The 95,390-nt window shown below is 63.1% G+C and carries 79 protein-coding genes, 6 tRNA genes and 1 pseudogene; 64 read left to right on the forward strand and 22 right to left on the reverse strand.

The annotated features are described in order from the left end of the window. The 6 genes from AC1ECK_RS32780 to ftsB all read left to right on the forward strand — a co-directional run. Window positions 1–585: ComEC/Rec2 family competence protein (locus AC1ECK_RS32780; RefSeq protein WP_480326802.1), on the forward strand; the 585-nt coding region annotated here is incomplete at its 5' end. A 68-nt stretch (window positions 586–653) separates the two neighbouring features. Further along, the gene (locus tag AC1ECK_RS32785; RefSeq protein ID WP_480326804.1) at window positions 654–1,457 is read left to right on the forward strand and encodes an alpha/beta fold hydrolase; all 804 of its coding nucleotides are present in this window, start codon (window positions 654–656) and stop codon (window positions 1,455–1,457) included. A 170-nt stretch (window positions 1,458–1,627) separates the two neighbouring features. After that, on the forward strand, window positions 1,628–3,289 hold the full coding sequence (locus tag AC1ECK_RS32790; RefSeq protein ID WP_480326806.1) for a CTP synthase: 1,662 nt from the start codon (window positions 1,628–1,630) through the stop codon (window positions 3,287–3,289). Continuing rightward, on the forward strand, window positions 3,286–4,140 hold the full coding sequence (gene kdsA, locus AC1ECK_RS32795) for a 3-deoxy-8-phosphooctulonate synthase (RefSeq protein ID WP_137955590.1): 855 nt from the start codon (window positions 3,286–3,288) through the stop codon (window positions 4,138–4,140). Before AC1ECK_RS32790 ends, kdsA begins: the two co-directional genes overlap by 4 nt. A gap of 167 nt (window positions 4,141–4,307) precedes the next feature. Next, window positions 4,308–5,591, forward strand: a complete 1,284-nt coding sequence (gene eno, locus AC1ECK_RS32800) for a phosphopyruvate hydratase (RefSeq protein ID WP_480326809.1) — start codon at window positions 4,308–4,310, stop codon at window positions 5,589–5,591. Window positions 5,592–5,713: 122 nt separating this feature from the next. Further along, window positions 5,714–6,151 (forward strand): cell division protein FtsB, encoded by a 438-nt coding sequence (gene ftsB / locus AC1ECK_RS32805; RefSeq protein WP_480326811.1) that lies wholly within the window; start codon window positions 5,714–5,716, stop codon window positions 6,149–6,151. A 198-nt stretch (window positions 6,152–6,349) separates the two neighbouring features. Here ftsB and AC1ECK_RS32810 read toward each other — a convergent pair whose 3' ends face one another. From AC1ECK_RS32810 to AC1ECK_RS32820, 3 genes are all read right to left on the reverse strand, one after another. Further along, the gene (locus AC1ECK_RS32810; protein WP_480326813.1) at window positions 6,350–6,742 is read right to left on the reverse strand and encodes a hypothetical protein; all 393 of its coding nucleotides are present in this window, start codon (window positions 6,740–6,742) and stop codon (window positions 6,350–6,352) included. A 129-nt stretch (window positions 6,743–6,871) separates the two neighbouring features. Continuing rightward, window positions 6,872–7,822, reverse strand: coding sequence for an Hsp33 family molecular chaperone HslO (hslO, locus tag AC1ECK_RS32815; protein WP_480326815.1), 951 nt, complete (start codon window positions 7,820–7,822; stop codon window positions 6,872–6,874). A gap of 63 nt (window positions 7,823–7,885) precedes the next feature. After that, a complete protein-coding gene (locus AC1ECK_RS32820; RefSeq protein WP_480326817.1) occupies window positions 7,886–8,410 on the reverse strand; it encodes a gamma carbonic anhydrase family protein in 525 nt (174 codons plus the stop codon). Window positions 8,411–8,878: 468 nt separating this feature from the next. Here AC1ECK_RS32820 and AC1ECK_RS32825 point away from each other — a divergent pair. The 10 genes and pseudogenes from AC1ECK_RS32825 (at window position 8,879) to AC1ECK_RS32870 (ending at window position 18,183) form a co-directional block, all read left to right on the forward strand. Further along, window positions 8,879–9,750 (forward strand): annotated as a pseudogene (locus tag AC1ECK_RS32825) (ferritin-like domain-containing protein). Between the two features lie 97 nt (window positions 9,751–9,847). Continuing rightward, a complete protein-coding gene (locus tag AC1ECK_RS32830; protein WP_480326819.1) occupies window positions 9,848–10,732 on the forward strand; it encodes an alpha/beta fold hydrolase in 885 nt (294 codons plus the stop codon). 106 nt (window positions 10,733–10,838) lie between these two features. Next, window positions 10,839–11,669, forward strand: coding sequence for a 3',5'-nucleoside bisphosphate phosphatase (locus AC1ECK_RS32835; RefSeq protein ID WP_480326821.1), 831 nt, complete (start codon window positions 10,839–10,841; stop codon window positions 11,667–11,669). A gap of 178 nt (window positions 11,670–11,847) precedes the next feature. After that, window positions 11,848–12,483, forward strand: a complete 636-nt coding sequence (locus tag AC1ECK_RS32840; RefSeq protein WP_480326823.1) for an L-threonylcarbamoyladenylate synthase — start codon at window positions 11,848–11,850, stop codon at window positions 12,481–12,483. A gap of 119 nt (window positions 12,484–12,602) precedes the next feature. Beyond that, a complete protein-coding gene (locus tag AC1ECK_RS32845) occupies window positions 12,603–13,268 on the forward strand; it encodes a site-2 protease family protein (protein WP_480326825.1) in 666 nt (221 codons plus the stop codon). 4 nt (window positions 13,269–13,272) lie between these two features. After that, window positions 13,273–14,475: a tryptophan--tRNA ligase gene (locus tag AC1ECK_RS32850; protein WP_480326827.1), complete on the forward strand. Its 1,203-nt coding sequence runs from the start codon at window positions 13,273–13,275 to the stop codon at window positions 14,473–14,475. Window positions 14,476–14,533: 58 nt separating this feature from the next. Beyond that, the gene (locus AC1ECK_RS32855; protein ID WP_480326829.1) at window positions 14,534–15,190 is read left to right on the forward strand and encodes a class I SAM-dependent methyltransferase; all 657 of its coding nucleotides are present in this window, start codon (window positions 14,534–14,536) and stop codon (window positions 15,188–15,190) included. Between the two features lie 42 nt (window positions 15,191–15,232). Further along, on the forward strand, window positions 15,233–16,153 hold the full coding sequence (gene dapA / locus AC1ECK_RS32860) for a 4-hydroxy-tetrahydrodipicolinate synthase (RefSeq protein WP_480326831.1): 921 nt from the start codon (window positions 15,233–15,235) through the stop codon (window positions 16,151–16,153). A 111-nt stretch (window positions 16,154–16,264) separates the two neighbouring features. Further along, a complete protein-coding gene (gene bamC / locus AC1ECK_RS32865) occupies window positions 16,265–17,401 on the forward strand; it encodes an outer membrane protein assembly factor BamC (protein ID WP_480326833.1) in 1,137 nt (378 codons plus the stop codon). 8 nt (window positions 17,402–17,409) lie between these two features. Further along, window positions 17,410–18,183, forward strand: a complete 774-nt coding sequence (locus tag AC1ECK_RS32870; RefSeq protein WP_480326835.1) for an MBL fold metallo-hydrolase — start codon at window positions 17,410–17,412, stop codon at window positions 18,181–18,183. Between the two features lie 130 nt (window positions 18,184–18,313). On the opposite strand, the gene AC1ECK_RS32875 is transcribed toward AC1ECK_RS32870, so the two are convergent. Continuing rightward, the gene (locus AC1ECK_RS32875) at window positions 18,314–19,012 is read right to left on the reverse strand and encodes a Bax inhibitor-1/YccA family protein (protein ID WP_480326837.1); all 699 of its coding nucleotides are present in this window, start codon (window positions 19,010–19,012) and stop codon (window positions 18,314–18,316) included. A 268-nt stretch (window positions 19,013–19,280) separates the two neighbouring features. Between AC1ECK_RS32875 and ndk the strand changes: the two genes are divergently transcribed. The 17 genes from ndk to AC1ECK_RS32960 all read left to right on the forward strand — a co-directional run bounded on the left by ndk (window position 19,281) and on the right by AC1ECK_RS32960 (window position 38,683). Further along, window positions 19,281–19,706, forward strand: coding sequence for a nucleoside-diphosphate kinase (gene ndk, locus AC1ECK_RS32880; protein ID WP_074299811.1), 426 nt, complete (start codon window positions 19,281–19,283; stop codon window positions 19,704–19,706). Between the two features lie 112 nt (window positions 19,707–19,818). After that, window positions 19,819–20,970: a dual-specificity RNA methyltransferase RlmN gene (rlmN, locus tag AC1ECK_RS32885; RefSeq protein WP_480326840.1), complete on the forward strand. Its 1,152-nt coding sequence runs from the start codon at window positions 19,819–19,821 to the stop codon at window positions 20,968–20,970. A 208-nt stretch (window positions 20,971–21,178) separates the two neighbouring features. Beyond that, window positions 21,179–22,339: a helix-turn-helix domain-containing protein gene (locus AC1ECK_RS32890; protein ID WP_480326842.1), complete on the forward strand. Its 1,161-nt coding sequence runs from the start codon at window positions 21,179–21,181 to the stop codon at window positions 22,337–22,339. An 82-nt stretch (window positions 22,340–22,421) separates the two neighbouring features. Further along, window positions 22,422–23,738, forward strand: coding sequence for a flavodoxin-dependent (E)-4-hydroxy-3-methylbut-2-enyl-diphosphate synthase (gene ispG, locus AC1ECK_RS32895; protein WP_480326844.1), 1,317 nt, complete (start codon window positions 22,422–22,424; stop codon window positions 23,736–23,738). Between the two features lie 20 nt (window positions 23,739–23,758). After that, a complete protein-coding gene (hisS, locus tag AC1ECK_RS32900; RefSeq protein ID WP_480326846.1) occupies window positions 23,759–25,099 on the forward strand; it encodes a histidine--tRNA ligase in 1,341 nt (446 codons plus the stop codon). Window positions 25,100–25,166: 67 nt separating this feature from the next. Next, complete coding sequence (locus AC1ECK_RS32905) at window positions 25,167–25,796, forward strand: YfgM family protein (protein WP_480326848.1); 630 nt, start codon at window positions 25,167–25,169, stop codon at window positions 25,794–25,796. A gap of 61 nt (window positions 25,797–25,857) precedes the next feature. Next, on the forward strand, window positions 25,858–27,003 hold the full coding sequence (gene bamB / locus AC1ECK_RS32910) for an outer membrane protein assembly factor BamB (protein WP_480326850.1): 1,146 nt from the start codon (window positions 25,858–25,860) through the stop codon (window positions 27,001–27,003). Between the two features lie 384 nt (window positions 27,004–27,387). Continuing rightward, entirely contained in the window at window positions 27,388–28,725 is a 1,338-nt protein-coding gene (der, locus tag AC1ECK_RS32915; protein ID WP_480326852.1) for a ribosome biogenesis GTPase Der, read from the forward strand. Between the two features lie 142 nt (window positions 28,726–28,867). Next, on the forward strand, window positions 28,868–29,104 hold the full coding sequence (gene hfq / locus AC1ECK_RS32920) for an RNA chaperone Hfq (protein ID WP_006051315.1): 237 nt from the start codon (window positions 28,868–28,870) through the stop codon (window positions 29,102–29,104). A gap of 31 nt (window positions 29,105–29,135) precedes the next feature. After that, window positions 29,136–30,353, forward strand: a complete 1,218-nt coding sequence (gene hflX / locus AC1ECK_RS32925) for a GTPase HflX (RefSeq protein WP_480326854.1) — start codon at window positions 29,136–29,138, stop codon at window positions 30,351–30,353. A gap of 50 nt (window positions 30,354–30,403) precedes the next feature. After that, window positions 30,404–31,798 (forward strand): FtsH protease activity modulator HflK, encoded by a 1,395-nt coding sequence (gene hflK / locus AC1ECK_RS32930; protein ID WP_480326856.1) that lies wholly within the window; start codon window positions 30,404–30,406, stop codon window positions 31,796–31,798. Window positions 31,799–31,809: 11 nt separating this feature from the next. Then, the gene (hflC, locus tag AC1ECK_RS32935; protein ID WP_480326858.1) at window positions 31,810–32,712 is read left to right on the forward strand and encodes a protease modulator HflC; all 903 of its coding nucleotides are present in this window, start codon (window positions 31,810–31,812) and stop codon (window positions 32,710–32,712) included. A gap of 44 nt (window positions 32,713–32,756) precedes the next feature. Further along, window positions 32,757–32,948, forward strand: coding sequence for a DUF2065 domain-containing protein (locus tag AC1ECK_RS32940; protein ID WP_480326860.1), 192 nt, complete (start codon window positions 32,757–32,759; stop codon window positions 32,946–32,948). A 229-nt stretch (window positions 32,949–33,177) separates the two neighbouring features. Continuing rightward, complete coding sequence (locus AC1ECK_RS32945; RefSeq protein WP_480326862.1) at window positions 33,178–34,329, forward strand: ATP phosphoribosyltransferase regulatory subunit; 1,152 nt, start codon at window positions 33,178–33,180, stop codon at window positions 34,327–34,329. A gap of 176 nt (window positions 34,330–34,505) precedes the next feature. Beyond that, window positions 34,506–35,852, forward strand: a complete 1,347-nt coding sequence (locus AC1ECK_RS32950; protein ID WP_480326864.1) for an adenylosuccinate synthase — start codon at window positions 34,506–34,508, stop codon at window positions 35,850–35,852. A gap of 3 nt (window positions 35,853–35,855) precedes the next feature. Beyond that, entirely contained in the window at window positions 35,856–36,440 is a 585-nt protein-coding gene (locus AC1ECK_RS32955; protein WP_480326866.1) for a phosphoribosyltransferase, read from the forward strand. A 356-nt stretch (window positions 36,441–36,796) separates the two neighbouring features. Continuing rightward, window positions 36,797–38,683 (forward strand): potassium transporter Kup, encoded by a 1,887-nt coding sequence (locus AC1ECK_RS32960; RefSeq protein WP_480326868.1) that lies wholly within the window; start codon window positions 36,797–36,799, stop codon window positions 38,681–38,683. A 106-nt stretch (window positions 38,684–38,789) separates the two neighbouring features. Here AC1ECK_RS32960 and AC1ECK_RS32965 read toward each other — a convergent pair whose 3' ends face one another. Next, a complete protein-coding gene (locus AC1ECK_RS32965; protein WP_480326870.1) occupies window positions 38,790–41,138 on the reverse strand; it encodes a Tex family protein in 2,349 nt (782 codons plus the stop codon). A gap of 145 nt (window positions 41,139–41,283) precedes the next feature. Between AC1ECK_RS32965 and AC1ECK_RS32970 the strand changes: the two genes are divergently transcribed. From AC1ECK_RS32970 to yoaA, 3 genes are all read left to right on the forward strand, one after another. Beyond that, a complete protein-coding gene (locus AC1ECK_RS32970; protein WP_480326872.1) occupies window positions 41,284–42,354 on the forward strand; it encodes a hypothetical protein in 1,071 nt (356 codons plus the stop codon). Window positions 42,355–42,439: 85 nt separating this feature from the next. Continuing rightward, a complete protein-coding gene (locus AC1ECK_RS32975) occupies window positions 42,440–42,658 on the forward strand; it encodes a DUF465 domain-containing protein (RefSeq protein WP_137955558.1) in 219 nt (72 codons plus the stop codon). Between the two features lie 63 nt (window positions 42,659–42,721). Beyond that, a complete protein-coding gene (gene yoaA, locus AC1ECK_RS32980; protein WP_480326874.1) occupies window positions 42,722–44,977 on the forward strand; it encodes a DNA repair helicase YoaA in 2,256 nt (751 codons plus the stop codon). 218 nt (window positions 44,978–45,195) lie between these two features. Here yoaA and AC1ECK_RS32985 read toward each other — a convergent pair whose 3' ends face one another. Further along, window positions 45,196–45,465 carry a hypothetical protein gene (locus AC1ECK_RS32985; RefSeq protein WP_480326876.1) on the reverse strand — a complete coding sequence of 90 codons (270 nt, stop codon included), beginning with the start codon at window positions 45,463–45,465 and terminating at the stop codon, window positions 45,196–45,198. Between the two features lie 230 nt (window positions 45,466–45,695). Next, on the reverse strand, window positions 45,696–46,943 hold the full coding sequence (locus AC1ECK_RS32990) for a JmjC domain-containing protein (RefSeq protein WP_480326878.1): 1,248 nt from the start codon (window positions 46,941–46,943) through the stop codon (window positions 45,696–45,698). Window positions 46,944–46,975: 32 nt separating this feature from the next. Here AC1ECK_RS32990 and AC1ECK_RS32995 point away from each other — a divergent pair, with 32 nt between their 5' ends. Then, the gene (locus tag AC1ECK_RS32995) at window positions 46,976–47,518 is read left to right on the forward strand and encodes an FKBP-type peptidyl-prolyl cis-trans isomerase (RefSeq protein ID WP_074264206.1); all 543 of its coding nucleotides are present in this window, start codon (window positions 46,976–46,978) and stop codon (window positions 47,516–47,518) included. Here AC1ECK_RS32995 and AC1ECK_RS33000 read toward each other — a convergent pair. The 3 genes from AC1ECK_RS33000 to AC1ECK_RS33010 all read right to left on the reverse strand — a co-directional run bounded on the left by AC1ECK_RS33000 (window position 47,498) and on the right by AC1ECK_RS33010 (window position 52,234). After that, on the reverse strand, window positions 47,498–48,874 hold the full coding sequence (locus AC1ECK_RS33000; RefSeq protein WP_480326880.1) for a hypothetical protein: 1,377 nt from the start codon (window positions 48,872–48,874) through the stop codon (window positions 47,498–47,500). The genes AC1ECK_RS32995 and AC1ECK_RS33000 overlap by 21 nt on opposite strands. Continuing rightward, window positions 48,831–51,515, reverse strand: coding sequence for a DNA mismatch repair protein MutS (gene mutS, locus AC1ECK_RS33005; RefSeq protein ID WP_480326882.1), 2,685 nt, complete (start codon window positions 51,513–51,515; stop codon window positions 48,831–48,833). Before mutS ends, AC1ECK_RS33000 begins: the two co-directional genes overlap by 44 nt. A gap of 290 nt (window positions 51,516–51,805) precedes the next feature. Then, window positions 51,806–52,234, reverse strand: a complete 429-nt coding sequence (locus AC1ECK_RS33010; RefSeq protein ID WP_480326884.1) for a YybH family protein — start codon at window positions 52,232–52,234, stop codon at window positions 51,806–51,808. Between the two features lie 606 nt (window positions 52,235–52,840). Between AC1ECK_RS33010 and AC1ECK_RS33015 the strand changes: the two genes are divergently transcribed. Then, window positions 52,841–53,983: a porin gene (locus AC1ECK_RS33015; protein WP_480326886.1), complete on the forward strand. Its 1,143-nt coding sequence runs from the start codon at window positions 52,841–52,843 to the stop codon at window positions 53,981–53,983. Window positions 53,984–54,080: 97 nt separating this feature from the next. Here AC1ECK_RS33015 and AC1ECK_RS33020 read toward each other — a convergent pair whose 3' ends face one another. From AC1ECK_RS33020 to AC1ECK_RS33035, 4 genes are all read right to left on the reverse strand, one after another. Continuing rightward, window positions 54,081–56,867: a TonB-dependent receptor gene (locus AC1ECK_RS33020; protein WP_480326888.1), complete on the reverse strand. Its 2,787-nt coding sequence runs from the start codon at window positions 56,865–56,867 to the stop codon at window positions 54,081–54,083. 253 nt (window positions 56,868–57,120) lie between these two features. Further along, window positions 57,121–58,164, reverse strand: a complete 1,044-nt coding sequence (locus tag AC1ECK_RS33025; protein WP_480326890.1) for a purine-nucleoside phosphorylase — start codon at window positions 58,162–58,164, stop codon at window positions 57,121–57,123. Between the two features lie 422 nt (window positions 58,165–58,586). After that, window positions 58,587–59,885 carry a lysophospholipid transporter LplT gene (lplT, locus tag AC1ECK_RS33030; RefSeq protein ID WP_480326892.1) on the reverse strand — a complete coding sequence of 433 codons (1,299 nt, stop codon included), beginning with the start codon at window positions 59,883–59,885 and terminating at the stop codon, window positions 58,587–58,589. Window positions 59,886–60,095: 210 nt separating this feature from the next. Further along, window positions 60,096–60,899 (reverse strand): inositol monophosphatase family protein, encoded by an 804-nt coding sequence (locus AC1ECK_RS33035; protein WP_480326894.1) that lies wholly within the window; start codon window positions 60,897–60,899, stop codon window positions 60,096–60,098. Window positions 60,900–61,220: 321 nt separating this feature from the next. On the opposite strand from AC1ECK_RS33035, the gene AC1ECK_RS33040 reads away from it, so the two are divergent. Together AC1ECK_RS33040 and cysE are read left to right on the forward strand one after the other, a co-directional pair. Further along, window positions 61,221–62,051 (forward strand): RNA methyltransferase, encoded by an 831-nt coding sequence (locus AC1ECK_RS33040; protein ID WP_480326941.1) that lies wholly within the window; start codon window positions 61,221–61,223, stop codon window positions 62,049–62,051. A gap of 310 nt (window positions 62,052–62,361) precedes the next feature. After that, window positions 62,362–63,177 (forward strand): serine O-acetyltransferase, encoded by an 816-nt coding sequence (gene cysE, locus AC1ECK_RS33045; protein WP_480326896.1) that lies wholly within the window; start codon window positions 62,362–62,364, stop codon window positions 63,175–63,177. A 111-nt stretch (window positions 63,178–63,288) separates the two neighbouring features. On the opposite strand, the gene AC1ECK_RS33050 is transcribed toward cysE, so the two are convergent. The 4 genes from AC1ECK_RS33050 to AC1ECK_RS33065 all read right to left on the reverse strand — a co-directional run bounded on the left by AC1ECK_RS33050 (window position 63,289) and on the right by AC1ECK_RS33065 (window position 66,163). Beyond that, a complete protein-coding gene (locus AC1ECK_RS33050; RefSeq protein WP_480326898.1) occupies window positions 63,289–64,086 on the reverse strand; it encodes a UDP-2,3-diacylglucosamine diphosphatase in 798 nt (265 codons plus the stop codon). Between the two features lie 96 nt (window positions 64,087–64,182). After that, entirely contained in the window at window positions 64,183–64,677 is a 495-nt protein-coding gene (locus AC1ECK_RS33055) for a peptidylprolyl isomerase (RefSeq protein ID WP_137955542.1), read from the reverse strand. Window positions 64,678–64,800: 123 nt separating this feature from the next. Then, complete coding sequence (locus AC1ECK_RS33060; protein ID WP_480326900.1) at window positions 64,801–65,382, reverse strand: peptidylprolyl isomerase; 582 nt, start codon at window positions 65,380–65,382, stop codon at window positions 64,801–64,803. 52 nt (window positions 65,383–65,434) lie between these two features. Further along, window positions 65,435–66,163: a tetratricopeptide repeat protein gene (locus AC1ECK_RS33065; protein ID WP_480326902.1), complete on the reverse strand. Its 729-nt coding sequence runs from the start codon at window positions 66,161–66,163 to the stop codon at window positions 65,435–65,437. Between the two features lie 276 nt (window positions 66,164–66,439). Here AC1ECK_RS33065 and cysS point away from each other — a divergent pair, with 276 nt between their 5' ends. From cysS to AC1ECK_RS33100, 7 genes are all read left to right on the forward strand, one after another. Continuing rightward, window positions 66,440–67,837, forward strand: a complete 1,398-nt coding sequence (gene cysS, locus AC1ECK_RS33070; protein WP_480326904.1) for a cysteine--tRNA ligase — start codon at window positions 66,440–66,442, stop codon at window positions 67,835–67,837. Window positions 67,838–67,884: 47 nt separating this feature from the next. Then, window positions 67,885–68,919: a DNA-3-methyladenine glycosylase family protein gene (locus AC1ECK_RS33075; protein ID WP_480326906.1), complete on the forward strand. Its 1,035-nt coding sequence runs from the start codon at window positions 67,885–67,887 to the stop codon at window positions 68,917–68,919. 125 nt (window positions 68,920–69,044) lie between these two features. After that, a complete protein-coding gene (locus tag AC1ECK_RS33080) occupies window positions 69,045–70,016 on the forward strand; it encodes an acetyl-CoA carboxylase carboxyltransferase subunit alpha (RefSeq protein ID WP_090685318.1) in 972 nt (323 codons plus the stop codon). Window positions 70,017–70,060: 44 nt separating this feature from the next. After that, the gene (gene tilS, locus AC1ECK_RS33085) at window positions 70,061–71,500 is read left to right on the forward strand and encodes a tRNA lysidine(34) synthetase TilS (RefSeq protein WP_480326908.1); all 1,440 of its coding nucleotides are present in this window, start codon (window positions 70,061–70,063) and stop codon (window positions 71,498–71,500) included. Window positions 71,501–71,929: 429 nt separating this feature from the next. After that, window positions 71,930–73,180, forward strand: a complete 1,251-nt coding sequence (locus tag AC1ECK_RS33090; RefSeq protein WP_480326910.1) for an aspartate kinase — start codon at window positions 71,930–71,932, stop codon at window positions 73,178–73,180. Between the two features lie 204 nt (window positions 73,181–73,384). Further along, window positions 73,385–73,478: transfer RNA gene (locus AC1ECK_RS33095), tRNA-Ser, on the forward strand. A 452-nt stretch (window positions 73,479–73,930) separates the two neighbouring features. Then, entirely contained in the window at window positions 73,931–74,281 is a 351-nt protein-coding gene (locus AC1ECK_RS33100) for a hypothetical protein (protein ID WP_480326912.1), read from the forward strand. A gap of 122 nt (window positions 74,282–74,403) precedes the next feature. Here AC1ECK_RS33100 and fabI read toward each other — a convergent pair whose 3' ends face one another. Then, window positions 74,404–75,195, reverse strand: a complete 792-nt coding sequence (gene fabI, locus AC1ECK_RS33105; RefSeq protein WP_480326914.1) for an enoyl-ACP reductase FabI — start codon at window positions 75,193–75,195, stop codon at window positions 74,404–74,406. 173 nt (window positions 75,196–75,368) lie between these two features. Between fabI and AC1ECK_RS33110 the strand changes: the two genes are divergently transcribed. From AC1ECK_RS33110 to AC1ECK_RS33130, 5 genes are all read left to right on the forward strand, one after another. Next, on the forward strand, window positions 75,369–77,264 hold the full coding sequence (locus AC1ECK_RS33110; RefSeq protein ID WP_480326916.1) for an extracellular solute-binding protein: 1,896 nt from the start codon (window positions 75,369–75,371) through the stop codon (window positions 77,262–77,264). A gap of 71 nt (window positions 77,265–77,335) precedes the next feature. Continuing rightward, on the forward strand, window positions 77,336–78,373 hold the full coding sequence (locus AC1ECK_RS33115; RefSeq protein ID WP_480326918.1) for a microcin C ABC transporter permease YejB: 1,038 nt from the start codon (window positions 77,336–77,338) through the stop codon (window positions 78,371–78,373). A gap of 1 nt (window position 78,374) precedes the next feature. Further along, window positions 78,375–79,481 carry an ABC transporter permease gene (locus AC1ECK_RS33120; protein ID WP_480326920.1) on the forward strand — a complete coding sequence of 369 codons (1,107 nt, stop codon included), beginning with the start codon at window positions 78,375–78,377 and terminating at the stop codon, window positions 79,479–79,481. A gap of 17 nt (window positions 79,482–79,498) precedes the next feature. Beyond that, window positions 79,499–81,100 carry an ABC transporter ATP-binding protein gene (locus AC1ECK_RS33125; RefSeq protein WP_480326943.1) on the forward strand — a complete coding sequence of 534 codons (1,602 nt, stop codon included), beginning with the start codon at window positions 79,499–79,501 and terminating at the stop codon, window positions 81,098–81,100. 128 nt (window positions 81,101–81,228) lie between these two features. Beyond that, a complete protein-coding gene (locus tag AC1ECK_RS33130) occupies window positions 81,229–81,903 on the forward strand; it encodes a C40 family peptidase (protein ID WP_480326922.1) in 675 nt (224 codons plus the stop codon). Window positions 81,904–82,029: 126 nt separating this feature from the next. Here AC1ECK_RS33130 and AC1ECK_RS33135 read toward each other — a convergent pair whose 3' ends face one another. Then, window positions 82,030–83,070, reverse strand: a complete 1,041-nt coding sequence (locus AC1ECK_RS33135; RefSeq protein WP_480326945.1) for a patatin-like phospholipase family protein — start codon at window positions 83,068–83,070, stop codon at window positions 82,030–82,032. Window positions 83,071–83,386: 316 nt separating this feature from the next. On the opposite strand from AC1ECK_RS33135, the gene gltX reads away from it, so the two are divergent. The 6 genes from gltX to AC1ECK_RS33165 all read left to right on the forward strand — a co-directional run bounded on the left by gltX (window position 83,387) and on the right by AC1ECK_RS33165 (window position 85,680). Next, window positions 83,387–84,796 (forward strand): glutamate--tRNA ligase, encoded by a 1,410-nt coding sequence (gltX, locus tag AC1ECK_RS33140; protein ID WP_480326924.1) that lies wholly within the window; start codon window positions 83,387–83,389, stop codon window positions 84,794–84,796. 108 nt (window positions 84,797–84,904) lie between these two features. Then, window positions 84,905–84,980 (forward strand) — tRNA-Ala (locus tag AC1ECK_RS33145). A gap of 155 nt (window positions 84,981–85,135) precedes the next feature. After that, window positions 85,136–85,211, forward strand: a tRNA-Glu gene (locus tag AC1ECK_RS33150). 93 nt (window positions 85,212–85,304) lie between these two features. After that, window positions 85,305–85,381, forward strand: a tRNA-Asp gene (locus tag AC1ECK_RS33155). Window positions 85,382–85,441: 60 nt separating this feature from the next. Next, a tRNA-Glu gene (locus tag AC1ECK_RS33160) sits at window positions 85,442–85,517 on the forward strand. Between the two features lie 86 nt (window positions 85,518–85,603). Further along, a tRNA-Asp gene (locus AC1ECK_RS33165) sits at window positions 85,604–85,680 on the forward strand. 72 nt (window positions 85,681–85,752) lie between these two features. On the opposite strand, the gene AC1ECK_RS33170 is transcribed toward AC1ECK_RS33165, so the two are convergent. Beyond that, window positions 85,753–86,280, reverse strand: coding sequence for a winged helix-turn-helix transcriptional regulator (locus AC1ECK_RS33170; protein WP_480326926.1), 528 nt, complete (start codon window positions 86,278–86,280; stop codon window positions 85,753–85,755). Window positions 86,281–86,510: 230 nt separating this feature from the next. Between AC1ECK_RS33170 and AC1ECK_RS33175 the strand changes: the two genes are divergently transcribed. From AC1ECK_RS33175 to AC1ECK_RS33200, 6 genes are all read left to right on the forward strand, one after another. Beyond that, window positions 86,511–87,605, forward strand: a complete 1,095-nt coding sequence (locus AC1ECK_RS33175; RefSeq protein ID WP_480326928.1) for an NmrA family NAD(P)-binding protein — start codon at window positions 86,511–86,513, stop codon at window positions 87,603–87,605. 174 nt (window positions 87,606–87,779) lie between these two features. Then, complete coding sequence (locus tag AC1ECK_RS33180) at window positions 87,780–88,340, forward strand: hypothetical protein (protein WP_480326930.1); 561 nt, start codon at window positions 87,780–87,782, stop codon at window positions 88,338–88,340. Window positions 88,341–88,411: 71 nt separating this feature from the next. After that, window positions 88,412–89,584, forward strand: coding sequence for an alpha/beta fold hydrolase (locus AC1ECK_RS33185; RefSeq protein WP_480326932.1), 1,173 nt, complete (start codon window positions 88,412–88,414; stop codon window positions 89,582–89,584). 424 nt (window positions 89,585–90,008) lie between these two features. Further along, window positions 90,009–90,719, forward strand: coding sequence for a hypothetical protein (locus tag AC1ECK_RS33190; RefSeq protein WP_480326934.1), 711 nt, complete (start codon window positions 90,009–90,011; stop codon window positions 90,717–90,719). Window positions 90,720–90,942: 223 nt separating this feature from the next. After that, window positions 90,943–91,686: a hypothetical protein gene (locus AC1ECK_RS33195; protein ID WP_480326936.1), complete on the forward strand. Its 744-nt coding sequence runs from the start codon at window positions 90,943–90,945 to the stop codon at window positions 91,684–91,686. Beyond that, window positions 91,646–92,806: a diguanylate cyclase domain-containing protein gene (locus tag AC1ECK_RS33200; protein WP_480326937.1), complete on the forward strand. Its 1,161-nt coding sequence runs from the start codon at window positions 91,646–91,648 to the stop codon at window positions 92,804–92,806. The genes AC1ECK_RS33195 and AC1ECK_RS33200 overlap by 41 nt, the downstream gene beginning before the upstream one ends. Before the next feature lie 108 nt (window positions 92,807–92,914). Here the strand turns inward: AC1ECK_RS33200 and AC1ECK_RS33205 are convergent, their stop codons facing one another. After that, complete coding sequence (locus AC1ECK_RS33205; protein WP_480326939.1) at window positions 92,915–94,636, reverse strand: fibronectin type III domain-containing protein; 1,722 nt, start codon at window positions 94,634–94,636, stop codon at window positions 92,915–92,917. Window positions 94,637–95,390: the final 754 nt, after the last annotated feature.

Here is a 95,390-nt window from a genome sequence, read left to right on the forward strand (position 1 = left end):
GGCAGCGCAGTTGGCACCGCAGACACCGGTCAGTCCGCTGGCAGCACAGTCGGTACCACAGACACCGGCCAGTCCGCCGGCAGCACAGTCAGTATCGGAGACGCCGGTCAGTCTGCCGGCAACCCAGTCGCCAACCAGACCGCCAATCCGACCGCCAACCAAACCGCGCCGCGCCTCAGCGCACTATTAGCCGCGGACCTCGAGGCGCCGGTCGAGCGCATCCTGCTGGCGCGCGACCGGTCCGTGCTGCCTGCGCAGATCCTCGTCGTGCCGCATCACGGCAGCAAGAGCTCGTCGACTGAGCCGTTCCTCGACTCTATCGAGCCGCTTATCTCGGTATTTCAGGTAGGCTATCGCAACCGTTTTCATCATCCGAATCCGGGGGTGTTCGAGCGCTATCGGGCGCGGCATATCGAACTCACGCGCAGCGACGAGGACGGCGCAGTGCAAATCGTGGCGCAGGGCATCCTGGCGAACGGCAACCCCGCGCAGGGCAACTTCTCGCAGCCCGGCGCGGCGCCGCCTGCGACGCTCACGCTCGAACGGTATCGCACTGCGCATCGCCGGTACTGGATGGATCAGTGAAGGCCGCGCGAGCCACGCCCGGCCAGGCGCCTCGCGCGCAACAGAATCAGGAACGGAGACAGCAGCACTTGAAAAACATCATCCACTTTTCGCACGCGAACGGGTTTCCCGCGTCGATCTACCGGACCATCTTCGCCGAGCTCGCCGACGACTACGACGTGCGTTTCATCGAACGGATCGGCCACGACGCACGCTTCCCGGTGACGCAGGACTGGCCGCATCTGGTGGAACAATTGCTCGATGACATCAGCCGGTCATATGAGCAGCCTGTGTGGCTGGTCGGCCATTCGCTCGGCGGCTATCTGTCGCTGATGGCCGCGCTGAAGAAACCGCAGTGGGTGAGGGGCGTGGTGATGCTCGACTCGCCGGTGGTCGCGGGCTGGCGCAGCAGCATCTTGCGCGTGTCGCAATGGACCGGCCTCGACGAACGCATTTCGCCGGCCGCCGCCACGCGCACGCGCCGTACCCAATGGGCGAGCCGTGAGGAGGCGTGGCGTCACTTCCATGCGAAGCCGGCGTTCGCGCGCTGGGACGAGCGGATGCTGTCCGACTACATCGACTTCGGCATTCCGCAGACTTCGCCCGACGGCACGCGCACGCTGGCCTTCGACCGGCGCACCGAATACAGGATCTATAAGACCTTGCCGCACACGCTCGGATCGCGCCTTGCGCGCGGCGCGCCGGTGCCGGTCGGCTTCATCGCCGGGACGCATTCGAAGGAGGTCCGCCAGGCCGGACTGGATGCGACCCGCCGGGCGACCGGCGGCCACCTCGAATGGATCGACGGCAGTCATCTATACCCGATGGAAAAGCCGCTGGAGACCGCACGGGCGGTGCAGCGGATGCTCCGCGAACTGGAGCGGCGCACCTGATGCGAAGGAGGAGCCAGGATGGCGCGTGTCGCGCCATCCTGGCTCCCCGTGGCTTATGGCAGCCAAACGCGGCACGGAAAACGGTGCGGGATCGTCGTGAACGCTGCGGATTTTGCTCGGTTGAGACCCTGCTTTACGGTATAATCCGTTTTTCCCGCGAGCATCCAGCGATGACCAAATATGTTTTCGTCACCGGCGGCGTAGTATCTTCCCTCGGCAAGGGTATTGCCGCCGCTTCCCTCGCCGCGATCCTCGAATCGCGCGGTCTCAAAGTCACCCTCCTCAAGCTCGATCCCTACATCAATGTCGACCCCGGCACGATGAGTCCGTTTCAACACGGCGAAGTGTTCGTGACGGAAGATGGGGCGGAGACTGACCTCGACCTCGGCCACTATGAGCGCTTCATCAGCACGAAGATGCGCAAGGCCAACAACTTCACCACGGGCCAGATTTACGAATCGGTGATCCGCAAGGAACGCCGCGGCGACTATCTGGGCAAGACCGTGCAGGTGATCCCGCACATCACGAACGAAATCCAGGCTTTCATCGAGCGCGGCGCAGCGTCTGCGACGTGCGGTGAGCCGGATGTCGCCATCGTCGAGGTCGGCGGCACGGTGGGCGATATCGAATCGCTGCCGTTCCTCGAAGCCGCTCGCCAGATGAGCCTGCGCCTCGGCCGCAACAGCTCGTGCTTCGTGCATCTGACGCTGGTGCCCTGGGTCGCCACGGCCGGCGAGTTGAAGACCAAGCCGACCCAGCACAGCGTACAGAAGCTGCGCGAAATCGGTATCTCGCCGCACGTGCTGCTGTGCCGTGCCGACCGTCGCATCCCGGACGACGAGCGCGCGAAGATCTCGATGTTCTCGAACGTGCCGGAAGACGCCGTGATCTCGGTGTGGGACGCGGACAGCATCTACAAGATTCCGCAAATGCTGCACGACCAGGGCATGGACGCGATCGTCTGCGAAGAGCTCAAGCTCACGCCGAAGCCCGCTGACCTGTCCATCTGGTCGGCGATGGTCGAGAAACTCGAACATCCGAAGCATGAAGTCACGATCGGCATGGTCGGCAAGTATGTCGACCTGACGGAATCGTACAAGTCGCTGATCGAAGCGCTGCGCCATGCGTCGATTCATACGTCGACCAAGGTCAACATCGAATACATCGATTCGGAAGAGATCGAAACGCAAGGTGTCGAAAGCCTCAAGCATCTGGACGCCGTGCTGGTGCCGGGCGGCTTCGGCCGGCGCGGCACGGAAGGCAAGATCGCCGCGATCCGCTATGCGCGTGAAGCGAAGGTGCCGTACCTCGGCATCTGCCTCGGCATGCAGCTCGCTGTGATCGAATTCGCGCGCGACGTGGTCGCCCTGAAGGATGCGAACAGCACCGAGTTCGATCCGAGCACGCCGAACCGCGTGGTCGCGCTGATCACCGAGTGGTACGACCGTGACGGCCGCGTCGAAAAGCGCACCGAAGAGTCGGACCTCGGCGGCACGATGCGCCTCGGCTCGCAGCGTTGCCCGATCAAGCCCGGCACGATGGCCGAAGAGATCTATGGCAAGGACGTGAACGAGCGCCACCGTCACCGTTATGAAGTCAATAACCGCTTCGTGCCCCAGCTCGAAGCCGGCGGCCTTATCATCAGCGCCCGGACCCCGAGCGAAGATCTGCCGGAAATGATGGAATTGCCGCGCGAGATGCACCCGTGGTTCGTCGGCGTGCAGTTCCACCCGGAATTCACGTCCACGCCGCGTGACGGGCATCCGCTGTTCAAATCGTTCGTCGAAGCGGCGCTGGCGCACCAGCAGACGTTCGCCGAGGAGAAAGCATGAAACTGGGCGATTTCGAAATCGGGCTGGACAAGCCGTTTTTCCTGATCGCGGGCACCTGTGTCGTCGAATCCGAACAGATGACGATCGACACGGCCGGCCGGCTCAAGGAAATCTGCGCGAAGCTGAACATCCCGTTCATCTACAAATCGTCGTACGACAAGGCCAATCGCAGCAGCGGCACGTCGTTCCGTGGTCTGGGCATGGACGAAGGCCTGCGCATCCTGTCGGAAGTGAAGCGCCAGCTCGGCTTGCCGGTGCTGACCGACGTGCATGCGGAACACGAGATCGAGCAGGTCGCCTCGGTGGTCGACGTGCTGCAGACGCCGGCATTCCTGTGCCGCCAGACCGACTTCATCCATGCTTGCGCGCGTTCGGGCAAACCGGTCAACATCAAGAAGGGCCAGTTTCTCGCGCCGCACGACATGAAAAACGTGATCGACAAGGCGCGTGCCGCCGCTCGTGAAGCCGGTCTGTCGGAAGACCGTTTCATGGCCTGCGAGCGCGGTGTGTCGTTCGGTTATAACAACCTCGTCTCGGACATGCGCTCGCTCGCGATCATGCGCGAAACCGGCGCGCCGGTCGTGTTCGACGCCACGCACTCGGTGCAATTGCCGGGCGGGCAGGGCACCAGTTCGGGCGGCCAGCGCGAATTCGTGCCGGTGCTCGCACGTGCCGCTGTCGCAACAGGTGTGGCGGGACTGTTCATGGAAACCCATCCGAAGCCGGCCGAGGCCAAATCGGATGGCCCGAACGCTGTGCCGCTGCATCGCATGGCGGATCTGCTCGAGACCTTGCTGACGCTCGATCAGGCCGTGAAGCGCACGCCGTTCCTCGAAAGCGATTTCAACTGATGCTGGTCCGCGCGCTGTGTCGACTCCCGAGCCGATGCGGCGCGTCTGAATCCGTGTTGAACCCCGATTGAACCCAATGGTCGTCCAAAGTGTCTGGTCAGGGGCGGCGCCTCGTACGCCAGATGCCGTTTCACCGTAAGAATCCAACGTCATTTCTTGAGGAAACCATGAGTGCTATCGTAGATATCATCGGTCGAGAGATTCTCGATTCGCGAGGCAACCCCACCGTCGAATGCGACGTGCTGCTCGAATCGGGCACGATGGGCCGCGCCGCGGTCCCGTCGGGTGCATCGACGGGTTCGCGCGAAGCGATCGAATTGCGCGACGGCGAAACCGGCCGCTACGGCGGCAAGGGCGTGCTGAAGGCTGTCGAGCACATCAACACTGAAATCTCCGAAGCGATCATGGGCCTCGACGCTTCCGAGCAAGCTTTCCTCGACAAGACCCTGCTCGAACTCGACGGCACCGACAACAAGTCGCGTCTCGGCGCGAACGCGATGCTGGCCGTGTCGATGGCGGTTGCCAAGGCTGCGGCTGAAGAAGCCGGTCTGCCGCTGTATCGCTACTTCGGCGGCTCGGGTGCAATGCAACTGCCGGTGCCGATGATGAACATCGTCAACGGCGGTGCGCACGCCAACAACAGCCTGGACATCCAGGAATTCATGATTGTGCCGGTCAGCCAGCCGACCTTCCGCGAAGCCCTGCGCTGCGGCGCCGAAGTGTTCCACGCGCTGAAGAAGATCCTCTCCGACCGCGGCATGAGCACGGCCGTGGGCGACGAAGGCGGTTTTGCGCCGAACTTCGGCAGCAACGACGAATGCCTGTCCACGATTCTGCAAGCCATCGAAAAGGCTGGCTACCGCGCCGGTGAAGACGTGCTGCTGGCACTGGACTGCGCGGCGAGCGAGTTCTATCACGACGGCAAGTACCAGTTGGCGGGCGAAGGCCTGCAACTGTCGTCGAGCGAATTCGCCGACTACCTGGGCGCGCTGGCCGACAAGTTCCCGATCGTCTCGATCGAAGACGGCATGCACGAAAGCGACTGGGCCGGCTGGAAGATCCTGACCGACAAGCTCGGCAAGAAGATCCAACTGGTCGGCGACGACCTGTTTGTCACCAACACGCGCATCCTGAAGGAAGGCATCGACAAGGGCATCGCCAACTCGATCCTGATCAAGATCAACCAGATCGGTACGCTGACGGAAACCTTCGCCGCGATCGAAATGGCCAAGCGTGCCGGTTACACGGCCGTGATCTCGCACCGCTCGGGCGAAACGGAAGATTCGACGATTGCCGATATCGCCGTTGGCCTGAACGCCGGTCAGATCAAGACGGGTTCGCTGTCGCGCAGCGACCGTATCTCGAAATACAACCAGTTGCTGCGTATCGAAGAGGATCTGGGCGATATCGCCAGCTACCCGGGCAAGTCGGCGTTCTACAATCTGCGTTGATTGTGCGTTGATCGTCAGGCTTGACGCAGGTTTTGACCATTGAGCCGGTTTTCTTTCGTTTCTGATCCAGCACGCCGCCCTGCGTACAGCGCAGGGCGGCGTGTATTTATTGTGCTTACTTCATGCGGCTTGTCACTGCTGTCCTGATCGTACTGCTGGCGCTGATCCAGTACCCGCTCTGGTGGGGGCACGGCGGCTGGCTGCGCGTGCACGAGCTGCAAGGCGAACTGGCGCAGCAGATGCAGAAGAACGCTGACGAGAAGCTGCGTAACGAACGCATTGCGGGCGAAGTGCAGGATCTGCAGAACGGCACGGCCGCGGTCGAAGAGCGCGCGCGTTACGAGATGGGCATGGTCAAGGACGGCGAAGTGTTCGTGCAGTTCGTCTCGCCCAATGCGCCGTTGCCTACGCCGAATAACGCGTCGGTGAATACCTCGACGCGCGGCGAGGTCTCGGCCGCACCGGTGCGCGTGGTGCCGAATCCGGAGTCGCGCGTGCAGTCGGATCGCAAGCGCGGCGGAAAGGACAAGAGTTCGAAAGAGAAGAAACCGGCGCATTGAGCCGGCCCTTGGAGCTGCAAGGCCCGGCGTGTCCTGCGAGACAGAGGCACGCTATGGGCAACAAAAAAGCGCGGCGAGAACCGCGCTTTTTTTCGTCCGGAGTGTGCTGCAACGGCCCGATTCGCAAGCTGCTCGGACTGGTTTCGGGCGGGATGCCAGGTGTTACGTTGACCTGTATCCTTCGCCGCACTCCGCGGTTTACCAGCCCCATCCCCAGCCAGGCGCGTAGCCATAACCGACGCCGCCACCCCAGCCCGGCCCCCAGCCGCCGCCATAATAGCCGCCATACACGGTGACCGGCGGCGTGTAGTAACGCGCCCACGCTTGCGCGGCGTTATCGGCTGCGATCGCCTGGTTCTGCTCGGCCATCACCTGCTTGTCGATGGCGTCGTAGCGCTGGCGCTCTTCCTCAGTCAGCGGACGGGCGCCGTTCGGCAGACCGGATTGGTCGGCCGGCAAGCGGCTGTAAATGGGCGACGGACCCGGCGGATCCATCACGCAACCGGTCAGCATGGCGCTGCCCGCCACCAGCGAGAGCGCGACGGCGCTACGAAGTCCATTCAGCAAAGGGAACGGAGTAGGGTTGTTCATTTTTCTGACCTCCATCGGTCGCATGCCTAAGCAAACAGAAAACAGGAAAGGGCAGGCGCGGCCAATGTTCAACGATATCGCATCGACCTGCCGCCTGAACCGCTCTACAGGCGACGGGCTCGACGCTGTTTAATGCCGCTGCTCGGCAGCGGGAGAGACTCCTTCTGAGAGCGCGCTGGCGACAAAAAGTTGCGCCACGTCGACCGGATCGAACTCGTAGCGCTGGTTGCAGAACTCGCAATGGATCTCCACGTGGCCACGTTCTTCGAGCACCCCGTCCACTTCTTCGCGGCCCAGCATTTTCAGCATCGCGCCGACCTTTTCGCGCGAGCAGCTACATTCGAAACGCGCCTGCGCCGGTTCGAAATGCTGCACACTTTCTTGCCAGAACAGGCGCCGGAACACGGTTTCGGGCTCTTCTTTCAGGAGTTCGTCTTGCGACAGCGTGCTGCCGAGCGTGCAGACACGCTCCCACGTATCCACGTCGAGCTCGCCCGGATGCGGGACAATGCCGCCGTCGCCGGGCAGCTTCTGCAGCAGCATGCCGACCGCGCGCTCGGTATTGGCGGCGAGCCACAGACGCGTATCGAGCTGCTCCGAGTGATGCATATACTGTTCGAGCACTTCCGACATCGACTTGAGCGGGCCGTCGAGACCCGACAGCGGCACGATGCCCTGGTAGGGCTGCTGGCCCGGCTGCTTGACGCGCGGGTCGAGCGTGATCACGCAACGGCCGTGGCCGCTCGCGTTGACGAGTTCGATCAGCGTCGTGTCGTCGCTGATGGTGGCAGCCGCTTCGCCGGAAAACTTGGCGGTGGCCCGCATCGACAGGTCGGAACTGCATTGCACCACCAGCATCTTGACCGGACCGTCGCCGAAAATCTGCATGATGAGCGTGCCGTCGAACTTGAGGTTCGCCGACAGCAGCGCGCAGGCGGCCATCATTTCGCCGAGTATCGTGCGCACCGGCGCCGGATAGTCGCGGCGGATCAGCACTTCTTGCCACGTATTGCGCAGCGAAACGATTTCGCCGCGCACCGGCGCCGCGCTGAACATGAATTTTTGCAACTGGTCGTTCACAACTTTTCCTCGGTCGAATGGCGCAGCGTCTTGCTGCGCGTGCGCGCCGCGCGCAACGGCTGGTTAGCCGATGCGCACGAGCTGCGCCTTGAAATAGGCTCGTCGCTCGGCATAATTGGCCGCGCTACGACGCATGCCGGCGATGTCCGCTTCTGTCAGTTCGCGCACGACCTTGGCCGGCGCGCCCAGAATCAGTGAATTGTCAGGAAATACCTTGCCCTCGGTGACGACGGCGCCTGCTCCGACCAGACAGTTGCGGCCGATCACGGCACCATTCAAGACCACCGCCTGAATTCCGACGAGTGCGCCTTCCTTGATGGTGCATCCGTGCAGCATGGCCTGATGGCCGACGGTGACGTTGGCTTCGATCGTCAGCGGGTAGCCGGGATCGGTATGCAGCACGGCGCCTTCCTGGACGTTGCTGCCGGGGCCGACCGAAATCAGTTCGTTGTCGCCGCGAATCGCTGCGCCAAACCAGACGCTCGAATTTTCCTCGAGCGTGACTTTGCCGATGATAGTCGCGGTGTCGGCTACGAACACGCTTTCATGGATGGTCGGGGCTGCATCGCCAAGCTTGTAGATTGCCATAGTGTCTCCTGTCGGCCCGGGTTAGCGCTTTAGCGCTTGCTCGGGCCCCGTGCATAGCTGTCGGTCAGAGTTAGCGCTACTCTGGTTTCACGCAGAGCACTTTCCCCGATTCCATGCAAGATAAGTTCCTGTTGATCGGTCGCCGCGCCGCTGCTGGCAGGCGTGACGGCAGCGCAGACGGCGCGCTGTATGGTCGAATGGCGTATTGTAAACGGTTGTGTAGATGCGCCGTTCGAAGCCGCCGAGTGGCGCGCTGCGGGCGGGGCCCGACACTGCAGGTTCCGCGTATGCGTGCTGGCTAACCTGTTTGCTGTTTGGGTTATGCAGTTTCATGCGCGCACTCCGGGTGTACTCCATGGGTATTGATCGCTGACGTATCTTTGGCGTATCCCGGCTTGTCCTTGCGTGTTTCCGGCGCTACCGTCCCGGCTTTTGATCCTTTCCCCGTTGCTTGCCCGTTCCGCCACAATGAATTCCGCTGTTCCTGTTGTCCCAAACTCATCGCGCTGCGCCCGCACCGAGGCGCTGGAGGCGCTGCGCCAATGCGATCCGCTGACCAAAGCCGCCGCCGCGCGAGCCTTGTACGCAGATTTGCTGTGCGGTAACGCCGTCTGCGCGCCGGCCACGCCGATCGACGAACCGGCCGGCTTGCCCGGACGGCCGGAGCGGCCGGAACTGGTGGAGCCGCGCAAACTCGGCCGCCGCGGCATGCAGTCCGCGGAAGGTCGCTCGGTGCTGCTGCATGCGTTGGCCCATATCGAGTTCAACGCCATCAATCTCGCCCTCGACGCGGTCTGGCGCTTTAGCGGCATGCCTGCTGCGTTTTACGCCGACTGGCTAAAGGTGGCCGCGGAAGAGGCTCACCATTTCTCGCTGCTGGTCGCACGGCTCGCCGAATTGGGGCATGCATACGGCGATTTTCCTGCCCACGACGGCCTGTGGGATATGTGCGAGCGCACCCGCGGCGACGTGCTGGCGCGCATGGCGCTGGTGCCGCGCACGCTCGAAGCGCGTGGCCTCGACGCCTCGACGCCTCGCCGCCGATCCGTGCGCGCCTCCAGCAGGCCGGCGACCACGCCTCGGCGGCGATCCTCGACGTGATCCTGCGTGACGAGATCGGCCATGTGCTGATCGGTAACCGCTGGTTCCGCTACCTGTGCGAGCAGGGCGGCCTCGATCCGCATATCGCCTATACGCAACTCGCCGACCAGTATCACGCGCCGAAATTGCGTGGTCCGTTCAATTTCGAGGCCCGCCGCGACGCCGGTTTCGACGAAGCCGAACTGGCCGCGCTGGCCGGACTTGCCGAAGCTGACCCGCAGCCGCCGGCCGCCGCCTGAGTTGCCAACTGAGCTGTCTCTCGGCGCAAGCCGTCTTCCGCTCGCCGCCTATCTCGTTATAATCGAACGACCATTCTTTTTTAGGTGCAGCCTGCTCATGAATACTTCAGAGTCCGATTTCATTTCCGTGCGCGGCGTGCGGCTGCACGTGCGGCGCTGGGGCAATCCGGGTGCCCCGGCGCTGTTCATGCTGCACGGCTGGATGGACGTGGCGGCGTCGTTCCAGTTCGTGGTCGATGCGCTCGGCGGCGACTGGCAGGTGATCGCACCCGATGCGCGCGGTTTTGGACTGTCCGACTGGCCGGTGGCCGAACGGGGCGGCGGCAGCTACTGGTTTCAGGAGTACGTGGCGGACCTCGATGCACTACTCGATCATTACGCGCCGACCGGCGAAGTGAATCTCGTCGGGCACAGCATGGGCGCGAACGTGGTGTGCCTGTATGCCGGGGCGCGTCCGGAGCGGGTTCGCCGGGTCGTGGATCTGGAGGGTTTCGGCCTTGCCGCCGCCAAAGCCAGTCAGTCGCCGCGCCGTCTGCGCGGCTGGCTCGACGAACTGCGCGAGCCGCCGCGCCTGAAGCATTACGCCTCGCTCGACGAGGTGGCTGCCCGCCTGACGCGGACGAACCCGCGCCTCGCCCCGCAGCGTGCGCGTTTTCTTGCCGAACACTGGTCGAAGCCAAACGGTGAGGGCGGCTTCATGCTGCTCGCCGATCCGGCCCATAAACTGCGCAGCCCGCTCCTGTACCGCCTCGACGAGATCATGGCGGTCTGGTCGCAGGTGCGCGCCAAGGTGCTGCACGTCGAGGCCGCCGGGTCGCCGACGCTCGCGCAGATTGCCGGCGAGGTTCCGCTTGCCGAATTCAAGGCGCGCTTCAGCGCGTTTCCCAACTGGCGCGAAAAGATCATCGACGACGCCGGGCATATGGTCCACCACGATCAGCCGGAGCAGGTTGCTGCATTGATCGAAGCGTTTTGCGCATAACATTTTTCAGACGGCCGGTTTTTCGCAAAGAGTTGTGCGTCAACGAATCGTCTGCTGGGCTTTCTGCATTGCAGTAAAATGAACGCGGAACCCTTTCAAGACACCGATGAACGCCGACCTGCACTGTCATTCCACCGTTTCCGATGGCCAGCTTGCGCCCGCCGACGTCGCGCGCCGTGCGCATGCCGGCGGCGTCACCTTGTGGGCGCTGACCGATCACGACGAAGTGGGCGGCCAGGCCGAAGCACGCCTCGCCGCCGAGGAACTCGGCATGCGCTATCTGAGCGGAGTCGAAATCTCGGTGACGTGGGCCGCGCGTACGGTGCACATTGTCGGCTTGCATGTCGATCCGGCTTGCCAGACGCTGATCGACGGCCTGGCGCGGACCCGCGACGGCCGCGCCGCGCGTGCCGAGGCGATCGGCGAGCTGCTCGACACGCTGGGCATCCCGAACGCCTATGAAGGGGCACTGAAGTACGTGTCGAACCCGGACATGATCTCGCGTACCCATTTCGCGCGCTTCATGGTGGAGAACGGCTACGCCGGGTCGACCCAGGACGTCTTCTCGCGCTATCTGGGCGAAGGCAAGCCGGGGTATATCGCGCACCGCTGGTCGAAGCTCGCGGACGCCGTCCGCTGGATTCAGGTGGCCGGCGGCGAGGCCGTGATCGCCCATCCGGGCCGCTATGACTACACTCCGTTGGAATTCGATGCGTTCTTTGGCGAGTTCATCGATCTCGGCGGCAAGGCCATTGAGGTGGTGACCGGCAGCCATACGCCGGACCAGTATCGCGAGTATGCGGACGTTGCGCGCCGCTTCGGTTTCGAGGCCTCGCGCGGCTCCGATTTTCATGCGGCGGGCGAGGGCCGGGTCGAACTCGGTAGCCTGCCGCCGCTGCCGTCCGACCTGAAGCCCGTCTGGGAACGCTGGTTGTGAGGGCATGCTGCGCCGCGGCGGTACGCGTGGCGCATGCGCTGGATTTGCCGTTGGGTTTGGCGCTGCGTTTGCCGCCGCATGCGGCACCGCGTTTGCCGTCGCATTTGTCATATTGACCGCGCTCGTCGCGGTAGCAGCAAGGGGCCTCCCGGCCGCTCCGACTCTCCCGATAACAACCATGTCCCAATTCTTTCGGCTCCATCCGGATAATCCGCAGCCGCGCCTCGTCAAGCAGGCCGCGCAGATCATCAATGACGGCGGTGTGGTCGCGCTGCCGACCGATTCGAGCTATGCGCTCGCCTGCCATCTCGACGACAAGGCCGCGGTCGAGCGCCTGCGGCGGATTCGCGGACTCGACGAGCGTCAATTGCTGTCGTTGCTGGTACGCGACCTGTCCGAGCTCGCGAACTTCGCGATGGTCGACAATCGCCAGTACCGCCTGATCAGATCGGTCACGCCGGGGCCGTATGTGTTCGTGCTCGAGGCTACCAAAGAGGTACCGCGGCGCCTGTCGCATCCGTCGCGCAAAACGATCGGGCTGCGGGTGCCGGATCACGCCATCACGCTTGCGATTCTCGAGGAACTCGGCCAGCCGCTGCTCGGCTCGACCCTGATCATGCCGGGCGAAACCCGGCCGCTGAACGACGCGGAAGAAATCCGTGCACGCCTCGAAAAGCAGGTCGATCTGGTGATCGACGGTGGCGCGTGCCCGTGCGAGCCGTCGACGGTGGTCGATCTGACCGGGCCGGAGCCGGTGCTGGTGCGGGCAGGGCGCGGCAGCCTCGCGCCGTTCGGGCTTGAGCAGCCGGCATGAGAGCCCGTTTCGGCGCGCCCGATGCAGGAGGTCCGAGAGCACCCATCAGCGCCCATATGAGAGCCCGCGCGAGCGAAAGCGGACAGACGCACGCAATGGCGTTGTTACAATAGCAGGCTATGGACTCTTCCCTGATACAGACCGTCGCGGTCTACGCCTTGCCGGTGATTTTCGCCATCACGCTGCACGAAGCCGCCCATGGCTACGTCGCGCGCCTCCTCGGCGACAACACCGCTTACGCGCTGGGGCGCGTGTCGTTCAATCCGATGCGCCATATCGACCCGCTCGGCACGATTGCCATTCCACTGCTGCTGTACTTCGCAACCAGCGGTGCGTTCATGTTCGGTTACGCGAAACCGGTGCCGGTGGCCTTCGGCAATCTGCGCAATCCGCGCTGGGGCAGCCTGTGGGTTGCGCTGGCCGGTCCGCTGTGCAATTTCATCCAGGCGCTGGCGTGGGGCGTAGCGAGCGTCGCGCTGGCCGTGCTCGGCGTCCAGGAACCGTTCTTCACGCGCATGGCCGTGGCGGGCGTCGGCGTCAATCTGGTGCTGGGCGTGATCAACCTGTTTCCTTTGCCGCCCCTCGACGGCGGACGCGTGCTGACCGCGCTGCTGCCGCCGCGTCAGGCCATTGCGCTGGCGCGCCTCGAGCCGTATGGTTTCTTCATCGTGATGGCGCTGGTAATGACCGGCCTGCTGACCCGTTTCTGGTTGAGTCCGCTCGTCAGTCTGGGATATGACGCCGTGACCGCCATCCTGACCCCTCTTGCTTCGCTCTTTCAATAAAACCATGTTCCCTGACCGTATCTTCTCCGGCATGCGGCCTACCGGCTCCCTGCACCTCGGCCACTATCACGGTGTGCTGAAAAACTGGGTCCGGCTGCAGTCCGAATATCCGTGCTTCTTCTGCGTGGTCGACTGGCACGCGCTCACGACGCACTACGAAACGCCCGAGGTCATCGAAAAGAACGTCTGGGAAGTGCTGATCGACTGGCTCGCCTCGGGCATCGATCCGGCGCAGGCCACGCTGTTCATCCAGAGCAAGGTGCCGGAGCATGCGGAACTGGCGCTGCTGCTCGGCATGAGCACGCCGTTGGGTTGGCTCGAACGCGTGCCGACCTACAAGGAGCAGATGGAGAAGCTGAAGGACAAGGATCTGTCCACCTACGGTTTCCTCGGCTATCCGGTGCTGATGGCGGCGGACATCCTGCTGTATCGCGGCTCGCTGGTGCCGGTCGGTGAAGACCAGGTGCCGCACGTCGAGATGACGCGCGAAATCGCCCGGCGCTTCAACTATCTGTACGGCCGCGAGCCGGGTTTCGAAGAGAAGGCCAATGAAGCGGCGAAGAAGCTCGGCGGCAAGCGCTCGAAGCTGTATCACGAGCTGCGCAACGCTTACCAGCAGGAGGGCGACGACGAAGCGCTCGAACAGGCGCGGGCGATGCTGCAGGAGTCGCAAAGCCTGTCGCTGAACGACCGCGAGCGCCTGTTTGGCTACCTTGAAGGCTCGCGCAAGATCATCCTCGTCGAGCCGCAGGCCATGCTGACCGAAGCGTCGCGTATGCCGGGTCTCGACGGCCAGAAGATGTCGAAGTCTTACGGCAATACGATCGGCCTGCGCGAAGACGCGGAGACCATCACGAAGAAAGTCCGCACCATGCCGACCGACCCGGCGCGTGTGCGCCGCACCGATCCGGGCGATCCGGACAAGTGCCCGGTGTGGCAACTGCATCAGGTCTACACGGACGAAACCACCCACGAGTGGGTGCAAAAGGGCTGCCGCTCGGCCGGCATTGGCTGCCTCGAGTGCAAGCAACCGGTGATCGAAGGCATCCTGCGCGAACAGCAGCCGATGCTCGAGCGCGCCCAGAAGTACATGGACGATCCGTCGCTGCTGCGCGCGATCGTCGCCGACGGCTGCGACAAGGCCCGCAAGTTCGCTACCGAAACGATGCGCGATGTGCGTGAGGCAATGGGCCTCTCGTACAATTGAGGGCGTCGTTGTATCTGACGCGCGGGGTACGCACCGCGCGTACCCTTTTGCGCAGGCCATGAGCGAATCCGCATCCTCCGTTTCAACCACTGCCACGGTCTCTACTGCGAGCTACGTGACGCCTGGCGAGCCGTCGCGCTGGGTGCGCCACTGGACCCACCTGGTGGCGCCCGGCGGCGCGGTGCTCGATGTGGCGTCCGGGGCAGGGCGGCACGCGCGCTGGTTCGCTGCGCACGGCCACCCGGTGACGGCACTCGATCGCGATGCGGCAGCGCTCGCCACGATGCGAGACGAGCCCCGGATTACGACGGGTGTCGCCGATCTCGAAGGCGCGCCCTGGCCGCTGCCTAACGATGCGAAATTCGCCGCCGTGGTGGTGACGAATTACCTGCATCGCCCGTTGTTCCCGCGCCTGCTCGAAGCGTTGGCGCCCGCCGGCGTGTTGATTTACGAAACCTTCGCGCACGGCAACCAAACCGTCGGCAAGCCGTCCAACCCGGCGTTCCTGCTGGCGCCGGGGGAGTTGCTCGACGTCGTGCGCCCGCGTCTGCGCGTGGTCGCATTTCAAGATGGTTTTCTTGCGCAGCCGCGCCCGGCATACGTCCAGCGGATCTGCGCAATTCTGGAGGCGGAGCCAGCCTCCGGCGAGGTAAGGGACGGTATGCAGGGCGATTCGCAGGTGCCGCCCCCGCCTTGTTACGAACTGGCTGGCTAATCCGCTACAATCGCGGTTTACTGATTAAATTCATGGCGTTTCATGACCAACGGTACTCAAAGCGGCACTCACGGTAACGGCCCTCAGATTCGCGGCAGCATTCCCGCCATCATCACTCCGATGCTCGAAGACGGCAGCCTCGATCTGCCGGCGTTCCGCAAACTGATCGACTGGCATATCGAAGAGGGTACGAACGCGCTCGTCGTGGTCGGTACCAGCGGCGAATCGGCCACGTTGTCGGTTGAAGAGCACGTGCTGATGGTCAAGACGGCCGTCGATCACACGGCCGGCCGCATTCCGGTGATTGCCGGCTCGGGTGGCAACTCCACGACCGAGGCGATCGAGCTGACCCAGCAGGCCAAAGAGGTCGGCGCCGACGCGACGCTGCAGGTCGTGCCGTACTACAACAAGCCGACTCAGGAAGGCATCTACCGCCATTTCGCCAAGATCGCGGAAACGGTGGATCTGCCGGTGATCCTGTACAACGTCCCCGGCCGTACGGTCGCGGATATGTCTAACGAAACCATCCTGCGTTGCGCGCAGGTGCCGGGCATCGTGGGCGTGAAGGAAGCGACGGGCAATATCGACCGCGCAGCGCACCTGATCAAGTCGGCTCCGGCGCACTTCGGCATTTACAGCGGCGACGATCCGACAGCGATCGCCTTGATGCTGCTGGGCGGCCACGGCAATATTTCCGTGACCGCGAACGTTGCACCGCGCGCCATGAGCGAGTTGTGCAAGGCCGCGCTTGCGGCAGACGCGAAAACCGCGCGTGAGATTCACCTGAAACTCCTGTCGCTGCATAAGAACCTCTTTATCGAATCGAACCCGATTCCGGCAAAGTGGGCGTTGCAGCAACTGGGGCGCGTGCAAGGCGGAATCCGCCTGCCGCTCACCCCGCTCGATGCGCGCTACCACGAAGTGGTGCGTGCGGCGCTGCGCGAAGCGGGTCTGCTCGGCTGAGTGGTTTCAGCACAGAGCAGTCCGCCACCGGCATTTTTTTAACCGACGTCGATATCGCCCGCGTTCCCGGCATTGAACCAGGCACCGCGTTCCAGCTTCACGAAGGACCTCATGAAACGTTCCGCACTTTCCCTCCACGCAACCCGCATGGCGGCGCTGGCGCTTGCCTTGGTGACGCTCGCCGGCTGTGACACGCTGAACGACTGGTTTGCTTCCGATCGCGTCAATTACAAGGCAACGTCCATTGCACCGCCGCTCAACGTGCCGAGCGACCTGCAAGCTACGCCGACCCAGCAGAAGTATGTTGCCCCGCCGGCCAACCTGGCCCTGGGTGGCGCGCCCACGCGTGCTATCACGGCAGCCGGCAATCCGACCGAAGGCGTGCCCAATACGCAAGACCCGCTCGGCATGCACATCGAGCGCGACGGCGACCACCGCTGGCTGGTCGTCGACGGCCGCACGCCCGAGCAGTTGTGGCCCCAGTTGCAGGAATTCTGGCAGGACAATGGCTTCGCGCTGAAGACCGACGCGCCGGCCACCGGCATCATGTCGACCGACTGGGCCGAGAACCGCGCCAACATTCCGGACGACTGGTTCCGCCGCACGATCGGCAAGGTGGTGGACTTCGCTTACTCGTCGGGCACCCGTGACAGTTTCCGCACGCTGGTCTCGCACGGTCCGAACGACGCGACTGACATTTCCATCACCCACAGCAAGATGGAAGAAATGCTGACCGGCCAGGACAAGACCTCGTCGCGTTGGGTGGAGCGTCCGCGCGATCCGGCTCTGGAAGCGCTGTTCCTCGCCAAGCTGATGGAGAAGTTCGGTTTGACGGACGCTCAGGCGAAGCAACTGCTGACCGATGCCCGCCCGGCTACCGCGCCGGTCACGGTGGACATGGCTGACGGTGCAGCGACGCTCGACCTGCAGGAATCGTTCGACCGTGCCTGGCTGCGCGTGGGTCTGGCGCTTGACCGCACCAACTTTGCCGTCGACAACCGCGATCGCGAAAAGGGCATTTACTACGTGCGATACGCAGACACGATGCAGGAGCTGAAGAAGGAAGGCCTGTTCGGCAAGCTGTTCTTCAGCGGCAATTCGAAGAAGCCGGCGCAGGAATTCCTCGTCAACGTGCGGCCGAAGGGCGACACGGTGACCCAGGTGGCGGTGGTCGACGCCAACGGTCAGGTGGATACCTCGTCGGACGCGCAGCACATCGTTTCGCTGCTGCACGCGCAACTGAACTAAGGCGGACCGTGCGGTTCGCCAGCCTGGGAAGCGGCAGTGAAGGCAATGCTTTGCTCGTGGAAGTGCAAAGCGGCGCGACCACCACGCGCGTATTGCTCGACTGCGGCTTCTCGGCAAAGGAAGTCGAACGCCGTCTTGGGCGGCTCGGCTCGGGCGTCGAGGGTCTCGACGCCATTCTCATCACCCACGAACACAGCGACCACATCGGCAGCGCCTTGACGCTGGCGCGCAAGTGGTCGATTCCGCTGTACATGAGTTGGGGCACGGCGCGCGCGGTGGGTGCCGACGAAGCCGACGTCGACCTGCACGTGTTGTGGGGCGACGAAGCGGTTGCGATCGGCGACCTGAGCGTGCTGCCCTACACTGTCCCGCACGATGCTCGTGAGCCTCTGCAATATGTGATGTCCGACGGCGCAAGCCGGCTGGGCGTGCTGACTGACGTCGGCACCTCGACGCCGCACATCAGCGCGGTGTTGAGCGGGTGCGATGCGCTCGTGCTCGAATGCAATCACGACCTGCGGATGCTGACGGCGAGCCGCTATCCGCAATCGCTGAAGGCGCGCATCGGCGGCGATCATGGTCACCTGAACAACGAGGCGGCGGCGGAAATCCTCGCCTCGCTCGATCGCTCGCGTTTGCGTCATCTAGTCGCGGCGCACCTGAGCCAGCAGAACAATTCCCCGGAACTCGCGCAGGCCGCCATGGCGGGTGTTCTGGGTGCGGCGGCCACCGAGGTGGTGGTGGCCTCGCAAGCCGATGGATTCGACTGGCTGAGCCTTTGACGTTTTGATCGAGGCGCGCGGCTGTATCGGACGCCTAAAAGGAAACGCCCATGACGGTTGATCGTCATGGGCGTTTTTTCATGCGGGCTTTGTGCCCGCACGGGTTGCTCTGAGTGGCACTTGCTTGCGCTTAGTTGCGATTGCCGCCGAAGATGCCGAGCAGCGCCAGCAGGTTCACGAACACGTTATACAGGTCCAGATAAATGGCCAGCGTGGCGGTGATGTAGTTCGTCTCGCCGCCGTTCACGACGCGCTGCACGTCGAACAGCATGTAAGCCGAGAAGATCGCGATGGCGAGCACCGACACCGTGAGCATCAGCGCGGGCAGTTGCAGGAACATGTTGGCGACCATGGCGAGCAGCAGCACGATCACGCCCACGAACAGCCACTTGCCGAGACCCGAAAAGTCACGCTTGCTGACCGTCGCGATGGTGGCCATGGCGGCAAAGATCACCCCGGTGCCGCCGAACGCCAGCATGATCAGCGACGGCCCGTTCGAAAAGCCGAGGATGAAGCTCAGCATGCGCGAGAGCATCAGGCCCATGAAGAACGTGAAGCCGAGCAGCACGAACACCCCGACTGCGCTGTCTTTGGTGCGCTGAATGGCGAACATGAAGCCGAACGCGATGGCGAAAAACGCCAGCATGCTCATGGCCGGGCTGGTGGCCGCGAACAGCGAGAAGCCGGTGGCGACGCCAACCCAAGCGCCCAGCACCGTCGGCACCATGGACAGCGCCAGCAGCCAGTACGTGTTGCGTAGCACGCGGTTGCGGGTTTCGGCCGTGCTGACCGCGCCATTGCGGCCGAAGCTATAGGGATGGTCGTTCATGGTTTCTCCTTGCGTCAGGCGCAGTAACTCGCCGTGGTTTATGCAGCGCCGGCCAGCAAGTTTGCAGCCAGTCGCTTGATCTGTACAACCCTAAGATTAGCGCCGGGGCAGGGAGTTTCAATCCCCCGCGGCGGCCTATTACAGACAAATACAGACTCTTGCCTGGAGTCTTTCAATGCTGAAAGGGTTCAATCGCAATCATACATGGGAACATGCTACAATAGCGGATTCATTTGAATCTGTAACCTCTTAATTTTCTGGAGTTTTTATGGCGATCGAACGCACCCTGTCGATTATCAAGCCGGACGCAGTGGCCAAGAACGTGATCGGTCAGATCTACAGCCGTTTCGAAAACGCTGGCCTGAAGATCATTGCCGCTCGCATGGTTCATCTGTCGCGCGCTGATGCAGAGAAGTTCTACGCTGTGCACGCCGCACGTCCGTTCTTCAAGGACCTCGTCGACTTCATGATCTCCGGTCCGGTGATCGTGCAGGCGCTCGAAGGCGAAAACGCTATCCTGAAGCACCGCGACCTGATGGGCGCAACGGATCCGAAGAAGGCGGAAAAGGGCACCATCCGCGCCGACTTCGCTGACAGCATCGATGCGAACGCCGTGCATGGTTCGGACGCGCCGGAAACCGCCAAGGTCGAGATCGCGTTCTTCTTCCCGGAAGTCAACGTTTACTCGCGCTAAGCGCTCGGCGAAGTAGTAAGGTAAAGCAGCAGGAACGGGCGCGAACGGCATATACGTTCATGCAGCTTGTTGCATGAACGTAAAGTCTCGCACTGAAATGGCAGGATTCGATATGACGAGCAGTCCAACCGTCAACCTTCTCGATCTCGACGCCCAGGGGCTCGTCGCCTATTGCGACAGCCTGGGCGAGAAGCCGTTTCGCGCCAAGCAGTTGCAGCGCTGGATTCACCAGTACAACGCTGCGGACTTCGACGGCATGACCGATCTGGCGAAGTCGTTGCGCGAAAAGCTCAAGGGCCGCGCAACCATCGCGATGCCAGGCATCGTCAGCGATCACATTTCCAGCGACGGCACACGCAAGTGGCTGATCGACGTCGGTAACAGCAACGCGGTTGAAACCGTCTATATCCCGGAAGAAACGCGGGGCACGCTGTGCGTGTCGTCGCAGGCCGGGTGCGCGGTCAATTGCCGGTTCTGTTCCACCGGCAAACAAGGTTTCTCACGCAATCTCACCACCGCTGAAATCATCGGCCAGCTCCGCATGGCCGAATTTGCGCTGCGCGCTTCGCGTGGTGCGGCAGGCGGCCGGGCGGTGGGGGGCGAAGGCAAGGGCGAGCGGGTCGTCACGAACGTCGTGATGATGGGCATGGGCGAGCCGCTGCTGAACTACGACGCGGTCGTGCCGGCCATGCGCCTGATGCTCGACGATAACGCGTACGGCCTGTCGCGCCGGCGCGTCACGCTGTCCACTTCGGGCGTGGTGCCCATGATGGACCGGCTCGGCGCCGAGCTGCCGGTGGCGCTGGCGGTCTCGCTGCATGCGCCTACAGATCCGCTGCGCGACATGCTGGTGCCGCTCAACAAGAAATATCCGCTGCGCGAACTGATGGCGGCTTGCCAGCGCTATCTGAAAGTCGCGCCGCGCGATTTCATTACGTTTGAATACTGCATGCTCGACGGTGTCAACGACAGTGAGGCGCAGGCACGCGAACTGCTCGCCGTGACGCGTGACGTGCCATGCAAATTCAACCTGATCCCGTTCAATCCGTTCCCGGAGTCTGGGCTGATCCGCTCGAAGCCGGAACAGATCAAGCGGTTTGCCCAGGTGCTGATGGACGCGGGCGTCGTCACCACCGTGCGCAAGACGCGCGGCGACGACATCGACGCGGCTTGCGGTCAACTGGCGGGGGCGGTGCAGGATCGCACGCGCCTTGCGGAACGGATGGGTAAGGCGGCCAAGGTGATCGAGGTCCGCGCAGTGTGAGCCCGGCGGCGGGGAGTGCGCATCGCCTCGCGGCGAGGCGCGAAAGAAACCGCTGTGCCGCACGGTATTGAAAAGAAAGTTTGCAGAAGCGATCGGAAGCGGCACATGAGGCCGCACATTTTGTTATAAACGGTCTGCGCAACCGGCGCGAGGCATGCTGCCCGGCGGTTCGCACGAGTGAAAAAGAATCGACGCGAAAGGATTTGGGATGAGTGAGCCGCAGCACCCGCACCCGCAGGATACAGGGACCGACACAAGCCATCCGGCGCCCGCAGCCGCACGGGCAGTGGTGCAGCCTGCCGTGCAGGCGCTGGACTCGCTGATGGCGGTGGGGGCGCGACTGACGCAACTCCGCGAATCGAAAAACTGGTCGATCGACGATGTATCGGCAAGGCTGAAAGTTTCGTCGGCCAAACTGCGCGCGCTCGAGGCGGGCGATATCAGCCAGTTGCCGGACACCACCTTTGCGCTCGGCGTGGTGCGCAGCTATGCGAAGATGCTCGGCGCCGACCCGGCCCCTTTCACGCAGGCGTTGCGCCGCGAAAAAGGCGTGCCGGAGCCGGACCTGTCGATGCCGGCATCGTCGGGCCGGGACCTGCCGCGCGGCAAGGTATCGTTGTCGCTGGGCGGCAGCGGCGGTCAGAAGCATCGCTCATGGCTATGGGGCATTGCGGCGGTGATCGTCGCGGTGATCGCGCTGGGCATGTGGCATACCAACGGCGGCGATTCGTCGGCATGGTTGGCGCGCCTGCGGGCCAGCGCCAACAGCGGCGCTGGCAGTGCGAACGGCGCCTCGGGCGCCGTGGCGCAGGCGCCGGCGGGCGGCTCCGAAGCTGTGGCCGACGAAGCGGCGTCCGGCGCATCGGCGCCGGATGAGGCGCAGGCGGCGACGGACAACTCTGCGTCGGCTGCGCAGTTGCCGGCCCCGTTGCCGTCGGCTGACGTGGCGAGTTCGGCGGCGCCGGTTACGGCTGCTCCGAAAGCGGCTTCGCAAGCCGGTACTCCGGCAAACGCATCGGCAACGGCGCAGACTGCTGCCCCGGCCACGACGAAGGCCGCCAGTGCGCCGGCCGTGGCGACGACGGCCAACGGCGCGTCTGACGCGACGGAAGCGGCCGCGGGCGAGTCGATCGTCGCTGTGCGGGTCAGCGAAGATAGCTGGTTCAGCGTGCGTCAGAGCGACGGCAAGGAGTTGTTCTCCGGCCTCGTGCACGCAGGTGAAAGCAAGGAAATTTCCGGCGTCGGGCCTTTCAAGGTGACGGTCGGCAACAAGGCTGGACTCGAGTCGATGTCGCTCGACGGCCAGCCGGTCGATCCGGCGAAGTATGCGTCTGCCAAGGGCAATGTGGCGCGCTTGACGCTGCCTTAATACGGTATGCGTCGCTGCCCGCTGGGCGGCGGCGCTTTTTCAATTCGTGCGGCATGCGCGGTGCGTGGCGCGTGCGGCGTAAATGGGTTTTTCGATGCAATCCGAAGCTCAATCCCAATCCAGCAGTCAGATTTGTTCGAACGAGCCGGTTTTCGGCGGCCAGGCCGCGCGGCGCAAGTCGCATGCAGTCGACGTCCGTTGGGCCGGCAACCTGGTGACGATCGGCGGCGACGCGCCGGTGCGCGTGCAGTCGATGACCAATACCGATACCGCGGACGCGATCGGTACCGCAATCCAGATCAAGGAACTGGCCCAGGCCGGCTCGGAACTGGTGCGCATCACGGTCAACACGCCGGAAGCCGCGGCGGCCGTGCCGGCCGTGCGCGACCAGCTCGACCGCATGGGCGTGTCGGTGCCGCTGGTGGGCGACTTTCACTACAACGGCCATCTGCTGCTGCGCGATTACCCGGCGTGCGCGGAAGCGCTGTCGAAGTACCGGATCAATCCGGGCAACGTCGGCCATGGCGCGAAGCGCGATACGCAGTTCGCGCAAATGATCGAAGCCGCGATCCAGTACGACAAGCCGGTGCGCATCGGTGTGAACTGGGGCAGTCTCGATCAGGATCTGCTCGCGAAGATGATGGACGAAAACGCCGCGCGCTCCACGCCATGGGAAGCGCAGAGCGTGATGTACGAAGCGCTGATCCAGTCGGCGATCGGCTCGGCCGAGCGTGCCGTGGAACTGGGTTTGAGCCGCAACAAGATCATCCTGTCGTGCAAGGTGAGCGGCGTGCAGGATCTGATCGCCGTGTACCGCGAACTCGCGCGCCGCTGCGAATTCGCCCTGCACCTCGGCCTGACCGAGGCCGGCATGGGTTCGAAGGGCATCGTCGCGTCGACTGCTGCGCTGTCGGTGCTGTTGCAGCAAGGTATCGGCGACACGATCCGTATCTCGCTCACGCCGGAGCCGGGCGGACCGCGCACCGGTGAGGTGATCGTCGGTCAGGAAATCCTGCAGACAATGGGTCTGCGTTCGTTCACGCCTATGGTGATTGCGTGCCCGGGTTGCGGCCGCACCACCAGCACGCTGTTCCAGGAACTCGCCTCGCAGATCCAGACGTATCTGCGCCTGCAGATGCCGGTGTGGCGCGACCAGTATCCTGGCGTCGAGAAGATGCACGTCGCGGTGATGGGCTGCATCGTCAACGGCCCGGGCGAATCGAAGCAGGCCAATATCGGTATCAGCCTGCCGGGCTCGGGTGAGAACCCGGCCGCGCCCGTGTTTATCGACGGCGAAAAAGTGAAGACGCTGCGTGGCGAGCACATCGCCGAAGAATTCCAGCAAATCGTGAGCGACTACGTCGAGCGCACCTATGGCCGCGCGACTGCGCTCAACTGAGAAGTATCAAGCGAACACAGATGACTGAACAGAAGAAAAAGCTCGAGAAATTGTCCGGTGTGAAGGGCATGAACGACATCCTCCCGCAAGAAGCTGGGTTGTGGGAGTTTTTCGAAACGACCGTCAAGTCGATGCTCCGTTCTTACGGATACCAGAACATTCGCACGCCGATCGTCGAGCATACGCAACTGTTCACGCGCGGCATCGGCGAAGTGACGGACATCGTCGAGAAGGAGATGTACAGCTTTACCGACGCGCTGAACGGCGAAAATCTGACGATGCGTCCGGAAAATACCGCTGCCGTTGTGCGCGCATCGATTGAACACAACATGCTGTACGACGGTCCAAAGCGTCTGTGGTACATCGGCCCGATGTTCCGGCACGAGCGTCCGCAGCGCGGCCGCTATCGTCAGTTCCATCAGGTGGGGGTCGAGGCGCTCGGCTTTGCCGGCCCGGATACCGACGCTGAAATCATCATGATGTGCCAGCGTCTGTGGGACGACCTCGGCTTGACCGGCATTCGCCTCGAAATCAATTCGCTGGGTCTGGCGGAAGAACGTGCAGCTCACCGTGTCGAATTGATCGCGTATCTGGAAAAGCACATGGACGTGCTGGACGAAGACGCGAAGCGCCGTCTCTACACGAACCCGCTGCGCGTGCTGGATACGAAGAACCCGGCGCTGCAGGAAATCGCACAGAACGCACCGAAGCTGATCGATTTCCTCGGCGAGGCATCGCGGGCGCACTTCGACGGACTGCAGCGTCTGCTGAAGGCGAACAACCTGCCGTTCACGATCAATCCGCGCCTCGTGCGCGGTCTCGATTACTACAATCAGACCGTGTTCGAATGGGTGACCGACAAGCTCGGCGCGCAAGGCACGGTTGCGGCCGGCGGCCGTTACGATCCGCTGATCGAGCAACTGGGCGGCAAACCGACCGCGGCGTGCGGCTGGGCCATGGGTATCGAGCGCATCCTGGAGCTGCTGAAGGAAGAGAACCTCGTGCCGGAAGACGAAGGTTGCGATGTCTACGTGGTCCATCAGGGCGACGCGGCGCGCGAGCAGGCCTTTATCATCGCCGAGCGGCTGCGCGATACCGGTCTCGACGTCATCCTGCATTGCAGCGTCGACGGCCAGACCGCGAGTTTCAAGTCGCAGATGAAGCGCGCGGATGCAAGCGGTGCGGCCTTCGCGGTGGTCCTCGGCGAGGATGAGATCGCCAACGGCACGGTCGGCGTGAAGCCGCTGCGCAACGCCGGCCAGGACGGTGGTAAGAGCGAGCAACAGAACGTGCCGGCCGAAGACTTGACCGAATTTCTAATCAATGCGATGGTTGCATCCGCCGAAGACGGCGACGACTGAAGCGCAATGTGGTCGGCCTTGCGGTTCGACACATACAAGGTAATAAAAGAGAAGGAATCGCCGGGCGATGAGTTACCACGACGAACAAGAATCGATTGAAGGTCTGAAGGCATGGTGGGCGCAGTGGGGCAATTCCACCACGTGGATCGTGCTGGTGGCGCTCGTCGCCTCCGCAGGCTGGAACGGCTGGAACTACTGGCAGCGGCACCAGGCGGCGCAAGCCGCGGTGCTGTATGACCAGGTTCAGCAGGCGGTCGCCGGTGGCGACAAGGCCCAGGTGGCCCGTGTGGCCGGCGACATGGAAGACAAGTTCGGCGGCACCGCTTATGCGCAGATGACGGCGCTGACGGCGGCCAAGGCGCTCTACGCCGCCGGCGACGAAGCCGGTGCCAAGGCGCAGTTGCAATGGACCATCGATCACGCCAAGGACGACGAGTTCAAGCAGATCGCGAAACTGCGTCTCGCCTCGTTGCTGCTTGACGACAAGGCTTACGACCAGGGGCTGGCGCTGCTCGCCGAACCGGAGTCCGACGCGTTCAAGGGCGTCGTCGCAAACGGCCGCGGCGATCTGCTCGCGGCGCAAGGCAAGCGCGCGGACGCGCGTGCCGCTTATCAGCTCGCGCTCGACTCGCTGTCGAAAACCGATACCTCCGCGCGTCAGTTGATCCAGTTCAAGCTGGACGCGTTGGGCGGTTGAACGTCGCATGACGCTCAACCAGTCCTATTTTGATTAATCTTCCTAAATGCAACGTCAACCGATGAATCTGCTGAAACGCTACGCTGTGCCCGTTGCCTGTGCGATGACCGTCCTCGTCATGACGGCTTGCTCATCCACGAAGGACGAGCGCCGCGAGCCGACGCCGCTCACCGAGTTCAAACCCGTGCTGAACGTGCAGCAGGCCTGGAAGTCCAGCGTCGGTAAGGCGGGGCGCTACCTGTTCTCGCCGGTGGCGTTCGGCAACGCGGTCTACGTCGCGGGCGCGAACGGCTCGGTCGCGAAGATCGACGCCCAGACCGGCAAGGACATCTGGCGCATCAAGGTCGGCAGCGACCTGTCGGCAGGCGTCGGCACCGACGGTACGCTGACTGCGGTCGGTGCGCTCAAGGGCGAAGTCTACGTGCTCGGCCAGGACGGCAAGCTGCTGTGGAAAAACACGGCGCCCGGCGAAATCATCTCGCCGCCGCTGGTGGGCAACGGCTACGTGATCGTGCGCACGGTCGACGGCCAGATCACCGCGTTTAACGCGCAAACCGGCGAGCAGAAGTGGGTGTACCGCAATCGCGCGGTGCCGCTCAATCTGCGCGTGTCGTCGGGCATGACCTTCGCGGGCGATGCGGCGGTGCTGGCGGGTTTCCCGGGCGGCTCGTTCGCAGCGATCAACCTGCAGACCGGCGACAGCTTCTGGGAAACGCCGGTGTCGTATCCGAAGGGCGTGACGGAAGTCGAGCGGATCAATGACGTCACCGGCCCGCCGACGCTGGTCGGAGCCGAGACCTGCGCCGTGACGTTCCAGGGACAGATTGGCTGCTTCGACGCCAACTCGGGCCGTCCGCTGTGGCAAAAGGCGTTCTCGAGCACGACCGGCGTTGCGCAGGATGAAAACACGGTGGTGGGCGGCGACGACTGGTCGGTGGTGAGCGCGTTTGATGCGACGAGCGGCAACCAGTTGTGGAGCAACGACAAGCTGAAGAACCGCCAGGTCAGCGTGCCGTTCCTGTTGGGCCATGCCGCCGTGATGGGCGACTACCAGGGCTTTGTGCATTTCCTTTCGCGTGACGACGGCACGTTTGTCGCACGCATGCCGACCGACGGCAGCGCGATTACCGCTGCACCGGTGCTGGCGGGCGACACGCTGGTGGTGCAAACGCACGACGGCGACGTCTACGGCTTCCGTCCGCGTTAAGCGCGGCGCAGGCTGATGCGGTCACGCGCAGGCCGGCTTTGCCGGCCGCGTGCGTTTTTGCCGCAAGGTGTCCGTGGCGCCGGGTCGCGGCGTCCGAAGCCGGAAATATCCCGGGGCTGTGCTGTCACTCAGGCAGTTCGGCAACCCGGAAAAAGAAGTATCAGTCATCAAGTACAGAGAGCTGTCCGCACTACGGAACCCGGCGGCGCATCGGCGCCGTCCATACAGCCAACCCAACGTCCGCCTGGATGGGCATATATGCTGCGCATCCGGGGCCGGCCGGATTCGTGATAATTTGCGTCAAACGCAGCCGCGACGCGGCCGCATGGCGTCGTGCGCGGGGTGGTCGATCTCGGCCTCGCGTTTCACCGTGAACAACATCTGATGAAACCCGTAATTGCCCTTGTGGGGCGCCCCAATGTGGGGAAATCCACGCTATTCAACCGTCTCACGCGCTCGCGTGATGCGCTCGTTGCCGACCTCCCGGGCCTGACGCGCGATCGTCACTACGGCGAAGGCCGCACCGGCGAGCGCCCGTACCTGGTTGTCGATACCGGCGGTTTCGAGCCGGTCGCCAAGGACGGCATCCTCCATGAGATGGCGCGCCAGACCCGTCAGGCGGTCGAGGAATCGGACATTGTCGTGTTCATTGTCGACGGCCGTAATGGTCTCGCGCCGCAGGACAAGTCGATCGCCGACTATCTGCGCAAGACCGGCCGGCCGATTTTCCTCGTCGTCAACAAGGCTGAGGGGATGAAGTACAGCGCAGTGGCCGCGGACTTTTACGAACTGGGTCTGGGCGACCCGCGCGCCATTTCGGCGGCGCACGGCGACGGCGTGACCGAGATGATCAACGAGGCGCTCGAAGTCGCCTATGCGGGTCAGCCGGAAGAGAGCGACGAGGAGAAGGCCACGCGCGGCATCAAGATCGCCATCGTGGGCCGTCCGAACGTCGGCAAGTCGACGCTGATCAACACGCTGGTCGGCGAAGACCGCGTGATCGCCTTCGACATGCCCGGCACCACGCGCGATTCGATTTATGTCGACTTCGAGCGTCAGGGCAAGCCCTACACGCTGATCGACACGGCTGGCCTGCGCCGCCGCGGCAAGGTGTTCGAAGCGATCGAGAAGTTCTCGGTGGTGAAGACGCTGCAATCCATCTCGGATGCGAACGTGGTGATCCTGCTGCTCGACGCCCGTCAGGACATTTCCGATCAGGACGCGCACATCGCCGGTTTCGTGGTGGAGCAGGGTCGCGCGCTAGTGGTTGGCGTAAACAAATGGGACGGCCTCGACCCGCATGTGCGCGAGCGCACCAAGTCCGATCTCGAGCGCAAACTAAAATTTCTCGACTTCGCTAAATTTCACTTTATTTCAGCGGCGGAGAAGACGGGGATTGGCGCATTGATGCGCTCGGTTGACGATGCGTATGCAGCCGCGATGTCGAAGCTGCCCACGCCGAAACTCACGCGTGCGCTGATCGACGCAGTCGAATTCCAGCAGCCGCGCCGGCGTGGTCCGGTGCGCCCGAAGCTGCGCTACGCGCACCAGGGAGGCCAGAACCCGCCGATCATCGTGATCCACGGCAACGCGCTCGACGCGATCACGGAAACGTATAAACGCTACCTTGAAAACCGCTTCCGGGAAACTTTCGGGCTGACTGGGACTCCATTGCGCATAGAGTTCAGATCGTCGACGAACCCTTACGCGGACAAAGGCTGAAACCCGCGTGTGTGTTGGGTTTGGCCGGATGGCCAGGTCACTCGCGCAAAAACGAAAATCGGCTATAGTGTAGCGGTTGACGGCGGATTTCTTTTTCTTCGTCGTCAATTTAGTCAACCTGCAAAAAAATACGGAGTTTGCTATGAGCAACAAAGGGCAATTGTTACAAGACCCGTTTTTGAACGCACTGCGTAAAGAGCACGTGCCGGTGTCGATCTACCTGGTCAACGGCATCAAGCTTCAAGGGAACATCGAATCGTTCGACCAGTACGTCGTGTTGCTCCGGAATACGGTCACCCAGATGGTCTACAAGCACGCTATTTCCACCGTCGTGCCTGCCCGTCCGGTGAATTTCCACCCGGATTCCGAACAGTCCTAACCTCTCGTCGCGGCCGGCGTAGTGTCGCCCGTTGGCGATCTCTCCCGGCCGCTTCACTTTGATACCCTCCAATTTGACCAACGCAGCGCTTGTCGGCATCGACTTCGGTAAGATCGATTTCGAAGCCAGTCTCGAAGAACTCAGCCTGCTCGCGCAAAGCGCGGGCGCGAATCCCCTCGTTACCCTCACCGGACGCCGGTCCAGCCCCGATGCCAAGATGTTCGTCGGCAGCGGCAAGGCCGAAGAATTGCGTCTCGCGTGCGAGGCGAACGACATCGAACTCGTCATCTTCAATCACGCTCTCGCGCCGGCTCAGCAGCGCAATCTGGAGCAAGCGCTTAACAGGCGCGTGATCGATCGCACGAGCCTGATCCTCGATATCTTTGCGCAGCGCGCCCGCAGCCACGAAGGCAAGCTGCAGGTCGAGCTTGCCCAATTGCAGTACCTGTCCACGCGGCTGATCCGCGCCTGGACCCACCTGGAGCGGCAAAAAGGCGGTATCGGCCTGCGCGGTCCGGGTGAAACCCAGCTCGAAACCGACCGCCGGCTGATCGGCGAGCGCATCAAGGCGCTCAAGACCCGGCTCGAGAAACTGCGCCGCCAGCACGGCACGCAGCGGCGGGCGCGCGAGCGCAACCGCACCATGTCGGTGTCGCTGGTCGGCTATACCAACGCCGGCAAGTCGACGCTCTTCAACGCGCTGACCAAGGCCCAGGCGTATGCCGCGGACCAACTGTTCGCGACGCTCGATACGACCTCGCGGCGCGTCTACCTCGGCGACGAGGTGGGGCAGGTAGTGGTGTCCGATACGGTCGGTTTTATCCGCGAATTGCCTCACCAACTGGTGGCCGCGTTCCGGGCCACCCTCGAAGAAACCATTCACGCCGACTTGCTGCTGCACGTGGTGGATGCCTCGAGCGCCGTGCGCCTCGACCAGATCGATCAGGTCAACGAGGTGCTGCACGAAATCGGCGCCGACACGATCCGTCAGGTGCTGGTGTTCAACAAGATCGACGCGGTACCAGAGCTGGCGGCCCGCGGCGAGGCGGTTGAGCGGGATGAGTATGGTAATATTTCGCGCGTCTTTTTGAGCGCGCGCACCGGGCAGGGGCTGGACACGCTGCGCGCTGCCATTGCCGAAATCGCGGCTGCCGATTCGCTTGACGACGCGCAGCATGTCGCGCCGCAGGAAGACCGCCGGCTTGCCGAATCACGCGACGATCGCAAGGTCCCAGAACTCGGGCACTGACCCGTTCCAAATTGCACTGACCCGCTGTCTACTCTGGTGAACGAACACAGGTGAACGATTACAACGAGCGGAGTATCTGGCTGCGCCTGCGCGCCATTCTTTCGATGAACGATCCGCGCTGGGGCCGGGGCGACGGCAATGGCGACCGGCAACGGCCGAACGAACCCAAACGTCCTCAGAACGGCAAGGACGGTGACGGACCGCCGGATCTCGACGAGATGTGGCGCGATTTCAATCGTCGCCTGAGCAGCATGTTCGGCCGCAGGGGCACGGGCGGCGGTATCGGCCGTCCGGACAACGGGCGCGGCGCCCGCATCGGCGTCGGCATCGTGATCGGCGTGCTGGTCGCCATCTACCTCGGCAGCGGTGTGTTCGTCGTGCAGGATGGCGAGGCGGGGGTCGTCACGCAGTTCGGCAAGTACCGCTATACCGCGACCCAAGGCGTGCACTGGCGCCTGCCGTATCCATTCGAAGCTCATGAACTCGTCAATATCGGCGATGTGCGCACGGTGGAAATCGGCCGCAACAACGTGGTACGGCTCGCCAACGTCAAGGATGCGTCGATGCTCACGCATGACGCGGACATCGTCAACGTTCGCTTTGCCGTGCAATACCAGGTGCGCAGCGCTACCGACTATCTGTTTCGCAGCGTCGACCCCGACCAGAGCGTGACCCAGGCGGGCCAGGCGGCGGTGCGCAGCATCGTCGGCGCGCGCAGCACCAATGACATCCTCTATCAGGATCGCGAAGCAATCCGTCAGGAGCTCACCGATGCGATCCAGCATTCCCTGGACGAATCGCAGACGGGCCTTGTCGTGACCGGCGTCACGATCCAGGGTGTGCAGGCGCCTGAGCAGGTGCAGGGGGCGTTCGACGACGCCATCAAGGCGCATCAGGACCGCGGGCGCGCGAAGGCCGATGCGCAGGCCTATGCGAACGACCTGCTGCCGCATGCGCAGGCCGACGCGGCGCGTCTCGTCGACGAAGCCAGGACCTATAGCGACCAGGTGGTGGCGCAGGCGCAGGGCGACGCCGCGCGCTTCAAGCAGGTCTACGAGCAGTACTCCAAAGCGCCGGCGGTGATCCGCGAGCGCATGTACCTGGACACCATGCAGCATATCTACTCGAATACGACGAAGGTCTTTGTCGACAGCAAGGCCGGTAACAACGTGCTGTATCTGCCACTCGACAAGCTGATCGAAGCCAGCCGCCAGCGCGCGGCCGAGGCTGCGGCAGCGAGCGCGGCTTCTGGGGCGGCGGGTTCCGCTGCCCAGAGCCAGGCACAGGCGGCGCCGGGCGCAAGCGGCGCCGCGGCGTCCGTGCCGGCCTCCGCTGCACCGGCCGCCCAGGCTTCGAGCCCGGCCAGCGACGCCGATGCCGCCAGCGACCCGCTGCGTTCGCGCGATTCGTTCCGCAGCCGCGGCCGCGAAGACGACATTCAATGAGGAGCGCGAACATGAACCGGATCATTGCGCTCGTCGTGATTATCGTGCTGCTGCTGTTTGCCGCGTCCTCGACGGTGTTCGTGGTCGACCAGCGTCATATGGCTGTGCTGTCCGCACGCGGCGACGCCGAGCCCACGCTGCTCGGCCCCGGCTTGCACGCCAAGCTGCCGCCGCCGCTGCAAAGCGTGATGCTGGTCGACAGCCGGATCCAGACGCTCGACACGCCGGATGAAGACCGCTACGTCACGTCTGACAAAACCGACCTGCTGGTCGATCCGCTGATCAAGTACCGCGTGACCGATCCGCTCAAGCTGTTCGCGCAGACGAGAGGCGACGAACAGACACTGCCGGACCGCCTCGCATTGCTCTCGCGCAGTGCGCTTGGCGACGCGTTTGCCAAGGTGACGCTGCCCGATGCGCTGGCCAGACAGCAGGCGATCGCGGATGAAGCGCGCGGTGCGATGGCGGCGGCTGCCGCTTCGCTTGGCGTCGAGGTGATCGACATCCAGCTCGCGCGGGTCGATTTCCCGGCTGCGATGGCCGACTCCGTGTACAAGCGGATGACCGCCGCGCGTGAGCAGGCCGCCGCTGAAGAGCGTGCCAAGGGCGTGGCCGAAGCCGACCAGATCAAGGCGGATGCGGCCAACCAGCAGCAGGCGCTGCTTGCCGACGCATACATGCAGGCGCAGACCATAAAGGGCGAGGGCGACGGCAAGGCTGCTTCGATCGCCGCCGACGCCTTTGGACGCGATCCGCAGTTCTATCAGTTCTACCAGAGCATGCTGGCTTACCGGAACACCTTCAAGCCGAACGACGTGATTGTGGTCGATTCGAGCAGCGAGTTTTTCCGCTTCATGCGTAGTCCGACCGGTGAGATGTCGCCGGACGCCGCCGCGGCACCGCACAAACACTGATTACCGGAGCGCCGCGGCATGCGTATCGCGGCACCCTCACTCGCATGGATATAGCCGGCTCGTTGTTGCTCGCGATCGCACTGATGCTGATCATCGAGGGAATGTTCCCCTTCGTTTTTCCGAGCGCCTGGCGCGATACGTTTCGTAGAATAGCGGAGCGTCCGCCGCATCAGATCCGTATTGGCGGATTGATCGTGATGGCGCTCGGACTCGTGCTGCTGTTTGTCGCGACCTGACGCCACGAGCGAGCCGGGCTGACGCCGATCGCCCGCAGAGATCGGTTGCCGGCATGGGCGTCCCGAAGCGCCCGCGCGTTGCACCTCTGCCTGCGCGGGGCCTGCATGAGCGCTAGGGAGCGGGCTTGCCAGCCCGCCGGCACGGCCCGCAGTTCGCCACGCAGTTGACCATTTACGCTCATTTACCGGCGCGTCCGCGCGCCGTGTTCACCATCGTAGGACTGTATCGATGTCGACCTGGTTACTCCCCGAGAATATTGCCGACGTGCTGCCGTCGGAAGCCCGCAAGATTGAAGAGTTGCGGCGTCATCTGCTGGACCGTTTTCGCGCCTATGGCTACGAAATGGTCATGCCGCCGCTTCTCGAATACCTCGAGTCGCTGCTGACGGGCGGGGGCCACGACCTGAATCTGCGCACCTTCAAGCTGGTCGACCAGTTGTCGGGCCGCACGCTCGGCCTGCGCGCCGACATGACGCCGCAGGTTGCGCGCATCGACGCGCACTTGCTGAACCGTCAGGGCGTGACGCGCCTGTGCTACGCCGGCAACGTGCTGCACACGCGTCCGCGCGGCCTGCATGCGACCCGCGAGCAGATCCAGATCGGCGCGGAAATCTACGGTCACGCCGGTCTCGAAGCGGACCTCGAAATCCAGCAACTGATGCTCGACGCGCTGCATCTGGCGGGCCTCGCCAAGGTGCGTCTGGACCTGTGCCATGCGGGTGTGCTGGCGGCGCTGATCGACGCGGAACCTGCGGCGGCGGCGCTCGGCGAGTCGTTGTACGAAGCGCTGGCCGGCAAGGACGTGCCGCGTCTGGCCGAACTCACCGCGCCTCTCACGCCGGTGACCCGCGCTGCGCTGCGCGCATTGCCGTCGCTCTACGGCGACGCTTCGGTGCTCGACGAGGCGCGCAAGCGCCTGCCCGCGACGCCGGAAATCGCCCGCGCGCTCGACGATCTGGCGTTCCTAGCAAGCCAGGTGGACGGCGCGGAAGTGATGATCGATCTGGCCGACCTGCGCGGCTACGCGTATCACAGCGGCGTGATGTTCTCGGCTTATGTGGACGGCGTGCCGAATGCAGTGGCCCGCGGCGGCCGTTACGACCATGTGGGGCAGGCGTATGGCCGGGCGCGTGCGGCGACCGGCTTTTCGCTGGACCTGCGTGAGGTAGCGCGTATTTCGCCGGTCGAGGCGCGCAGCAGCGCGATTCTGGCGCCATGGCAGCACGACGACGCACTGCGTGCCAGCGTGGCCGCATTGCGCGATGCCGGCGAAGTGGTGATTCAGGCACTGCCGGGCCACGATCACGCGCTCGACGAGTTTGCCTGCGACCGCGTGTTGGTCGAGCGCAACGGTGCATGGGTGGTCGAGCCGCGCGCCTGAGCGAGAGAACGATTGCAAACGGCTCGCAAGCGCTTTGCAAAAAGATCGGTGCGGTGGCGAACCGCATCATTTCGGTATACCCAGCATAAGGTCCATACCGTTGAGCGGAAACGGAAAAATTCGGAAGGTTCCGCGAACATAGGTAGAATACGTTTTTAACCAGCATACGAAACAACATGTCTGCCAGCGCTGTGAATGTGAACCCCGGACGCAACGTCGTCGTCGTGGGGACCCAATGGGGTGATGAAGGCAAGGGCAAGATCGTCGACTGGCTGACGGACCACGCTCAAGGCGTCGTTCGCTTCCAGGGCGGTCACAATGCCGGTCACACGCTTATCATCGGCGGCAAGAAAACCATCTTGCGTCTGATTCCGTCGGGCATCATGCATCCCGGCGTCGCGTGCTACATCGGCAATGGCGTCGTGTTGTCGCCGGAAGCGCTGTTCAAGGAAATTGGCGAGCTCGAAGCCGCCGGGGTCGATGTTCAGAAGCGCCTCTTCATTTCCGAAGCCACCACCCTGATCCTGCCGTATCACATCGCCATCGACCAGGGCCGCGAAGCGCGCCGTGGCGCCGGCAAGATCGGCACCACCGGCCGCGGCATCGGCCCGGCCTACGAAGACAAGGTGGCGCGCCGCGGCCTGCGCGTGCAAGACCTGTTCGAGCCGGCAAGCTTCGCCGAACGTCTGCGTGAAAACCTCGATTACCACAACTTCGTGCTCACGCAATACCTGGGTGTCGCCGCGGTCGACTTCCAGCAAACGCTCGACACGATGCTGAGCTACGCCGATCGCCTCAAGCCTATGGTGACGGACGTTTCGCGCCGCCTGTACGACGAAAACGCGGCGGGCAACAACCTGCTGTTCGAAGGCGCGCAAGGCACGCTGCTCGACATCGACCACGGCACCTATCCGTTCGTCACATCGAGCAACTGCGTGGCCGGTGCGGCTACGGCAGGCGCGGGCGTCGGTCCGCAAAAGCTGAACTACATCCTCGGCATCACCAAGGCTTATTGCACGCGCGTCGGCTCGGGCCCGTTCCCGAGCGAGCTGTACGATGCGGACAACGCGAATCGCCAGGAGCAGGTCGGCCTGACGCTCGCTACGGTCGGCAAGGAATTCGGCTCGGTCACCGGCCGGCCGCGCCGCACCGGCTGGCTCGACGCTGCCGCACTGCGCCGCTCGATCCAGATCAACGGCGTCTCGGGCCTGTGCATGACCAAGCTCGACGTGCTCGACGGCCTCGACGAAGTGAAGCTGTGCGTCGGCTACACGGTCGACGGCAAGGACTGCGATATCCTGCCGCGCGGTGCGACCGAAGTGGCGCGTTGCGTGCCGGTGTACGAGACTTTCGGCGGCTGGAAGGAAAGCACCGTCGGCATCAAGGAATGGGACAAGCTGCCCGCCAGCGCACGTGCTTACCTGACGCGCGTGCAGGAAGTCGCCGGCGTGCCGATCGACATGGTTTCAACCGGTCCGGATCGTGACGAGACGATTCTGCTTCGTCATCCGTTCAAGGTTTAACTTATGACGCAGGGTGTACCGATGGTTGCGATGAAAGACCCGCGCAATGACGACAAGAACCTGTGGGTTGGCTGGGACGAGTATCACCGCCTGATCGAAGTGCTGGCGCTTGCCGTGCACGAGTCGGGCTGGAAGTTCGACAAGATCCTGTGCCTCGCGCGCGGCGGTCTGCGCGTGGGCGACCAGCTCTCGCGCATTTACGATCTGCCGCTGGCGATTCTCGCCACCAGTTCGTACCGTGAAGCGGCGGGCACGGAGCAGGGCGAGCTCGACATCGCACAGTACATCACGATGACGCGCGGCGAACTGTCGGGCAACGTGTTGCTGGTCGACGATCTCGTCGATTCGGGCGTGACGCTCGCGCGTGTGCAGCAGCATCTGAAAGAGCGCTATCCGGCGATTACGGCAGTGCGCTCGGCGGTGCTCTGGTACAAGGGCTGCTCGAAGGTAAAGCCTGACTACCACGTGCAGTACCTGCCGACCAATCCGTGGATTCATCAGCCGTTCGAGGAGTGGGACACGGTGCGCCCGCATAACCTCGGCGCGTGGATCAAGCGCGGTACCGCGCAGGAACGCTCGGAGACGTGAAGCGTGCCGGCTGTCTAGCTCTTCCAGGCCGTAGCAGCGAATCCGCAAAAACGGAGCCCATTGGGCTCCGTTTTTTTCGCCCGCACGGTGTTCAAGAACGTTCGTATGCGGCGCAGGACCCGTGCCTGAGGTCCTTGCAGCGCTGCTGACGCGGCTCACGACGACTTCTCTCATACGTCTGACTATCGTCTGACTATCGTCTGACCATCGCCTGACAAGCGGCTGACGGGTCCATAGCACGGTGCTAAACTGCGCGGGCTGTCCACGTGGTGTGCGCACAACACGCCTGGTGCTACCTTACAGTCAGTTTAGAATAGCGCTCGTTTTTTCCGCCCAGGAACGGATACCTCGCGTTTATGACAGATACCCAGCACGTGCACAAACAGCCTCTGCCCGCACTCGCACTGGCTGCGATCGGGGTGGTGTTCGGCGATATCGGCACGAGCCCGTTGTACTCGCTGAAAGAGGCGTTCAGTCCGGCGCATGGCATCCCGCTGACCGAACAATCCATCCTCGGCGTGATCTCGCTGTTGTTCTGGGCGATCGTGATCGTCGTCAGCATCAAGTACGTGCTGTTCGTGATGCGCGCCGACAACAACGGCGAGGGTGGCGTGCTGGCGCTGATGGCGCTTGCGCTTCGCTCGGTCGATCCAAAGAAGAAGCTGGCGGGTTTGCTGATGATGCTCGGCATCTTCGGCGCCTGCATGTTCTACGGCGATGCGGTGATTACACCGGCCATCTCGGTGATCTCCGCCGTCGAGGGGCTGGAGATCGCGGCGCCCAATCTGAGCCATCTGGTCCTGCCGCTGACCATCGCGATCCTGATCGTGCTGTTCTGGATCCAGCGGCACGGCACGGCAATGGTGGGGCGTCTGTTCGGACCGATCATGGTGCTGTGGTTCGTGGTGATCGGTCTGCTCGGGCTTGCTCACATCGTGCAGTCGCCCAATGTGATCCGCGCGCTCAATCCCTACTACGCCTATTCGTTCATGGCGGCGCACGTGCTGCAGGCGTATGTCGTGCTCGGTTCGGTGGTGCTGGTGCTGACCGGCGCCGAGGCGCTGTATGCCGACATGGGCCATTTCGGCGCCAAGCCGATCCGGGTGGCCTGGTACTGCCTCGTGATGCCTTCGCTGGTGATGAACTACTTCGGCCAGGGCGCATTGTTGATGCACGACCCGAAGGCCATCGAAAACCCGTTCTTCCTGCTCGCGCCCGACTGGGCCTTGCTGCCGCTGGTGGTCCTGTCGACGGTGGCCACCGTGATCGCTTCGCAGGCCGTGATTTCCGGCGCCTATTCGCTGACCAGCCAGGCGATCCAGCTCGGCTACGTGCCGCGCATGAAGATCCTGCATACATCGGATCTGGCGATCGGGCAGATTTATGTGCCGGTGGTGAACTGGATGCTGCTCTTCATCATCCTGTGCATCGTGGTGGCCTTCAAGAGTTCGGACAACCTCGCAGCCGCCTACGGGATCGCGGTGACGGCCACGATGGTGATCACCACCGTGCTGGCCTGCGTGGTGATGGTGAACGTCTGGAAGTGGAACAAGCTGCTGGTCGCGCTGATTATCGGCGGCCTGATGGTGGTCGATCTGGGCTTCTTCGGCGCCAATCTGCTGAAGGTCGAGGAGGGCGGCTGGCTGCCGCTCGGCATTGGCGCGCTGTTGTTCTTCCTGCTGATGACCTGGTTCAAGGGCAGAATGATCGTCAAGGAACGCACCGCAGCCGACGGTATTCCGTTGATGCCGTTTCTGCAGGGCTTGCTCGCGCATCCGCCGCACCGGGTGTCCGGCACGGCAATCTATCTGACCGGCAGCGACGTGCTGGTGCCGGTGAGTCTGCTGCACAACCTGAAGCACAACAAGGTGCTGCACGAGCGCACCATTTTCCTGACTTTCAAGACGCTCGATATTCCGTATGTGAACGACGCCGACCGGCTCACTGTGAAAGAGATCGGCGGCGGCCTGTACCTTGTGAAGGCAGCCTATGGGTTCAATGAGACGCCGGATGTGAAGGCGGTGCTGGTCGAAGTTGGCCGCTCGCACGACATGACCTTCGAGATGATGGATACGTCGTTTTTCCTCGCTCGCGAAACCGTGGTGCCGACGCAGTTGCCCGGCATGTCCGTGTGGCGCGAGCGGGTGTTCGCGTGGATGCATCAGAACGCGGCCAAACCGACAGATTTCTTCAGCATTCCTGCCAATCGTGTGGTGGAACTGGGAACGAAGATCGAGATTTGAGTTTCGTTTTCGCCCAGCGTACGTGCTGTTCAGGTGACGCGGCGGTCAATAAAAAAGCCCACGCAGATGTGAACTGCGTGGGCTTTTTGTTGGGCGGCGCGGCGTCTTAACGCTTGAGTTTGGCGAATGCCGCGGCCATCGCGCCGGCCGGTTCCGGCTCACGCGAGCGCTGCGGTGCGCCGCGTCCATTGCTGCCCGGGCGGACACCGCCACGATCCTGCTGGCCGCCGCTGCGCGGCGCCGTGCCTGCTGCGCCCGCCGCGCCGAACTCGTCGGCAAGCCGCATAGTCAGCGAAATGCGCTGACGCTTCACGTCCACTTCCAGCACCTTGACCTTGACGATCTGGCCGGCCTTCACGACTTCGTGCGGGTCCTTGATGAACTTCGTCGACATGGCCGAGACGTGGACGAGGCCGTCCTGGTGCACGCCGATGTCGATAAACGCGCCGAAGGCCGCCACGTTGGTCACGACGCCTTCCAGCACCATACCCGGCGACAGGTCGGAGATCTTCTCCACACCCTCGCGGAAGGTCGCAGTCTTGAACTCGGGGCGCGGGTCGCGGCCCGGCTTTTCGAGTTCAGCCAGAATGTCCCGCACGGTCGGCAGACCGAAGCGATCGTCGACAAACTCGGCCGGTGAGAGCCCCGACAGCGCCTCGCGGTTGCCGAGCACTTCGCCCACCTGCTTGTTGATCCTGGCCAGCATGCGCTCGACCACCGGATACGCTTCCGGGTGCACCGACGAACGGTCCAGCGGGTTCTCGCCGTTGTTGATGCGCAGGAAGCCGGCAGCCTGTTCGAAGGTTTTGTCGCCCAGACGCGGCACCTTGCGCAGATGTTCGCGCGACGGGAACGGACCGTTGGCATCGCGGAAGTCGACGATATTGCGCGCGAGCGTTGCGTTCAGCCCGGAGACGCGCGCGAGCAGCGCCACGGACGCCGTATTCGCATCGACGCCGACCGCGTTCACGCAGTCTTCGACCACCGCGTCGAGCGAACGGGCCAGCTCGCGCTGGTTCACGTCGTGCTGATACTGGCCGACCCCGATCGCCTTCGGCTCGATCTTCACGAGTTCGGCGAGCGGGTCCTGCAGACGCCGCGCAATCGACACCGCGCCGCGCAGCGACACGTCCATGTCGGGGAATTCCTTGGCCGCCAGCTCGGAGGCCGAGTAAACCGACGCACCCGCTTCGGACACGACGATCTTCTGCAGCTTGAACTCCGGATGGCGGGCGATCAGCTCGCTGGCCAGCTTGTCGGTCTCGCGCGAGGCCGTCCCGTTGCCGATACTGATCAGTTCCGCCTGCGTCTGCGCGCAGATGCGCGCTAGCTTGGCGATCGAACCGTCCCAGTCGCGGCGCGGCTCGTGCGGATAGATCGTGTCGGTCACCAGCACCTTGCCGGTGCGATCGACCACGGCCACCTTGACGCCCGTACGCAGGCCCGGGTCGAGGCCGATCACGGCCTTCGGACCAGCGGGCGCGGCCAGCAGCAGATCCTTCAGGTTGCGCGCAAACACGCGGATTGCCTCGTGCTCGGCTTCTTCGCGCAGATTGGTGAGCAGTTCGTTTTCGATGTGCGGCTGCACCTTCACGCGCCAGCACCAGCGGCACACGTCGGCGAGCCATTTGTCGGCCGGGCGGTTCTGATTGGCGATACCGAAGTGACGTGCGATCAAGGCTTCGCCGGGATGCGGCACCTGCGCGTCCAGTTCTTCGCCGAGACCCAGCTTGACCATCAGCACGCCGGCGTTGCGGCCGCGGAACAGCGCGAGCGCGCGGTGCGACGGCACCGTCTTGATGGTTTCCGAGTAGTCGTAGTAATCGCGGAATTTCTCTTCTTCCGCGTTCTCCTTGCCTTCGACCACTTTCGACGACACCACGCCCTGATTGAACAGGTACTCGCGCAGCTTGCCGAGCAGCTCGGCGGTTTCGCCGAATTGTTCCGACAGGATGTCGCGCGCGCCGTCGAGCGCCGCCTTGATATCGGCCACGCCCTTTTCGGCGTCCACGTATTGGGCGGCTTCCGTCTGCGGGTCGAGCAGCGGATTGGCCAGCAGCGCCAGAGCAAGGGGCTCGAGCCCCGCTTCGCGGGCGATCTGCGCGCGCGTGCGGCGTTTCGGCTTGTAAGGCAGATAGAGGTCTTCCAGCACCTGTTTGCTGTCCGCGCCTTCGATCGCGGCGCGCAACTCGTCGGTCATCTTGCCCTGTTCTTCGATGCTCGCGACGATCGCGGCGCGCCGGTCTTCCAGTTCGCGCAGATAGAGGAGGCGCTCCTCGAGGTTACGCAGTTGTGTATCGTCGAGGTTGTCGGTCACTTCCTTACGGTAACGCGCGATAAACGGAACGGTCGCGCCTTCGTCGAGGAGTTGCACCGCCGCTGCGACCTGGCGCGGCTGGACGGAGAGTTCGCTGGCGATGCGCTGGACGATCTTGAGTGCTACGGTTTCCGTCATAGGGTCTAGGTGTTCCTGCCGGACTCAATCTAAGGCCGCGCGTGACGGCACGCGGAAGGCGTGCGCGCTGCGGCCGGGTTGCTGAAGCGGGGCATTTTGCCATAAATGCCAAAGGGCTCAACCGCGGGGTGTTAGAATTTCGGGCATGTCCCGTTGCCCATCTACGACGTTGCCGATCTCCCGTTTTCCACTTGCTTCGCTTAACCGAACGCTTGCCGCGCCGCTCTTCACCTGCGCTGCGCTAGGCGTTGCCGTCGCCTCTTTCGCCGTGTCCGCACCGGCGTTGGCGCAAGACCAGCCGGCGGTTTCGGAACTGGCCGCCTCGGCGCCGTCAGCCGCTTCGGCTGGCCCGGCAGAGTCCACAGGCGTGGCGGGGTCGGCGGCTTCCGGTACGGTGCTGCGCCAGGACGACGGCGCGCTGGACGGCAAGGCTGTCGGCGCGCTGAGCGCATCGGATGCCGGCGCGGCTGGTGGGAGCGCTGGAGCCGGCCAGGCGGCGGGCAACGGCTTCGATGCGCGCCAGGATGCGTTGAACCGCCGTACCGCGGAGAACAACTACAAGTACGCGGTCGACGAACATAACTGTTATAGCAATTTTTTCGTGAACTACTGTCTCGACAAGGCGCGTGACAGGATGCGTGTGGTACAGGCCGATATCCGCAAGGAGCAGCTCGCGCTCGACGCGGAAGAGCGCACGGCGCGCGCCCAGCAGCGCGACCAGCAGGCGGCCTTGCAGCGTGCTCAGGACGAAGCGAATGCGCCGCAGCGCGCAGCGAATGAGGCCGGCAACGCGCAGGCTTACGAAGAGAAGCAGCGTCAGCATCAACTGGATCAGGCCCAGCGCAACGCCGAAGCGCCGCAGCGCGCAGCCAACGAGCAGGCCTATCAGCAGAAGGTGCAGCAGCACGCGCTGGATCAGGCGCAGCGCGGTATCAGCGCGCCGCAGGCGGCTGCGAACCAGCAGGCGTACGACCAGAAACAGGCCAATTTCCAGACCCAGCTCGAGCAGGCTCGTCAGCAGGGGGCGCAAAAAGCGCAGGAGCGGATCGAGAAGCAGCAGAGCTACGAGCGCAAGCAGCAAACGGCCGAGCAGCATAGGCAGGACGTCGAGACGCGCCAGAAGCAGGCAGCCGAGAAGGCGCAGCAGAAACAGCAGGAGCAGTTGCAGCAGCAACAGCAACTGGAGCAGCAAAAGCAGCAGCAACAACAGCAATAGCAGTAACGCGTTTTTAGCCGGACAGCAACCTCAGGCGTCTGGGCTGCACGAGGCAGCCTGCGCCGCATCGGGAGAGGAGGCGAGCATGCGCGACCACCATCACGTCATCGACGCGAACGCACTTCAGGACCGTATTCTGCAACTGGAATCGGAACACAGTGGCCTCGATCGCCTGATCGACAAAATGTCGGATGAGCCCGGCTTCGACGACCTTGAGTTGCAGCGCCTTAAAAAGCGCAAGCTCAAGGTGAAGGACACCATCATCTTGCTGCAATTGCAGCTCGAACCGGACGCGCGCGCTTAGGCGCGCGACCTGGCAGGCGCCGGGTCGCCACGCGCGCACCGGACTTTGCAGGAAACGCTTGCCTTGAATGCACCGCTTGTTTCTTCTTCGCGCGGCTCGTCGGACGACGAAGCTTCCGCACGCGAATCCCGCGCCGCTGAGGGTACGCTCGCGGCCGCGCTGAACCCCCGCCGCAAGACCGAACTCGACGACATTTTCGCCGCCGATGGCCTGCTTGCGCGCAAGATCGACGGCTACCGTTCACGCGCTTCGCAGATCGAGATGGCGCGCGCGGTGGCCGCTGCGATGGAAGCGTCGGGCCGGGCGATGCCTGAGCCGGCGATGTTCGAGGCGCAGAAGCGCCCGGCCCGGCGCCTGCAGGCGAGCGCAGGGGAGGTGCAGACCGGCGCCTCTGCGGACGCGCCGGAGGGCGAGGCTGCCGGCGGTCTCGACGGCGGCGAGAACACGCTGATCGTGGAAGCGGGCACGGGCACCGGCAAGACCTATGCGTACCTGGTGCCGGCCATGCTGTGGGGCGGCAAGGTGATCGTCTCGACGGGCACCAAGCACTTGCAGGACCAGTTGTTCCAGCGCGATATCCCGACGGTGCGCGACGCCCTCGCGGTGCCGGTCTCGGTGGCGATGCTCAAAGGCCGTGCGAACTACCTGTGCCATTACTACCTGCAGCGCACCGCGGACAACGGCCGCTTGCCGTCGCGCCAGGAAACCTCGTATCTGCAGGACATCGTTCGCTTTGCGAAGATTACGCGCACCGGCGACAAGGCCGAGCTCGCGAGCGTGCCGGAGACGGCCGCGGTGTGGTCGATGGTCACCTCGACGCGTGACAACTGCCTTGGCCAGGAGTGCCCGCACTACAAGGAATGCTTTGTGATGCAGGCGCGCCGCGAGGCGCAGCAGGCCGATATCGTGGTGGTCAATCACCACCTGTTCTTCGCCGACATCATGTTGCGCGACACCGGCATGGCCGAGCTGTTGCCAACCGCCAATACGATCATCTTCGACGAAGCGCATCAGTTGCCGGAGACCGCCACGCTGTTTTTCGGCGAGACGCTCTCCACGGCACAGTTCCTCGAGCTCGCCCGCGATTCGGTGGCCGAGGGTCTTGGCCATGCGCGCGAGGTGGTCGACTGGGTGAAGCTTGGTGCGGCCCTCGAACGCTCGGCGCGCGACGTGCGCCTCGCCTTCAAGGAAGATTCGGTGCGGCTGTCGATCGGTCAGTTACCCGACGACCATCCGCTTTTTCCTGCGCTCGAAACGCTCGAAACGGAGCTCGATGCGCTCGCCGATGCCTTGTCGAGCCAAGCGGAGCGCGCTGAGTCGATTGGCGCCTGTCTGCGGCGCGCCCGCGAGTTGCAAGGGATCCTGTCCGGCTGGACCACGCCGCCGACCGAAGCGGAGCGCGATGCAGCCACGGGCGCCGCCGATGCCAAGGCCGTCACCGACCCCAACGAAAAGGTGCGCTGGATCGAAGTCTTCGCGCATACCGTGCAGTTGCACGAAACGCCGCTGTCGGTCGCGCCGATCTTCGCCAAGCAGCGCGCCGGCGTGCCGCGGGCGTGGATCTTCACCTCGGCCACGCTGTCGGTGCGCGGCGATTTCACCCACTATGCCGCGCAGATGGGCCTGAACGCGCGCCGCTCGATGACGCTGCCGAGCCCGTTCGACTATCCGTCTCAAGGGCTGTTGTACGTGCCGCGCAATCTGCCGCAGCCGTCGTCGCCGATGTTCACCGACGCCGTGTTCGAAGCCGCATTGCCCGCCATCGAAGCGTCGGGTGGCGGCGTGTTCATGCTCTGTACGACCTTGCGGGCGGTCGACCGCATCGCCGCGAAGCTGCGCGATACGATCGAAGCACGCGGCTGGAATTATCCGCTGCTGGTGCAGGGCGATGCGAGCCGCACCGAATTGCTGGAGCGCTTCCGTACCTACGGCAATGCGATTCTTGTGGGTAGCCAGAGCTTCTGGGAAGGTGTGGACGTGCGCGGCGATGCGCTTTCGCTCGTGGTGATCGACAAGCTGCCGTTCGCGCCGCCTGACGATCCGGTGCTGGCGGCCCGGCTCGACGCGCTCACCAAGAAGGGGCTGAGCCCGTTTGCGGTCCATCAGTTGCCGCAGGCGGTGATCACGCTCAAGCAGGGCGCAGGGCGTCTGATTCGCGCGGAGACCGATCGCGGCGTGCTGATGATCTGCGATACGCGTCTCGTCGACAAACCCTATGGGCGCCGTATCTGGCAGAGCCTGCCGCCTTTCAAGCGGACCCGGGAGATCGATGTGGTGCGGGAGTTCTTTGAGGAGGGGGCTCGCGCGTCTGCTGGCTGAGCGCGGGTGATGGGCGGCTGTGAATCCGGCGGCCGTGAATCGGATGGCCGTGAATTGCGGCCGTTAAAAAGCGGCTGCTAAAAACAGCCACTAAAAAACAGTTACAGAAAGGCAAAACGCCACGGATATGAATCCGTGGCGTTTTGCTTTACCACGCGGAAAGATCGCAATGATCTTTTCGTGTGGTTTTCGCCCAGAGGCGAACCCTGTACGACAGCTTACTGGCTTGCGCCCGAAGCCGGAGCAGCAGCCGAAGCAGCAGCGTCCGAAGCTGCAGCGCCTGCGTCCGAAGCAGCAGCAGGTGCCGAAGCAGAAGCGTCGCTCGCAGCAGCAGCGCTCGAAGCAGCAGCGCCTGCATCCGAAGCAGCAGCAGGTGCCGAAGCAGCCGATGCATCGCTAGCCGGGGCAGCTGCTTGGTCGCTGCTCTTGTTGCATGCAGCCAGTGCCACAGCTGCCAACAGGGATGCTACGAGGAGGGATTTCTTCATGATCACGTCCTTTTATGGTTAAAGGTAAGCAACAGCGCAAAATAATACCGGTAATGTGCTCCAACACCGACCTGGGCCGCTGGTGGAGACGCACTTCACAAGAGCGTGTATCTTCCCTACGGCTTGGGCGGAAATTATATGCACTTTCGTATCGACCGTCGACAAATCCGGGGTCAATACGTTGTCTTTCTCATACAAAATTCACAGTACTTCATAACAGGCAGATGAGCTTAGGCAAGCTCGCCCACTTGTATCCAGCCCGCACAATACCACTCGTGCAGCAATGCTGTCACCGATGAATCGTCCGAGAGTGTTACAAAGCGTTTCGCACTCAGACTCCGGTTATCAGCGAATTCAATCAACCAATTTTTACGACCTGTAAGCCGGTTTTCTTCTCCATTCAAGAAGAAAAAGCGGCTGTTGTACAGCAAAACCGTCTTCCGGTCGAGTCTCAGCCCCAACTTTGAAGCGCGCTGGATAAAACGCGCTTCGTTGAGCGGCTGTTCCGGCGGATCGAACACCACACTCGGCTTCGGTTCGCTCAGATAAGTGCCGAGGAACGAGGCAATGTCTTTCTCGTTCCACTTCACCTGAGCAAGGAGCGCGCCTACACGTTCGATCAACGCCTGCGGAAGCTCGGCCGGATGGGCCACGGCCGGTTGCTGCGGGTCGCGGTAGAGCTGCGGCGCGCGTTCGTCATGCTCGCCGCCTGCCGCGTTTTCTCCGCGCTCGGCGAGATGATACAGAAACTGCGCCGTGAGCTCGCTCGAGGAGGGCGCCCTGAAGCCGATCGAGCAGGTCATGCACTCGCCTTCAGCCACGCCGTCGTGGGCAATGTGCGGCGGAAGATACAGCATGTCGCCCGGTTCGAGAACCCATTCTTCTTCCGGTTCGAAATTTTGTAAAACTTTCAGCGGCACGCCAGGGCGCAGCGACAGATCGCGCTGCGCGCTGATTCGCCAGCGGCGCTTGCCGTGAACCTGCAGCAGGAATACGTCGTACGAATCGAAGTGCGGGCCGACCCCGCCGCCATCGGTCGCATACGAGATCATCAGGTCGTCCAGACGCGCGTCCGGCACGAAGCGGAAGCGGTCGAGCAGGGCACGCGCGCGGTCGTCGTGCAGGTCGACGCCTTGCACGAGCAGGGTCCATGCGCGCTGCTTGAGCGAAGGCAATTCGTCAGCCGCAAACGGGCCGTGTTCCAGTTGCCACTTGTTGCGAAAGTGCGTAATCAGGCGCGCTTCCACTTCGTCCTGATCGGCCAGTTCGAACAGTTCGTCGCGCGAGAGCGGTGCGGCGGCATTCGGGATTGCCTGACGAATCAGCAACGGCTTTTTTTGCCAGTAGCGGCGCATGAATTGCGCCGGGGTGAGATTGCCGAGCAGCGGCGTCGGCACGTCGGGCGAGGGTGGCGGAAGCGGCGAAGAAATCCGCGCAGAAGCTGCGTGCGCCGGGTGGTCAAGGGGCCGCTTGGGCATCGTATAATGTGAGTTGTATTCTGGAGAATCGAATGAAAATTGCAAAGAACACCGTCGTGTCGGTCGCTTACAAGCTGTCGGATGCGCAGGGCAACCTGATTGAAGAAAGCGACGAGCCGATGGTCTATCTGCACGGCGGCTATGATGGCACGTTCCCCAAGATCGAGGAAGAGCTCGACGGCCATGAGGCTGGTTTCGAGACCCAGATCCAGCTGGAACCGCAAGACGCGTTTGGCGAATACGATCCCGATCTGGTGAAGATCGAGCCGCGCACCCGCTTCCCCGAGCCGCTCGAAGTCGGTATGCAATTCGAAGGCACGCCGGAAGAGGGCGACGAAGATATCGATTCGTTGGTCTACGTCGTCACCGATGTGGCGGAAGACAAAGTCGTGCTCGACGGCAACCATCCGCTCGCGGGCATGGCGTTGCGTTTCGCGCTGACCGTCAAGGACGTGCGTCCGGCCACCGAAGACGAAATCCAGCACGAGCATGCCCATGGCGCAGACGGCCTGGAAGTGCTCGACGAGGATGACGACGAAGGCGACGAAGAGCCGTCAGGGCCCACGCTGCACTGAGCTGGCGGGCAGGCCGGCTGGTGGCGTGCCGGCGGCGGGTGTGCCATTGAAGGCCGGCGCGTCGCTGCCTGATCCCGGTGGCGTGAGCGACGACGGTTCCGGTTGCGGCGTGGTCGGCAGCAGCGGCGGCAGGTTCGAGGCTGGGTTAAGCGATTGGCCCGGCGATTGACCCGGCGCCTGGCCGGGCACCGGATTGAGCATCGGCGGTGCGGGCAACGCGGGCTCGGTTTCGTCGGGGGCGGGTGCCGGCTGAACCGGCGGCGCCGGTTGGAACGGCACCAGCGGCAGGTTTTTCGGCACCTCGCGCACGCTCACGCGGAAAGGCGGCCGGCGCGACAGATCCGCTTCGATCTGCAGCCACTCGTCAAGACGATCACGCGGCGCGAAGGCGATGCGCGTGAGATTCGTCACCACCTCCCCCTTGTCGTTACGCAGCGGCTGATCGATCACGAAACCACCGGCTGGCCGTTCGTCGTCGTTATGGATCAGCAGGATCGGGCCGCGAAAGATCTCGGCGGCCTTGACGAGGCTGCGCTTGAGTTCCAGAAAGCCGTCGCGACGCGAGTTGCGTGCAAAGCGCAGCCACGCGAAGCGGTCCGGACGCTCATAGCGTTCCGGATCCGGGTCGCCTTGAATGAAAACCACAATCGCACGCGCCTCGCGCCGTTTCGCATATTCGGCTGCGTGTTCGATCCAGAACGCATTGGCAATCACCCGATCTTCGAACTCGCCGTTGCGGCCGCCGGCGGTCAGATAGTGATTGTTCGGGCTCGGCGCATTGAGGCCGATGAACACGGTGTCGCCGAGTTGCCAGCGCACATTTTCCCGATACGGCCGAAAGCGCGAGACTTCGCTCTCGCGTGTCAGCGCAAGCGGGTTCTGCCCCATCGATGAGGGGTCGGCAAAGAGCGTCTGTCTGAGCTGGTCGAGCCGCTCCACCGGATCGAAACCACCGGCTTCGGCTATCCCGCAATCGGTCCAGTCATGCTGGCCGGGAATGAAGATCAGCGCCGGGCGCGCCGCTTCCAGCAGCGCCTCGCGCCGTTCGTACAGCGTGTCGCGGCAGGCTTCCTTGCCGCCCTTCAGGTTGCCGTCGTAGACGATGAACGACATGTCGCGCTCGCGGCCGATTGCGTCAATCAGTCGCTGGGTCGGCGCTTCGTCCGCAGAGCTTTGGAGCGTGCCGGCAATCACCGCGAAGGTGTAGCGAACCGGCGCAGCCTGCGCATACGTCGACGCGGCGCCCGTCAGAACGAGCGCACAGGCGAGTGCTGCGCACACCGTGCGCGCACGCGCCGCGTGACCGTGCCGGTCAATGACCGGCATCCGGCGCGGCCGCCAGGTCGTGCAGCTCATATAGCAGGTCAAGCGCCTCGCGCGGGCGTAGATCGTTCGGATCGATGGCACGCACGCGCTCGATGAGCGCCTGCTCGGCCGCCGTCAGCGAGGGGGCGGGCGGGGCGGTATCGTCGTGATCTTCGCCGGCGTCCTGCAGCATCAGGGGCGCCGCGAACAGATCGAGCTGCGGCGCGGGCTGCGCGGCCGATTGCTGTTCGAGATGTGCGAGATGCTTGCGCGCTGCGCGGATCACCGCGGTCGGCACACCGGCCAGTTGCGCCACCTGCAAACCGTAGCTCTGATTCGCCGGGCCTTCGTTCACTGCGTGCAGGAACACGATGCCGTGACCATGCTCGACCGCTGACAGATGCACGTTGGCCGCTTGCGGAAATTCCGCGGGCAGTTGCGTCAGCTCAAAGTAGTGCGTGGCGAACAGCGTGTGGCAACCGTTGTGCGCGAGCAGATGGCGGGCGATCGCCCAGGCGAGCGCGAGGCCGTCGAAGGTCGAGGTGCCGCGGCCGATTTCGTCCATCAGCACGAGACTTTGCGGCGTCGCGTCGTTCAGGATGGCGGCGGCTTCCGTCATTTCCACCATGAAGGTCGAGCGGCCGCCTGCCAGATCGTCGGCCGCGCCGATGCGCGTGAAGATGCGATCGACAGGCCCAAACGAGGCGCGCCGTGCCGGCACGTAGCTGCCGACATACGCCATCAGTGCGATCAACGCGGTCTGGCGCATGAAGGTCGATTTACCGCCCATGTTCGGGCCGGTGATCAGCAGCAGCTTGCGCTCGGGGTTGAGCGTGCAGTCGTTGGCGATGAACTGCTCGACCTGGGCCTCGACCACCGGGTGGCGCCCCTGTTCGATGTCGATGCCCGCGCTCGCGGTGAACGAAGGCGCGACCCAATCGAGTGCGCGGGCCCGCTCGGCAAACGCCGCCAGCAGATCGAGTTCGGCGAGCGCCGCAGCAACGCGCTGGCAATCGGCGATGAACGGCAGCAGCGATTGCAGCAACGCATCGTAGAGCGAGCGCTCGCGTGCCAGTGCCCGTTCCTGCGCCGACAGCGCCTTGTCTTCGAAAGTCTTCAGTTCCGGCGTGATGTAGCGCTCGGCGTTTTTCAGCGTCTGGCGCCGGCGATAGTCGTCGGGCACCTTGTCGGTCTGTCCGCGCGTGACTTCGATATAGAAGCCGTGCACCTTGTTGTATTCGACGCGCAGATTGCCGATGCCGGTGCGTGCCCGCTCGCGCGTCTCGAGGTCGATCAGGAACTGCCCGCAGTTCTCGGAGATGTCACGCAGCTCGTCGAGTTCGGCGTCGTAGCCACGGGCGATCACGCCGCCGTCGCGCACCATCGCCGCCGGTTCGGGGGCGACGGCCAGTTTCAGCAGATCGACGCACGGCGCCGGCGGTTCGAGCGCGGCGTCGATGCGGGCGAGGGAATCGGCCGCGCCGGTCACCGCGGCCAGTTGCGCGCGCAATTCGGGCAAGGCGATAAACGTGTCGCGCAGGCTCGACAGGTCGCGAGGACGAGCAGAGAGCAACGCGAGACGCCCGGTGATCCGTTCGATATCGGAGATTTGCCGCAGTGCGCCGCGTAGCGTGTCGACGCTTGCGCCGGCCGGCGCGTCGAGCAGTGCCCCGATGGCTTGCTGGCGTGCCTGGGCGATCGCTGCTTCGCGCGGCGGATGATGCAGCCAGTGGCGCAGCAGGCGGCTGCCCATCGTCGTGCAGCAGGTGTCGAGCAGCGAGCAGAGGGTGGGGCTCTCGGTGCCGCGCAGCGTTTCGGTGAGTTCGAGGTTGCGGCGCGTGGCGGGGTCGAGCCCAATATATTCGGATTCGTACTCGACCTTGAGGCTGCGCACATGGCGCAATTGCTGGCCCTGGGTCGCTGCGGCGTACAGCAGCAGCGCGCCGGCTGCGCCGCAGGCGCTCGAAAGCGAATGCGCGCCGAAACCGTCGAGGCTTGCCACGTCCATTTGATCGCACAGGCGCTGGGTGCCCGAGGCGACGTCGAAATGCCAGACGGGGACGCGCGTCAGCGCGCCGGAGCCGGCGGGCGGCGCCCAGGTGTTGGTGTCCGAGGGCGTGTCGGCGACCAGAATTTCTGCCGGGCGAATCCGCTCGAGTGCCGCGGCGGCCTGATCCGGCGCAACTTCGGCGAGGCGCAAGGCGCCGCTGGCGAGGTTGAGCCACGCGAGGCCCACATTGGTGGCAATGCCGCGCCGGTTGTGGCCGACGCACACGGCGAGCAGGTAGACGTCGCTCTTGTCCGACAGCAGGGCGGCGTCGGTCAGCGTGCCGGGCGTGACTACGCGCACCACCTTGCGTTCGACCGGCCCCTTCGAGGTGGCCGGATCGCCGATCTGCTCGCAGATGGCGACCGATTCGCCCAGCTTCACGAGCTTGGCCAGGTACTGTTCGACCGCGTGGTGCGGCACGCCTGCCATCTTGATCGGGTTGCCCGCCGACGCGCCGCGCTGCGTCAGTGTCAGATCGAGCAGGCGTGCGGCTTTCTCCGCGTCCTCGAAAAACAGCTCATAGAAATCGCCCATCCGGTAGAACACGAGCGTGCCCGGATGATCCGCTTTGATGCGCAGGTATTGCTGCATCATTGGCGTATGTTGTGCGACGTCATTGGCCGCTGCGGTTTGAATGCCCATCCTGAGTGTCTTTTTGCGTTAGCTGTTCAGGGCGTGAGTTTAACCCGCCGCCGGGCGGTTTGAACGCTGGCCGGATGGCCAGGCTGCGGCGGGCCGGTTGCCGGCGCCTGCGGCGAGATTTGACAATGCGCTAATGTAGGGTCCGCAGACTCTTTTCTATTTGAATCCGGCCCTGATCGAATGCTCGACACTCAGTGAGTGGAGGGGCGGGTTCCGCGCCAAAGGCGCATCGCTTTTCTAGGCGAACGCCGGAAACGAGCACAGCCCAGCTCCACTCCACGCCCGCCCGATCAGCGCTTGAACATCACCTTCGCTGTTTCGAAGTCGATCGGAGACGAGGTGTGCTCGTGAATGATCTTCCACCGGTCGCCCTTGTTGCGCAGCGTAACAGTCAACCGATTGTCCAGCGAGCGCAAATCCGCGCCATCCTCGTCCACCGCTTTGTATGTCACAAACGCGTGGACAACGGCGAGATCCTGCGCGGCGATGATTTGCACATTGCTGAAATCGACGATGACACGCTCGGTCCCCAGCGAGTCGAACCAGTGCGCCGCCATGCTCCGCCAGGACGCGATACCGTTGTAGGACCACATCCCCCACATGTCGAAGACCAGCACGTCCTCGTCGTACAGCGCGATGAACGCGTCGACGTCTTTTGCGAACACCGCGGTTTTGTAGTCCTCCAGGACCTGCAGGACCGGATTGTCGAGCTTGATCACTTGGTTCTCTCCTGAGTGCGATGGCGATGGCGGGTAGAGCCCGGGCGGAACGGTAAAACCGCTGCTCTCGACCGGTTGCTTGCAAGGCTACGACGATCGGCAAGCCGCAGGATCGACGTCCGCTAGAAAAAATCTGCAAACTCGGGACCGGAGCGTTGTCGAGTTTCGCTGCGGGCCCGGACAACCCGTTCACGCAGATTCCGAATCCGGCAACAACACCTCGCGATCCAGCGAATTACATTTCACCATTTTTCCGTGCGTTACAGAACGTGTTGCTGATTCGACATGGATGAATCGAATTGTTTAAAAGAAAGGTGGTGAAATATTAAATGGAATTTCGTTAATCAAGCCGCTCGACATTCATGCTAGGCTAGAACTGCTTGATACTCCGGGAATGGCTTCCTATCAGGCACATGGGGTGCACTCGCGAGAGGAGTGCACCCCATTTTTTTGATCGGTTTGTTACGAATTTCAAGTATCGTATTGAAATGAAAGAATCGGATGGTTGTAAAGATGCAACGTAAAAGGATCTGAAACACAGTATTGAGAAAAATGCGATATTCTCCGCGACTCGATAACAACCGATATTCGGTTAACGGAGAAGTAATGAAGAAACTGGCATTGTCCGCCCTCTCGCTGGCGATTCTCGGCTGCGCGGGTACGGCCTACGCACAGAGCAGCGTGACGCTCTACGGCTTGATCGACGCAGGCATCACCTACACGAACAACCAGGGCGGTTCGCGCAACATTCAGGAAACCAGTGGCGCTGTGAACGGCAGCCGCTGGGGCCTGCGCGGTTCGGAGGACCTGGGTGGCGGCCTGAAGGCAATCTTCACGTTGGAAAACGGCTTCAACATCACGAACGGCAAGCTCGGCCAGAATAGCCTCGAGTTCGGCCGCCAGGCATTCGTCGGCCTGTCGAGCGAGCAGTACGGCGCCGTCACGCTCGGCCGTCAATATGACTCCGTGGTCGACTACCTGGCCCCGCTGGCCCTGACCGGCACGTCGTCGGGCGGCACCCAGGCTGCGCACCCGTTCGACAACGACAACCTCGACAACTCGTTCCGCATCAACAACTCGGTCAAGTATTCGAGCGTGAACTACGGCGGCCTCAAGTTCGGCGCGCTATATGGTTTCTCGAACGACGCGGGCAGTTTTGCAAAGAACCGCGCCTACAGCCTGGGCACCTCGTATAACTACGGTCCGTTGAACTTCGCCGCCGGCTACATGGAATTGAACAGCGCGGGTACGACGCTCAATTCGAGCGGCGCGGTCACCAACGATGCGACCTTCGCGGCCGGCACGCAACGCACTTACGGCGCAGGCCTGAACTATGCCTTCGGTCCGGCGATCGTCGGCTTTGTGTTCACGCAGACCCACCTCGACAACGCAACCGGTATCGGCGCGTCGGCCTCGGGTACGTCGTCCGGCCTGACGCTGACCGGCGGCAGCGCGCGCTTTACGAACTACGAAGTGAATGGGCGCTACAACATTACGCCGGCATGGTCGCTCTCGGGCGCCTACACGTTCACCGATGCGCACATCGACGGTGTGAGTCCGAAATACAACCAGATCAGCCTGCAAACGGCGTATGCGTTTTCCAAGCGTACGGACGTCTATCTGATGACCGTGTATCAGCATGTCAGCGATACCGGCAGTTCGGGGCTGACGGCTGACATCAACGGCCTGAGCGCATCGTCGTCGAGCAGCCAGGTGGCCGCTACGATCGGTCTGCGTCACCGCTTCTAACGCCTGCCTCCCGCGGCGTGAAGCAAAAAAAGACCCGGCGCAATGCCGGGTCTTTTTGCTTGTGCGGACGGCGCCGCTTGCGCGGCAACCGCACCGGTCAGAACTTGTACGTCGCGCCAATCTGGGCGAAGCGGCCCACATACGTGTAGAGCGACGTGTCGTAGCCCTGTTGCCACAGCGGACCGTCCGCCCAGACCGCGTCGAACGGCGGCACGCGATTGAAGATATTGTCGATGCCGCCGTACAGCGTCCAGTGCTTGAAGCCCGTGTAGGTCACCATCAGGTTGAACTGGCTATATGACCCCATGCTGGTGCTTTGCGGCGTCGGCGTCGGGATGTACGTGAAGGTCTGCGTGTACGGTCCCGTGTACTGCCACGTCAGCGAGGTGCTCCACTTGTGATACGCCCAGTTCAGGGTCGTATTGCCCTTCCAGCGCGGGAACGCGGCGCCGAACGGTTCATTGAGCGCGAGGTTGTTACCCGCCGCGTTCACCGTCTGACCATTCAGCGTGAACTTGAACGACTGGACATAGGCCCAGTCCCCCGACAGCGTGAACGTACCGAACGCCGTCGGCAAGGACTGGCGGAAGGTGGTTTCGAAACCGGTCGTATTGAGTCCGCCGAGGTTCTGATACTCGAAGGTCTCGTATTCGGGCGTGGTCGTGCCCGGGTAATAGACCGTCGACGATGGCTGGTCGATGCCGATCACGTTGCTGATGTGAATCCGGTACCAGTCGAGGCCGACGTCGGTCGTGCGGGTCGGCGACAGTTCAAAGCCAATGTTGTAGTTCTTGGTGCGTTCAGGTTTCAGGTTCGGATTGCCTGACGTCAGCGCCGTGACGGAGCCGGACTGATTGATCACGAGCGCCATGTTCTGCGAGGTGCTGTCCTCGACAAAGGTCGGCGCACGGAAGCCGCGATCGTAGGAGGCGTACGCCGTCAACGCCTTGACCGGCTGCCAGCGCAGGGCGAAACGCGGCGAGAAGGCGCCGCCCACATCGCTGTAGTGATCGTAGCGGCCCGACTGGCTAAACGTCAGGTTCTTGATGATCGGGATGTCGAACTGATAGTACACCGCAGCAACGTTACGCTGGCCTTGCACCTCTTCCTCATCAGGGGTGAGGACCAGACCTTCCGCATACGCCGCGCCCTGGCTAAGGGACTCGCTCTGATGGAAGAACTCGGCGCCCAGACCGAGGCCCACGTCGCCCGTGGGCAGATGGAACAGCGTCGGGGTCGAGATCGTCGCATCGAGCGTATCGAGCTTCGAGACGGCGATATTGTTCGCATCCATGTAGAGGCCGTTCAGCCCGTTCGGCGTAGCGGACGGATTCGCGAAGTCGAAGGTGCCGTTCTGGTAGATGCTGTTCAGAACGCTGACGTTCAACTGGTTCGAGTACGTATTGGAAACGTCGCTTTGCGAATGGGTGTACGTGGTCGCCCAGTCCCAGTCCCCGTTCGGCAACGTGAGCGTACCTTTGACGCCCGTGGCTGCCCGCCAGTAGTTGGCGTTCGTCGTTTCCGACACGGAGTGGGGGAACGAATAGACGAGCGGAGTCGCTACGCCGTACGGGTTGTACGGGTTGCTTGCCGGCACCGTGTTGTTGAACAGCGAGAACGTCTTCGTCGAAGGGTTGTACACCAGCGACGAATTGGTCCCGCCGACGGTGTTATTCCAGACGCCGCCACCCTGCACGCTGTTGTTGTTGCTTTCCCAGAGATCGACGAATGCCGTGGTCGTATCGTTGATCTTGAACTGCGCATCCACCTTCGCGCTCAGACGCTGGCTCCACGGTTCAATGGAGAAGCCGTTCCCGGAATACAGTCCGCAGACCGTGCCGGTTGTCTGGCCGTAGAAGACCGAGGTGAAATTCGTGCTGGCCGGTTTGACCGAGCTGCCGTACGGGCACGAACTGAGCGCCTGGGCATTGCCCGTGGTGGGATTGGTCCAGTATGAAGGCGCAAGCATCGACATGCCGCCGGGCTGACCCGTGAAGTCCATCGACGAGGTCGAATCGCGATCGGCCAGCGTGGAGCCGTTGTCTCTGACGAAGCTTGCGGATGCCGTCACGTTATAGCCGTCCGAGGTGAGATTGCCGAAGCCGCCGAGCATGCTGAACTTCGCCGTGCCATTGCCACCGCCGCCGTCGGTGGAGCCGCCATAGCTGCTATCGAGCTGCAAGCCCTGGAAATTGTGCTTCGTGATGATGTTGACCACGCCCGCGATCGCGTCCGAGCCGTATTGCGACACGGCGCCGGTCTTGACGATTTCGATGCGGTCGATCGCGTTGAGCGGCAGCGTGTTCAGGTCGAAGAACGTATCGACGCCGTTCGAAAAGAATGCGAACGGCGCAACCCGCTGTCCGTCGATCAATACCAGCGTGTACTTTTCGCTCAGGCCGCGCAACGCCATGCCCGATGCGCCGGCCGCAAAGTTGTTGGACTCGGCTTCGCTCCAGCTATCGGCCGAATTGGCGCTGGTGCTGCGCAGGAAGTCGGACACGCTGTTGGCGCCGCTATCCTGGATGTCCTTGGCCGTGACCGTCTGGACCTGGTTGAAGCCGACCTTGTCGGCGCTGCGGATCAGCGATCCGGTCACCTCGAAACGCTTGAGCTGGGCGACGCCGTTGTTCGTCGTTCCCGAAGCAGCGGGCGTGGCGCTATTCTGCGTCGTCGCGGCAGCGGTGGGTGCGGCGCCTGTGGCCGAGCTTGCTGCGGCAGCCGTTGCTGCGGCAGCCGTTGCCGAAGGCGTCGAATTGTCGAGCGTAGCCGGTTGGCTCTGCGCGAACGCGGATGTGCCGAATGTGGTGCCAAAAGCCGCCGAAAGCGCTATTTCAGCCCAAAGTATTTTTCTGATGGCTGACGCCAAAGTCTTCTGTTTCATGGTTTCCCTTCACTCTTGTCAGTAAATCAAACCCATTGCGCGACTCTCGACGGATTGCGCGCGGGCATTTTTTTTCGACGTCAGGCGGTGCGTAATTTTTCGATTCACTCGCCCTGTACTTCGGCACAACACAAACAACAACCCCTCACATGCAATCTGATTACATTAAAATTTAGTAGGATTACTAAAGTATTTCGAAACGCTTAAGGCGGATGAGGCAAGCGACGCTCGCAGAGCGTCGCCGGCGCGGGATCTAGTTAGCGGGAACCCCGTCTTTCCATTGCGCCCAGTGCTTGACGATGGCGTTGACGAGTGGTGAACCGGCCAGATAGAGGTTGTCTATCGCGGGAACGAAGCCGCCCTGTTGCTGGTAGTCCAGAAGGTTGTCGACGTTCGATACGCCTTGCGGCGGGCGATCGAAGTCCGATCCCGAGCGCAGGACCGCAACCCGGCTGGTGTCGGCGAGCCCAGCGGCGGCGGCCCGTTTGATCACCTCGAAGGTCGCGTTGTCTTCCTGCTGGGTGGTGCAGTACGTGCCCTTGCCGTCGGTCAGCAGTTTGGTCCAGTCGCGTGCGCGTTGCCCCAGGGCTTCACCGGAGAACCACGTATCGCCCGCGAGCGTGTCGCACTGGATGACCGCAGGCGGCTGATTGGCCGGCGCATACGTGTATTTCGCGCGGTAGGCCTGGGCGGCCGGACTATCGGTGAGCGTCACGTTGCGAGAGAGCAGGTAGGCTCTTTGCAGCAATGCTTCGTTTAGCTGAAAGACCTCGGTGTGGTAGTCCAGCGGGGGCTTTTCTGTTTCACTTCGGGTGTTGATCCCGAGATAGCCGGATTTCCAGCTACTCGGGATTTCGCGCGCATCGAGCTCCCACTGGATGCCGAAATCCACCAGATACCGGGCCCACGCGGCCGAACCGAGCGTGCCCTGGGCCGGATCGATGCCGGCGATCCCCGATATGAGGAAGTAGCTCTTGTGCAGATCGAACTTGTGCGAATAGATCAGCGCGGCCATCGAGGCGGCGGCGTTCGCATGGCCCATGCCCGTGGTGAGGACGCATACGTCGTCGCGGTTGCAATGGACGGCCGGGTAGTCGGGCGATAAGCCAGGGACGGTGATTGCCTCTGTGTGTCCAAGATGATCGAGCCATGTTTTTCCTTCCGGCCCGAACATCGAGATGATGAGTACCTTGACGGGACGCGGCGTGGAAGCGGGTTGCGCAGCAGAGGCGCCCGTTTGAATGCCGCATGTGAGCCCCGCGCAAACAAGAATCTGAAGCAGTTTGTTTTTATACATGACGTCGTTAAATGATTGTAATTCGGCTGGATTGCCCAGCTTCGTGCCCGAGTGCCCAATAGTCGTGCGCAGATGCCGCAGTTATGTCAGTCAACTAAGCAAACGGTCAGCTTTTGTGGTGCGCCGGGACAATGGGGAGGGCTATAAGCACGGCACATGCCAATGCTTGCCCAAAGACGCGCGTTGTTTGTGATTCCCGGTATAAAGGAATCGATATGAATGATCGGCCCTGATGCAGGACGTGCGCTGGATTGGTCAATCCAGCGGTGGGGAAGGGGTGGACCGGGCGCAGCAGAAGCGCTCAGGGGCGGGGTAGCTTGAAGGGGGGAGGGGGCGTTAAGAGGGACCCCCACCTTTGCTGTCCGGCAAGCTGACGGGCGCGATAGCGAGGGGCTCGCCACGCCCGTTAGCGAACACAACGACTACTCTTCGACCAGCGCCCGCATGTCGACCTTGCGCGCGTTCGCCACGCTCCTGCGCCTCGCCAGCCACATCATGAAGGTGATGAAGGTGCCGAATACCACGATGATCCAGGGCACCGGGAGCCTCGCCGTCAGCAGCACCGCGTACAAACCGAGCATCAGCAGCACGGCCAGATTCTGGTTGAAATTCTGCACCGCGATCGAATGACCGGCTGAGAGGAGAGTGGCGCCGCGATGCTGCAGCAACGCATTCATCGGCACGATGAAGAACCCCGACAGCGCACCGAGCAGGATCATCAACGGGTAGGCGAGCACGATATAGATCGGCGTAACGAAAGGACCGACTCGAAATCCCATGCCCTGGGGGAACAGCCCCTTGCTATAGAACGCCATCGCGATCGCCACAGCACCCGTGACGATGCCGACCGGCAGCACCTTTAACGAACTGCGCAGCGGCACCAGCGTTGCGGCCGCCGCGGCGCCTACCGCAATCCCGAGCCCCGTGATCCCCTGCATCACGGCCGCCTTCGAAAGCGACAGCCCCAGATTCACGTCGGCCCACTTCAACACCAGCAACTGCAGCGTAACCGCGCCGCCCCACATCAGCGTGGTCACCCACAGTGCGATCTGCGCGAGCTTGTCGGCCCATAACACGTTGAAGCAATGCGTGAAATCGCCGACCAGTTTCTTCGGCTCCTTGAGGCGATTCGGATAGCGCGCGCCGGTGTCGGGGATGCCCACATTGATCGCCGCCGCGATCGCATAGGTCACCATCACCGCGAACATCGCCAGATCCGCCGCGGAGTGAATCAGCGGCAGCCGCGCATGCGTCACGAAGTTGGTCGCGTACGTGCTGATCAACGCACCGCCGAGCATGGTCCCGACGATAGTCGAAAGCACCGTGGCCGATTCCAGCCATGCGTTCGCCGCGACCAGCCGGTCAGCGGGCAGCAATTCAGTGAGGATGCCGTACTTGGCAGGCGAATAGGCCGCCGCGCCGAAGCCGACAACGCCATAAGCGATCATCGGATGCACGCCGGCAATCATCAGCAGGCAGCCGCTTGCCTTCAGCGCGTTCGAGACGAACATCACGTGGCGTTTTTGCAGCGCATCGGCAAAAGCGCCGACAAACGGCGCCAGCAGCACGTACGAGACCGTGAAGAAGATCTGCAGCAGCGGTGTCACCCAGGCGGCCGAGCGGATCACCGAGAGCAGCGCGATCGCCGCGATCAGCAGTGCGTTGTCGGCCAGCGACGAGACGAACTGCGCCGCAATGATCGTATAGAAGCCTTTTTTCATGAAGCAATTCGGGATGCTGCGCGGGATCGCGCGCCAAAAGTACGACGGCACGAGGAAAGCGGATGCCGGCGCGGCTTGTCGCTTTGTAGCATGAAGCGCTCCGGCGTGCCGGCGGCGCGGCATGCAGCCGGTGGCGCCGCCGGCCTTGGCGAGCCGCGGCGCCGGCGCCAACAAAAAAGCGGCCGAAGCCGCCTGGTGGGTGTGACAGCTTTACGCCGCCTGCTGCTTCGTGCGGCTATAGCGCGAGAGGATCGGCACCATCTGTGCGTACACCTTCGGATTGCCGGCGACGATTTCACCGACGTGCAGGAAGTCCGAATCGCCCGTGTAATTACCCACCAGACCGCCGGCCTCGGTGATCAGCAGGCTGCCGGCCGCCATGTCCCAGGCATGCAGGCCCTGTTCGAAGAAGCCGTCGAGGCGGCCCGCGGCGACGTTCGCGAGATCGAGCGCGGCCGCACCCGGTCGGCGCAGGCCGGCGCAGGCTTCGGTCATTTCCTTGAAGAGACGCCCGTAGGCGTCGAGACCGTCGGTTTCGCGGAACGGGAAACCGGTGCCGATCAGGCCGTCGGCGAGGCGGTCGCGGCGGCCGACGCGGATGCGGCGGTCGTTCAGGAACGCGCCGCGCCCGCGCGAGGCGGTAAACAGGTCGTTGCGGTTCGGGTCGTAGACGACGGCCTGGGTCACGATGCCCTTGTGCGCGAGGGCGATGGACACGCAGTAGTACTGGAAGCCGTGGATGAAGTTCGTGGTGCCGTCGAGCGGGTCGATGATCCACTGGTATTCGGACTCGTTGTCCGACTTGCCGGATTCTTCGGCGAGGATGGCGTGATCGGGGTAGGCGGTCTTCAGCGTATCGATGATCGCGGCTTCCGACGCCTTGTCGACCTCCGTGACGAAATCGTTGTGCTGTTTCTTGCTGACCTGGACCAGGTCGAGATCGAGCGATGCCCGGTTGATGATTTGCGCGGCGCGGCGGGCGGCCTTGACGGCGATGTTGAGCATGGGATGCATGAGCCTGGATCCTTGTGCCGGGGCAGCGCGGCTGCTTACCGGTAATGAGCTGAAATTGAGCTGTAAATCAGCCGCAACTGCGCAGCTGAAACAACACGGAACCGCCCCTTGACAGGCGTTCCGTCGACGGAGACGAATTGAATAAGAACGAGGCGCTCGTGCGAAGACGGCGCAATAGGCGTGATTTTACCCGACTCCGGGGTTCTCCGGCAGCGCACCGCGCAAGGCGGGTAGGTTCGCGGGCGCGGTTGGCGCTACCATAGGGGTCTTTAGCTCCCCATTTTCATCGTGGCCCAACCCCACAATCCGTCTTCGTCCTCCCTGCCGTCCGAGATCTGCGGGCCGGACAGCGCTGCGCCGGTGCGCGGCGGTTTTACCTCCACCCGTTTTGTGCTCGTCGAACCCAGTCACCCCGGCAATGTCGGCGCGGCGGCACGCGCGCTGAAAACCATGGGTTTTTCGCGTCTCGTGCTGGTGGCGCCGCGCGTGCCGCATGTGCAGTCCGATCCCGAGGCCATCGCCATGGCGAGCGGCGCAGACGATGTGCTGGCCGGCGTCCACGTCGTCCCCACCTTGGCCGATGCGCTCAATGGCGTGCACTGGTCGGTGGCGCTGACGGCCCGCGCGCGCGAATACGGGCCGCCCCAGCTCGTGCCGCGTGCCGCGGCGGCGCACGCGTGCGAGCACGCGGCGCATGGCGACATCGCGCTGGTGTTCGGCAACGAGCGCACGGGGCTGTCCAACGAAGATGTCGAGCGCTGCAGCGTGCTCGCGCATATTCCGGCCAACCCGGCTTACAGCTCGCTCAATCTGGCGCAGGCGGTGCAGGTGCTGGCGTATGAGTTGCGCACCGCGTACCTCGGCGCGGGCAGCCTGGCCGGCGCGAGCGGCGCGGCTGCCGGCGGCGCCGAAGGGCAGGGCGCAGCGTACTCGCTTGCGCCTAGCGACGATATCGAAGGCATGTATGCGCACCTCGAAAGCGCGCTCGTCGCGCTCGAATTTCTCGATCCGGCCAATCCAAAGAAGCTGATGTCGCGTCTGCGGCGGCTGTTTGCGCGCTCCGGGCTCGAGCGCGAAGAGGTGAATATCTTGCGCGGCATCGCCAAGCATATTCTGCTCAAGGTGAAGCAGCCGGGCGACGGCGCTTCCTGAGCGCCTCAGACTTGCCGCTTACGTGTCAGGCCAATCCCCCAATCCCCCCAAGGGGATTTCCTTTGGGGCGGGGACTTCTTGCCGGGCGGGAAACTTGGGGCGGCCCGGCGTTTCCTTGAAAGGTCGGCGCACGGTCCGCTACTGCCTCGCCATCCCTGACGACCTTGCCGGGAGCGGGGACATCCGGCAGGTTTGCCGCAATCGCCCTACAATTGCTCGAAACGTTCTAAGCAAAGCTGCCGATGTGCTAACCGGCAGCGCCGTCGTACGCCGCGAGGCGGCGACTCCTCCCCACGAAAGCGTCACTGCCATGTTCACGAGACTTCGCGAAGACATCGCTACGATCCGCGAGCGCGATCCCGCCGCCCGCAGCGCCTGGGAAGTCCTGACCTGTTATCCGGGGCTGCACGCGCTGGTGCTGCACCGGCTCGCCCATGCCTGCTGGCGGGCGAGGCGCCGCTGGCTGGCGCGCTTCGTCTCGCAACTGGCGCGCTTCCTCACGGGCATCGAGATTCACCCCGGCGCGACGGTGGGACGCCGCGTGTTTATCGACCACGGCATGGGTGTGGTGGTCGGCGAGACCGCGGAAATCGGCGACGACTGCACGATTTATCAGGGCGTCACGCTCGGCGGCACGTCGCTCACGCGCGGCGCCAAGCGCCATCCGACGCTCGAGCGCGGGGTGATCGTCGGCGCCGGCGCCAAGGTGCTGGGCGGCTTCACGATCGGCGCGGAGGCGAAGATCGGTTCGAATGCGGTGGTGGTGAAGCCGGTGCCTGCGGGCGGCACGGCGGTGGGCAATCCGGCCCGGGTGATCGTGCCGGCTGCGGCGCCCGCGGCAGGGGCGACCGGCGCTCGCGGTGCACAGGCCGGCGCGCCGGCGCGCGGCGCCTTCTGCGCCTATGGCATTACGCCGAATGCCGACGATCCGGTGTCGCTCGCCATCCATGGGTTGATCGACCATGCAGCGACGCAGTCGCAACGCATCGACGAAATCGTCGCCGCGCTGGAGCGTCTGGGCACCAGTCTCGAAGCGCTGCAGGGCGCGGATGCGGCGCTGCTCGATCTGCGGCGTTTGTCTGCGGCAATCGCAGGGAAGGTCGATGGCGTGGCGGCTGAAAGCTGAGCGCACGGCTCAGTCAGTCTGCGAAGTCCTAGAGCCCGCGAGTGGGCGCCGACCCAGGATGCCTTCGCCGCTTGCGGTTCGCGAACGAGCGGGTGGCACCGGGCAGTCCCATCAATCCAGCGGCAAAGCCTTGATCCCTTCGGCATCGACCCGTAGATAGCCGCCACGGCGTTCACCGTGATCGAGATCCCAGTCCGGCAGCACCCAGCGCGTGCCGCCGGGTTCGCGATGGTGGGCCGGCCGGTGCGTATGACCATGCACGATCGTGGCCGTCCCCGTCTCCTTGAACAACGCCGCAACGCCTTCGCGCGTCACATCGTATTTGGGCGAGACCGGCCGTGAGCGGCCTTCCTGACTCGCCGAGCGCATCCGTTCGGCCAGCGCCCGGCGCCATCTGAACGGTGAGGCGAGAAACAGCATCTGGGCGAAACGGCAGCGCGCGAAGCGGCGAAACTGGATGTAGGCGCGGTCCGCGGTGCAGAGCGCGTCGCCATGCGCGAGCGCGATACGCATGCCGAATGCCGTAATCACGAACGGGTCCGGCAACCAGATCGCGCCGGCTGCTTTCATGAAGCGCTTGCCCAGCAGAAAATCGCGATTGCCGTGCATGATGTAGAGCGCGATGCCGCGCTCGGACAACGTGTGCATCAATGCCGTCATGCGGGCGACGAACGGATCGCTCAACATGTCGTCACCGATCCAGTACTCGAACAGGTCGCCGAGAATGAAAATGGAGTCGGCCTGTTCAGCCGTGACGCGGACAAAGTGCTCGAAAGCGGCGACCGTGCGCGGCACCGCCTCGCTCAGATGCAGATCCGAGATGAAAAAAAACGGGCGTGCGGCGTTCGGGCGTTGGCCCTCGCCAGGCACGCCCGCAGCGACGCTTCGCAGCGGCGTATCTTGCAGCATTGAAGAGTGCCTGAGTGCAGTTGCAGTAAATGCTATCGCTCGATGGTGCGCCGGGCGTCAGCGCATGGCAGCCGCCGCTGACGCCCGCCCAGGTGCTTACTCGACGATGACCGCTTTTTCGATGATCACGTCGTCGACCGGCACGTCCTGATGGAAGCCCTTCGAACCCGTCTTCACCGACTTGATCTTTTCGACGATGTCGAGACCTTCGACCACCTTGCCGAACACGGCGTAACCCCAGCCTTGCGGCGTCGGCGACGAGTGGTTCAGGAAGTCGTTGTCGTTCACGTTGATGAAGAATTGCGCCGTTGCCGAATGCGGATCGTTGGTGCGCGCCATCGCGATCGAGCCGGTGACGTTCTTCAGGCCGTTGTTCGCTTCGTTGGTGATTGGCGCTTCGGTCGGCTTTTGCTTCATGCCGGGTTCGAAACCGCCGCCCTGGATCATGAAGCCGTTGATCACGCGGTGGAACACCGTGTTGTCGTAATGACCGGCCTTCACGTAGTTGAGGAAGTTCTCGACCGACTTCGGCGCCTTTTCGGCGTCCAGTTCGAGTTTGATGACGCCGTGATTCGTGTGCAGTTCGACCATGATGGAATCCTTTGATGAACGGGTGGGTGGAAGGCGCGGCGCATCGAACGAGGGGCCGCGCCGGAGCGTGAGCGGTGCAAGGGCGGTGAGCGCCTGCCTCGCCGGCGGGTGCGCTTGCTAAGCTTACTTGCTGACGACCGTAGCCGATTCGATCACGATCGGCGTTTGCGGCACGTCGGCCATCGGGCCGCGCGTGGTGGTCGGCGTTGCTTCGATCTTCTTCACGACATCCATGCCGGAGGTGACCTTGCCGAACACGGCGTAGCCGTTACCGTCCTGGCCCGGATAGTCGAGGCCGGCATTGTCCGCGGTGTTGATGAAGAACTGCGCCGTGGCCGAATCCGGATCGCTGGTGCGAGCCATCGCGATCGCACCCACGACGTTCTTCAGACCGTTGCGGCTTTCAAGCGGAATCGGCGCGCGCGTCGGCTTTTCCGCGTAGCTCTGCGTAAAGCCACCGCCCTGGATCATGAAGCCGGGAATCACGCGATGGAAAATCGTGCCGCTGTACTGGCCGGATTTCACATAGTCGAGGAAGTTCGCGACGGTCTTCGGCGCCTTCTCGGGGTACAGCTCGACGCGAATGTCGCCGTCCGTGGTCTTGAAGAGGACGGACGGATGCGCAGCCGGCGTAGCGGACTGGGCAAAAGCGGGTGCGTTCGCGATCAGGGCGGCGCTACCGAGCGCCAGCATCAGCCATTTCATGAAGATCCTCAGGGTGGAAAAAACGTTGGCGACGAGTGTACGGCAGCGGCGCTTATTGCGACGGCGCCATATACGGCGGCATGGCGAGCGAACCGTTCGCACCGCCGAACTGGAAGCTTGGCGACTCCGTTATGTTGGAGGTGGCGCGGTTCGTGTAGTCGTCCGGCGCGGCAACCTTCTTGACCGGTTTCGCGCTGCTCGGCGGCGGCGAGATGATCTTCTGGATGTCGGCGAGGCGCTGCTGGGTCGGACCGCTTGCATGGCCGAGATTTTGCGCGCGCTGGTAGGCGGAGTCGGCGAGCCGCAAGTACAGGTCGCCGAGATTCTCGTAGGCGAGGCCGTAGTCGGGGTTCGCCTTGGTGGCGGTTTCGAGCGCCTCGCGGGCTTCCGTATACCGGCCGTGCTTGGCATACAGCGCCGCAAGGTTGTTGTACGGCTCAGGCAATTCCGGGTAAGTCTGCGTCAGCGCGATGAACGCCTGGATCGCCTCGTCGTCGCGATTCAGGTGAGCCAGCACGGTGGCGCGCTTGAACTGCGCCTGCGCGTCGCGCGGATTGGCGGCGATGCGGGCGTCCAGTTGCGTGAGCGCGGCGTTCCAGTTTTTCTGCGCGATCGAGGCGTCGATTTCCGGTGTGCCGTCGCGCACGGCGGGGCCTTGCGAGAACGTAGGGGACTTCTGCGCGTACGCGGGGACGCCCGGCAACAGCATGACGGCGAGGCCGCACAGGGCCGTCGCGGCGAGGGTCGCGGCGCTTCGCGCGCGGCCGCTGGAAGGTTTCATAGGCTCAAGTCTGGATGTTATACTCCGACCCATTCTAACAAAAGGTCTGCGCGTTCCGTTGAACCACAGACTGTCTTTTCGCCACTCGTGGTCGTCTCCGCCTTGATCGCAGCCTGACCGCCGCACCAGGTGCGCCGGTTTGCTGCTGTATGCGCCCAGCCGTTTTGTGCTGACGCCCGGTACTGACGCTTTGTGCTGAGATACTGAGCTGGTACCGAACGGCCACGGCGCGCACGAAACACATTGCGGATTTCTTTCGGCCCACGCATCGTCTCTATGGAATCACTGCGCATCTACAACACGCTCGCGCGTGAGAAGCAAACTTTCGTGCCGCTGCAAGAGGGCGTCGTACGGATGTACGTCTGCGGGATGACGGTGTACGACTATTGTCACATCGGTCATGCACGCGTGATGGTCGTGTTCGATATCGCACAACGCTGGCTGCGCACGCTCGGCTACAAGGTCACCTATGTGCGCAACATTACCGATATCGACGACAAGATCATCCGCCGCGCGGTCGAAAACGGCGAGACGATCAAGTCGCTGACCGATCGTTTCATTGCCGCTCTGCACGAAGACGCGGACGCGCTCGGCATCGAGCGGCCCGATCTCGAACCGCGCGCGACGGAATATATTCCGCAGATGCTCGGCATGATCGCGAAGCTGGAAGCGAACGGCTATGCCTATCAGGCGAGCGACGGCGACGTTAATTATGCGGTGCGCAAATTTTCTGGCTACGGCAAGCTGTCGGGCAAGTCGCTCGAAGACCTGCGGGCCGGCGAGCGCGTTGCGGCCAACGACGCGAAGCAGGATCCGCTCGATTTTGTCCTTTGGAAACAGGCCAAGCCGGACGAGCCTGCCGACACGGGCTGGGATTCGCAGTACGGGCGCGGCCGTCCCGGTTGGCACATTGAATGCTCCGCGATGGGCTGCACGCTGCTCGGCGATCATTTCGACATTCATGGTGGCGGGCAGGACCTGCAGTTTCCGCACCACGAAAACGAAATCGCGCAAAGCGAAGGTGCGACGGGGCAAACGTTTGTCAATTACTGGATGCACAACGGCTACGTTCAGATCGACAATGAGAAGATGTCGAAGTCGCTCGGCAACTTCTTTACGATCCGGGAAGTGCTGGCGCAGTACGATGCTGAAGTGGTGCGTTTTTTCATCGCGCGGGCGCACTACCGCTCGCCGTTGAACTACAGCGACACGCATATCGACGACGCGCGCAACGCCCTCACGCGTTTGTACACGTCGTTGAAAGACGTGGCGCCGGACGACGCCGGGCTCGACTGGAACGAAGCGCACGCGCAGCGTTTCCAGGCGGCCATGAATGACGACTTCAACACACCGGTGGCAGTCGCGGTGTTGTTCGAGCTGGCAAGTGAAGTGAACCGCACGCGCGATCCCGCGCTGGCCCGGCAACTGCGAGCGCTCGCGCGCATCATCGGACTGCTTGGCCGGGAGCCGCGTGCATTCCTGCAGCAGGCTGCGGGCAGTGCAGGTGAAGGCGCGCTCGATGCCGCCGCGATCGAAGCGAAGATCGCCGCGCGCGTGGCCGCCAAGCAGGCGAAGGACTATGCGGCAGCAGACCGGATTCGGGCCGAATTGCTCGAGGCCGGCGTTGCACTTGAAGACAAACCGGGCGGGTTGACCGAGTGGCGGCGCGTGTGAGCGCACCTCGTACTTCCCTTTGATCGACTCGCCAGGCAGGAGGCAGGATGGCAACGGCCACGAAGACGCCGGCTAAACGGGCCGCGTCTCAAACAAGCGCGGCAGCCGCAGTGAAACCGGTTCGCGCGCGTAACGGCAGCGCGGCGAAAGCGGCGCCCGCATCGGCGAAGGTCGCCGGCAAGGCAGGCAGTACCGCAAAGAAGACACCGGTGAAGCGTGCGCTCAACGGCGCCTCGGCGCACGCGCCAAAGCCTGCCAAGCAGGTCCGGCCGGCGAGAGCAACGCGTGCCCCGCGCGCGAAACCGCACAGCGGCAACGGCGCGCTGCCGGCCGAACTCGCCGACGAGGCGCAGCAGCTCGCGCGCGACACGCTGCATGACGGTGAAGTCGTGCGCAAAACGCGTGCACTCGACGACACGGAAGTCGCCGTGCCGGTGCAGGTCGGCGGCCTCACGGCGGAAGTCTCGCGCCCCGACTACTGGGACAGGGCCTGCGCCGACCTCGTCAAGCGCGACCGCATTCTCAAGAAGCTGATTCCGAAATTCGGCCCGGTGCATCTGCTGAGCCGGGGCGACCCGTTCGTGACGCTCGCGCGTTCCGTGGTGGGACAACAGATTTCAGTCGCTTCGGCACAGGCGGCCTGGCAGCGCGTCGAAAGCGCGTGTCCGAAGCTCGTGCCGCAACAGTTCATCAAGCTGGGGCAAGACAAGCTGATGGCCTGCGGCCTGTCCAAACGTAAGGCGGAATACATTCTGGATCTGGCCGAGCACTTCGTCTCGGGCGCCTTGCACGTCGGCAAGTGGACCTCGATGGAAGACGAGGCCGTGATCGAAGAGTTGACGCAGATCCGCGGCATTGGCCGCTGGACCGCGGAGATGTTTTTGATCTTCAACCTGTCGCGCCCGGATGTCCTGCCGCTTGACGACCTCGGCCTGATCCGCGCGATCAGCGTCAATTATTTCAGCGGTGAACCGGTCACGCGCAGCGAAGCGCGCGAGGTCGCCGCGAACTGGGAGCCGTGGCGCACGGTCGCGACCTGGTATATGTGGCGTAGTCTCGATCCGTTGCCGGTCGACTATTGAACTGATCTGATGCGATGCCGCCTCAAGGCTATCGATTTTGCCGAGTCGATAGTTTAGAGGTGGTTTTGACAGCGGCGGTCGCGGTTAGAATACGCGCTGCCTGGTAAGTCCAAGGATTAAAACCAATGAAGACCACTTTTCTGGATTTCGAGCAGCCGATCGCGGAACTCGAAGCGAAGATCGAAGAATTGCGCTTCGTGCAGGACGATTCGGCCGTCGATATTTCGGAAGAAATCGAGCGGCTGTCCAAGAAGAGTCAGCAACTCACCAAAGATCTGTACGCGAACCTGTCGCCGTGGCAGGTTTCGCAAATTGCCCGTCATCCGCAGCGTCCGTATACGTTCGACTATGTGAGCGAACTGTTCACCGATTTCCACGAACTGCACGGCGACCGTGCGTTCGCGGACGATCTGGCGATCGTCGGCGGCTTCGCGCGTTTCAACGGTCAGGCTTGCATGGTGATCGGCCACCAGAAGGGGCGCGACACCAAGGAGCGCTCGCTGCGCAACTTCGGCATGCCGCGCCCGGAGGGCTATCGCAAGGCGGAGCGCCTGATGCGCCTCGCCGAAAAATTCGGCCTGCCGCTGTTCACGTTCATCGACACGCCGGGCGCCTATCCCGGCATCGGTGCGGAAGAGCGCGGCCAGTCGGAAGCGATCGGCCGCAATCTGTATGTGATGGCCGAACTGAAGACGCCGATCATCTCGACGATCATCGGTGAAGGCGGTTCCGGCGGCGCGCTTGCCATCGCCGTGGGCGACAGCGTGCTGATGCTGCAATTCTCGACCTATTCGGTGATTTCGCCGGAAGGCTGCGCCTCGATTCTGTGGAAGAGCGCCGCGAAGGCGCCGGAAGCGGCTGAAGCGCTCGGTTTGACCGCGCATCGTCTGAAGGCCCTCGGCCTGATCGACAAGATCGTCAACGAGCCGCTCGGTGGCGCGCATCGCGATCCGAAGGGCATGGCCGCCATGTTGCGCCGTGCGCTGGCCGATTCGCTGCGTCAGTTCCATGGCATGAGCATCCCGGACCTGCGTCAACGCCGCTTCGAACGGCTGATGGCGTACGGCAAGTTCAAGGAAACGACGCCGGGCGCATAAGCCGGCCCGTCTTCCCATTCCAGGGCGCCGCGCGCCTTCTCGCCGTGACTCACGCCGCTAACTCTCCTGCCGAGCACCTCGTTCTCGAGGCGCTCGGCGTGGCGCTTGCCGCGCTGCCTGCTGAGTCTGACGGCGCACGGATTGCGGTGGCGTTCAGCGGCGGCGTCGACTCCAGCGTATTGCTCGATGCCGTGGTGCGCGTGGCCGGAGCGTCGCGCTGCTTGGCGCTGCATGTCCACCACGGCCTCAGTCCCCATGCGGATCAGTGGCTCGCGCATTGCGAGGCGTTCGCGCGCGAGCGCGGCGTTGCATTCGCGGCCGAGCGTGTGGAAGTGGCGCGCGACCCAGGCGTGAGTGTCGAAGCGGCCGCGCGTGAGGCCCGCTACCGCGCGCTCGACGCGCTGTGCGCGCGGCACGGCGCGGCAACGTTGTGGCTCGCGCAGCATGCCGATGATCAGGCCGAAACGGTGCTGTTGCAGTTGCTGCGGGGGGCAGGGCTGGCGGGGCTTGCTGCGATGGCCCCCGAGTACTTGCCGGCGGGCGCCGGCGTCACGCGAGTCCGGCCGCTGCTGCATTTGTTGCGCGCGCAACTTGAGCGGTACGCGGCGGCGCGCTCGCTCGCGTGGGTCGACGACGAATCGAATGCCGACACGCGCTATGCGCGCAATGCCTTGCGTCATGACGTGCTGCCGGCGCTGGCCGTGCATTTCCCGGGCTATCGCGATGCCCTGGCGCGTACCGCGGGCCACGCGGCCTCCGCGCAACGTCTGCTCGATGAGCTCGCGCGCCTTGACATGGCGTCTGCCGCTTGCGACGAGGGCCGCGCGCTCGCGCGCGATGCGTTGCTCGCGCTCGACGACGACCGTGCGCTGAACCTGCTGCGTTTCTGGATGCGCTCGCTTGGCCTGCCCGCTGCATCGACGGCGCGTTTAACCGACGCGCTGCGGCAACTGCGCGAAGTGGGCGCGGCGCATAGTCTGCGCGTCGATCACGTCGGTCAGGCGCTGCGCAGCTATCGCGGACAAATCTACTGGGAAGCGGGCGACAGCGCGGAGCCTGGCGATGAAACTGCGCTGGTGGCGCGGGCGCTCGCGCAACTCGCCTGGCAGGGCGAATCGATCTGGCGTCTGCCGCAATGGCGCGGCACCTTTGTGTTTGCCGAAACGACAGCGGACGACCCGGCTGCCGTGCCAATCGCGCTCCTCGAGGCAGCGCCTCTCACAGCCCGTTCGCGCCGCGGCGGCGAGCGCATGCGCACGAACGCACAGGGTGCGAGCCGAACCCTCAAGAACCTGTTCCAGGAGCAGGGCGTGCCGGCGTGGAAACGCGACGTGCCGCTGCTGTTCGCCGGCGACACGCTGCTGTTCGTGCCGCTGCTCGGCGTGAACCGGGCGGCGTGGCCAACGCAGGGTGATGCCGGCGCTGCGCAGGGGGAACGGGGCTATGTACGGATCGATTGGCGCGAGGATCTGCTGATCGCCTGACCGGCCGGCCCGATACCCGCGGCGCAGCCCCGATGTGCCGCCGCAGCACGGCGACGCCGCGAACCAGGGCGCAACGCCTTTGCGCACAAGCCTTTGCCGTGCTTATTGCGGGGATTTCGGCTTGTCTTTTTGCGCCCGATCGGGTACGTTAACTTGTTTGCCCGAAGCCGCTATTGCCGTCATTTTGATGCGCTTTTGCTGTTTTCCGGCCGTTTTCTGTGTTTCCCGGCGACCATAAGCCACCGGGGAGCCGCCAGCCAGCGGCCTTTGGCGATTCCTCGCGGGCAAATCCGCGCGTGCTGCACGTGCGCTGCATCTACGCCGCCACCCTTCACACTTCGCCGTCGTTCCTGAAACGTTGCGCTCTTGTGCCTTGGTGCGGTCGTCTCCAGCGCGGCAGCGCGGTTACTTCTCCAGTTCAGAACGACAATGGCACTCATCGTACATAAATACGGCGGTACTTCGATGGGCTCGGTCGAGCGCATCAAGAACGTCGCGAAGCGCGTCGCGAAATGGCACAAGGCCGGTCACAAGATGGTCGTGGTGCCCTCGGCGATGTCCGGCGAAACGAATCGCTTGCTCGGCCTCGCAAAAGACATTTCGGCCCAGCCGAGCCCACGCGAACTCGACATGATTGCCGCCACCGGCGAACAGGTCAGCTCGGGCCTGCTCGCCATCGCGCTGCAGGAAGCGGGCGTCGACGCGGTCAGCTACGCCGGCTGGCAAGTGCCGGTCAAAACCGACAGCGCGTTCACCAAGGCGCGCATTAGCGAAATCGACGGCGAGCGCGTGATGCGCGATCTCGACGCCGGCAAGGTGGTGGTGATTACCGGTTTCCAGGGCGTCGATCCGGAAGGCCACATCACCACGCTCGGCCGTGGCGGTTCGGACACCTCGGCGGTCGCCGTGGCTGCCGCGCTGAAGGCGGATGAGTGCCTGATCTATACGGACGTCGACGGTGTCTATACCACCGACCCGCGCGTGGTCGAAGAGGCGCGCCGGCTCGACTGCGTGACGTTCGAAGAAATGCTGGAGATGGCAAGCCTGGGTTCGAAGGTGTTGCAGATCCGCTCGGTGGAATTCGCCGGCAAATATCAGGTGAAGACGCGTGTGCTGTCGAGCCTGACCGATCCGCTGATCCCGCTCGAAGCCGAAATGACCTCGGGCACCCTGATTACTTTTGAAGAAGACGAGACCATGGAAAAAGCAGTCATCTCGGGCATCGCGTTTCAGCGCGACGAAGCACGTATCGCCGTGATGGGTGTACCCGACAAGCCGGGCATCGCCTACCAGATCCTCGGACCGGTGGCGGATGCGAACATCGACGTCGACATGATCATCCAGAACCAGAGCGTCGAGGGCAAGACGGCCTTTACGTTCACGGTGGGCCGCGGCGATTACCAGCGTGCCATGGACATTCTCACGGGCCAGGTGAAGGACCATGTGAAGGCCGAGCAGGTGCTGGGCGATCCGAAGGTGTCGAAGGTCTCGGTGGTCGGCGTCGGCATGCGTTCGCACGTCGGTATCGCGAGCACGATGTTCCGCACGCTGTCGGAAGAGGGCATCAACATCCAGATGATCTCCACCTCCGAAATCAAGATTTCGGTGCTGATCGACGAGAAGTATATGGAGCTCGCCGTGCGCGCGCTGCATAAGGCGTTCGAGCTGGATCAGGCGTAATTTGCGTTAAAAAACGGGACGTACAAGAGCGTCCCGTTCGCGCTTCATGCGTTCGCTTGTGCGTTGTCTGCGGCCAATGTGAAGGAATTGCGTCGTCAATGGCAAATCTGGCACAAAAAATGTGCCGTAGACATTGACCTTCGCGGTTCGGGCCGCTATTATCTTGGCTTCGTCGCGCTGACTCCCTGCGCGACAGAAAGTTTGGGAGACGTGGCCGAGAGGTCGAAGGCACTCCCCTGCTAAGGGAGCATCTGGGCCAAAACCTGGATCGAGGGTTCGAATCCCTCCGTCTCCGCCAGCAATGGCGGCGGAACCCCAAGAGATCGCGGTCTCTTGGGGTTTTGTTTTTCCGGGCCCGAGTTTGTCGATTCGGATGAACTCATCCCACTGAGCCGAGGTTGCGCATGTCACGAAATACTGACATTCGCGCATGCGTCGAATATGTTTCGGATGCCAAATCAACTTTGCATTCGATGCACGGCGCGGACCTCGCCACTGCCCGCGTCGCGCTTCGGCAAATCATGCCGTACCTTGGTTGGCCCACGTGCCGCCACCCCCAACATCCACGCCACATGTGTTACGGCCGCGTCCGTTTTTCACCGAAACATCGTCCCTTGTAACCAGACGTAACGTAGCGCTTCAGAGTGCGATGTTGTGCATCAGTTCTTACAAACTTGAAATACGCGGAGCATCTCCTTGCGTTATATTGCAGCCAACAAACACACCACACTTGTTAAAAAGGTGAATTCCATGAAGTCCGCTCGTCTTGTTCCGCTTCTGATCGGGGTTCTCGCGCTGGGCGCATCGGGTGCAGCAATGGCCGGCGTGAGCGTGGGTGTCAATATCGGTATCCCGGCGCCGGTGTACGTCGCTCCGGCGCCTGTCTACGCGCCGCCGCCGCCTCCGCCGCCCGTCGTTTATGCGCCGGCGCCGGTGTACTACGGCGGTCCGGCGATCGTGATCGGCTGGCATGGCGACCGTTACTGGGACGGCCGCCGCTATTGGGGGCGCGACGAATGGTATCGCCGTCACCCGCCGGGCGGGTATGGCGACCGTGGTGGCTATCGCGATCACGACCACGGTCACGGCCACTGGAATTAAAGAGCCGGATAGCGCAGTTTTCCTGGCGCTAGAAGCTAAAAAAAACCGCCTCATGGGGCGGTTTTTTATTGGGTGCGTAAAACGCGCGCCGTAGAGGAGGGCGCTCTGCCAGACGCGCTCGCTTACTCCGCGACCGCGGCCATGCCGCCGATCACCGAGTTGAAGCCGCTGTCGACGTGCAGGATTTCCGCCGTCACGCCGGCCGCCAGATCTGACAGCAGAAACGCCGCCGAATTGCCGACCTGTTCGATCGTCACGTTGCGCTTGAGCGGGGCGTTGCCTTCGACGAAATCGAGGATCTTGCCGAAGCCCTTGATGCCGCTTGCCGCCAGCGTCTTGATCGGGCCGGCGGAAATGCCGTTGACGCGCACGCCTTTCGCGCCGAGCGAAACGGCCAGGTAGCGCACGCTTGCTTCGAGCGAAGCCTTGGCGAGACCCATCGTGTTGTAGTTCGGAATCGCGCGTTCGGCGCCGAGGTAGCTCAAGGTCAGCAGCGCCGCGTCCTGCGACAGCATCGGCAGTGCTGCCTTGGCGAGCGCCGGGAAGCTATACGCCGAAATATCGTGCGCAATACGGAAGTTTTCGCGCGTCATGCCGTCGAGGAAGTCGCCGGCAATCGCTTCGCGCGGTGCAAAGCCGATGGAGTGGACGAGGCCGTCGAGGCTGTCCCAGCGTTCCTTCAGCGAGGTGAAGAGCGCTTCGATCTGCGCGTCGTCTGCGACGTCGCAAGGGAAGACCAGATCGCTGCCGAATTCGGTTGCGAACTCGGTGATGCGGTCCTTGAAACGCTCGCCGACATACGTGAACGCGAGTTCTGCGCCTTCGCGCTTGCAAGCCTGCGCAATGCCGTACGCGATCGAACGGTTCGACAGCAAGCCGGTCAGCAAGATTCGTTTACCAGCGAGGAAGCCCATGAATTCTCCTAATGAAGTCAACGCGCCGCGAGCTCAGATGTGCGGGATCGCGCGGGATTATTGGGTAGAATTCTCTCACATTGCAACGGCCCACTGGCCTCCCACTGACCTATTAGGCCCTTATGACAACTGGCTCGCGACGGGTTCAAGCAGATGGCGCAGGCTGGCGCGCCATGATAAAAACGATCTCGCGTGTCCGTTCGCAGGGTGCAGGAAGTGGCCTGGCAAGCGGCCTCGCAGCGGCACTCATCCTGTTCGGGGCCACGGCGGCGTTGCTCGCGGCGCAACCGGCGCACGCCTCCTACGCGATCGCGCAGTACGGCGAGCCCAAGTATCCGGCGGATTTCAAGCACTTCGACTACGTCAACCCGGACGCGCCCAAGGGCGGCACGCTGGTGCTGGCCAATCCGGACCGGCAAACCAGCTTCGACAAGTTCAACCCGTTTACGCTGCGCGGCAACGCGGCCCCGGGCATGGACTTTCTGTTCGAGAGTCTAGCCACCGGGAGTTCCGACGAGGTCGCCAGCGCGTACGGCCTGCTGGCCGACGACATCCGCGTAGCGCCGGACGGACTGTCGACCACATTCCATATCAATCCGCACGCGCATTTTTCGAACGGCGATCCGGTGACCGCCGAGGACGTCAAGTTCTCGCTCGACACGCTCAAGAGCCCGCAGGCAGCGCCTGCCTATGCCTCGTATTTTGCCGACATCACACGTGCGGTGGTGGTCGATCCGCAGACCGTGCGTTTTGAATTCCGCCAGCGCAACCGCGAGTTGCCGTTGCTGGCCGGCGGCATTCCGATTTTTTCGCACAAGTGGGGCGTGAAGCCCGACGGCACACGCGTTCCGTTCGACCAGCTCACGTTCGAAAAGCCGATCGGCAGCGGCCCGTATCTGATCGAGAGCTACAGCAACGGCCGCACGATTACTTACCGGCGCGATCCGAACTACTGGGGCGCGACGCTGCCGGTGCGGGTCGGCATGAACAACTTCGACCGTATCACCTACAAGCTGTATGCGGACGATACCGCGCGCCGCGAGGCGTTCAAGGCGGGCGAGTACGACACGATGGTCGAAATGGTCGCGCGCAACTGGGTGCGGCGCGATGTCGGCAAGCCGTTCGACAACGGCGACCTGATCAAGCGCGAATTTCCGCAGCACAACGGCAACGGCATGCAGGGCTTCGTTCTGAACCTGCGCCGGCCGATGTTCCAGGATGTGCGGGTGCGCAAGGCGCTCGATCTTGCGCTGGACTTCCAGTGGCTCGACCGGCAACTGTTCTACAGCCAGTACACGCGGATCGACAGTTATTTCGTGAATACCCAGTGGCAGGCAGCCGGCACGCCCAGCGCGGGCGAACTGGCGTTGTTGAACCCCTGGCGCAAGGAGCTTGACCCGGCGGTGTTCGGCACGATGCCGAGGCAGCCCGATACCGATGCGCCCGGCTCATTGCGTGCGAACCTGTTGCAGGCGCGGGCGCTGCTCGCCGAGGCCGGCTGGGTTTATCGCGACGGCGCGCTACGCAATGCGAAGGGGCAGCCGTTCGAGTTCGAAATGCTCGACGACTCGTCAGGCGCCGCTGTGTGGCCGCCCGTCATCGCCACCTACCAACGCAATCTGGCCAAACTCGGGATCACCTTGAACTATCGCACGACGGATTTCGCGGTGTATCAGAAGCGTCTCGATGCATTCGAGTTCGACGCGACGATCATCAAGTTTCCCGACGAGCAGGTGCCCGGCACCGATCAGTTGGAGCGGTTCGGCAGCAAGTCGGCCGACGTGCCGGGTTCCAGCAATCTGGGCGGCATCAGGTCGCCGGCCGTCGATGCGATCCTGCACGCGCTGGTGCAGGCGCAAACGCTCGAACAGCTCACCGATGCGTCCCGGGCGCTCGACCGGATGCTGATGCATGGCTACTATGTGATTCCGCAGTGGTACAGCCCAGTGTGGCGGGTGGCGTTCAAGCGCGGCATGGCCTGGCCCAAAACCTTGCCGCTGTACTATTCACCGAATGACTGGATTCCGTCGTCCTGGTGGTTCACGCCCGAGGCCGCTGCCAAGCCCTGACGTTTCGCTGCGGGCCGATACCCCGATACCCGCCATATCAACGCTTTCGTCCGCGCACCGGAAACGCCGCCATGTGGAGCTACATCCTCAAACGCCTGCTGTTGATGATCCCGACCGTGCTCGGGGTATTGACGTTGACCTTCGCCGTGATCCAGTTCGTGCCCGGTGGCCCGGTCGAACAGATGGTGCACGAGTTGCGCAAGGGCTCCGAGAACGGCGCGCCGTTCGGGCTGCGCGCGCATACCGGCGTCGACGCCCAACAGGTTGCGCAACTCAAGGTGCTCTACGGCTTCGACAAGCCGCCGCTCGAACGCTACGTGCTGATGCTCAAGCGCTTCGCGACTTTCGACCTCGGACAAAGCTATTTCCGCCATCAAAGCGTATGGTCGCTGGTGGTCTCGAAGCTGCCGGTGTCGATCAGCATCGGCGTGTGGACCTTCCTGCTCACTTATCTGATCTCGGTGCCGCTCGGCATCGCCAAGGCGATCCGCAACGGCTCGCATTTCGATGTCGTCACCAGCCTGGTCGTGCTGATCGGCTATGCGATTCCGGGTTTCGTGCTCGGCGTGCTGCTGCTCGTGCTGTTCGGCGGCGGCTCGTTCCTGCAGCTCTTTCCGCTGCGCGGTCTCACCTCCGACAACTGGGCCCAGTTGAGTTTCGGCGCCAGGATCCTCGACTATCTGTGGCATATCGCCTTGCCGATTACCGCCTCCGTGGTGGGCAGCTTCGCCGTGATCACCATGCTCACCAAGAACGCTTTCCTCGACGAGATCCGTAAGCAGTACGTGCTGACTGCGCGGGCCAAGGGACTCTCCGAACGCCGCGTGTTGTGGAAACATGTGTTCCGCAATGCCTCGCTGCCGCTGATAGTCGGTTTTCCGGGTGCGTTTATCGGTGCGTTCTTTACCGGCAGCCTGCTGATCGAGACGCTGTTCTCGCTCGACGGGCTCGGCTTGCTGTCGTATCAGTCGGTCATGCAGCGCGATTATCCGGTGGTGCTCGGCACGCTGTATCTGTTCACGCTGATCGGCCTCGCCACCAAGCTGATCTCCGACCTGTGCTACGTCTGGGTCGATCCCCGCATTCAATTCGAACAACTGGAGCGCTGACTTGAGTCGAGCCCGTACCCGAGCCGATCTGGCGCCGCGCACCGAGCCTGTCCGCGCGTTTGTCTCGCCGTCGCCCGCGCGCCGCGTCTGGCAGCGCTTTCGCAAGCAGCGCCTTGGCTACTGGAGTCTGATCGTCTTCGTCGTCGCGTTTGCGGCGAGTCTCGCCGCGCCGCTGTGGTCGAACGACAAGCCGCTCGTGGCCCGCTACGACGGACATCTGTATTTCCCGTTGTTCAAGACTTATTCGGAAGTCACCTTCGGCGGCGATTTCCCGACTCCGGCCGATTATCTCGATCCATACGTTCGCGAGCGTTTCAGCAAGCCGGGCAACTTCGCGCTCTATCCGCCCAATCCGTACTACTACGACACGCTCAACTACTTCTCGAAAGCACCCAACCCGGCGCCGCCTTCGCGCGACAACCTGCTCGGCACCGATGACCGCGGCCGCGATCTGCTGGCGCGCCTCGTCTACGGCTTTCGGGTGTCGGTCGAGTTCGCGCTGGTGCTGACGCTGATCGGCACGGTGTTCGGTATTTTCGCGGGCGCCGTGCAGGGCTTCTTCGGTGGCAAGACCGACATCATCGGCCAGCGGCTGATCGAAATCTGGAGCGCCTTGCCCGAGTTGTATCTGCTGATCATCTTCGCCTCGATCTTCGAACCGGGTTTCATCCTGCTGATCGTGCTGCTCTCGCTGTTCGGCTGGATCGGCTTGTCCGACTACGTACGCGCCGAGTTCCTGCGCAATCGCACCCAGGATTATGTCCGGGCGGCGCGGGCGATGGGCTTGTCGAACTGGCAGATCATGTGGCGGCACGTGCTGCCCAATAGCCTGACGCCGGTCATCACCTTCCTGCCGTTTCGCATGAGCGGCGCGATCCTGTCGCTGACGAGTCTCGACTTTCTCGGCCTCGGTGTGCCGCCGCCGACCCCGAGTCTTGGCGAATTGCTCGCGCAGGGCAAGGACAATCTCGATGCATGGTGGATCTCGTTGTCCACCTTCGGCGTGCTGGTGGCGATGCTGTTGCTGTTGACGTTCATGGGCGATGCGCTGCGCAATGCGCTCGACACCCGCATCTCCGATGCGATGCGCGCCGGAGGCAACCAGTGAGCGAACCGGCAAATCAAATGGCGGCTGGGCCGCTGCTGGAACTCGAGCGTCTGCACGTGACGTTCGGCGACACCGTCGCGGTGCAGGACGTCACGCTCGCGATTGAACGCGGCGAGCGGGTCGCGCTGGTCGGCGAATCGGGATCGGGCAAGAGCGTCACCGCGCTGTCGATCCTGCGTTTGTTGAGCGACGCCGAGGTGAGCGGGGCGATCCGTTTCGACGGCGAGGATCTGCTCGCGAAGAGCGAGCGCGAAATGCGCGGCCTGCGCGGCTCCGCTATCGCGATGATCTTCCAGGAACCGATGACGGCGCTCAACCCGCTCTTCACGGTCGGCGAGCAGATCGCCGAGACGATCGTCGTGCACGACGGTGTACCCGCGAAGGAAGCGAAGAAGCGTGCAGTGGCCTTGCTCGCGCGCACCGGCATTACGGAGCCCGGCAAGCGCGTCAATAGCTATCCTCATCAACTCTCGGGCGGCCAGCGGCAGCGCGCGATGATTGCGATGGCGCTCGCTTGTCGCCCGCGTCTGTTGCTGGCCGACGAGCCGACTACCGCACTTGACGTGACGATCCGCGCGCAGATCGTCGAGCTGTTGCTCGAACTGCAGCGCGACGAAGCGGCAAAGCGCGGCATGGCTGTCCTGCTGATCACGCACGATCTGAACCTCGTGCGGCGTTTCGCGCAGCGCATCGCGGTGATGGAGCGCGGGGTGCTGGTCGAGAGCGGACCGGTCGAACAGATCTTCGCCTCGCCGCAGCATCCCTACACGCAACGTCTGCTGCAAAGCCGGCCTGAACGCACCGTTGTACCCGTGCTGCCGATCTCGCCGGTGCTGCTCGAAGCGCGCGACGTGTCGGTTGAATTCAAGACGAGATTGCCGGGGTTGCGCGGCTGGTTCCGCTCGGGACGGTTCCGCGCGGTCGCGGATGCGAGCGTCTCGGTGCGGCAGGGCGAGACGCTCGGCATCGTCGGCGAATCGGGCTCGGGTAAATCGACGCTGGCCATGGCGTTGCTCGGCCTGCAACGTACCGTCCATGGCGACATCGAGTTTCAGGGCAGGGCGCTCGCGAGTTATCGCGGGCATGAACAGACGGTGTTGCGCTCGAACATGCAGGTCGTCTTTCAGGATCCGTTCAGTTCACTTTCACCGCGCCAGACGATCGAGCGCATCGTGAGCGAGGGGCTCGCCCTGCATCGCCCTGAACTGGATGCCGCTGCCCGGCGCGACAAGGTGATTGCGGTGCTGCGCGAGGTCGGACTCGATCGCACGGTGCTGTACCGTTATCCGCACGAATTTTCCGGTGGACAGCGGCAACGCATTGCGATTGCGCGGGCGCTGGTGCTCGAGCCGCGCATCCTGATCCTCGACGAGCCGACCAGCGCACTCGACGTCTCGATCCAGCAGCAGGTGCTCCAGTTATTAGCCGGGTTGCAACGCAAGTACAACCTCGGCTTCGTGTTCATCAGCCACGACCTGGCCGTCATTGGCGCCATGGCGCACCGGGTGGCGGTCATGCAGAACGGTTTGATCGTGGAAGCCGGCGAGGTCGAGCAGATTTTTGCGACACCAGCCCATCCTTACACTCGAAAGCTGCTGAAAGCCGCGCTCGCGGACTGATTTTCACCAATTGGGTGCGTGTCTCGATTGTATTTTTCTATTTGTTTTGACACATGAATACTTACTAGCTAGTATCGACCAAACTTTTTTTCGCATCCCACTGATTTTTAGGCAAAAACTACCGACCAATGCAGCACCGAAACCTAACCCAGGCTTGTACGCGCGTCGTCGCCGGGATGTTCATTGGCGTACTGATGGCCGCAGCTCCCGGCGCGTTTGCCGACGAAGTAAGCAGTTTTAATCAGAATGCCTCATTTTCGCCCCAAGATGGGGCGACTCCGCTGTCCGCTCCCACTTCGCAAACTCCTGCTCCTGCCGCCGATAACGGCGGTGGTGCACGTTCGTTCTTGTCCGGTATGGCCGGTAAGGCGGGCGACGTGGTGGTCGGTGCGCTCAATATGATCGGCGTGCGTTACCGCTGGGGCGGCAACACGCCTGATTCGGGCCTCGATTGCAGCGGCTTCGTGCGCTATGTGTTCCAGGACACCCTCGGCATGGCCCTGCCGCGCCGCGCGGAAGAAATGAGCCGGGTCGGCGAGAAGGTCAGCATGAGCAACCTGAAGCCGGGCGATCTGGTGTTCTTCAATACGATGCGCCGCACGTTCTCGCACGTTGGCATCTATATCGGCGACAACAAGTTCGTGCATTCGCCGTCCACCGGCAGCACGATTCGCGTCGACGATCTCGACGACGGCTACTGGGAAAAGCGTTTCACCGGCGCACGCCGGATCGAGACCTCGTATCAGGGCTCACAGGATCTGAAGCAGCGTGTCAATGCTGCGATTGGCGGCGCTAACAACTAAGCGCCTGCCCGGCTGCGAAAAGGTTTCGCAGGTTCGGTCGACAAAAAAGCCTGCTTCTTGCGAAGCAGGCTTTTTTTCGTTCGGGGCACAACCGCCGCAAGGTGGCGCCCGCCGGGCGCCACCCGGTTACACCGCGACGCGGCTCGCCGCCAGCTTGCGTTGCAACTCCGCCATGATCTTCGCCGCCGCTTCCTCGCCGGCGAGGATCGCCGCGTTGCGTTGCGAGAAGTCGCTGCCGCTCATGGCCGCCAGGTTCGGCCGGATCACGACGTCGGCGTACTTGTCGAGTTCGTACGACTTGATGGTCTGGCCCATGATCGTGAAGGTTTGCAGCAGCACATCGAACGAGCTCGAGGTGAGGCCCGCTTCGGGGCGCTGCGAGATGTCCACGGCGATCACGAAATCCGCGCCCATCTTGCGGGCGAACGACGCCGGCACCGGGCTCACCAGGCCGCCGTCGACATATTCGTGGCCGGCGATCTTCACCGGCTCGAAGATCGACGGTACGCTGCACGAGGCGCGCACCGCGATGCCGGTATCGCCGCGCTGGAACAGGATCGGCTGGCCACTATGCAGATCCGTGGCAACCACGCCGAGCGGCTTGACCATTTTTTCGATCGGACGATTGTTCAGCGTCGTATTCAGATAGTTCTGCAGCGCCACGCCTTGCAGGAAGCCGCGCGTGCGAAACGGCATGGCCCAGTCGCTGATCGACGCTTCGTCCATGTTCAGGGCGAGCTTGTTGAGCGCAAAGCCGTTCATGCCGGAGGCGTAGAGCGCACCGACCACCGAGCCGGCGCTGGTGCCGGCGATCAGGTCGATCTGGATATTGCGTGCCTCGAGCGCCTTGATGACGCCGATATGCGCAAAACCGCGCGCGGCCCCGCCACCGAGTGCAAGACCGACGCGAATCGGCCGCTGCGGTTTGTCCAGCGGCGGCGTGACGGGCGGGGTGGTCGCCGCGGGATTGGCCGGCCGCGATGCGTTGTCGGGCTGGCTGCCGGTGGTCGTACAGGCGGTCAGGACAGCAGAGGCCGCGGCAAGCGAAAAGCTGCGACGAGAGAGGCGTGGGGTGGACTGTGTCAACGATTTCTCCAGCAACGGCGCCGGTTCCACCAAGGGGTGCCGGGCGCCGCGTTTCAAGCTAACAGGATCGCCGGCGGCGATCGCAATGCGCCGTGGACATACCCGGAACACGGCGCGCGCACATCATAAATCAAAGCCTGGCTCGCGCGCGGTGCGAGTGAGGAAACGTTACAGATAGGTTTGCGAGGCGCGCCAAAGCGCGTGCTGCTGCGTTGCGCGGCACGCGTACCCGCGCAGCGCGGGGCTTGGGATGGGGCCGCCGACAGGTATAATTCGGCTCTTGCCTTTTCCATTCGCCTTCATGCGCCACGCCTGTTGCAGCATGGACGCGTTCCGCTGCCGCGCTTCCCGGCGTTCGACCGCCACGCGCCGGCGCCCGTCTTCCGAGTAACCGTTTATGACCACCTCCGTTCGCACCCGTTTCGCACCGAGCCCCACAGGCTTCATCCATCTCGGCAACATCCGTTCTGCGCTGTATCCGTGGGCGTTCGCGCGCAAGATGAAGGGCACCTTCGTGCTGCGGATCGAGGACACCGACGTCGAACGTTCCACTTCGCAGTCCGTCGATGCCATCCTCGAAGGTATGGCTTGGCTCGGCCTCGATTACGACGAAGGTCCGTTCTACCAGATGCAGCGCATGGACCGGTATCGCGAAGTGCTCAAGCAGATGGAACAGCAGGGGCTGGTGTATCCGTGCTACATGTCGACCGAAGAACTCGACGCGCTGCGCGAACGTCAGCGCGAGGCCGGCGAAAAGCCGCGCTATGACGGCACGTGGCGTCCGGAACCGGGCAAGGTGCTGCCGACGCCGCCGGCTGGCGTGCAGCCCGTCACGCGCTTTCGCAACCCGCTCTCCGGCGTGGTGGCATGGGACGACGCCGTGAAGGGCCGCATCGAGATCTCGAACGAAGAACTCGACGATCTGGTGATCGCGCGCCCGGACGGCACGCCGACCTACAACTTCTGCGTGGTGGTCGACGATATCGACATGCGCATCACTCACGTGATTCGCGGCGACGACCACGTGAACAACACGCCGCGCCAGATCAACATCCTTCGCGCGCTGGGTTTCGAGCCGCCGGTCTACGCGCACTTGCCGACCGTGCTCAACGAGCAGGGCGAAAAGATGAGCAAGCGTCATGGCGCAATGAGCGTGACGGGCTATCGCGATGCCGGCTTTTTGCCGGAAGCGGTGCTCAACTACCTCGCGCGTCTGGGCTGGTCGCATGGCGACGCGGAAATTTTCACGCGCGAGCAGTTTGTCGAATGGTTCGACCTCGAGCACCTCGGCAAGTCGCCGGCTCAGTACGACCACAACAAGCTCACGTGGCTCAACGCGCACTACATCAAGGAAGCGGACAACGCGCGCCTTGCGGAGCTGGCGCGGCCGTTCTTCGCCGAGCTGGAAGTCGACGCGGCCGTGCTTGAGCAGGGCGCGGATCTGGTCGCCGTGGTGGGCCTGCTGAAGGATCGCGCGTCGACAGTCAAGGAGATCGCCGAGAATGCCGCGATGTTCTACCGTACGCCCGCGCCCGATGCAGAGTCGCTTGCGCAGCACGTGACCGATGCGGTGCGCCCGGCCATTGCCGAGCTCGCCGCTGCGCTGAAGAGTGCGGAATGGACCAAGGAAAGCATCTCGGCAGCGTTGAAGGCGACGCTTGCCGCGCACAAGCTGAAGATGCCGCAACTGGCGATGCCGGTGCGCCTGCTAGTGGCGGGTACCACGCATACGCCATCCATCGATGCGGTGCTGATGTTGTTCGGTCGTGACGTGGTGGTGAGCCGCCTCGAAAAGGCGCTCGGCTGAGCCCTGTGAGAGGGATTGCATGCGGCTCTTAAAAAAGTCGCATGTAATCACTCAAAGGGTATTTACAAGGCGCGGTTTGCACTCTAGAATCTCGTTTCTGTTCTGCAAGGGGGTATAGCTCAGCTGGGAGAGCGCTTGCATGGCATGCAAGAGGTCAGCGGTTCGATCCCGCTTACCTCCACCATCAGAGCAGAATGAAGTCTTTTCCGAAGTCTGGATCTTGTAGCAAAAAGGACTTCACAAGCAGTAACAATGTAGTTAGAATATCGGTCTTCGCTGCTGACGAAATGAAATTAACGTCAGTTGGCAGCAAGATAAAGACAGATCTGGAAAGATTATGTCCCCTTCGTCTAGAGGCCTAGGACATCACCCTTTCACGGTGAGTACAGGGGTTCGAATCCCCTAGGGGACGCCAAACATCAGCGTCGCTTTAGTGTTCGAAAGAAGCAGTAAAGTGGTGCGGCTTGCAGAGAAATAACCGACGCTCGCAAGCTAGGGTGTAAAGACTGGAGTGGTAGTTCAGTCGGTTAGAATACCGGCCTGTCACGCCGGGGGTCGCGGGTTCGAGTCCCGTCCACTCCGCCAGACAAAGCCCGTTCATATGAACTTGAACGGGCTTTTTCATTAAAGGTGTAAGCGTACGTTGTCCCCTTCGTCTAGAGGCCTAGGACATCACCCTTTCACGGTGAGTACAGGGGTTCGAATCCCCTAGGGGACGCCAAGACATCGGCATCGCTCGGTAAGCAGTGTGAGGCGATTCAGCTTGTGAGAGTAACCAACGCTCGCAAGCTAACGGTGCAAAAATCTGGAGCGGTAGTTCAGTTGGTTAGAATACCGGCCTGTCACGCCGGGGGTCGCGGGTTCGAGTCCCGTCCGCTCCGCCAGAAAATCAAAGGGTTACGTCGAATGCGACGTAACCCTTTTGTTTTTTCCGGGCGGCTTGTTCTGGATTTGTGCTAGTCGTGAACTTCCTCGTCACATGCTTTGGGGCGGTGGTGTTCGCCTTGGGACAGGCGCCAGCGGACCAGATCGTCCGCCCCCGGCCCTTCCTTGATGGCCAGATCTGCGGCGCCCAGTTGCTCGCCCGTCTCCTGATCAATAAAGCTCCATCGTACCTCTGCCCCGGTCTTCCGGTTCACGAACTTCATCGGCGGCGCCGACGCGCCCGAGACGTCCAGACGATCCCCGATCTGGGCGAGCATCGGCATCATAGGGGCGATCTGCCAGCCCTTCTGGGTCAAAAGATATTCGAATCGCTCCGGATTGGCCTGATAGCGCCTGCGCTCGACGAGGCCGTTGGCCTCCAGATGCTTGAGCCGGTCGCTGAGCGTCGCATTGGTCACGCCGGAGGACTGGCGAAACTCGTCGTACCGGCTGAGGCCGAAGACGAGATCGCGCAGGATCAGCAAACCCCAGCGATCGCCGATTGCCGCCATGACGCCAGCGATCGGGCACACCATTCCGTCGAAACCCTTGGAGCGCATGAACCGTTTCCCTGAGTAGCCCGGCGATCATCGCCGGGTAAGTCTCATTATAAGAGTCGGCAAGGTCAAGCAAAACGATTCCTTGAGGCAGCACGCTTCGCTCAAATCCCGCCAAACGAAAAATACTTGTCGGACAGGCCACTTACTCTTATTATAAGAGTAAGTGGCCTGTCCGGCGATGGCTCTTGCTGTCCTGGAAGACCTGTTCAATCCAATCTGAGGGCGCGAACATGACCTCTCACACTACGTCCAGGATTTTCGTCATCGGCGGCACCGGCGCTCAGGGCTTGCCCGTCATCAACGCGCTCGTTGCCGACCGTAAATATTCGGTCCGGGTGTTGAGTCGCGATCCCGAGTCCCGGCGGGCAAAGGCGCTGCTCGCACTCGGCAATGTATCGATCCTGAAAGGAACGTTCGCCGACGAAGCCGTTCTGCGGGAAGGCTTCCGCGGTTGCGACGGGGCATACATCAATCTCGACGGGTTCAACACCGGCGAAAAGACCGAGCTCTATTGGGCGATCCGTTGCTATGAGATCGCCATTGAAGAGGGGATCAAATTCTTCGTGTACGGCAATCTGGATTACGCGCTCAAGAAGTCCGGCTACGATTCCCGATTCCGCGCCGGTCACTATGACGGCAAGGGCCGCATCGGCGAATGGATCCTGTTTCAGAACCAGACGAACCGGGACCGCATGGGCGCGGCGGTGTTCACTACCGGGCCATACATGGAGATGGCGATTTCGGCCATGACGCCGATGATGCCGTTCGTCGAGGACGGTGTGGTGACCTGGCGCGTTCCGCTCGGTGATGGAGCCGTGCCTCACGTTGCCCTTGAAGATTGCGGATATTACGCTCGCTGGCTGTTCGACCATCCCGGACGCGCGAACGGCATGAATCTCGAAGTTGCCATCGAGCCTGTCGAGTACCAGAAGCTGGCCGAGGCATTCGAGCGGGTGACGGGGCGTCCGGCGCGATACATCGACACGGACCTGGATGCGTACTGGAACGGACCGCTCAAGATGGCTGCCGGCCTGCCTGCTGGATACAACGCCGATCCCGCCGATAAAAGCACCATGAGCTTCCGGGACAATTTCACAGGATTCTGGAACATCTGGAAACACAATGTGATCCAGCGCGACTATGCGCTGCTCGATGAGATCCATCCGAATCGAATCAGGACAGTTGAACAGTGGCTTAGGCGCGAAGACGAACTCGGCAGGCAGCAGGGGAAGGGGAGCCTTTGGGAACGGGTGCAACCGGAAAACCTGTTCAAGTCGACGCCGCTCCTGAAGTTGTCCGAGGACGGGAGGAAGGGCGCGCTGTAAAGGTTCAATCAAGCCCGGGTGCGCCAGCTTGTGAAAGGCTGTGCTCGATCCGCCGTGCAAGCTATGTAACAGGAACGGCAAGTGTCTCGCAAAGCAGGTTTTAAAGTTAGTTTAACTAATGGATTTATCATGAATCGAGAAATAGAAGTAGAGAGGCGACGCGGAACATACATCTTGCTGAGTGTGCTGGCCATATGGGGCCTGGCCGTTGCCGTTGCCGCCGAGGCCGGTCTTTATCGCGCGGTCTACCCGTTGTGGCTTGCCTGCCTCATTGCCTTGGGCATTGTGGCGCCCGTTGTCGTCTACGCCTTGTCCAGGCGCTTTCGTGCATACATCGGAGCTGTCGGATTGCGGTCGCTAACCGCATTTCATATCTGGCGCATTGCGGCCGCGCTGGTCTTCTTCTGGTACGGGGCGCACAACCTTCTGCCGGAAACCTTTGTCCAGAACGCGGGGTGGGGCGATCTCATCGCAGGGTTTCTGGCCCTTGGCGTCACGCTGCTGCCGAAGAGGCGCAACCGCTATCTGGTCTTCCATCTCTTCGGGTTTACCGATTTTGTCGTGGCGGTTGGTACGGGGCTGACCTTCTTCCTCCTCAACGATCCCCGCATGTCCGGCATCCAGACGCTGCCGATGGCGTTGATCCCGTTCTACGGCGTCGGCATTTCCGGGGCAAGCCATCTCATGGCCTTCGACCTGCTGCGTCGTCGTTCAGGCCAGCCGAGCGGGCAGTGAAGCATGTCGTTGCAAAGGTATGCGTCGAACTCCGTCGAATCAGTCTTCCTAAATAGTCCAAGGAAACCATCATGAAGTCTCGTCGTACCCGTGTCACAGCCCGCGCGCTGCTCGGCTTCCTGCTGGCCGGCCGCATGTTTGCCGGCACCGCAGCGGCACAGTCCAGTCCGCCGTCTGCCGCCTCCGGCAATCAGGCAACTGTGCTGTGGGACCAGAGAGTGAATCCCGCGGCCGTTGAGGCCGACGCCTTGTTCAACAACTACAGGTTCCGGGACGGAGAGACGCTGGAGCGGTTGAAGCTTCACTATGCGACGCTTGGCATGCCACATCGCAACGCGCAGGGCGAGGTCGACAACGCCGTCCTCGTCCTGCACTGGACAGGCGCGGACAGCCGCACTCTTCTGAGCCCGACCTACATGAAGGCGCTCTTCGATGTGGGCCGCCCGCTCGACGCGAGCCACTACTATCTGATATTTCCCGACAACGTGGGCCACGGTCAGTCGAGCAAGCCCAGCGATGGGTTGAACGCGAAGTTTCCGAATTACGACTACGGCGACATCGTCGACCTCCAGCACAAGCTGGTGACCGAGACACTGGGCATCAGGCATCTGCACGCGATTCTCGGCATGTCCATGGGCGGCATGAATGCGTGGCAATGGGCCGAAGCCTATCCCGACATGATGGACGGCGTGATGCCGGTGGTCTCGCTGCCGATCACGGTCTCGGGGCGCAATCTCCTGTGGCGGCGCATGGTGATCGATGCGATCCGCTCCGATCCGGACTGGAAAAACGGCGACTACACGCAGACGCCACGTGGCTGGATCGACGGCTTCAGGGTGCTGCGGATGATGATCGACAGCGCACCTGCGCTTCAGCAGGAAATTCCTGACGGTCCCGCGGCGGACAAATTTCTGGCTACCACCCGCATCCAGGCCGAGCACGTCGACCCGAACGACATCCTTTATTCGCTCAAGTCGTCGTTCAGCTACGATCCCGAGCCTGCGCTCCCCAGGATCAAGGCCAAGCTCTTTGCCTTGAATTTTTCCGACGACGAGTTCAATCCCGATACGCTTCGCGTGCTCGAGAAGCTGGTCCCGACGCTTCAGCAGGGGCGATACGTAGTTCAGCAGGGAACGCCGTCGTCGCCGGGTCACTTCACCATGACGCATCCCGAGCTTTGGGCACAGCATGTGGGCGAATTCATGCAGTGGCTTGGCGATGAGCCGTCACAGGCAAGCCGATAGATGTTTCAGACCCGATAGCGGAATTACGGCGTTAATGCGTGGTTGGTCGAACCACTCAACGCCGGGAACCAAAGAGATGTACCGGGAGCACCGGTTGCGAGCGATTCCGTGCGTAAGAGAATTTATCATTCGGATAACTGAGTATTTGTCATGCGCAAGCATGTCATCTTTGAGGGAGTGATCAAATATTCCATGCTGGTTTCTGGTGCATTAAGTCGATTCTTAAGCTCAAGAAGTGACCAGGCACGCTGGTAGCAAGCAAATAATTCCCCCGATGTTTCTTACCACCTTGCCTGATCCAGGAACAGATTACCGGTCCGTCGAGATGCGCCAGTGTCTTGACGGTTACCGCCTGGCGTACGCGGTTGCATTGACCCGGCGAGCGAACCAGTATGGACAGGTGTTCGCGAAGGGAGCGTGAAATATGTCGGAAGCGCAAACGGTGCTCCAGGACGAAATGGCGGAACCCGCCTCGATCGATCTGGCCGGGTCGGCCTCCATCGAGCGGGAAACGCTGCGTTACTCGTTGAGCGGAGAGCGAAATGTATTTCAGGGAATCGATTTCGCGCTCAGGATCACCAGCTTTCTCGGATGCCACGACGCGATGATGGTTGGCTGCGGTCAGCAACTCGGCTATGTGGACGATTCCCCGCAGCGGCGGCCGGATCTGCGCGCCTTCGGCCGCGAACTGTATCGTTCGCCGGAGTTTGCGGGGCGCCGATATGTTCGCTCGATCAGATCGATCGAGGCGGGCTCGCTCGACACCTTGACCGTTATCGACACCTGCGACCACCTCACCGAACTGGAGTGCAACTGTCTTTTCGCTGAAGCGAAGCGGGTGCTGAAGCCGCGCGGATATTTCATTGTGCGAGTCCCCGTTGGTTATGGGCGGGCGACCGTCTCGCGCAAGCGTGTGCCGGCCCGCAGCCGTGCCGCAGAGCAGGGCGCGGGAGATCCGGTGAGAGTTGCGAAGCTGTCCCGCCAGACTAGCGGGGTGCGCTTCAGATACAAGACCTTTCGCCGTGCGCTTGCTGAAAGCTTTGATATAGAAAAAGCGCTGAATCAGCCTTGGCCGCATCTGCCCCGCTGGTTCAATTCCCGCCGCATCATGCTTTGCCGCAAGCGCGAGGCGTAATCAATCGGCTTCACGCGCCGCAGGCAACCGTGCAGCCGGCGCGCAAGGCCTCTGCGGCGAACCGCACTCGCGGGCACGCTAACTGCTCCCTGACAAGCTATTCCCGGGACTGTCATCGCTTAGTGGATGAATTTCATGCGCTAAGGGACTACAGTACGAGGGTTGCGCGATCGTCAGAAAGCAATCTGTCGCGATGTCGACGACGGGTTCGGAGTATCTCGCCATGGCCAAGCATACCGAACCACCAGAATCGGGGGCGGATAGTGCCGCGGACCACTCTGTGGATCACCCCGCGGACATCCCCCTTGGAGATTCAGGGCAGGACTTCAGTGAAGACTTCAATCCTGAGGTTGATCCCGCGTCTGCCTCACCGCCTGCGCGGTTTGGACGCCTGGCGCTTTGGGCTGCGTCGACGAGTGCGTTGACCGTCGGGGTTGCAGCCACGGTCGCGTATGGCGTCTGGTTCGACCAGGATCAGCGAACTTACGCGAAAGCCGTGGCTGTGGCGCAACAGACGCTCTCGGCCGGCGCAGCAGTCTCACCGGAGCAGCAGACGCTCTCAGCCAGCGCTGCTGTCTCGCCGGAGCAACAGTCGCCTTCGCTCGGCACCGCCACCGCACCGGCGCAACAGCGCGCGTGGTCGGGTCGTGTGGCGGTGGCCACGCCGCCTCCGGAACCCCCAGCCGTGCTCGCCGAGGCTGCCAATGCCAATCCCGATCCGGCCACACCGGCCACGCCAGCGCAGCCCGAGTCAACCGGTGTTGCCGCGCGGAATTCAGTTGCGCCGCAGGCGGGCAGCGGCCAATCCGCTGCAGTGAGCTGCAGCGTGAAGCAGGATCGCCACCGTCCGGCGCCGCGCGCCAAGCCAAATCACAGCCTGTTCGCGCGCGTGCAATCGTTTTTTCATCGCGTGAGTTATCGACAGCATGGCAACGGAAGCCAGCGGGACATCTACAACCACTCGTGAGTGGCCTGATTCAGCGCATGCCGCGCGCAAGCCGGCCTTTACGGTACGCTTCGGCTGGGGACCGGCCGCGCTGGCGGGCGTTGCATTGCTGTGTCTGCTGGCCGGACTCCTCGTCCTCGCGTTGCAAATCAAGGCGATCTTCTCGGACCAGGTGAAGCAGGAATATACCGGGCTGGTTCTCGACGCGATCGGTCGTGCGGAAAGCGCCCGCGACCTGGCCAGCGCCCGGCAGCCGCTGACCGGGGACGGCGCCGCACAGCCGCAGGACTATCGAAATGCGCGTATCGGTCTCGCTTCCCGCCTTGCGTCTGTCGCCGCGATGGTGAACGCGGACCCGGCAGCGGCGCCCCGCATCCCGCAACGCGCACTGTCGCCCGACGTCAATTTCGACGATGTGGATGCGTTGCTGCGCTCGGAGTCGGCGTACTGGCGCTCGCGGCGCGATCTCGTCAGCGCCGATCTGCACACGCGGATCTCGCACGTCGCGAGAACGCTGATGGTTTTGTCGGCGCTGATCTTCAGCGCGCTGGTCACCGCGCTCGGCATGTACGCGAAGCGCACGCGCCAACTGGCGCGCGAGTCGCACCGCTTCGAGTTCGCAGCGTTGCACGACGCGCTCACGGGGCTGCCAAACCGGCGGCAATTGTTTGCCACGCTTGCGCAAGCCCCGGCTGCGGCGAACAGCGATGCGCGTTCTCACACGCTCGCTGTTCTTTATATCGATCTGGATGGCTTCAAACAGGTCAACGACTCGCTCGGTCACCGCGTCGGCGACGAATTCCTGATTGCCGTGGCGCGGCGCTTTCGCGAGTCGGTGCGTCCGGCTGATGTCGTGGCGCGGATCGGCGGCGACGAGTTCGCCGTGCTGGTGCGCGGATTTTCCATCGAGGCCGAACTCGGTACGATTGCGCAGCGTCTGCTCGCCTGTGTTGCCGGGACTGGCGGGCAGATGGGCATTGACTTTGTCAGCGCCAGCATTGGTATCGCCAGCTTTCCGCAACCCATCGAGGACTACCGGCATTTGCTCGCCGCAGCGGACGAAACGATGTATCAGGTTAAACGCAGCGGCAAGAACGGCTACGCTTTCGCGATGTCGGTTGAGCGATCAGGGGCGTCCTGATGCAGGCAGCAGCGGCTGCGCAGATGCGCACGGACCGCTGCCACGCGCCTCGTCTGCCCGCCAACGCGACAACGCGATAGCAGGGCAACCCGGTCCGCAGCAAACCGCCTAACCGCGCCGCTTCTTGCTCAGCGTGATGGTTTCGAACAGCTCATAGTTGGCCGTAGGCGTCTGATCCGCACCCGGCGCGTGATAGTAGTTCATGGTGATCGTCGTCATGCCGCCATGCTCGCCCGGATCGTGATCGAACACGGCGATGCCGTAGCCCGTCCCTGTATCGCGCTGCGCCGACCAGATCGCATCTTCCAGCGCGTCGGCCGGGTTGCGTACGAACGTGTTCGCTGCGCTGCCGGGGATGGGACGATTGGGTTTGGTGAACACCTTGGCCTGCGGCAGGCCGGTCGCCTGATCTTCGCCGTAGACATCGAGCGGCGCGCTGGTTCCGCCACCGCCCAGGATCAGATGGATCGTGCCGTGGCTGGTGTCGAAGGTGGTGCTGGTCGGGTCCGCCTGCGGCACTGGACGCGGTTGCAGCGTATCCACGACGACGCCCGTGGTGGCGTCCACCCCGGCGTTGTGATTGCAGCCGCGGACCGGATGGCTGCGCTCGTAGTCGTGATCGTGCCCGCACACCACGAGGTCGACGCCATAGCGGTCGAACAGCGGCAACCACGCTTCGCGAATCCCCTTGTCCGAACCGTTGCCTGTCTTCGACGAGGTCAGCGCATCCTGGTGCATCTGCACGACGATCCAGTCGATCTCATGATCTTCGGCGGCACGCCGCAGCGTCTGCTCGAGCCAGCGGGTTTGGATGCCCTGGCTATAGCCGCGCACATAGAACGAGGTGCCCGGTTCGATCGGTGCGTGGCCGGTGCTCGCGGCAGGCACCAGCGGATTCGGACCGGCCACGAAAGCCGCGGCATCCTGATAGACGACGTCGTCGGCGTCGAGCGAGATGAACAGCACCGAGCTCACGCGGAAGCTGTACCAATGGCCCGAGAAATGCGTGCCGTTCTCCGGCAGCGTGTAGCGCGTCAGATACGAGGCGAGACCTTGCGGGCCGTTGTTGAACTCGATCTCATGGTTGCCAGGGCACGGCATCCACGGACGATTGGCCGCCGAAGTCTGGTTGTTGTTGCCGAAGTCGCGCCACACGTCGGGCTGGTGAGTCGGGTTCAGGTTCGCATAGCAGAGGTCGCCGTTCAGCAGATGGAACAGCGGCTGGAAGCGCTCGACGGCCTGTACGGCAAAACGGCTTTGCGGATACGAGAGTACCCACTCGGTATTGGGTGTGGCGAGATCGCCGTAGGTGGTCCAGCGAAACGGCGCACGGCCGCGCGGCGCGGTTTCGAAACTCGCCGTGAAGGGTTGCGCGGCATTGCTGTCGTTGTCGGCCGTGACGGTGTACTGGTAGGTGTTGGCGGGCTTCAGGCCGCGCAGGCGGGCGTGATAGGTGAACACCGTGGTGCCGTTGAGTCCGTCCGTATAGATGCGTTGCACGCCGTGCACGGTCTGTTGCGCTTCGCCTGCGCTGCCGAACTGCACGCGCGGATTGGATGCGGACGCGAGCGACGCCCACGACACCACCACCTCGGTCGCCGGATCGTTGCCCCAGGTCAGATGAATCTGCTCGGGCGTACCGTCCGGGTTGCTCGTGGCCGCCTTGCTCACGGCAGCGAGGCTGCCGGCTGCCGTTGCCAGTCCGGACACGCCGGCGAGCTTGAGGAAGCCGCGCCGCGAGACGGCCGCGAGCGGGTCGGCGGGGCGGGAGGCCGCGTTGGAAGCGGCGCCGGCGTTGCTATCGGAGGTGGGCGTGTTCTTGTTTGACATGTCGGTGTTCTCGGTCTGAAGGTTGGGAAGAGGGCGCGGACGGCTCGCCCGGCGGGACTGCAAGGTCGCCAGTTCACCGGGGTTTCCTGAATCCTGAATCTCGACGCGCTGAACCGCAGCCACATTATTCGCAGAACTGTCTTTCCGTGCTGTGACAGCATGACCCGCAGCGCGCATAAACATATGAGAAAAGCGATCTGGTGACAGCGCCGCGCCGCCGTCCGAGCCATCCACGGCAAGCTGCCTTTGCTGCGATGCCGGCCGGTCAGTTCGTTTTGCAATTGTTAACTTTCCATCGAAACACCTGGCTCGCGTAGGTGAAACGCGCCGTGCGGCCATCACAAAATCGCAGCACGGGCACGATAAGGCGTGGTAAGGACGTGAGAGCGCACACGTGTGCACCAGGTTGGTTCCCGGCACAGTTGTGGCAGCTTGCAACTTCCTTCTATCTGTCATCGGCGATTCACGGAACCGCTTGATACTGCGCGCAGATTCAAACGAACGAATCGCTCACTGTGCTGGGCGCACAGGGGTGAACAAGGAGGCTCGGCAGCATGAAGCCTCCTTTTTTTCCTCGACTTTGCACACGTGTGCATCGCTGGGTGGATGCCTGGAACTCTGCTCAAGCGATTGTGCGGCGCATCGCCCGGGTTCAGCCGGGGCTTGCCGGTTCGTTGGCAGGGCTGCCCAGGCGGCGCTGTGCCGGCGGCATCGGCATGCACCGATTTTTTTAACGGTTGGAAGCATGAGAACA

The organism is Paraburkholderia sp. SSBN10T (assembly GCF_056619545.1).

Bases quoted from the DNA above. Each gene is read 5' to 3' on its own strand.
- AC1ECK_RS33195 (WP_480326936.1), top strand. From the start codon at position 90,943: ATGGCCAAGCATACCGAACCACCAGAATCGGGGGCGGATAGTGCCGCG.
- AC1ECK_RS33075 (WP_480326906.1), top strand. From the start codon at position 67,885: ATGGCAACGGCCACGAAGACGCCGGCTAAACGGGCCGCGTCTCAAACA.
- dapA (WP_480326831.1), top strand. From the start codon at position 15,233: ATGACCAACGGTACTCAAAGCGGCACTCACGGTAACGGCCCTCAGATT.
- lplT (WP_480326892.1), bottom strand. From the start codon at position 59,885: ATGAAAAAAGGCTTCTATACGATCATTGCGGCGCAGTTCGTCTCGTCG.
- AC1ECK_RS32890 (WP_480326842.1), top strand. From the start codon at position 21,179: ATGAGTGAGCCGCAGCACCCGCACCCGCAGGATACAGGGACCGACACA.
- hisS (WP_480326846.1), top strand. From the start codon at position 23,759: ATGACTGAACAGAAGAAAAAGCTCGAGAAATTGTCCGGTGTGAAGGGC.
- AC1ECK_RS32965 (WP_480326870.1), bottom strand. From the start codon at position 41,138: ATGACGGAAACCGTAGCACTCAAGATCGTCCAGCGCATCGCCAGCGAA.
- AC1ECK_RS32790 (WP_480326806.1), top strand. From the start codon at position 1,628: ATGACCAAATATGTTTTCGTCACCGGCGGCGTAGTATCTTCCCTCGGC.
- AC1ECK_RS32960 (WP_480326868.1), top strand. From the start codon at position 36,797: ATGACAGATACCCAGCACGTGCACAAACAGCCTCTGCCCGCACTCGCA.
- AC1ECK_RS33065 (WP_480326902.1), bottom strand. From the start codon at position 66,163: ATGAAACCTTCCAGCGGCCGCGCGCGAAGCGCCGCGACCCTCGCCGCG.
- AC1ECK_RS32975 (WP_137955558.1), top strand. From the start codon at position 42,440: ATGCGCGACCACCATCACGTCATCGACGCGAACGCACTTCAGGACCGT.
- AC1ECK_RS33200 (WP_480326937.1), top strand. From the start codon at position 91,646: ATGGCAACGGAAGCCAGCGGGACATCTACAACCACTCGTGAGTGGCCT.
- AC1ECK_RS33000 (WP_480326880.1), bottom strand. From the start codon at position 48,874: ATGAGCTGCACGACCTGGCGGCCGCGCCGGATGCCGGTCATTGACCGG.
- AC1ECK_RS33130 (WP_480326922.1), top strand. From the start codon at position 81,229: ATGCAGCACCGAAACCTAACCCAGGCTTGTACGCGCGTCGTCGCCGGG.
- AC1ECK_RS32810 (WP_480326813.1), bottom strand. From the start codon at position 6,742: ATGAACAACCCTACTCCGTTCCCTTTGCTGAATGGACTTCGTAGCGCC.
- der (WP_480326852.1), top strand. From the start codon at position 27,388: ATGAAACCCGTAATTGCCCTTGTGGGGCGCCCCAATGTGGGGAAATCC.
- AC1ECK_RS32820 (WP_480326817.1), bottom strand. From the start codon at position 8,410: ATGGCAATCTACAAGCTTGGCGATGCAGCCCCGACCATCCATGAAAGC.
- AC1ECK_RS32850 (WP_480326827.1), top strand. From the start codon at position 13,273: ATGTTCCCTGACCGTATCTTCTCCGGCATGCGGCCTACCGGCTCCCTG.
- AC1ECK_RS33115 (WP_480326918.1), top strand. From the start codon at position 77,336: ATGTGGAGCTACATCCTCAAACGCCTGCTGTTGATGATCCCGACCGTG.
- AC1ECK_RS33100 (WP_480326912.1), top strand. From the start codon at position 73,931: ATGAAGTCCGCTCGTCTTGTTCCGCTTCTGATCGGGGTTCTCGCGCTG.
- AC1ECK_RS33125 (WP_480326943.1), top strand. From the start codon at position 79,499: ATGGCGGCTGGGCCGCTGCTGGAACTCGAGCGTCTGCACGTGACGTTC.
- fabI (WP_480326914.1), bottom strand. From the start codon at position 75,195: ATGGGCTTCCTCGCTGGTAAACGAATCTTGCTGACCGGCTTGCTGTCG.
- mutS (WP_480326882.1), bottom strand. From the start codon at position 51,515: ATGGGCATTCAAACCGCAGCGGCCAATGACGTCGCACAACATACGCCA.
- bamC (WP_480326833.1), top strand. From the start codon at position 16,265: ATGAAACGTTCCGCACTTTCCCTCCACGCAACCCGCATGGCGGCGCTG.
- AC1ECK_RS33050 (WP_480326898.1), bottom strand. From the start codon at position 64,086: ATGCTGCAAGATACGCCGCTGCGAAGCGTCGCTGCGGGCGTGCCTGGC.
- AC1ECK_RS33055 (WP_137955542.1), bottom strand. From the start codon at position 64,677: ATGGTCGAACTGCACACGAATCACGGCGTCATCAAACTCGAACTGGAC.
- rlmN (WP_480326840.1), top strand. From the start codon at position 19,819: ATGACGAGCAGTCCAACCGTCAACCTTCTCGATCTCGACGCCCAGGGG.
- AC1ECK_RS32830 (WP_480326819.1), top strand. From the start codon at position 9,848: ATGAATACTTCAGAGTCCGATTTCATTTCCGTGCGCGGCGTGCGGCTG.
- bamB (WP_480326850.1), top strand. From the start codon at position 25,858: ATGAATCTGCTGAAACGCTACGCTGTGCCCGTTGCCTGTGCGATGACC.
- gltX (WP_480326924.1), top strand. From the start codon at position 83,387: ATGACCACCTCCGTTCGCACCCGTTTCGCACCGAGCCCCACAGGCTTC.
- AC1ECK_RS33080 (WP_090685318.1), top strand. From the start codon at position 69,045: ATGAAGACCACTTTTCTGGATTTCGAGCAGCCGATCGCGGAACTCGAA.
- hfq (WP_006051315.1), top strand. From the start codon at position 28,868: ATGAGCAACAAAGGGCAATTGTTACAAGACCCGTTTTTGAACGCACTG.
- AC1ECK_RS32855 (WP_480326829.1), top strand. From the start codon at position 14,534: ATGAGCGAATCCGCATCCTCCGTTTCAACCACTGCCACGGTCTCTACT.
- hflC (WP_480326858.1), top strand. From the start codon at position 31,810: ATGAACCGGATCATTGCGCTCGTCGTGATTATCGTGCTGCTGCTGTTT.
- AC1ECK_RS33025 (WP_480326890.1), bottom strand. From the start codon at position 58,164: ATGTATAAAAACAAACTGCTTCAGATTCTTGTTTGCGCGGGGCTCACA.
- cysE (WP_480326896.1), top strand. From the start codon at position 62,362: ATGTTCACGAGACTTCGCGAAGACATCGCTACGATCCGCGAGCGCGAT.
- AC1ECK_RS33205 (WP_480326939.1), bottom strand. From the start codon at position 94,636: ATGTCAAACAAGAACACGCCCACCTCCGATAGCAACGCCGGCGCCGCT.
- AC1ECK_RS32995 (WP_074264206.1), top strand. From the start codon at position 46,976: ATGAAAATTGCAAAGAACACCGTCGTGTCGGTCGCTTACAAGCTGTCG.
- cysS (WP_480326904.1), top strand. From the start codon at position 66,440: ATGGAATCACTGCGCATCTACAACACGCTCGCGCGTGAGAAGCAAACT.
- AC1ECK_RS32945 (WP_480326862.1), top strand. From the start codon at position 33,178: ATGTCGACCTGGTTACTCCCCGAGAATATTGCCGACGTGCTGCCGTCG.
- AC1ECK_RS33020 (WP_480326888.1), bottom strand. From the start codon at position 56,867: ATGAAACAGAAGACTTTGGCGTCAGCCATCAGAAAAATACTTTGGGCT.
- AC1ECK_RS32955 (WP_480326866.1), top strand. From the start codon at position 35,856: ATGACGCAGGGTGTACCGATGGTTGCGATGAAAGACCCGCGCAATGAC.
- AC1ECK_RS33170 (WP_480326926.1), bottom strand. From the start codon at position 86,280: ATGCGCTCCAAGGGTTTCGACGGAATGGTGTGCCCGATCGCTGGCGTC.
- AC1ECK_RS33110 (WP_480326916.1), top strand. From the start codon at position 75,369: ATGATAAAAACGATCTCGCGTGTCCGTTCGCAGGGTGCAGGAAGTGGC.
- AC1ECK_RS33035 (WP_480326894.1), bottom strand. From the start codon at position 60,899: ATGCATCCCATGCTCAACATCGCCGTCAAGGCCGCCCGCCGCGCCGCG.
- AC1ECK_RS32985 (WP_480326876.1), bottom strand. From the start codon at position 45,465: ATGAAGAAATCCCTCCTCGTAGCATCCCTGTTGGCAGCTGTGGCACTG.
- eno (WP_480326809.1), top strand. From the start codon at position 4,308: ATGAGTGCTATCGTAGATATCATCGGTCGAGAGATTCTCGATTCGCGA.
- ftsB (WP_480326811.1), top strand. From the start codon at position 5,714: ATGCGGCTTGTCACTGCTGTCCTGATCGTACTGCTGGCGCTGATCCAG.
- ndk (WP_074299811.1), top strand. From the start codon at position 19,281: ATGGCGATCGAACGCACCCTGTCGATTATCAAGCCGGACGCAGTGGCC.
- kdsA (WP_137955590.1), top strand. From the start codon at position 3,286: ATGAAACTGGGCGATTTCGAAATCGGGCTGGACAAGCCGTTTTTCCTG.
- AC1ECK_RS32990 (WP_480326878.1), bottom strand. From the start codon at position 46,943: ATGCCCAAGCGGCCCCTTGACCACCCGGCGCACGCAGCTTCTGCGCGG.
- AC1ECK_RS33175 (WP_480326928.1), top strand. From the start codon at position 86,511: ATGACCTCTCACACTACGTCCAGGATTTTCGTCATCGGCGGCACCGGC.
- AC1ECK_RS33060 (WP_480326900.1), bottom strand. From the start codon at position 65,382: ATGAAATGGCTGATGCTGGCGCTCGGTAGCGCCGCCCTGATCGCGAAC.
- AC1ECK_RS32970 (WP_480326872.1), top strand. From the start codon at position 41,284: ATGTCCCGTTGCCCATCTACGACGTTGCCGATCTCCCGTTTTCCACTT.
- AC1ECK_RS32835 (WP_480326821.1), top strand. From the start codon at position 10,839: ATGAACGCCGACCTGCACTGTCATTCCACCGTTTCCGATGGCCAGCTT.
- AC1ECK_RS32840 (WP_480326823.1), top strand. From the start codon at position 11,848: ATGTCCCAATTCTTTCGGCTCCATCCGGATAATCCGCAGCCGCGCCTC.
- AC1ECK_RS32940 (WP_480326860.1), top strand. From the start codon at position 32,757: ATGGATATAGCCGGCTCGTTGTTGCTCGCGATCGCACTGATGCTGATC.
- AC1ECK_RS32905 (WP_480326848.1), top strand. From the start codon at position 25,167: ATGAGTTACCACGACGAACAAGAATCGATTGAAGGTCTGAAGGCATGG.
- AC1ECK_RS32875 (WP_480326837.1), bottom strand. From the start codon at position 19,012: ATGAACGACCATCCCTATAGCTTCGGCCGCAATGGCGCGGTCAGCACG.
- AC1ECK_RS32950 (WP_480326864.1), top strand. From the start codon at position 34,506: ATGTCTGCCAGCGCTGTGAATGTGAACCCCGGACGCAACGTCGTCGTC.
- AC1ECK_RS33015 (WP_480326886.1), top strand. From the start codon at position 52,841: ATGAAGAAACTGGCATTGTCCGCCCTCTCGCTGGCGATTCTCGGCTGC.
- AC1ECK_RS33090 (WP_480326910.1), top strand. From the start codon at position 71,930: ATGGCACTCATCGTACATAAATACGGCGGTACTTCGATGGGCTCGGTC.
- ispG (WP_480326844.1), top strand. From the start codon at position 22,422: ATGGGTTTTTCGATGCAATCCGAAGCTCAATCCCAATCCAGCAGTCAG.
- AC1ECK_RS33185 (WP_480326932.1), top strand. From the start codon at position 88,412: ATGAAGTCTCGTCGTACCCGTGTCACAGCCCGCGCGCTGCTCGGCTTC.
- AC1ECK_RS32845 (WP_480326825.1), top strand. From the start codon at position 12,603: ATGGACTCTTCCCTGATACAGACCGTCGCGGTCTACGCCTTGCCGGTG.
- AC1ECK_RS33190 (WP_480326934.1), top strand. From the start codon at position 90,009: ATGTCGGAAGCGCAAACGGTGCTCCAGGACGAAATGGCGGAACCCGCC.